The organism is Kribbella sp. NPDC023972 (genome assembly GCF_040639075.1).
In the GTDB taxonomy this organism is placed as follows: Bacteria; Actinomycetota; Actinomycetes; order Propionibacteriales; family Kribbellaceae; genus Kribbella.
On sequence record NZ_JBEZZH010000011.1, the window covers coordinates 1 to 112,300 of the forward strand.

At 68.0% G+C, this 112,300-nt stretch carries 112 protein-coding genes and 1 pseudogene (1 of these 113 cut by a window edge); 22 read left to right on the top strand and 91 right to left on the bottom strand.

Annotation, left to right across the window (positions count from 1 at the left end):
• Positions 1-299: 299 nt before the first annotated feature.
• The 6 genes from AB0F43_RS32100 to AB0F43_RS32125 are packed head-to-tail and all read right to left on the bottom strand — an operon-like array spanning position 300 to position 8,405.
• On the bottom strand, positions 300-2,255 hold the full coding sequence (locus tag AB0F43_RS32100) for an alpha-glucuronidase (protein ID WP_360485433.1): 1,956 nt from the start codon (positions 2,253-2,255) through the stop codon (positions 300-302).
• Positions 2,245-4,236, bottom strand: a complete 1,992-nt coding sequence (locus AB0F43_RS32105) for a beta-galactosidase (RefSeq protein ID WP_360485436.1) — start codon at positions 4,234-4,236, stop codon at positions 2,245-2,247. The genes AB0F43_RS32100 and AB0F43_RS32105 overlap by 11 nt, the downstream gene beginning before the upstream one ends.
• Positions 4,233-4,847 carry a hypothetical protein gene (locus AB0F43_RS32110; protein ID WP_360485439.1) on the bottom strand — a complete coding sequence of 205 codons (615 nt, stop codon included), beginning with the start codon at positions 4,845-4,847 and terminating at the stop codon, positions 4,233-4,235. The genes AB0F43_RS32105 and AB0F43_RS32110 overlap by 4 nt, the downstream gene beginning before the upstream one ends.
• Entirely contained in the window at positions 4,847-6,484 is a 1,638-nt protein-coding gene (locus AB0F43_RS32115) for an extracellular solute-binding protein (protein WP_360485442.1), read from the bottom strand. Before AB0F43_RS32115 ends, AB0F43_RS32110 begins: the two co-directional genes overlap by 1 nt.
• Positions 6,485-6,522: 38 nt before the next feature.
• A complete protein-coding gene (locus tag AB0F43_RS32120; protein WP_360485445.1) occupies positions 6,523-7,413 on the bottom strand; it encodes a carbohydrate ABC transporter permease in 891 nt (296 codons plus the stop codon).
• On the bottom strand, positions 7,407-8,405 hold the full coding sequence (locus AB0F43_RS32125; protein ID WP_360485448.1) for an ABC transporter permease subunit: 999 nt from the start codon (positions 8,403-8,405) through the stop codon (positions 7,407-7,409). The genes AB0F43_RS32120 and AB0F43_RS32125 overlap by 7 nt, the downstream gene beginning before the upstream one ends.
• Positions 8,406-8,604: 199 nt before the next feature.
• Here AB0F43_RS32125 and coaA point away from each other — a divergent pair, with 199 nt between their 5' ends.
• Entirely contained in the window at positions 8,605-9,558 is a 954-nt protein-coding gene (gene coaA, locus AB0F43_RS32130; protein ID WP_360486052.1) for a type I pantothenate kinase, read from the top strand.
• On the opposite strand, the gene AB0F43_RS32135 is transcribed toward coaA, so the two are convergent.
• The 5 genes from AB0F43_RS32135 to AB0F43_RS32155 form a co-directional block, all read right to left on the bottom strand.
• Positions 9,534-10,712: an MFS transporter gene (locus AB0F43_RS32135; protein WP_360485451.1), complete on the bottom strand. Its 1,179-nt coding sequence runs from the start codon at positions 10,710-10,712 to the stop codon at positions 9,534-9,536. The genes coaA and AB0F43_RS32135 overlap by 25 nt on opposite strands.
• 186 nt (positions 10,713-10,898) lie before the next feature.
• Complete coding sequence (locus AB0F43_RS32140; RefSeq protein ID WP_360485454.1) at positions 10,899-12,164, bottom strand: PLP-dependent aminotransferase family protein; 1,266 nt, start codon at positions 12,162-12,164, stop codon at positions 10,899-10,901.
• Positions 12,164-13,222: an alpha-hydroxy acid oxidase gene (locus tag AB0F43_RS32145; protein ID WP_360485457.1), complete on the bottom strand. Its 1,059-nt coding sequence runs from the start codon at positions 13,220-13,222 to the stop codon at positions 12,164-12,166. Before AB0F43_RS32145 ends, AB0F43_RS32140 begins: the two co-directional genes overlap by 1 nt.
• A gap of 59 nt (positions 13,223-13,281) precedes the next feature.
• Entirely contained in the window at positions 13,282-14,208 is a 927-nt protein-coding gene (locus tag AB0F43_RS32150; protein ID WP_360485460.1) for an alpha/beta hydrolase, read from the bottom strand.
• Positions 14,209-14,299: 91 nt separating this feature from the next.
• Positions 14,300-15,583 carry an SGNH/GDSL hydrolase family protein gene (locus AB0F43_RS32155; protein ID WP_360485463.1) on the bottom strand — a complete coding sequence of 428 codons (1,284 nt, stop codon included), beginning with the start codon at positions 15,581-15,583 and terminating at the stop codon, positions 14,300-14,302.
• A 284-nt stretch (positions 15,584-15,867) separates the two neighbouring features.
• On the opposite strand from AB0F43_RS32155, the gene AB0F43_RS32160 reads away from it, so the two are divergent.
• From AB0F43_RS32160 to AB0F43_RS32170, 3 genes are all read left to right on the top strand, one after another.
• Positions 15,868-17,427 (top strand): AMP-binding protein, encoded by a 1,560-nt coding sequence (locus AB0F43_RS32160; RefSeq protein WP_360485466.1) that lies wholly within the window; start codon positions 15,868-15,870, stop codon positions 17,425-17,427.
• On the top strand, positions 17,427-18,650 hold the full coding sequence (locus AB0F43_RS32165; RefSeq protein ID WP_360485469.1) for an MFS transporter: 1,224 nt from the start codon (positions 17,427-17,429) through the stop codon (positions 18,648-18,650). The genes AB0F43_RS32160 and AB0F43_RS32165 overlap by 1 nt, the downstream gene beginning before the upstream one ends.
• A 401-nt stretch (positions 18,651-19,051) precedes the next feature.
• Positions 19,052-19,723 (top strand): SGNH/GDSL hydrolase family protein, encoded by a 672-nt coding sequence (locus AB0F43_RS32170; RefSeq protein ID WP_360486055.1) that lies wholly within the window; start codon positions 19,052-19,054, stop codon positions 19,721-19,723.
• Between the two features lie 720 nt (positions 19,724-20,443).
• On the opposite strand, the gene AB0F43_RS32175 is transcribed toward AB0F43_RS32170, so the two are convergent.
• The 12 genes from AB0F43_RS32175 to AB0F43_RS32230 all read right to left on the bottom strand — a co-directional run bounded on the left by AB0F43_RS32175 (position 20,444) and on the right by AB0F43_RS32230 (position 32,762).
• The gene (locus AB0F43_RS32175) at positions 20,444-22,381 is read right to left on the bottom strand and encodes a DUF222 domain-containing protein (protein WP_360485472.1); all 1,938 of its coding nucleotides are present in this window, start codon (positions 22,379-22,381) and stop codon (positions 20,444-20,446) included.
• 115 nt (positions 22,382-22,496) lie between these two features.
• Positions 22,497-23,825 carry a hypothetical protein gene (locus AB0F43_RS32180; protein WP_360485475.1) on the bottom strand — a complete coding sequence of 443 codons (1,329 nt, stop codon included), beginning with the start codon at positions 23,823-23,825 and terminating at the stop codon, positions 22,497-22,499.
• Positions 23,822-24,793 (bottom strand): transketolase C-terminal domain-containing protein, encoded by a 972-nt coding sequence (locus tag AB0F43_RS32185; protein WP_360485478.1) that lies wholly within the window; start codon positions 24,791-24,793, stop codon positions 23,822-23,824. The genes AB0F43_RS32180 and AB0F43_RS32185 overlap by 4 nt, the downstream gene beginning before the upstream one ends.
• Positions 24,790-25,740 carry a thiamine pyrophosphate-dependent dehydrogenase E1 component subunit alpha gene (locus tag AB0F43_RS32190; RefSeq protein WP_360485481.1) on the bottom strand — a complete coding sequence of 317 codons (951 nt, stop codon included), beginning with the start codon at positions 25,738-25,740 and terminating at the stop codon, positions 24,790-24,792. Before AB0F43_RS32190 ends, AB0F43_RS32185 begins: the two co-directional genes overlap by 4 nt.
• A 100-nt stretch (positions 25,741-25,840) precedes the next feature.
• Positions 25,841-26,746: a phytanoyl-CoA dioxygenase family protein gene (locus AB0F43_RS32195; RefSeq protein ID WP_360485484.1), complete on the bottom strand. Its 906-nt coding sequence runs from the start codon at positions 26,744-26,746 to the stop codon at positions 25,841-25,843.
• Positions 26,743-27,813 (bottom strand): 4-hydroxyphenylpyruvate dioxygenase, encoded by a 1,071-nt coding sequence (gene hppD / locus AB0F43_RS32200; protein WP_360485487.1) that lies wholly within the window; start codon positions 27,811-27,813, stop codon positions 26,743-26,745. Before hppD ends, AB0F43_RS32195 begins: the two co-directional genes overlap by 4 nt.
• A complete protein-coding gene (locus AB0F43_RS32205; RefSeq protein WP_360485490.1) occupies positions 27,813-29,084 on the bottom strand; it encodes a beta-ketoacyl-[acyl-carrier-protein] synthase family protein in 1,272 nt (423 codons plus the stop codon). Before AB0F43_RS32205 ends, hppD begins: the two co-directional genes overlap by 1 nt.
• A complete protein-coding gene (locus AB0F43_RS32210) occupies positions 29,081-30,694 on the bottom strand; it encodes a class I adenylate-forming enzyme family protein (protein WP_360485493.1) in 1,614 nt (537 codons plus the stop codon). The genes AB0F43_RS32205 and AB0F43_RS32210 overlap by 4 nt, the downstream gene beginning before the upstream one ends.
• Positions 30,691-31,173, bottom strand: a complete 483-nt coding sequence (locus AB0F43_RS32215; protein ID WP_360485497.1) for a hypothetical protein — start codon at positions 31,171-31,173, stop codon at positions 30,691-30,693. Before AB0F43_RS32215 ends, AB0F43_RS32210 begins: the two co-directional genes overlap by 4 nt.
• On the bottom strand, positions 31,170-32,288 hold the full coding sequence (locus tag AB0F43_RS32220; RefSeq protein ID WP_360485500.1) for a beta-ketoacyl synthase N-terminal-like domain-containing protein: 1,119 nt from the start codon (positions 32,286-32,288) through the stop codon (positions 31,170-31,172). The genes AB0F43_RS32215 and AB0F43_RS32220 overlap by 4 nt, the downstream gene beginning before the upstream one ends.
• Positions 32,281-32,508 (bottom strand): acyl carrier protein, encoded by a 228-nt coding sequence (locus AB0F43_RS32225; protein WP_360485503.1) that lies wholly within the window; start codon positions 32,506-32,508, stop codon positions 32,281-32,283. Before AB0F43_RS32225 ends, AB0F43_RS32220 begins: the two co-directional genes overlap by 8 nt.
• Entirely contained in the window at positions 32,508-32,762 is a 255-nt protein-coding gene (locus tag AB0F43_RS32230) for an acyl carrier protein (protein ID WP_328526176.1), read from the bottom strand. The genes AB0F43_RS32225 and AB0F43_RS32230 overlap by 1 nt, the downstream gene beginning before the upstream one ends.
• Positions 32,763-32,779: 17 nt before the next feature.
• Between AB0F43_RS32230 and AB0F43_RS32235 the strand changes: the two genes are divergently transcribed.
• On the top strand, positions 32,780-33,415 hold the full coding sequence (locus AB0F43_RS32235; RefSeq protein WP_360485507.1) for a 4'-phosphopantetheinyl transferase superfamily protein: 636 nt from the start codon (positions 32,780-32,782) through the stop codon (positions 33,413-33,415).
• On the opposite strand, the gene AB0F43_RS32240 is transcribed toward AB0F43_RS32235, so the two are convergent.
• The 7 genes from AB0F43_RS32240 to AB0F43_RS32270 form a co-directional block, all read right to left on the bottom strand.
• Entirely contained in the window at positions 33,346-34,740 is a 1,395-nt protein-coding gene (locus tag AB0F43_RS32240; protein ID WP_360485510.1) for an AMP-binding protein, read from the bottom strand. The genes AB0F43_RS32235 and AB0F43_RS32240 overlap by 70 nt on opposite strands.
• 334 nt (positions 34,741-35,074) lie before the next feature.
• Positions 35,075-35,968 carry an N-acetylmuramic acid 6-phosphate etherase gene (gene murQ, locus AB0F43_RS32245; protein WP_360485513.1) on the bottom strand — a complete coding sequence of 298 codons (894 nt, stop codon included), beginning with the start codon at positions 35,966-35,968 and terminating at the stop codon, positions 35,075-35,077.
• An 81-nt stretch (positions 35,969-36,049) separates the two neighbouring features.
• Positions 36,050-36,937, bottom strand: coding sequence for a MurR/RpiR family transcriptional regulator (locus AB0F43_RS32250; protein WP_360485516.1), 888 nt, complete (start codon positions 36,935-36,937; stop codon positions 36,050-36,052).
• Between the two features lie 35 nt (positions 36,938-36,972).
• Positions 36,973-38,709 carry a serine hydrolase domain-containing protein gene (locus AB0F43_RS32255; protein ID WP_360485519.1) on the bottom strand — a complete coding sequence of 579 codons (1,737 nt, stop codon included), beginning with the start codon at positions 38,707-38,709 and terminating at the stop codon, positions 36,973-36,975.
• Positions 38,706-39,989 carry a DUF1343 domain-containing protein gene (locus AB0F43_RS32260; RefSeq protein WP_360485522.1) on the bottom strand — a complete coding sequence of 428 codons (1,284 nt, stop codon included), beginning with the start codon at positions 39,987-39,989 and terminating at the stop codon, positions 38,706-38,708. The genes AB0F43_RS32255 and AB0F43_RS32260 overlap by 4 nt, the downstream gene beginning before the upstream one ends.
• Positions 39,990-40,012: 23 nt before the next feature.
• Entirely contained in the window at positions 40,013-42,568 is a 2,556-nt protein-coding gene (locus AB0F43_RS32265) for a glycoside hydrolase family 3 N-terminal domain-containing protein (RefSeq protein WP_360486058.1), read from the bottom strand.
• A gap of 2 nt (positions 42,569-42,570) precedes the next feature.
• On the bottom strand, positions 42,571-44,226 hold the full coding sequence (locus AB0F43_RS32270; RefSeq protein WP_360485525.1) for a glycoside hydrolase family 3 protein: 1,656 nt from the start codon (positions 44,224-44,226) through the stop codon (positions 42,571-42,573).
• Positions 44,227-44,575: 349 nt separating this feature from the next.
• Between AB0F43_RS32270 and AB0F43_RS32275 the strand changes: the two genes are divergently transcribed.
• Together AB0F43_RS32275 and AB0F43_RS32280 are read left to right on the top strand one after the other, a co-directional pair.
• Positions 44,576-45,598 (top strand): serine hydrolase domain-containing protein, encoded by a 1,023-nt coding sequence (locus tag AB0F43_RS32275; RefSeq protein ID WP_360485528.1) that lies wholly within the window; start codon positions 44,576-44,578, stop codon positions 45,596-45,598.
• A gap of 21 nt (positions 45,599-45,619) precedes the next feature.
• Positions 45,620-46,042, top strand: coding sequence for a protein phosphatase (locus AB0F43_RS32280; RefSeq protein WP_360485531.1), 423 nt, complete (start codon positions 45,620-45,622; stop codon positions 46,040-46,042).
• Between the two features lie 83 nt (positions 46,043-46,125).
• Here AB0F43_RS32280 and AB0F43_RS32285 read toward each other — a convergent pair whose 3' ends face one another.
• A complete protein-coding gene (locus tag AB0F43_RS32285) occupies positions 46,126-47,142 on the bottom strand; it encodes a LacI family DNA-binding transcriptional regulator (protein WP_360485534.1) in 1,017 nt (338 codons plus the stop codon).
• 187 nt (positions 47,143-47,329) lie between these two features.
• Between AB0F43_RS32285 and AB0F43_RS32290 the strand changes: the two genes are divergently transcribed.
• From AB0F43_RS32290 to AB0F43_RS32310, 5 genes are read left to right on the top strand one after another with little or no spacing between them, the layout of a single operon-like run.
• On the top strand, positions 47,330-48,562 hold the full coding sequence (locus AB0F43_RS32290) for an ABC transporter substrate-binding protein (protein ID WP_360485537.1): 1,233 nt from the start codon (positions 47,330-47,332) through the stop codon (positions 48,560-48,562).
• Between the two features lie 5 nt (positions 48,563-48,567).
• Complete coding sequence (locus AB0F43_RS32295) at positions 48,568-49,527, top strand: sugar ABC transporter permease (RefSeq protein ID WP_360485540.1); 960 nt, start codon at positions 48,568-48,570, stop codon at positions 49,525-49,527.
• Between the two features lie 13 nt (positions 49,528-49,540).
• Positions 49,541-50,356 (top strand): carbohydrate ABC transporter permease, encoded by an 816-nt coding sequence (locus tag AB0F43_RS32300; RefSeq protein WP_360485543.1) that lies wholly within the window; start codon positions 49,541-49,543, stop codon positions 50,354-50,356.
• Positions 50,357-50,382: 26 nt separating this feature from the next.
• Positions 50,383-51,159, top strand: a complete 777-nt coding sequence (locus AB0F43_RS32305) for a ThuA domain-containing protein (RefSeq protein ID WP_360485546.1) — start codon at positions 50,383-50,385, stop codon at positions 51,157-51,159.
• A complete protein-coding gene (locus AB0F43_RS32310) occupies positions 51,152-52,243 on the top strand; it encodes a Gfo/Idh/MocA family oxidoreductase (protein ID WP_360485549.1) in 1,092 nt (363 codons plus the stop codon). Before AB0F43_RS32305 ends, AB0F43_RS32310 begins: the two co-directional genes overlap by 8 nt.
• A gap of 73 nt (positions 52,244-52,316) precedes the next feature.
• Here AB0F43_RS32310 and ilvY read toward each other — a convergent pair whose 3' ends face one another.
• Positions 52,317-53,141: an HTH-type transcriptional activator IlvY gene (ilvY, locus tag AB0F43_RS32315; RefSeq protein WP_360485552.1), complete on the bottom strand. Its 825-nt coding sequence runs from the start codon at positions 53,139-53,141 to the stop codon at positions 52,317-52,319.
• Positions 53,142-53,215: 74 nt separating this feature from the next.
• Between ilvY and AB0F43_RS32320 the strand changes: the two genes are divergently transcribed.
• Positions 53,216-54,679, top strand: coding sequence for a ketol-acid reductoisomerase (locus tag AB0F43_RS32320; RefSeq protein WP_360485555.1), 1,464 nt, complete (start codon positions 53,216-53,218; stop codon positions 54,677-54,679).
• A gap of 250 nt (positions 54,680-54,929) precedes the next feature.
• On the opposite strand, the gene glmM is transcribed toward AB0F43_RS32320, so the two are convergent.
• The 3 genes from glmM to rplM are packed head-to-tail and all read right to left on the bottom strand — an operon-like array spanning position 54,930 to position 57,284.
• Complete coding sequence (gene glmM / locus AB0F43_RS32325) at positions 54,930-56,276, bottom strand: phosphoglucosamine mutase (protein ID WP_360485558.1); 1,347 nt, start codon at positions 56,274-56,276, stop codon at positions 54,930-54,932.
• Positions 56,277-56,283: 7 nt separating this feature from the next.
• Entirely contained in the window at positions 56,284-56,796 is a 513-nt protein-coding gene (gene rpsI / locus AB0F43_RS32330) for a 30S ribosomal protein S9 (RefSeq protein WP_360486061.1), read from the bottom strand.
• Positions 56,797-56,840: 44 nt separating this feature from the next.
• Complete coding sequence (gene rplM / locus AB0F43_RS32335) at positions 56,841-57,284, bottom strand: 50S ribosomal protein L13 (protein WP_131286311.1); 444 nt, start codon at positions 57,282-57,284, stop codon at positions 56,841-56,843.
• Between the two features lie 276 nt (positions 57,285-57,560).
• Here rplM and AB0F43_RS32340 point away from each other — a divergent pair, with 276 nt between their 5' ends.
• The 3 genes from AB0F43_RS32340 to AB0F43_RS32350 all read left to right on the top strand — a co-directional run bounded on the left by AB0F43_RS32340 (position 57,561) and on the right by AB0F43_RS32350 (position 60,467).
• Entirely contained in the window at positions 57,561-58,847 is a 1,287-nt protein-coding gene (locus AB0F43_RS32340; RefSeq protein WP_360485562.1) for a citrate synthase, read from the top strand.
• Between the two features lie 102 nt (positions 58,848-58,949).
• A complete protein-coding gene (locus AB0F43_RS32345; RefSeq protein ID WP_360485565.1) occupies positions 58,950-59,777 on the top strand; it encodes an SDR family NAD(P)-dependent oxidoreductase in 828 nt (275 codons plus the stop codon).
• Between the two features lie 231 nt (positions 59,778-60,008).
• Positions 60,009-60,467, top strand: a complete 459-nt coding sequence (locus AB0F43_RS32350; protein WP_360485568.1) for a DoxX family protein — start codon at positions 60,009-60,011, stop codon at positions 60,465-60,467.
• Between the two features lie 65 nt (positions 60,468-60,532).
• Here the strand turns inward: AB0F43_RS32350 and AB0F43_RS32355 are convergent, their stop codons facing one another.
• Positions 60,533-60,988 (bottom strand): nuclear transport factor 2 family protein, encoded by a 456-nt coding sequence (locus AB0F43_RS32355; protein ID WP_360485571.1) that lies wholly within the window; start codon positions 60,986-60,988, stop codon positions 60,533-60,535.
• A gap of 118 nt (positions 60,989-61,106) precedes the next feature.
• On the opposite strand from AB0F43_RS32355, the gene AB0F43_RS32360 reads away from it, so the two are divergent.
• Together AB0F43_RS32360 and AB0F43_RS32365 are read left to right on the top strand one after the other, a co-directional pair.
• Positions 61,107-61,649, top strand: a complete 543-nt coding sequence (locus AB0F43_RS32360) for a TetR/AcrR family transcriptional regulator (RefSeq protein WP_360485574.1) — start codon at positions 61,107-61,109, stop codon at positions 61,647-61,649.
• 41 nt (positions 61,650-61,690) lie between these two features.
• Positions 61,691-62,680, top strand: coding sequence for a hypothetical protein (locus AB0F43_RS32365; RefSeq protein ID WP_360485576.1), 990 nt, complete (start codon positions 61,691-61,693; stop codon positions 62,678-62,680).
• On the opposite strand, the gene AB0F43_RS32370 is transcribed toward AB0F43_RS32365, so the two are convergent.
• Positions 62,677-64,437, bottom strand: a complete 1,761-nt coding sequence (locus tag AB0F43_RS32370; RefSeq protein ID WP_360485579.1) for a hypothetical protein — start codon at positions 64,435-64,437, stop codon at positions 62,677-62,679. The genes AB0F43_RS32365 and AB0F43_RS32370 overlap by 4 nt on opposite strands.
• Positions 64,438-64,474: 37 nt before the next feature.
• Entirely contained in the window at positions 64,475-66,157 is a 1,683-nt protein-coding gene (locus AB0F43_RS32375; RefSeq protein WP_360485582.1) for an ATP-binding cassette domain-containing protein, read from the bottom strand.
• A 79-nt stretch (positions 66,158-66,236) separates the two neighbouring features.
• Here AB0F43_RS32375 and AB0F43_RS32380 point away from each other — a divergent pair, with 79 nt between their 5' ends.
• On the top strand, positions 66,237-66,659 hold the full coding sequence (locus AB0F43_RS32380; protein ID WP_360485585.1) for a hypothetical protein: 423 nt from the start codon (positions 66,237-66,239) through the stop codon (positions 66,657-66,659).
• A complete protein-coding gene (locus tag AB0F43_RS32385; protein ID WP_360485588.1) occupies positions 66,649-67,836 on the top strand; it encodes a hypothetical protein in 1,188 nt (395 codons plus the stop codon). The genes AB0F43_RS32380 and AB0F43_RS32385 overlap by 11 nt, the downstream gene beginning before the upstream one ends.
• A gap of 43 nt (positions 67,837-67,879) precedes the next feature.
• Here AB0F43_RS32385 and AB0F43_RS32390 read toward each other — a convergent pair whose 3' ends face one another.
• Positions 67,880-68,647 carry a hypothetical protein gene (locus AB0F43_RS32390; RefSeq protein WP_360485591.1) on the bottom strand — a complete coding sequence of 256 codons (768 nt, stop codon included), beginning with the start codon at positions 68,645-68,647 and terminating at the stop codon, positions 67,880-67,882.
• Complete coding sequence (locus AB0F43_RS32395) at positions 68,640-69,161, bottom strand: SigE family RNA polymerase sigma factor (RefSeq protein ID WP_360485594.1); 522 nt, start codon at positions 69,159-69,161, stop codon at positions 68,640-68,642. The genes AB0F43_RS32390 and AB0F43_RS32395 overlap by 8 nt, the downstream gene beginning before the upstream one ends.
• A gap of 91 nt (positions 69,162-69,252) precedes the next feature.
• On the opposite strand from AB0F43_RS32395, the gene AB0F43_RS32400 reads away from it, so the two are divergent.
• Positions 69,253-71,076: a hypothetical protein gene (locus AB0F43_RS32400; protein ID WP_360485597.1), complete on the top strand. Its 1,824-nt coding sequence runs from the start codon at positions 69,253-69,255 to the stop codon at positions 71,074-71,076.
• On the opposite strand, the gene AB0F43_RS32405 is transcribed toward AB0F43_RS32400, so the two are convergent.
• The 10 genes from AB0F43_RS32405 to AB0F43_RS32450 all read right to left on the bottom strand — a co-directional run bounded on the left by AB0F43_RS32405 (position 71,063) and on the right by AB0F43_RS32450 (position 76,802).
• Complete coding sequence (locus tag AB0F43_RS32405) at positions 71,063-71,665, bottom strand: methyltransferase (RefSeq protein WP_360485600.1); 603 nt, start codon at positions 71,663-71,665, stop codon at positions 71,063-71,065. The genes AB0F43_RS32400 and AB0F43_RS32405 overlap by 14 nt on opposite strands.
• Positions 71,658-72,470 carry a tRNA pseudouridine(38-40) synthase TruA gene (gene truA / locus AB0F43_RS32410; RefSeq protein WP_360485604.1) on the bottom strand — a complete coding sequence of 271 codons (813 nt, stop codon included), beginning with the start codon at positions 72,468-72,470 and terminating at the stop codon, positions 71,658-71,660. Before truA ends, AB0F43_RS32405 begins: the two co-directional genes overlap by 8 nt.
• 74 nt (positions 72,471-72,544) lie before the next feature.
• Positions 72,545-73,093, bottom strand: a complete 549-nt coding sequence (gene rplQ / locus AB0F43_RS32415) for a 50S ribosomal protein L17 (RefSeq protein WP_360485606.1) — start codon at positions 73,091-73,093, stop codon at positions 72,545-72,547.
• 48 nt (positions 73,094-73,141) lie between these two features.
• On the bottom strand, positions 73,142-74,167 hold the full coding sequence (locus AB0F43_RS32420) for a DNA-directed RNA polymerase subunit alpha (RefSeq protein WP_337003748.1): 1,026 nt from the start codon (positions 74,165-74,167) through the stop codon (positions 73,142-73,144).
• 103 nt (positions 74,168-74,270) lie between these two features.
• Positions 74,271-74,879 (bottom strand): 30S ribosomal protein S4, encoded by a 609-nt coding sequence (gene rpsD, locus AB0F43_RS32425; RefSeq protein WP_360485609.1) that lies wholly within the window; start codon positions 74,877-74,879, stop codon positions 74,271-74,273.
• A 25-nt stretch (positions 74,880-74,904) separates the two neighbouring features.
• Complete coding sequence (gene rpsK, locus AB0F43_RS32430; RefSeq protein ID WP_360485612.1) at positions 74,905-75,312, bottom strand: 30S ribosomal protein S11; 408 nt, start codon at positions 75,310-75,312, stop codon at positions 74,905-74,907.
• A 41-nt stretch (positions 75,313-75,353) separates the two neighbouring features.
• Complete coding sequence (gene rpsM / locus AB0F43_RS32435) at positions 75,354-75,725, bottom strand: 30S ribosomal protein S13 (protein WP_012923660.1); 372 nt, start codon at positions 75,723-75,725, stop codon at positions 75,354-75,356.
• A gap of 198 nt (positions 75,726-75,923) precedes the next feature.
• On the bottom strand, positions 75,924-76,037 hold the full coding sequence (gene rpmJ, locus AB0F43_RS32440; protein WP_008361054.1) for a 50S ribosomal protein L36: 114 nt from the start codon (positions 76,035-76,037) through the stop codon (positions 75,924-75,926).
• A gap of 35 nt (positions 76,038-76,072) precedes the next feature.
• On the bottom strand, positions 76,073-76,294 hold the full coding sequence (infA, locus tag AB0F43_RS32445; RefSeq protein WP_012923661.1) for a translation initiation factor IF-1: 222 nt from the start codon (positions 76,292-76,294) through the stop codon (positions 76,073-76,075).
• A gap of 178 nt (positions 76,295-76,472) precedes the next feature.
• Entirely contained in the window at positions 76,473-76,802 is a 330-nt protein-coding gene (locus AB0F43_RS32450) for a helix-turn-helix domain-containing protein (protein ID WP_360485616.1), read from the bottom strand.
• 76 nt (positions 76,803-76,878) lie between these two features.
• Here AB0F43_RS32450 and AB0F43_RS32455 point away from each other — a divergent pair, with 76 nt between their 5' ends.
• Positions 76,879-77,745, top strand: coding sequence for an NAD(P)-binding domain-containing protein (locus tag AB0F43_RS32455; protein ID WP_360485619.1), 867 nt, complete (start codon positions 76,879-76,881; stop codon positions 77,743-77,745).
• On the opposite strand, the gene AB0F43_RS32460 is transcribed toward AB0F43_RS32455, so the two are convergent.
• From AB0F43_RS32460 to AB0F43_RS32660, 41 genes and pseudogenes are all read right to left on the bottom strand, one after another.
• On the bottom strand, positions 77,729-78,541 hold the full coding sequence (locus AB0F43_RS32460; RefSeq protein WP_360485622.1) for a hypothetical protein: 813 nt from the start codon (positions 78,539-78,541) through the stop codon (positions 77,729-77,731). The two genes, AB0F43_RS32455 and AB0F43_RS32460, sit on opposite strands and share 17 nt — an antisense overlap.
• Positions 78,538-78,990, bottom strand: coding sequence for a DUF1707 domain-containing protein (locus tag AB0F43_RS32465; protein ID WP_360485625.1), 453 nt, complete (start codon positions 78,988-78,990; stop codon positions 78,538-78,540). The genes AB0F43_RS32460 and AB0F43_RS32465 overlap by 4 nt, the downstream gene beginning before the upstream one ends.
• A gap of 104 nt (positions 78,991-79,094) precedes the next feature.
• Positions 79,095-79,919 carry a type I methionyl aminopeptidase gene (gene map, locus AB0F43_RS32470; RefSeq protein ID WP_360485627.1) on the bottom strand — a complete coding sequence of 275 codons (825 nt, stop codon included), beginning with the start codon at positions 79,917-79,919 and terminating at the stop codon, positions 79,095-79,097.
• Positions 79,920-79,933: 14 nt separating this feature from the next.
• A complete protein-coding gene (locus tag AB0F43_RS32475) occupies positions 79,934-80,506 on the bottom strand; it encodes an adenylate kinase (protein ID WP_360485630.1) in 573 nt (190 codons plus the stop codon).
• Positions 80,506-81,807, bottom strand: a complete 1,302-nt coding sequence (secY, locus tag AB0F43_RS32480; protein WP_360485633.1) for a preprotein translocase subunit SecY — start codon at positions 81,805-81,807, stop codon at positions 80,506-80,508. Before secY ends, AB0F43_RS32475 begins: the two co-directional genes overlap by 1 nt.
• A gap of 134 nt (positions 81,808-81,941) precedes the next feature.
• On the bottom strand, positions 81,942-82,382 hold the full coding sequence (gene rplO, locus AB0F43_RS32485) for a 50S ribosomal protein L15 (RefSeq protein ID WP_360485636.1): 441 nt from the start codon (positions 82,380-82,382) through the stop codon (positions 81,942-81,944).
• Position 82,383: 1 nt separating this feature from the next.
• Positions 82,384-82,566 (bottom strand): 50S ribosomal protein L30, encoded by a 183-nt coding sequence (rpmD, locus tag AB0F43_RS32490; RefSeq protein ID WP_360485639.1) that lies wholly within the window; start codon positions 82,564-82,566, stop codon positions 82,384-82,386.
• Complete coding sequence (rpsE, locus tag AB0F43_RS32495; protein WP_360485642.1) at positions 82,566-83,165, bottom strand: 30S ribosomal protein S5; 600 nt, start codon at positions 83,163-83,165, stop codon at positions 82,566-82,568. Before rpsE ends, rpmD begins: the two co-directional genes overlap by 1 nt.
• Positions 83,166-83,194: 29 nt before the next feature.
• Positions 83,195-83,578: a 50S ribosomal protein L18 gene (gene rplR, locus AB0F43_RS32500; protein ID WP_132318727.1), complete on the bottom strand. Its 384-nt coding sequence runs from the start codon at positions 83,576-83,578 to the stop codon at positions 83,195-83,197.
• A gap of 2 nt (positions 83,579-83,580) precedes the next feature.
• On the bottom strand, positions 83,581-84,123 hold the full coding sequence (gene rplF / locus AB0F43_RS32505; protein ID WP_360485646.1) for a 50S ribosomal protein L6: 543 nt from the start codon (positions 84,121-84,123) through the stop codon (positions 83,581-83,583).
• A gap of 27 nt (positions 84,124-84,150) precedes the next feature.
• Entirely contained in the window at positions 84,151-84,558 is a 408-nt protein-coding gene (rpsH, locus tag AB0F43_RS32510) for a 30S ribosomal protein S8 (RefSeq protein ID WP_360485649.1), read from the bottom strand.
• Between the two features lie 91 nt (positions 84,559-84,649).
• Positions 84,650-84,835: a type Z 30S ribosomal protein S14 gene (locus tag AB0F43_RS32515; protein ID WP_012923674.1), complete on the bottom strand. Its 186-nt coding sequence runs from the start codon at positions 84,833-84,835 to the stop codon at positions 84,650-84,652.
• A 1-nt stretch (position 84,836) separates the two neighbouring features.
• A complete protein-coding gene (gene rplE / locus AB0F43_RS32520) occupies positions 84,837-85,409 on the bottom strand; it encodes a 50S ribosomal protein L5 (protein ID WP_360485652.1) in 573 nt (190 codons plus the stop codon).
• Positions 85,409-85,807: a 50S ribosomal protein L24 gene (gene rplX, locus AB0F43_RS32525; protein WP_360485654.1), complete on the bottom strand. Its 399-nt coding sequence runs from the start codon at positions 85,805-85,807 to the stop codon at positions 85,409-85,411. The genes rplE and rplX overlap by 1 nt, the downstream gene beginning before the upstream one ends.
• Position 85,808: 1 nt before the next feature.
• Positions 85,809-86,177, bottom strand: a complete 369-nt coding sequence (gene rplN, locus AB0F43_RS32530; RefSeq protein WP_012923677.1) for a 50S ribosomal protein L14 — start codon at positions 86,175-86,177, stop codon at positions 85,809-85,811.
• A gap of 89 nt (positions 86,178-86,266) precedes the next feature.
• Entirely contained in the window at positions 86,267-86,566 is a 300-nt protein-coding gene (gene rpsQ / locus AB0F43_RS32535) for a 30S ribosomal protein S17 (RefSeq protein ID WP_360485657.1), read from the bottom strand.
• Positions 86,563-86,862 carry a 50S ribosomal protein L29 gene (gene rpmC, locus AB0F43_RS32540; RefSeq protein ID WP_360485660.1) on the bottom strand — a complete coding sequence of 100 codons (300 nt, stop codon included), beginning with the start codon at positions 86,860-86,862 and terminating at the stop codon, positions 86,563-86,565. The genes rpsQ and rpmC overlap by 4 nt, the downstream gene beginning before the upstream one ends.
• Entirely contained in the window at positions 86,862-87,281 is a 420-nt protein-coding gene (rplP, locus tag AB0F43_RS32545; RefSeq protein ID WP_132216203.1) for a 50S ribosomal protein L16, read from the bottom strand. The genes rpmC and rplP overlap by 1 nt, the downstream gene beginning before the upstream one ends.
• A gap of 3 nt (positions 87,282-87,284) precedes the next feature.
• Positions 87,285-88,136 (bottom strand): 30S ribosomal protein S3, encoded by an 852-nt coding sequence (rpsC, locus tag AB0F43_RS32550; protein ID WP_360485663.1) that lies wholly within the window; start codon positions 88,134-88,136, stop codon positions 87,285-87,287.
• Positions 88,137-88,282: 146 nt separating this feature from the next.
• Positions 88,283-88,717 (bottom strand): annotated as a pseudogene (gene rplV / locus AB0F43_RS32555) (50S ribosomal protein L22); the annotation flags it as partial.
• Between the two features lie 49 nt (positions 88,718-88,766).
• Positions 88,767-89,048, bottom strand: a complete 282-nt coding sequence (rpsS, locus tag AB0F43_RS32560; protein WP_131361012.1) for a 30S ribosomal protein S19 — start codon at positions 89,046-89,048, stop codon at positions 88,767-88,769.
• A 15-nt stretch (positions 89,049-89,063) separates the two neighbouring features.
• The gene (gene rplB / locus AB0F43_RS32565; RefSeq protein ID WP_360485666.1) at positions 89,064-89,897 is read right to left on the bottom strand and encodes a 50S ribosomal protein L2; all 834 of its coding nucleotides are present in this window, start codon (positions 89,895-89,897) and stop codon (positions 89,064-89,066) included.
• Positions 89,897-90,202, bottom strand: coding sequence for a 50S ribosomal protein L23 (gene rplW, locus AB0F43_RS32570; protein WP_360485669.1), 306 nt, complete (start codon positions 90,200-90,202; stop codon positions 89,897-89,899). Before rplW ends, rplB begins: the two co-directional genes overlap by 1 nt.
• Positions 90,199-90,894: a 50S ribosomal protein L4 gene (gene rplD, locus AB0F43_RS32575; RefSeq protein ID WP_360485671.1), complete on the bottom strand. Its 696-nt coding sequence runs from the start codon at positions 90,892-90,894 to the stop codon at positions 90,199-90,201. Before rplD ends, rplW begins: the two co-directional genes overlap by 4 nt.
• Positions 90,891-91,547: a 50S ribosomal protein L3 gene (gene rplC / locus AB0F43_RS32580; RefSeq protein ID WP_360485674.1), complete on the bottom strand. Its 657-nt coding sequence runs from the start codon at positions 91,545-91,547 to the stop codon at positions 90,891-90,893. Before rplC ends, rplD begins: the two co-directional genes overlap by 4 nt.
• A 16-nt stretch (positions 91,548-91,563) precedes the next feature.
• Positions 91,564-91,872 carry a 30S ribosomal protein S10 gene (rpsJ, locus tag AB0F43_RS32585; protein ID WP_012923688.1) on the bottom strand — a complete coding sequence of 103 codons (309 nt, stop codon included), beginning with the start codon at positions 91,870-91,872 and terminating at the stop codon, positions 91,564-91,566.
• 363 nt (positions 91,873-92,235) lie between these two features.
• Positions 92,236-93,429: an elongation factor Tu gene (gene tuf / locus AB0F43_RS32590; protein ID WP_360485677.1), complete on the bottom strand. Its 1,194-nt coding sequence runs from the start codon at positions 93,427-93,429 to the stop codon at positions 92,236-92,238.
• A 74-nt stretch (positions 93,430-93,503) separates the two neighbouring features.
• Entirely contained in the window at positions 93,504-95,615 is a 2,112-nt protein-coding gene (gene fusA / locus AB0F43_RS32595; RefSeq protein ID WP_360485680.1) for an elongation factor G, read from the bottom strand.
• A gap of 71 nt (positions 95,616-95,686) precedes the next feature.
• Positions 95,687-96,157: a 30S ribosomal protein S7 gene (rpsG, locus tag AB0F43_RS32600; RefSeq protein WP_360485684.1), complete on the bottom strand. Its 471-nt coding sequence runs from the start codon at positions 96,155-96,157 to the stop codon at positions 95,687-95,689.
• Positions 96,157-96,531, bottom strand: coding sequence for a 30S ribosomal protein S12 (rpsL, locus tag AB0F43_RS32605; protein ID WP_012923692.1), 375 nt, complete (start codon positions 96,529-96,531; stop codon positions 96,157-96,159). Before rpsL ends, rpsG begins: the two co-directional genes overlap by 1 nt.
• A gap of 280 nt (positions 96,532-96,811) precedes the next feature.
• Positions 96,812-97,618 (bottom strand): maleylpyruvate isomerase N-terminal domain-containing protein, encoded by an 807-nt coding sequence (locus AB0F43_RS32610; protein ID WP_360485687.1) that lies wholly within the window; start codon positions 97,616-97,618, stop codon positions 96,812-96,814.
• Between the two features lie 4 nt (positions 97,619-97,622).
• Positions 97,623-98,981, bottom strand: coding sequence for a nuclear transport factor 2 family protein (locus AB0F43_RS32615; RefSeq protein ID WP_360485690.1), 1,359 nt, complete (start codon positions 98,979-98,981; stop codon positions 97,623-97,625).
• A 31-nt stretch (positions 98,982-99,012) separates the two neighbouring features.
• Entirely contained in the window at positions 99,013-99,150 is a 138-nt protein-coding gene (locus tag AB0F43_RS32620) for a hypothetical protein (RefSeq protein WP_360485693.1), read from the bottom strand.
• An 87-nt stretch (positions 99,151-99,237) separates the two neighbouring features.
• On the bottom strand, positions 99,238-103,098 hold the full coding sequence (locus AB0F43_RS32625) for a DNA-directed RNA polymerase subunit beta' (protein WP_360485696.1): 3,861 nt from the start codon (positions 103,096-103,098) through the stop codon (positions 99,238-99,240).
• Positions 103,099-103,202: 104 nt separating this feature from the next.
• Positions 103,203-106,685 (bottom strand): DNA-directed RNA polymerase subunit beta, encoded by a 3,483-nt coding sequence (gene rpoB, locus AB0F43_RS32630; protein ID WP_360485699.1) that lies wholly within the window; start codon positions 106,683-106,685, stop codon positions 103,203-103,205.
• 275 nt (positions 106,686-106,960) lie between these two features.
• Positions 106,961-107,731: a hypothetical protein gene (locus AB0F43_RS32635; RefSeq protein WP_360485702.1), complete on the bottom strand. Its 771-nt coding sequence runs from the start codon at positions 107,729-107,731 to the stop codon at positions 106,961-106,963.
• The gene (locus AB0F43_RS32640; protein WP_360485705.1) at positions 107,731-108,252 is read right to left on the bottom strand and encodes a hypothetical protein; all 522 of its coding nucleotides are present in this window, start codon (positions 108,250-108,252) and stop codon (positions 107,731-107,733) included. The genes AB0F43_RS32635 and AB0F43_RS32640 overlap by 1 nt, the downstream gene beginning before the upstream one ends.
• Entirely contained in the window at positions 108,249-109,541 is a 1,293-nt protein-coding gene (locus AB0F43_RS32645; protein WP_360485708.1) for an MlaD family protein, read from the bottom strand. The genes AB0F43_RS32640 and AB0F43_RS32645 overlap by 4 nt, the downstream gene beginning before the upstream one ends.
• A complete protein-coding gene (locus AB0F43_RS32650; protein ID WP_360485711.1) occupies positions 109,538-110,752 on the bottom strand; it encodes an MCE family protein in 1,215 nt (404 codons plus the stop codon). Before AB0F43_RS32650 ends, AB0F43_RS32645 begins: the two co-directional genes overlap by 4 nt.
• The gene (locus tag AB0F43_RS32655; RefSeq protein WP_360485713.1) at positions 110,749-111,936 is read right to left on the bottom strand and encodes an MCE family protein; all 1,188 of its coding nucleotides are present in this window, start codon (positions 111,934-111,936) and stop codon (positions 110,749-110,751) included. Before AB0F43_RS32655 ends, AB0F43_RS32650 begins: the two co-directional genes overlap by 4 nt.
• Positions 111,936-112,300, bottom strand: partial view of an MCE family protein gene (locus AB0F43_RS32660; RefSeq protein WP_360485716.1) — the 3' end only. 649 nt of this gene lie beyond the right edge of the window; the window shows 365 of its 1,014 coding nt (coding positions 650-1,014); the start codon falls outside the window, past its right edge; the stop codon is at positions 111,936-111,938. The genes AB0F43_RS32655 and AB0F43_RS32660 overlap by 1 nt, the downstream gene beginning before the upstream one ends.

Below are 112,300 nucleotides of genomic sequence, written 5' to 3' on the forward strand. Positions count from 1 at the left end.
CTGGTCGTGGCGGTGTGGGTCAAGGGTCGAAGATCCCGCAGGGACGCCGAAGGCGCCCTTGACGCACACCGCCACGACTAGCACACTCACGCAGCCCGGAGCCGCGCCACCACACCCGCGCTACTCCGGCAGGCACCGCACCCGCCCACTCCGGCAGGCTCCACCGCCCGACTCGAGCCGTCGACACCCCAGTCGTCGGCTCGAGCAACGCGACCCACACCCTCCTACCCGAGCAACGCGACCCACAGTCGTCTTCCTCGTGCACGCGAACGCAGCCGTCGTACTCCAGGGAACCCGCGCTACCGGTAGATGGTGCGGCCGGCCGCGTCGGGGACTCCGCTGAGGCGGTGGAAGTACGTGTTGACCTGGTCTCGCCATTCGCGGGCGTTGCGGAGCTGCTGCTCGAAGCGGGTGGTGATGTTGTCGCGGATGACAGGGTCGAAGCGGTCGGCGATGGTTTTCCAGCGGGCGATCATGGTTTCGACTTCGTCGTACCCCTGGAAGTGGGTGTCGTAGATGTGTTGCAGGACTGTGCGGCCGTTCTGGAGGACGTGGTCGTAGGGGACGTGGTGGAAGAACAGCAGGAGTTCGTCCGGGCAGGTATAAACGTTTTCGTAGCGACTGGCGAGTGGTTCCGGGTACTGCGCGGTGAAGCCTGAGCCGGTCGCGACGGTCCGGTCCACTCCGACGCCGTAGCGGTCGGCGAAGTGGTACGTGCCCCACTCGGAGTACTCGTACCCGTTCACGCTCGGCCCGTAGTGCGTCCCGGGCGTGACCATGCAACCGACACCAAGCGGTGCGGTGTAACGCTCGTACGTCCGCCACGAGTCGGCCATGATCGACACCAGCTCGGCCCTGGTCCGGTCGTCCATCGCGAATGTCGCCGCAGCCCACTCGTGCAGCAGGCTGACCGGGTCCGCGGCCGGGTCCCAGGCCAGTCGTCCGTACGCATAGAGGTTGCTCTGGGCAAGTTTGTGGCCGGTCCAGTTCGGATCGTCGCCGACGTTGGAGACGCCGACGATCGCCTTGGTGCGCTCGGCAACGGTCGGCCCACCACCACCGGTTGTGTCGAACTGCAGGATCTCCCGCCACCACGGACCCAGGTAACACAGATCCTTCTGCTGACCGGTGTACTCCTGCGTCACCTGCAACTCCAGCGCGAACCGCGTCTCCTGCAACTCTCCCAGCAACGGCGACACCGCCTCGCGCGCCTGGAAGTCCAGCGGCCCGTGCTTGATCTGCAGGACGACGTTGTCGTCGAACAACCCGTCCAGCGGCACGAAGTGGTCGTACGCCGCCCGGGCCCGATCGGTACTGCGATCACGCCAGTCCTGATGACAGTCGTAGACGAAACACCGCCAGTACACGGTCCCCCGGTACGGCGCCAACGCGCGCGCGAGCATGTTCGCGCCGTCCGCGTGGTGCCGCCCGTACGTATGCGGCCCCGGCCGGTTCTCCGAGTCCGCCTTCACCACGAACCCGCCGAGATCCGGTACGGCGTCATACACCCGGCCGACCGCGGCCGACCACCAGCGGGCCACCCGCTCGTCCAGCGGATCGGCGGTGTCGAGGTCGCCGAGCTTGATCGGCGCGGCGAAGTTCACCGACAGGTAGATCGCGATCCCGTACTCGCGGAACACCGCGGCGAGCCGGGCCACGTCTGGCAGGTGATCAGTGATCAACCGGGTCTCGGCGGCCCACACGTTGCCGTTGTTGATCACCACCGCGTTGATGCCGATCGACGCGAGCAACCGGGCGTACGCCCGCACCCGGGTCAGGTCCTGGACCACCCGGCCGTCGCGGAAGAATATCGATCCACCTGAGTACCCGCGCTCGACCGCGCCCAGCACCGGATGCGGGACCAGGTTGTCCCAGTGCGCCACCATCCGGACCGGAATCGCCGGCCGCTCGACCACGGTGAAGTCGCCGGTCATCCACTCGAAGTACCGCAGCAGGTAGAAGTACCCGTACAGCAGGCCGCGACCGGCCTCGGCGGCGACGACCAACTGGTTGCCGCGTCGCACCACCACGAAGCCTTCGTCACCCAGCCCGTCGGCCGGCAACGCCTGCTCGACCCCAGCGGCCAAGGGTGTTTCCTCGAGCCGCCCAAGGGTGCACAGGGCAACTTCTACGTCGTGACGGACCCGACGGGTCTGCCGGAGCTCGGCCCGGATCGTCTGCGCCAGTGCACCCGAGGCATGAATGGTGACCTCAGGCAACCGTTGGCCGCCGAGCCAGCAGGGGTCAAACGTCATCCGACCGCAACACCACCACACCGGTTGCCGGTAGCACCAGCTTCGCGCCGGCCTCGACCTGTGCGCCGGTGATCAGGTCGGTTCCTGTCATGTCGGCCGCCACCCGCACCTCCCGGTCCCCGTGGTTCAGCAGGAAGAGATACCGCTGACCGTCCTTGTACCGCCGCCTCGCTTCGACGCCGTCGATCCTCGCATACGACCCGGTCAACCCGGCCTCGTCGACCACCGAACCCAGTACGGCGTCCAGACCGCCGGCGTCCAGCATGGTCCCGAGGTACCACGCCTGCCCCGCGCCGAAGCGGTGCCGCGTCACGGCCGCCGTCCCCGCATAGAAGTCGGCCGTGTACGTCCCCACGACCTCGGCACCCTCGGGGATGATCAGGTCGAAGACGAGCGATCCCTCAGCCGTGACACCGTCCAGCTGCACCGGGTTCACGACCGACGGATCCTGCGCATCCGTCTCATCCACCCGCACCCCGAGCACCCGGGCAAGCGGTCCCGGGATGTCCGTCAGGAACGCGTTGTCGTCGACATCAACCCGTCCGGACAGCACCCCGGTCACCAACGTGCCACCCTGCGAGACAAACTCCTCCAGCCGCTCCCCCAGCCCGTCCGGGACCATGTGCAGCAACGGCGCCAGGACCACGTCGTACGACGAGATGTCGGCATCCACCGGTACGACGTCCACGTCCACGTCGAGGCGTTGGACGGCGGCGTACCAGGCGATCGCCGTACGCACGTAAGACACGTGACGCGACGGGCCGTCCGAGATCTCGACCGCCCACCAGCTGTTCCAGTCGAGCATCAGCGCGACCTTGCTACGGGTCTCGGCGCCCACCAAGGGGGCCAGCCGCGGCAACTCGGCGCCTAGTGCGGCGACCTCCTGGAACACTCGGGTGTCAGAGCGAGAGGCGTGGTTGATCACCGCGCCGTGGTACTTCTCCGACGCACCGCGCGAGGCGCGCAACTGGAAGAACAGCACAGTGTCCGACCCGTGCGCCAATGCCTGGTAGCTCCACAACCGCATGACTCCCGGCCGCTTGACCGGGTTCACGTCCCGGCAGGCGGTCGTAGACGGCGTCTGTTCCATCAACCAGAACGACTGCCCGCCCTTGAGCCCACGCATCAGGTCATGCGTCAACGCCATCCGCGGAGCCGACCGATCATCCGGCGGGTAGTTGTCCCACGAGATGACGTCCAGGTGCTCGGCCCAGCGGAAGTAGTCCAACGGGCGGTAGAAACCCATGAGGTTCGTGGTGACCGGAGCGTCGCTGTACTGCCGGATCGCGGTCTTCTCGGCCTTGAAGTTCTCCAGCAGCGCGTCCGACATGAACCGCAGGTAGTCCAGCGTGATCCCCTGGAACGCCGTGTGGTTCGGACCGCGCCAGTGCTCGCTCAACGCGGACGGCGCGACGATCTCGTCCCAGTCGTAGAACGTGTGGCTCCAGAACGTCGTACACCAAGCGTGGTTCAAGGCATCCAACGTGCCGTAACGGTTTCGCAGCCAGACGCGGAAAGCCGCCGTGCAGTTGTCGCAGTAGCAGGAGCCGCCATACTCGTTGCCGACGTGCCACGCGACCAGGTTGGGCAGGTCGGCGTACCGCTCGGCGATGCGCCCGGCGAGCTCGACCGAGAGCCGCTGGAAGATCGGCGATGATGGGCAGTGGTTGTGCCGAGCGCCGTACACATGCTTGCGGCCCTCGAAGTCGACCCGGGTGACCTCCGGGTACTGGCGGGCCAGCCAGGCAGGATGCGCGCCTGTGGCCGTTGCCATGATCACGTTCCGGTCGGACAGCGACGCGGTGATCCGGTCGAGGACGCTGAAGTCGTACACGTCCTCGGACGGCTGCAACAGTCCCCACGAGAAAACGCCGATCGTCGCGGTGTTGACCCCCGCCAGGTCGAACAGCCGCGCGTCCTCCGCCCACACCTCGTCCGGCCACTGCTCGGGGTTGTAGTCGCCACCGAACCAGATCGTCACACGAATCGCCTCTCGATGTCGGCGACCAGGGGTCGCGTCATTCGGGCCAGCAGATAGAGCGCCGGCGACAGCAGGAACACCGCGACCCAGTCGGACGTGCTCATGACCACCAGCACAAAGCCGGCACCGAGCAGGATCACGTTGAGCGTGCACCGCCACTGCGCGCCCAGGTAGTACGTCGCCAGCCGCGCGGTGTCACGAACCCGGAACGAGAACCGGGCCGTGATCACCAGCACGTTGACGAGCCACAACCCCACCAGACCGGCAACCACCAGCCAGTCAGCGCTCACCACACTGATCACCAGGGCCGCCGGCGCCCACAACTGCACGATGTCGAGCCAGCTCAACCGGTAACCGCGCACGAAGTCCCGCACCGGGGACTGCTCCATCCGACGTACGGCGTACAGGCCCGCGACCAGGGCCGGCCCGGCCGGAACCACCGCTGCTGCGAACCACACAACGTTGCGGGGGTCCGGCGCGAGCAGCAGGACCAGCGCGACCGTCGGCAGCAAGGCGACCACCAGGCAGGCCTCGATCACCAGCAACTGGTAGACGAACAGGCACGTCCGATAGAGCCTGCCGTCCACGAACCCGGTCGAAAGCGTCGACATCACTTACCGCCGTGGTCCTTCTCGTAGGTGGCGTGGGCGTCGTTGACCATCTTGAGGTACTTGTCCGCGCCCTTGCCGTTGAGCTCCTGCACGAACGCGTCCCACTGGTTCATCGGCCGCTGCCCGAGCACGAACTTCAGCGTCTGCTGGTTGACGAAGTCGGTCAGCGGCGTGTTCAGCAGCGTCGCCTGCTCCCGGTCGGCGTCACTCAACGGGTACGGCGGCTCCACCGCGACCGGCTTGTGCGTCGCGGCCATCTCCTCCTGCCACTTCAGTTCGGCCGGCACCATCATCGAGTGCAGCAGCTCGGTCGATCCGCCGTACGCGAAGACGCCGCCGGAGAAGCCGAAGTCCTTGCGCAGGTCCTTCTTGCCGGCACCCGGGTTGAGGCCGTTGTAGTCGATCCCGGGCAGCAGCGCCGGCTTGCCGTCCTTCAGCTGGTACGTCGTCCCCTCGACACCCCACTTGGTGAACATCTGGCCGGCGTCGGAGTACCAGAGCCAGTCGACGAACTGCATCATCGCGACGAAGTTCGGCTGCTCCTTCGCCTTCGCGTTGATCATGACGCCGTTCTCCAGCCGGGACCCGCCCATCAGCTGACCGGCCGGACCACCGGGGACCAGGATGCGGGCGACCTCGTACTTGCCCTTGCCCAGCGTGCTGTCCATGGTCTTGCGGTACGTCGTGATCTCCTGCGAGTTGCCGCTGATCACGAACGACTGGCCGGTGACGAACTTCTGGATCGCCTGGTCGTCCTGCTGCGTGAACGTCTCCGGGTCGAGCAGCTTGTCACTCACCAACTTGTTGAGGTAGGCAACCATATCGCCGTACTGCGGCATCGTGGCGGCGGCCTTGAACTCACCGGCGTCCTGGTTCCAGACCGCGCCGTCGCCGTAACCCCAGCCGGCCGCCGTACCGTAGGCCGTGCCCATCAGGTTGAGCAGGCTCTTGCCCTGGTAGCGGTCCGAGAACGGGATCTTGTCCGGATAGGCCTGCTTCAGCTTGGCCAGTGCCGCGGCGAGCTCGTCCCAGGTCTTCGGCACCGGGATGCCTTGCTGCTTGAAGATGTCGGCCCGGATGTTCAGCGTGTAGTCCGGCCACACTTCCTCATGCAGGCCGGGCAGCAGGTAGAACTTGCCGTCCTGCTGGCGCAGGGTGTCGATCTCCGGCTCGAGCTTCCACTGCTTGATCTTGGCCTGGAAATTCGGCATCAGGTCGAGGTAGTCGCTGACCGGCAGGATCGCGCCGGACGACACGTACGCCGACTCCTGGCCCGGGTACGTCTTCGGGATGATCAGTGGCGCGTCTCCCGCGGACACCAGCAGCGACCGCTTCTGCTCGTAGTCGCTCAGCGGTACGACGGTCGGCTGCAGCGTCACGTTCGTCCGCTCGGTCATCGCCTTCCAGAGCAGCCAGTCCTTCTTGTAGGGGTACCCCGGCGGATCGTTGTAGAGGACCGAGAACGACAGCGGCTCGGTCGCCTTGAACTGCGTGCCGACGGCGTAGTTGTCCATCGCACCCGTTCTGTTCTTGCTGGTGTCGGCCGTCTCGTCGCCGGAGCCGCCGCTGCACGCGGACAGGCCCAGCGCGGCCACCAGAACCGGGACGACGATCGCCCGACGGAGGCTGATCTTCATGATTTCCTTCTTCCAGGGAGGGCGGCTCCCCGGCGTCCTCAGCCCTTGATCGAGCCGAGCATCACGCCGGACACGAAGTACCGCTGGATGAACGGGTAGACGCAGAGGATGGGCAGGACGGTGAGCACCATCGTCACCGCCTTGATGTTGGCCTGGATCTGGGTGAGATCGTCACCCGTCGCGCCGGCCGAAGTGCCCGCGGTCGCTCCGGCGATCATGTTCCGGAGGTAGATCGTGACCGGGAACAGTGACTTGTCGTCGAGGTAGAGGAAGGCGCCGAACCAGGCGTTCCAGTTCGCCACCGCGTAGAACAGCATCATCGTGGCCAGGATCGCCTTGCTCAGCGGCAGCACGATCCGCAGCAGAATGCCGAACGTGGTCAGCCCGTCGATCATCGCCGCCTCTTCCAGCTCGGCCGGCATGTTCTCGAAGAACGCCTTCATCACCAGCAGGTTGAACACGCTGATCGCGTTCGGCAGCACCACCGCCCACAGCGTGTTCTTCATCCCGAGCTGGGAGATCAGCACGTAGTTCGGGATCAGGCCGCCGTTGAAGAACATGGTGAAGATGACGAACCCGATGAGAAACTTGCGGCCGCGCAGGTGCCGCTTGGACAGCACGTACGCCATACAGGTGGTGAGCACGAGCGAGACCGCGGTCGCGACCACGGTGTAGAGCACGGTGTTGCCGTAGTTGCGCCAGAACATCGAGTCGTTCATGACGACCTGGTATGTCGACGTGTCGAAGCCGACCGGGAACAGGTTGACCTTGCCAGCGCTGATCGCGGACTCACTGCTGAACGACTGCGCGACGATGTTCACGAACGGATACAGCGTCAGTACGACGACCAGCAGCAGGACCGTGACGTTGAAGACCTGGAAGACCCGGTAGCTGGTGGTGTCCTCGATGCCGGCCACTGTCTTCACCACAGTCCGCCTCCCAGCGTCCGGCGCGAGATCGCGTTGGCCCCGAAGACCAGCGTCAGTCCGACGAGCGCCTCGAACAGGCCGATCGCGGTCGCGTAGGAGAAGTTGTTCGACACCAGGCCGACCCGGTACAGGTACGTCGAGATGACGTCCGCCGTCTCGTAGGTCAGCGGGTTGTAGAGCAGCAGGATCTTCTCGAACCCGACGGACAGGAACGAGCCGATGTTCAGGATCATCAACACGACAACGGTCGGCGCGATCCCGGGCAGAGTGATGTGCCAGGTCTGTTTCCACCGGTTGGCGCCGTCGATCCTGGCCACCTCGTACAAGGTGTCGTCGATCTGGGTCAATGCGGCCAGGTAGAGGATGGTGCCCCAGCCGGCTGTCTGCCAGACGTCGGAGGAGACGTAGATGGCGCGGAACCAGTCCGCGTCCTGGATGAAGTTCACCGTACTGCCGGTCGTTGCCTTCAGCACCTGGTTGATCGTGCCGTGCAGCGAGACCAGCTGCAGGATCATCCCGGCAACTATCACCACCGAGATGAAGTGCGGCAGGTAGGACACGGTCTGGACGAACTTCTTGAACCGTTGCCCGCGCAGCTCGTTCAGCAGCAGCGCCAGCACGATCGGGATCGGGAAGGTGAACAGCAGGCTCAGCCCGCCCAGCACCACCGTGTTGCGGAACACCTGCCAGAAGGTCGGGTCCTCGATGAACATCCGGATGTAGCGCAGCCCCACCCACTGCTCACCGAACATCGAGCCGCCGGGCACGAACCGCCGGAACGCGATGATGTTGCCGGCCATCGGCAGGTACTTGAAGATCACGAAGTACGCGATCGGCAGCGCCAGCAACGCGTACAACCGCCAGTCCCGCTTGACGTCCGCCCAGAAGCCCCGATGGTTCGGGACGGCCCGCCCCTTCGCGCCGTTCCGCGGCGGTTGTTCGGCCGTCTCGCTGCGCGAGTGACGCTTCGCAAGCCCCACCGGTGCGGTCATCCCGCGCCTCCTCACATGCCGTCGAAAGTTTCGGCGAATCCTTCGATAGTTGGCGTGGGACACACCGTACGCACGGCGCAACACAGCGTCAATAGGTCAAGCAAGCGGTTTCCGGGACCGGCCAGCGGCGGTAGTTGAGACGTAAGCCACGCCCGCCCGGGGTGGGTCGGCGTACGCTCAGGTGGGAAGAATGGGGCTCATGCTGCAGCCGACGCGGGAGGTGACTCCCTACACCGAGCTGGACCGGGCCGCCTGGGCGCAACTCGCCGAGACGACCGTGTCCCCGCTGACGGCCGAGGAGATCGAGAGGCTGCGCGGTCTCGGCGACGAGATCGACATGGACGAGGTGCGGGAGGTCTACCTGCCGCTGTCGCGGATCCTCTCGCTGTACGTCCGGCACGCCCGCGCGCTGCACGCCGACACCGAGAGCTTCCTCGGCAAGCCGGCCGCGACCCGGACGCCGTTCGTGATCGGCATCGGCGGGTCCGTTGCCGTCGGCAAGTCGACCACCGCCCGGTTGCTGCGCGAATTGCTGGCCCGCTGGCCCGAGCACCCGCGGGTCGCGCTCGTCACCACCGACGGCTTCCTCTGGCCGAACGCCGAGCTCGAGCGCCGGAACCTGATGATGCGCAAGGGCTTCCCCGAGTCCTACGACCGCAAGGCGCTGCTGCGCTTCGTGGTCGAGGTGAAGTCCGGGATGGACACGGTCGAGGCGCCGGTCTACTCACACCTGCACTACGACCGGATGCCCGGCGTCCGGACCACCGTCGAGCAACCGGACATCCTGCTGCTCGAGGGCCTGAACGTGCTCCAGCCCGCACCCCGGCACGCGGACGGCAAGAGCGGCCTGGCGGTCAGTGACTTCTTCGACTTCTCCGTCTACGTCGACGCGGCCGCGGACGACATCCGGTCCTGGTACGTGCACCGCTTCCTCAAGCTGTGGGAGACCGCCTTCCGCAACCCGGAGTCGTACTTCGTCCGGTACGGCGAGCTGAGCCGGGACGAGGCGGTCAAGAAGGCCGAGTCGCTGTGGGACAGCATCAACGGCCCGAACCTGCGGGAGAACATCCTCCCCACCCGCTCCCGCGCCACCCTGGTCCTCCGCAAAGGCGGCGACCATGCCGTCCGCTACGTGCGCCTGCGCAAGCTCTGAACCGCCGGGATGATCGCGGCTGCGACCACGGCCGCGGTCAGGGCGAAGGCGACTGAGTAGCCGGTGCCGGCGACGATCGCGCCGAAGATGATGGCGCCGATGCCCCAGCCGCCGTCGTACGCGAGGTTCCACAGCGCGCTGACCTGGCCGTAGCGGGACTTCGGGACGCGGTTGTACATGAGCGACAGCGTGAGGTTCTGCGCGGCGCCGAAGCCGATGCCGAACAGGGTGGAGCCGACCACGATGGCGACGGCGCTGCCGATCAGGACCAGCGCCCCGGCTCCGAGTGCCGCGAGGATGAGCGCGGGCGCGAGCAGCTTGGCCGGCCCGACGCGGTCGCCGTACCGGCCCGCCAGCCAGCGGGCGCCGGGGGCGGTGATCGACTGCATCAGCAGCGCGGTCGCGACCAGCGAATGCTTGTCCTGGGCAACGGCCAGCGGAAGGAAGGTGACACTGATGCCGGCCGCGACGGTGACCGCGGCGAACACGAACGCCGGCATCAACAGTCCGCTGCCCCGCAGACCACCGAGGACCTGCATGTGCTGCTCCTCGGCGCCGGCGGTTCGGGGCATCGCGCCCAGCGTGGCGAGTCCGGCCAGCGAGCTGACGGCGGCGAGGACGAACAGGGCGCCGAAGCCGACCAGGTTGGTCAGGTAGACACCGAGCGGCAGACCGATCACGGCGGGCAGACCGACGGCCAGTCCGTAGACGCCGAGAGCTTCACCTCGCCGAGCAGCCGGAGCCACGTCAGCGACCAGCGCGACCGCCCCGACGACCAGGATCGCCAGTCCCGCGCCGCGGACGACGCAGACCGTCAGGACGAGTGGGAGCGACGACGTGACCAGGAGCACCAGCGACGGTGCGCCGAGCAGGATCAGGCCGAGGCCGAGCACGATCCGGTAGCCCCAGCGAGCCAGCATGCGCGGCACCACCAGCTCGGTACCGACCGCGGACAGCATCATCGCTCCGGTTGACAGCCCGGCACCGATCCCGCCGGAGCCGTTGGCGGCGAGGTAGAGCGGGACCACCGAGGTGAGCAGGTACATGCTCAGGCCGGAGCCGAACACCATCACCAGCAGCCGGCCGAACTGGCCGGTCAGCAGGCGCGGCGCCGCGGGGACGGGGACGGTCGGGATCTCGCGAACGCTGGTCATGGGGCCTCCCGGCCTGGACTGAGGAGCGCAGGGAGCGAAGCGACTGGAGCGACGAGGGAAGGCCGGGAGTCACAGCCCCATGACCCGCCGCGCGGCAGCGCGGCAATGTGCACGGTCATGGCATTCACGCTAGAAGCGGACCGGCCTCCCCTACAGATCCAGTTTCGGCCCGGCCCAGAGGACCAGTTACGGGAGCTGGTCGGTGATCAGCGCGGTCAGGCGGTTGAGGGCGGCGTCGATCTGGGCTGGGGCGACCGCACTGCACGACAGGCGAAGGGCGTGAATCGGCGGACCGGCGTCGTAGAAGTGGCTCATCGGTGTCCAGAGCACGCCGTACTCGTGGGCGGACTTCTCCAGCAGTACGTCGTCGACCGAGAACGGAACCGTGACGACGACGAAGAATCCACCCGACGGCACCGTCCAACTGACCTCGCCCTGGGGGAACCGGGCCTCCAGCCCGTCGGTGATCGCGCGCAGGTTCGCGGCATAGATCTCGCGCTCGCGCCGATTCGCCGCGACCAGGCTGAAGTCGTTCGCGAGCAGCTTGCCGCCGATCACGGCCTGGGCGACGGGTGAGGTGTTCACCGTGACCATGCTCTTGATCTTCGACAACTCGTCCGCCAGCAGTCCGAAACTTCCGTCCGGCGCCTCGACAGTCTGGTCCGCGACGACGTACCCGACCCGCGCGCCGGGCAGCCCGGTCTTGGCGAACGACCCGAGATAGACCACCCGACGATCGGTGTCGAGGGCCTTGAGCGTCGGAATCCGATCGACCCCGTCCGCCCGGAACAGACCGTAGGGGTTGTCCTCGATCAGCAACAGGTCCAGCTCGGCTGCGGCGTCCAGCAACTGTCGCCGAGCCTCCAAATCCAGGCTGAGCCCGGACGGATTGGCGAAGTCCGGCATCACATAGCACGCCCGCGGCCGCAACCCGTCGGCCCGGGCCGCCTTCACCACGGCGGCCAGGTCGTCGTCCTTGGCAACCGGTAGGACGGCAAAGTCGAGCAACCGCGCCGCACCGGTGAGCCCGACGTACGTCGGGGAGATCGCGAGCAGGACGTCGTTCGGATCAGAGCGCAGCGCCCGCAGGGTGAGAAGCATCGCCTCCTGGCAGCCGACGGTGACGACAATCGCTTCGGGATCGACGTGGAGGTCTTCGTCGACGGCGAGGTTGCGGGCGATCAGGTCGTGCACGATGCCCTTGGTCCGGCCGTACTGGAAGATGGTCCGTCGTACCGCGGCCTCGTCGTACCCCTGCTTGCGCAGGTGATCGGCGAACAGGTCGAGGTAGGTGTGCAGGTCCTCGAGCGCGAAGAACTGCTCGGTCGGGCGGCCGGCGGCGAGGGAGATCGCGTCCGGGTAGTGGTGCGAGACCTCGTTGAGGAAGTTCATCGAGTTGAGCGCGCGATCCGTTAGTGAACCGTGCAGGTCGGTCAGCTTCAGGTCGGCCATCACGCTCTCCCCGTCGTCAGCTCTCTGAGCGCAGTCAGGTCCGCACAACCTGCCAGCAGCATCGCGTCCCGCAGCTCTCGTCTGAGCAACCCCAGCGCTTCGTCCACAGCTTCCACAGCCAATGCCCACAGCAACGGGCGCCCAACGAGTACGGCGGACGCTCCCAAGGCGAGAGCTCTGACCACATCGGTCCCGCTGCGGATGCCGCTGTCCAGCAAGACCTGGCAGTCCTGCCCGACCGCCTCGACGACCGGGCCGAGGGCATCGATCGACGCGATCGCACCGTCCAGCTGCCGGCCGCCATGGTTGGACACCACCACACCGGTCGCACCAGCGTCCACGGCCCGGCGGGCGTCACGAGGGTCGAGAATTCCCTTCACCACAAGGGGAAGCGCGGTCTGGCTGCGGAGCCACTCCAAATCGCGCCACGCTATGGCGGGCTCGAAGGCGGACGCGGTGTGCGCCGCGACCGCCGACGACCCCGGAACCGTCGTGTGTGCCTCTGTCGTTATGTCGACAAGATTCGCGGCCACCACATCGGCGGGCAGGGCGAAGGCGTTGCGTACGTCGCGCAGCCGCCGGCCCATCACGGGGACGTCGACCGTCACCATCAGCGCGGTGCAGCCCGCCTCGGCGGCACGGTCGACCAGCGATCTGACCGTGGTGCGTTCGCGCAGCCAGTACAGCTGAAACCAGGGAGGTGCTGTGGCCGCGATCTTCTCCAGTGGATAGCTGCTCAAAGTGCTGATCACGTAAGGGATGCCGGCCTCGGCGGCGGCACGGGCGAGCAGCAGTTCGCCTTCCGGGTGGAGCAGGCGTTGATAGGCCATCGGGGCTACCAATGCGGGCATCGCGAGATCGGCGCCGAGGACGGTGCACGTGGTGTCTGGCCCGTCGACGCCCGCCAGCACGCGCGGGACGAGAGTCACCGAGTCGAGGGCCGCGCGGTTGAGCCGCAGTGTGGTCTCCGAACCGCTGCCACCGGCAACGAAATCCCAGATGGGCGCCGGCAGGACCGCTGCGGCCTCCGACTCGTAGTCAGCCAGCGCGTCAGCCACCAGGCCCACCTCGCGACACCTCAGCCACCACTCAAGATCCCGCCGGCCCGACGGGAGGCTCAGTCATCGCCGAAGATCTTGTTCAGCCAGCTTGCCGCCTCGGCCATGGCTTTCTTGCCGCCGTCGAGGATGCCTGACATCGCGAAGAAGCCGTGCACCATCCCGTCGTACCGGCTGAGGGTGGTCGGAACCCCGGCGGCGTGCAGCTTCTCGGCGTAGTACTCGCCCTCGTCACGCAGCGGGTCGTACTCCGCGGTGATCACCAGCGCTGGTGGCAGATCGGCGTGGGACTCGGCCAAGAGCGGTGACGCCAACGGGTTCAGGCCGTCGGCGGAGTCGGTCAGGTAGTGGTCCCAGTACCAGCCGACCGAGGTCTTGTTGAAGAGGTACGGATCGTCGCCGGCCCGCATCGAGATGGTGTCCGAGCCGTAGAGCGTGTTCGGATAGACCAGCAGCTGACCAGCCAGCTCCGGACCGTTGTCCCGGGCAAGCAAAGTCGTCGCGGCAGCCAGGTTGCCGCCGGCACTGTCGCCACCGACGACCAATCTCGCCGGGTCGGCCTGCAGCCCACCTGCGTGCGCCGCGATCCACTGCGTCGCGTGGTGACAGTCGTGTACGGCGGCCGGGAACGGATGCTCCGGTGCGAGCCGATAGCCGACTGTGATCACCTGGCAGGGAACGGCGTTGGCCAGCTTGCGACTGATGCCGTCGGCGGTCTCGATGCTGCCGAGTGTCCAACCGCCACCGAAGAAGTAGATCAGGGTCGGCAACGGGCCGGTCAGGTCCGGGCGGTAAACCCGCAGCTGTACCCCGTCATCGGTGGCGAGGTCCTCGACGTGGTGAACCTTCTCGACCTCACCGCCCGCGGCCTGGATGGACGCGAGGTCCGCGGCGCGAGCCTCGGCCAGGGGCTGGGTGTAGAGCTGCGGGACGTTGTTGGCCTCACGTTCGGCACGCATGGCCTCGACCTGCGGGTCCAGCGGCATCGAATCACCCCCATCGAATCAGCATGGACTGGCGTCCACGCAGCAGCAGGCTACGGCTACGCACCGGCTTCCCCCGACATGTGCTTGGCGGTCAGCGCACCAGTTTGAGCGGGACGGACGCCGCCATCGCCTGGTAGCCGGCGTCGTTCGGGTGGATGTGGTCGCCCGAGTCGTACGCCGGGTTCAGCTTGCTCGGCGCGGCCGGGTCACGCAGAACCTGGTCGAAGTCCAGCACGCCGTCGAACTCGCTGCTCGACCGCAGGTAGCTGTTCACCGCCTGCCGGGTGGCCTCCTTCGCCGGGGTCCAGCTGCCGGCGCCGCCGATGCCCTCGAACGGCGTGATCGTGCTGACCAGGCTGCGCAGCCCGCGTTGCTTGACCTGCGTGTTCAGCTGCCGCAGCGCGCCGATGATCTCGGCCGCGGAGTCGTCGGACATCCAGATGTCGTTGACGCCCAGTTCGGTGATGACCGTGCGTACGCCGGTCTGCGCGAACACGTCCTCGTTGAGCCGCGCCAGCGAGTTCACGCCGACCTCGTTGAAACCGGGGAAGACGCCGTTGTCGGACGGCTCGCTGCCTTCGTGGTTGAGCCGGCTGCCGGCCAGGCCCGCGTTCAGCACGCTCGGCACCCTGCCCCGCTTGCCGGCCGACGCGATCAGCCGCTCGGCGAGCTGGTCGGGCCAGCGGTTGTTGGCGTTGAACGTGCTGGCGGTACCGTCGGTGATCGAGTCGCCCAGGACGACGATCGAACCGTCGGACTTGTCGGTCTCGACGTCAACACCGGACAGGAAGAACCAGCAGCAGCGCCGGGTCAGCGTGTACGCCGCACCGCCGGGCTGGTCGACCAGGTTCGACGGTCCGACGAAGTTCTCCTGGAGCGACGAGCCGTGGAACGTGGTCGGGCCGGTGTTCTGCGGGAAGTACAGGCTGATGACGAGGTCGTCGAGGTTGCCGAGCTCGAGGTCGACCGGGTCGCTGAGCAGCTCGCTACCCTTGATCATCAACGCGGTCCCGGAGCCGTTGAACGTCAACGTCCGCAGGGTTGCCGGGTCGATGTCGGACTGCTCCGGAGTCGACTTGTCGGGCTTGGCAACGGTCGCGGCGCCCACGGTGACGGTCTTCTCGCCGTAGATGTTCGACAGCCGGATCCGGATCCGGTCGCCGCCGACGGTCGGCCGCACCACCAGCCGGACGCTCTGGTCGGTCAGGCCGAGGTTGGTCGACCCGGCCGCGTTGCCGTGGGTGACCGCGGTCGCCCAGGTGCCCACCCACTCGGCCTCGCGATGGCCTCCGTAGCTCGCGCCGGCCAGGCTCGAGCCGGCCAGGGTCAGGGCAGCGGTCACCGCGACCGCACGCCAACTGCTGGAAACATGCATGGACGGACCTCCTGGCGGAATGAGCTGCGGACCGGAACGTATTACGCGCCGAGGAATCCGGTCAATGCACTGCAAAGGCATTTCTTGAAATGCTTCGCCAGAGGTTAGCCGAGCGGTTGTCAGGGCGAATCGCAGGGGTATTCCTTCACCTGGGGTGGGGAGTGACCGCGCGACTTCACAGAGCGACGACAGAAGGGTTTTCAGCCTCTTTCCAGCGGTCCGCGCATCCAGTAGAGTCGCGGCGACGGCTGGGGGTGGCCGGAGCCGAGGGGAATACTGACGAAATGCCGCCTGAATTCGTCCTGCCAGAAAACAGCAGCAATTATGCGCTCCGCGTGCTCGCGTTGTTTCAGGGCTACGCGGAACGTCCCGCCTTGGTCCGCGGCGAGCGAACTGCGACGTACGGCGAACTGATCCGCGACGTGCTGCGGATCGCGGCCGCGGTCCGGGACGGCGGGATCCGGCCGGGCGGCAGGGTGCTGGTGATGGCGGCGAACTGCTTCGACGCGCCGGCCCTCCAACTCGCCCTGCACCTGCACGGTTGCCGGGTGCTGTGGTGTGCGCCGATCACGTCCCGCCGGGAGATCGACCGGTTCGCCACGCTCGCCGACGCCGACGCGTTCGTCTACGACCCCTCCGCCGAGCTCGCCCAGGACCTCGTCTCCTCACTCGCGCCGATGCCTGCCTTCTCGTTGCCGGCGCTGACGTCGCGGTCAGGCGAAACGCCGTACGAGATCGATCCGTCGGTGCCGGCGCCGGACTCGGTGCTGCAGACGAGCGGTACGACCGGGGACCCGAAGCTCGTCCACCACACGCAAAGCTTCTACGAGCAGATCCTCGAGCTGGCGGATGCCTTTGTGGCGAACGGGTTTCCGCTGTTGCGGCACTACTCGGGATCGCCGTTGTGGCTGGCGAGCGGGCAGATCACCAGCTTCTTCAACCTGTTCACCGGTGGGGTGCTGTTCCTCACCGACACCTGGTCGCCGGAAGAGTTCTACCGGATCGTCTCGACGGAGAGGATCACCTCGACCTATGTCACACCGCCGATGCTCTACGAGCTGCTCGATCATCCCGGTGGGGAAGACTTCGACTGCAGCAGCCTGTTCATGCTCAACGTCGGCGCCGGTCCGGCCACACCGGCGCGACTGCGTCAGGGCATCGCGCGCTTCGGCCCGGTGCTGCGGATCGTCTACGGACTGAGCGAGGCCGTTGTCGTCACCGCGTTGCCCGGTCTGACCGAGGATCCCTTGCACCCCGAACGGTTGGCGTCGGCCGGTACGCCGTACGGCGATGTGCGGGTGGAGATCCGGGACGACGACGGGAAGGTGCTGCCGGCCGGGCAGACCGGGGAGGTGTGGGTGCGGAGCAAGCTCACGTTCGCGGGCTACCTCGGCAAGCCGGACCTGACCGCGGACACGCTGGTCGACGGCTGGCTCCGAACCCGCGACCTCGGCTACGTCGACCGGGACGGGTACCTCTTCCTGGTCGACCGCGTCCACGACATGATCGTCACCACCCGCCGCAACTGGGCCATCTTCTGCCGGCCGATCGAGGACGTGCTGGCGGGTCATCCGGCGGTCCGCACCGCGGCCGTCATCGGCGTACCGGATCCCGTGGTCGGCGAAGCAGTCCACGCCTTCGTCGTCACCCGTCACACCGTCCCGGCCGAGGAACTCCAGCAGTTGGTCACCAAGTCGCTGAACGAGATGTGGACCCCGACCTCCATCGACTTCGTGGAGCAACTCCCACTGACCCGCATCGCCAAGGTCGACAAAGTTGCCCTCCGCAAGCTCTACGCCCAGCTGCATCCGGACGCGCAGGCGACCACGGTTGGTGGGATCTGATGACCCCCAAGCGGGGATTGGTGGTGCTGTTCGCCGCGGACGTACTCTCCGCGGTGGGTAGCCGGGTCTCGATGGTGGCCATCCCGTGGCTGGTGCTGGTCAGCACCGGCAGTGCGTCGCGGATGGGACTGGTCGCGGCGGTTGAGATGGTGCCGTACATCGTCGCCAGCATCATGGGCGGTCCGGTGATCGACCGGCTCGGTGCACGGGCGGCCTCGATCATCGCGAACCTGGCCAGCGCGGTGGCGGTAGCGGCGATCGCGGCGACCACCGGGCTCGGGTTCGCGACGCTGCTGTTGCTGGTGGCCGTGGCCGGTGCGTTGCGCGGGGTCGCGGATCGGTCCAAGGAGTTGCTCGTACGCCCGATGGCTGAGGCCGCCGAAGTCGCGCTGATCCGGGTGACCTCGTTGCATGAAGCTTTCTCCCGGGGTGCGACTTTACTGGGCGCGCCGCTGGCCGGGTTGCTCATCTACTGGACGGATGCGGCCTCGGTGTTGTGGATCGACGCGGCCACGTTCGCGGTGTGCGGCCTGCTGGTGGCCGCGTTCGTACATCCGCCGGACGCCAAGCTCGAAGCGCGCCGGGACAAGTACTTCCGCTCCCTCGCGGAGGGGTTCACCTTCGTACGGCGAGACGCTCTGCTGGCCACGATGCTGATCACCACGTTCACCATCAACGTCTTCACGAGCGCGAGTACTGCCGTGTTCATCCCGCTCTGGGTCGCGGAGGAACTGGGTTCACCGGCCGGCCTCGGCCTGACCCTCGGCGCGTTCTCGGCCGGCGCACTGCTCGGCAGCATCGGGTTCGCCGTACTCGCCACCAAGGTGCCCCGCTACCTCACCTTCGCCATCGGCGCCGTCATCGGTGGCAGTCCCCGGCTACTTGTCCTCGGCCTCAGTGATCACCTGATCCTGGTGATGGCGGTGACCTTCCTGTCCGGGATCGGCATCGCCGCCATCAACCCGGTCTTCGGCGCAGTCCTCTACGAACACGTCCCCAAGCCCTTGCAGGCCCGCGTCATCGGCGTGGTCGCCGCCTCCTCCTTCGCCGGCCTCCCCCTAGGCGCCCTCCTCGCCGGCGAACTAGTAAGCACCTTCGGCCTACTCCCCGCCCTCACCGGCTGCGGCGTCACCTGCCTCATCATCAGCCTCTACCCCCTACTCCACCGCACCCCCGGCCGCATCCTGGACACCCCCACCCCAACCCCCACGAAGGCGGCATGACCACCCCCAACCCACCCAAACCCGCCGCGGCCGACTCCTGCACACCCCGGACGACAACCGCCGCCGCCCCAAGCACACCCCGAACCACACCCATGGCAACCAGCCCGCACACAAGCCAACCGACACCTGCCGCGGCCGACCCGAGTACGCCCCCGACGGCAACCGCCGCGGCCAACTCCAGCACGCCCTGGACAACCACCACCGCGACCCCCGAGACGCCCCAGATCACCCCCGCCTCCGAACCGCACACGACCCAAACCACACCCGCCGCGGCCGACCCGGGTGCGCCGACGCCACCCGCCGCCGCGGGCACAATCCAGACGACGCCGGCGGCGACTGCCCTGCGTCCGACACGGAGGTCTGCCGCCGGCGGCCGGGGAACGCCTCGGACGACGGTTGGTGTGGTCGAGGCGACGGATCCTTTCTGTTTGCGGCCGGGTGAGAGTGCTGAGTTGCTCGCGGGGCACCCTTGGCGTCGGTTCGTCGTACTCGGAGACAGCGTGGCGGAGGGTCTGTGCGAGCCGGTTGACGGTTACAGCGAACTGCAGTGGACCGACCGGATCGCCACCGAACTCCGCGCGATCCAGCCGGACCTCGCCTACCTGAACCTCGGTGTCAGCGGCCTCCGCACCCGCGAAATCCTCGCCAGCCAACTCGAACCAGCCGTTGCCTTCGGCCCCGACCTCGCCCTCGTCGTCGGCGGCGGCAACGACGCCTTCCCGGCGACGTACGACCCCGACCGCGTCGACCGCGAACTCACCACCATGATCACCACCCTGCAGAACGCCGGCGCCGACGTGATCACCCTCGGCATGTTCGACATCTCCTACAGCCCGGCCATCCCCACCTGGCTCCGCCCGGGCCTCAGACAACGAATGCGCACCCTCTCCGACCGCACCGCCACCCTCGCAACCAAACTAGGCACCATCCACATCCACTTGACCGACCATCCCCTCTCAACAGACCCCACCCTCTACAGCTCCGACGGCCGCCACGGCACCGCCCGCAGCGACGCCGTAGCCACCACCGAAACCCTCCGAACCCTCACCCGCCACCTGCGCCCGGCCTCCTGATTCAAGCCCGACCCACAGACAGCCGTACGCTGAACTGAGCGTCCAGCGGTCAGCTGAGCGCCGCCCCCAGCGCGCCCAGGGACACTTGATGACGCCTTGGATTCAAGGACTTTCGGTCCGATGCGGCGATCGGGGGATACATCGCCTCGTCCACCGGCGAGATGCCGGGCGGCGGGCGTGGGGCTGTGGCTGGACAGATCCCGCAGCCAAGGGACGTGGCGAGGATCGTTGAGGCCATTGGGCGTGGTCCGGCTGCCGGCCATGCGCGACGAGGACCATTCGCGGATGGTCGGGGCGGCGCCGGTCGTGGGCGCAGGAAGCCGGACGTCCGTGGGGCCACGTTGGGCATCGGTTCGGCAGCACCTTCAGTCAAGCCGACGTTCGCGACCAGCTCACAGCCCGCGACGGATGGGCCGGACTTGCGTGCGGCCACCGGACTTGGCGAAGGTCGTCGGGTCCCATCGGGCGTGGCCCGGCTGCCGGCCATGCACGAGGAGCATTCGCGGAGTGGCCGAGGCGGCGCCGGTCGTGGGCGGAGGAAGCCGGGCATCCGTGGGGCCACGTTGGGCATCGGCTCGGCAGCACCTTCAGGTCTTGGGTTTCGCCGACGTTCGTGACCAGCTCGCAGCGGCGACGTATGAATTGCATTTCTGTGGGTTGCCGGGACTCGGTGAGACTCGGGTGCCGGTGGACGCGGCACGGGTCCCGGCACGGTGCGACTCACGACACGGCCCAGTACGCAGCGCAGCACCCGGCCCTGCACCGCGCCGCACGCCCGCGATGCATGCATGACACTGCGCGGAACAAGGCCCGGCTCGGTGCGACAGCCAGAACGCCACTCGCGCCGCACCGACCTGATGCGGCAGGCAGCTGACCCGGCACGGCTCCCCAGCCCGACACGACACCCGGCACGGCTCCCCAGCCCGACACGACACCCGGCACGCCACCCATCGCCGCAGGCCCCCCGGCGAGACCACACCCGGAGCCGCACTCGACGCGGCACGGTTCCGGCGCGGCCCGACATCCGGAACGCATCCGACGCGGCACGGATCTGGCGCGGCAGGGATCTGGCGCGGCAGGGTTGCCGGCGGGGGCGATTCCCGGTGCGGCGTCCGGCCGGCAGTACACCCGGAACGGCACTCCACGCGGCACCGATCTGGCGCGGCACGATTCGCGCGGCCTGGCCCGGCACGACACCCAGAACGCCACCGACGCGGCACCGATCTGGTACGGCAGGGACCTGGCCCGGCACGTTCCTTCGGCGCGCCACGACACCCCGAACGCACCCGGCACGGCACCGATCCGGCGCGGCACATTTCGCGGCGGGGCACGATTCCCCGGCGCGGCATGACACCGCGCGGGAAACGTGGGCCGGTAGGAGCTGTGTCGGTGAGGTTCGGGGTTCGGTGGGTGGTTGGGGGTGGGGGTTAGGCGGCTTGGTGGGGTGGGGGGTGGGTTTGGGGTGGTGGGGTGGGGGTGGACCAGGGTGGGCGGGTGATTTGGGGGTGGCCGTTGGTTAGGTGGATGGTCCAGTGGTTCTGGTGGACGGCTATGTGGTCGCGTTTTGCAGAGGAGGACGAGGTTGTCCAGGGAGGTGGGGCCGCCGTTGGACCAGTGGATGATGTGGTGGGCTTCGGTCATGGCGGGTGGGGCGCCGCAGATGACGCAGCCTTTGTCGCGGGCGTTGAGGGCTTGGCGGATGGCGCGGGTGACGTAGCGGTGTTCGGTGCCGACGTCGAGGGGTTCGGAGTTGGAGCCGAGGACGATCGGGATGACACCGGCGTCGCAGGCGAGGCGTCGTACGGCGGCGGCGGAGAGGGAGTCGCCGTACACGAGGTCGCCGGTGCCGGTGCCGGTGCGTAGGTCGTCTAGGTCGATGGTGACGGTGATGTGGGGCTTGATGTCGCCGTGACCGGGGACGGCGGTGCCGGTGCCTGCCGCGGTGCGGAGGACGGCGGTCAACGCGTCAGCCTGGCGCTTGCCGCGGCCGCGGGGATCGCGCTCGCCGTTGGGTGTCTTGTGCGGCTTCGAGCCGGCGAAAATGAGGGTTTGCAGGAGTTCGGCGTTCTCGGCGGCCAGCCAGCCGCCGAACTTCACGCCGTGGTCGGCGTTCTTCAGCCACAGGTCTTCGCGGGTCTCCAGGTCGGGATCCGGTTCCGCGCCGTCGGGGTCGAGGCGGTCGCGGGCCTCCTTGCCGAGTAGGCGCAGGTCCTTCGGTGCGAGCGTCTGGGCGGCGGTCACCATTTCTTGTTCGGCGACCTGCAGATCCTCCACTGGCACCATCGCCGAGGGCGGGATCTTTTCCAGCGCGGCGACGATCGCCTGCGCTTGCCCGGCGTTCAGCTGCGTCGATGCGGGGTTGTCCGCGGAGGTCACACCGGCGCCCAGGGCGGCGCGGACGGCTGCGTACTTCGGCAGCGCGGTGGCAAGCTTCAGATCGCGGCGTACGTCGACCGGGTCGAGGCGGTGCCGGATCGACAGCAGCTGGACGGTGTCACGGGCGCCGATCTCCCGTGCGTGTCCCAGTGCGTCGAGAGCTGCGAGGAACTCCAGCCGGCGGACCTGCATCCGGGTCAGCCCGGCCTGCAGCGCATCGAGAGCGGCCAGCATCTCATCGCCGCTCATCGACCAGACCGGCCGCTCGTCCAGGAGTTCCATACCCAAAACCCTAGACACACCCACAGACACTTTTCGAACCCGAAAGCCCTTATTTTGCAGGGATTCCAAACTGACAACTTCCTGCCAACTTATCCACCGCTGTGGATAGCGCGCCTTACTCGACGAGCAGGAGTCCGCTGGTCAGGGCACCCTGGCCGACGTTGACGACGGGACCGGCTCCGGGGACGGAGAATCGCAGATACGCGCCGGCCGCCGATCCTCCGAAGAGGTACGGCGCGATGCAGAAGGGCACGGGGGCCTCGGCAACCCGGTCGGTCACCACGTCGACGAACTGCATGGTGAGGCGGTCGGCCGGGACGTAGGCCTGGAGGATGTAGCCGCCCTCGGTGATCGCGGCGTCCATGGATGCCTGCCAGGCCGCAGCCGACACTTCGGGCCCCACGACGACGCCCACGCCGCCGTACGAACCGGATGGCTTGAGGACGAGTCCAGCCTGGTAGGCGAGAGCCTGCGCACGCACGTCCGGCGACAGGGTGTACGTCCGCGGGACATGGCGACGTACTACCGACGCGTCCGACGGGGACAGCTCTTCCAGGTCGTCCCAGAGCCACGCGAGGATTGCTTTGCTGGCCAGGAGCCAACTGGCGGCGGGAGTGAACATGCGGATCGTACGCGTCCGGACGGCTGTGGCCAGGGCGTCGAAGCCTGCGCTGGGTTTGGTGCCTTGGGGGACGAACATCCGGAGTACGGCGTCGATCGGTCCGTCGTCGACGCACAACCGGCCGGCGTCATCCAGAGTGAGCCACTCGACCGGAAACACCCGCATGTCCAGCCCGAGCTCGCGACCGCGTTCGCTGAACGGCTCGAGCAGCTTGATCGTTGCCCGTCCGTCCTGCGACCCCGGATACGTTCCGCCGGTGGTGAAGATCATCGCGAGCCGGTTCTGACCCGTCAGCCCCAGCCCGTTCCGCACTGCCTCGTACCGCGCGTCGACAGCGGACGCCGGTGCGGTCAGCCCAATCCCATCCAGCATCGGATCACCGTCGTACGCTGACAGAAACCTTCGCACGATCCCGTCGGAGTCGTGAGCACCGCCCAACGCGCTGTCGATGTTGACCTCCACCACGTACGGCGTACCGTCCGCCAGCAGGATGTCCGCACGCACACCCCCGAGCAGCTCCTCGCTCAACGGTGCCCCCTCGTCAAGGAGGTCGATAGCGTCGTCCGCCATCCCAAGGATCCGCCGCAACTCCCCCGCGGTCGTTGCCCGCCGCAAGCATGCCTCGAGGATCAGCCGCGCCACCGTCGCCGAGATGTCTGTCATCGAGCGGTACGCGGCGGCCGACATGATCGGCGGCCGGAGCGGTCGCCACTCCTTGTTGTGCGTCGCGACTCCGTCGTACACCTGCTGCCACGAGTCGAGTCCCCGCGCGACCAGCGCCGTACGAACGTCCTCGGAGAACCGAGGCCACAAGTCGGTCATTGCTCCTCCAGTACGGCGTGGATCGCGGCGACGAGGTGGTCGCGGCCAGGTTGGACGGCTCGGTCCAGCGCCAAGGCGAACGGGAGGACGGCTCCGTCCGGCCGGGTGACTCGGCGCGGTGCGGCGTCGAGCGCAACCCGCTCGGCGGCGACGGCGAGGACTTCGGCGGCGAATCCGCTGGTCCGGTTGGAGTCGTCGATCACCACCAGTCGGCGGGTCTTGGTCAGCGAGGCAATGAGGCCGTCGACGTCGAGTGGGTAGACGGTTCGCGGGTCGAAGACTTCGACCGAGGTGCCGAGTCCGGCCAGTTCGTCGGCGACCGTCAGGGCGTCCTGGACAAGGTGGCCGAGGGCAACGACTGTGACATCGGTGCCGGCCCGGGCGACCCGGCCGACGCCGAGCGGGACCGGCGCCAGGGTGCCGAAGTCGACGTCGTCGCGGATACCGAGGGCACCCGCCGGCGCGAATACCACGACCGGATCGTCGTCCCGGATCGCCGAGACCAGCAGTCCGTAGGCGTCCGATGGCGTCGCCGGTACGACGGTCTTCACGCCGACGTGGGCGAACAGGCTGTAGGGATGATCGGAATGCTGACCGGCCCACCCGGTCCGCGAGCCGGAGCCGGGGACGACGTACGTGACCGGCACCTTGCACTGGCCGCCGGTCATCAGGGAGAACTTGTGCGCCTGGTTGGCGATCTGCTCGAAGACCAGGAACAGCAACGACGGGATCTGGAACTCGATCACCGGCCGCAGCCCGGCCAGCGCGGCACCGGTGGCGAAGTTGGTGAACGCCTGCTCCGACAGCGGTGTGTCGAGCACCCGATCCGGGCCGAAGCGGTTGAACAGCCCCGCGGTCAGGTTGGACGCGGCGACCCGGATGTCCTCGCCGAGCAGGAAGACGGCCGGGTCCTCGGCCAACGCGTCGCCCAGCGCTCGGTTGAGCGCCTTCAAGTAGGAGAGCTTCACCGCATCACCTCCGGGGAGGCGTAGAGGTACTCGAGGGCGGCGGCGGGGTCGGGATGGGGGCTGTCCAGCGCGATCCCGGCCGCCGCGTCGAGCAGGGCCTCGACCTCGGCATCGACCGCGTCTCGCTCGGCTGCGGTCAGTCGTGCGCCCTGGATCTCCACTGGGTCCCGCGACCACCCGGCGGAGACTTCCTCGGTCGAGCGATAGGTGAGCCGCGTCCGGTGCTCGAAGGTGTGGTGAGCATCGAACCGGTACGTCGTACATTCCAGGAACGTCGGTCCCCAGCCGGCGCGGGCCCGGGCGACCGCGGCTGCCGTTGCCGCCAGCACCTTTTCGGGATCCTGGCCATCGATCGTGAATGCCGGTATGCCGAAGGCGCGAGCGCGTCCGGTGATGCTGCCGGCGACCGCCGACTCGACCGGCATGGTGGTGGCGTAGCCGTTGTTCTCGCAAACGAAGATCACCGGCACCTGCCAGAGGGCGGCCAGGTTGAAGGCTTCGAGCAGCATTCCCTCGTTCATCGCGCCGTCGCCGAAGAAGGTGGCCGCGACCGTGTCCCGGCCCAGGCGACGATGCGCCCAGGCGGCGCCGGTGGCGATCGACCCGGCCGCGCCGACGATCGCGTTGGCGCCGAGGATGCCGAGGCTGAAGTCGGCTGCGTGCATCGACCCGCCGCGGCCTTTGTTGAGCCCGGTCTCGCGACCCATCAACTCGGCGAGCAACCGCGCCGGGTTCACTCCGCGTGCCAGGACGTGCCCGTGGCCGCGGTGCGTGCTGGTGATCAGGTCATCCACACGCAACGCCGCACACACCCCGGCCGCGACAGCTTCCTCCCCGATGTACGGGTGAATGCCGCCGACGATCTCTCCGGACCGCACGTACTCGATCGCACGTTCCTCGAAGCGACGGATCAGCCGCACGGTCCGGTAGAGATCGACACTCCCCATCTGTCAGTCCTTCCCCGCCGCGAGAATGGCGTCCCGCTCGAGGTAGTCGACGATCGCGTGGGTGTGACCCCAGTCGTAACGGGACATGTGCTGCACTCCTCTAGCGATCGGCCCAGAGCGTCGGGCAGTAGTCGGGATCGGCGTAGTCGGGCCGCCCGTCGGAGGTCCGCCGTACCAGCACGTCGTGGTTGTACGACGCCAGGGTCCCGTCGGAGAGTGGGAACTCGCGGTAGCGGTTGTCCCCGTCCTGCAGGTGCAGCGACATCGCCCGGCGCGGGCGATCGCTGACGTTCGCACCGCTGCCGTGATACGTCCGGCAGTGATGGAAGTTCATGTGCCCGCGCGGGATGGTGATCGGGATCTTGACCACCTCGGCGTTGTTGTATGCCGCGTTCTCGGACAGCATCTGGTCGAGCTGGGACCGGTCGCGTTCGGCGAAGTGGCGTACGACGGTGTCGTCGGAACCGATCTCCTGCCAGCGATGGCTGCCGTCGACCATCGTGATCGTGCCCATCTCCGGCGGGCAGTCGTGGAACGGGATGAACGCGGTCAGCATCCGGTCCGACGAGGATGACGACCAGTAGTGCTTGTCGAAGTGCCAGGGCACGATGTTCGAGGGCTCGCCCTCGATCGGCGGCTTGTAGATCAGGGTGGACTGGAAGATCCGGATCTCGTTCACCTGCGCCAGCCGGGCCGCGACCGCGCCGATCAACGGCTTGCGCAGGATCTTGGCCAGACCGTCGTGTTCGTAGTGCACGTAGTCGTTGTGCCGCTGGACGTCACCCTTCGACGGGTCCCAGTACGCCAGCTTCGGCGGGGCAGTCGGCAGAGTGCGGTCTCGCTCGCCGGCGTAGTAGCGCTCGCTCGCGTTGACCAGCTCCTCGGTCTCGTCGTCGGTGAGCAACTTCTTGGACAGGTACCAGCCATGCTCGTTGTAAAAGGCAACGTCCTCGTCGGACGGCAGGAGTTCGATCTCTTCTTCGGACAGCTTGAATTCGAGAGTCATGCGTCAACTCCTGCCAGCTCGCGTTCCTTGGCCTCGTACAGGGCCTTGATGTTGCCGCTGCCGAACGTCATCGCGCCGCGCCGCTCGATGATCTCGAGGAACAGCGTGCGCCGGACGTGCATCGACTCGGTGAAGATCTGCAACAGCTGTCCCCAGTGGTCGCGATCGACCAGGATGCCGAGCTCCTGCAGGTCCTCGATCGGCGTGTCCACCTCACCGACCCGCTCCGGCAGTGCTTCGTAGTACGTCGACGGCGTACCGAGGAAGTTGACCCCTCGGCCGGCCAGCGTGCTGACCGCTTCGACGATGTCGCTGGTCCGCAAGGCGATGTGCTGTACGCCGGCGCCGGCGTGCCAGCTGAGGAAGTCGTCGATCTGGCCGGGGCGGCGGCTCGGGTCCGGCTCGATCAGGGTGAACGTGACGTGTTTCGACGGGCTCTGGACCACCTTCGAGTCCATCCCCTGGCCGGCCACCTCGATGTACTCCTCGAAGATCCGCGGGAAGCCGAACACCTGCTCGTAGAACGCCGCCGTCGGCTCCAGTTCACCGGACGGCACGCAGATGGCCAGGTGGTCGATCTCGCTGAACAGCTTCTCGTCCGGGCCTCCCGCGGGCTCGGTGATGTGGATCCGGCCGGGCAGGAACTCGTGCCGCGGTCCGTGCCGCTCGACCAGCCGGTGGATCACGTCACCGAACCCGGCCACCTCCGCGATCACGACGGTCGTGTCGCCGTGCTCGTAGCGGACCGGCTCCTGGAGTCCTTCGGCGCCTCTGGCAACCAGTTCGCCGTACGACGATGTCGCGTCGTCGACCTCGAGCCCGACGATCGCGACGCCGTCCCCGTGCCGTTGCACGTACGCCGCGGCCGGGTGGTCAGCCGCCAGTCCGGACGTCAGCACGATCTGTACGGCGTCCTCCCGCAGTAGCAGCGATCGCTGATCCGGCAGGCCGGTCTCCGGTCCGCCCTGACCGTGGATCTGCAGCCCGAACGCGTGTCCAAGGTAGAACGCCGCCTGCCGAGCGTCGCCCACGTACAGCTCCACGTGGTCGATCCCGTAGATCTCCATCACAACCTCACTTCACTGTTGATGTGTCTGCGCTCCGGCGTACTGGCGATGCCGAGGAGCAGGCTCACGTTCTGGCCGCCGAACCCGAACGAGTTCGACAGCGCGTACTCCGGCCGGATCTCCCGCGGTTCCTTGCGAACGTGGTCCGCAGGGCAGGCGGGATCCGGATCATCCAGGTGGTATGTCGGTGGCACCAGGCCGGTGTTGACGGCCAGCGCGGTCGCCGCGGCCTCCACCACCCCGGAGGTGCCGAGCATGTGACCGGTCAGAGCCTTGGTCGAGCTCACGGCCGGTGAGTGGTCACCGAACGCCAGACCGATCGCTATCGACTCCGCAACGTCACCCAACTTTGTGCTCGTGCCGTGTGCGTTGACGTAGCCGATGCGGGCCGGATCGATTGTTTTGAAGGCCTTTCGCATGCACTCCGCCGCACCGACTCCGTCAGGCCGTGGCGCGGTCGGATGATGCGCGTCCGAGTTGACGCCGTAGCCGACGACGTCCGCGTAGCCGGGTGCGTTGCGTGCGGCGGCGTGCTCGGCGCTCTCCAGGACCAGCAGCGCCGCGCCCTCGGACAGCACGAACCCGTTCCGGCGCAGGTCGAACGGCCGGCTCGCCTCGGACGGGTCGTCCCACCCGCGCGCCAGCGCACGAGCGTTGGCGAAGGTCTCCGCGAACGTCGGGAACAACGGCGCCTCACTGGCTCCGCACAGTACGACGTCCGCCTCGCCGGACCGGATCAGGCGAACCGCGTCGGCGATCGCCTGAGCTCCGGAGGCACACGCCGTACCGACGGACGAGGTGTAGCCGCGGAGGCCGAAGCGGATCGCGACGCGGGCGGCCGGCATGTTCGGGAGGATCCCGGTCAGCAGATAGGGGCTGACGGCCGCGCGGCCGCGTTCGGCCCGGGCGAGGACTTGTTGTTCGAGGGTCGCCATCCCGCCGACGCCGCCGATGATCACGCCGATGCGGTCGGGGTCGACGTTGTCCCCGATCGTCAGGCCGGCGTCGCTCAACGCGTCCTCCGCGGCCAGTTGGGCGAGGATGACCGTGCGGTCCATCACCTTGCCGTCCGGTCCGTTCGCGATCGTCCCGGGGTCGACCGGTGGGAGGATGCCCGCGAGCTCGACCGAGTTGGCGATCGGATGGTCGGCCGGGGGTTTCACGATCCCGGATCGGCCGTGCAGCAAGGCGTCGTACACGGTCTCGACACCGCGACCGACCGGGGTGAGCAGGCCCATCCCCGTGATCGTGACGGCAGGCGGCCCGCTCATGCGTCCACTCCGGTGAGGCGCTTCTCGCGGAGCGCGACCTTGCGGACTTTGCCGGTCACCGTGACCGGGACCTCGTCCGCGCCGACCACGCTGATCTTGCGGATGATCGCCGCTACCTCCTCACCGACCGCCGTCCTCACCTTTGCGGTGCGGTCGACGTCGTCGGCGTCGGGTGCCAGCTCGAGCAGGACGTCGGCGACGTACCGGCCGTCGGTGTTGACGATGATCACCGTGCAGTCGAGGACTTCGGGCAGGGCGGCGAGGATGCGTTCCTCGGACATCGAGGTGAACAGCTGCGGGCCGTCGAAGCCGGCGACCGCGTCGGGGATCCGGTCGAGGTGGAAGTAGTGGCCGGTCTCGTCGCGGTAGGCCAGGTCGCCGGTGAGGAACCAGCCGTTCAGCCGGAAGCGGTACGTGTTGACCGAGTCGTTCCAGTAGCCGGGTGACACCGACGGCGAGCGGAAGCCGAGCAGGCCGACCTTGCCCGGCGGCAACTCCTCGCCGGTGGAGCTCAGTACGGCGGCCTCAGCGAACCCGTACGGCTTCCCGATACAGCGGCCGTAGTGGTCGCTGTCGATGGTATGCGTGATGTGGAACCCGTTGTGTCCCATCTCGCTGGAACCGAGACCATCCACGAAGTGCGAGCCCTTGACTGTCGTGCGCCCTTGCCGGGTGACGGCCTCACGGGTGCCGACGGCAACGAGTTTGCGAATGTGCGGCTCGTGCGCGCAGTCGCCGGTGTTGAACCACATCCGCACCGAGTCAAGGTCGTGCTGACTCAGGTCCTCCCGGGCCAGACCGGCCCAGGTGACGGCGAACCCGTAGACGGCGCGTGGCTTCCAGCGTTCGATCTGCCGCAGTACGTCGGGAGCGTCCTGGCTGGACAACAGGAGCATCTCGGCCCGGTTGCCGAGGACCTGGTTGACCATCAGGACCGTCGCGGTGTGCGGGATCGGCAGCGCGTTCAGGATCCTGTCGGTGCCTTGCGCCTGCGGCATGGTGAGCAGGTGCTTGAGCGCGGCGTACAAGGTGGTGTGGGTGTGCAGAACGGCCTTGGGTACGCCGGTCGTGCCGCTGGTGTGCGTGATCACGACGGGATCGTCGCGGTGGTGGCGGTAATGCTCCGGCGCCTTGGCCGGGTCACCGGTGCCGACTTCACGTGGCTCGGCGAGAATCGGCGCCTCCTGCTCGGCCAGTTCCGGCTGCAGGAGTCGGCGGTGCGCGGCATCGGCGAGGACACCGGTCACCCGCAGGCGCCGGATGAACTCGGCCGCGATCGGCGGTGCCATCTTGCCGTTCATCAGCGCGGGGATCGCACCGATCCGGGTCAGCGCGAGGAAGCTGAGCACGATGTCCTGCGCCTCGGTGGCCCAGATCGCGATCACGTCCCGCCGGCCGATCCCGTGTTCGTGCAGCCACGCCGTACGCGCCTGAACCCGCTCGTCGAGCTCGCCGAGAGTCAGCGGATGCTCGGCCGGATAGTGGTCGACTGGTGTGTCGAAGGTCAGCCCGGGACCGTCGAGGTCGGCGCCGTGCGCGATCACTCGGTGCAGGACGTTGCCGGTGCCGATCTCCGGATCGGCGGCCAGCCGGGCTCTGAGGCTCTTCATGTCGGGTCTCCCCCACTCACGATCCGGGCCGACGCCTGGTCGGCGTCGATCTCCACGATCAGCACGTGATCGGCGTCCCCGTCGCCGATCAGCAAGGCGGCCTCGTCGAGCCCGCCGTCCGTCACGCAGACCACCGGTCCACGCAACTCCCATTTCGCCGCGATCAGGCCCGCGACACTGTTCGGAACCGACTGGAAGAAGAACAGCGGCCCGATTCGCTTGCCTTCAGCAACAGACCGCCGGACGTGCTCGGCGCTGGCTCGATCCCCCTCGCTGACCAGCACGATCCCGGTCCTCGATGAGCGTTCCGCAGGCAGCCGGTCCAGACAACGATCCGCAACCACCGCGGCCAACGGGTTGAACGCCGACAACACGAACCCCGGCAGGCTCGGCGGCCCTCCCGCGACGTCATCATTCGCCTCCGGCCAGTGAGCTTCCGCAAGCACCACCAGCTGATGAGTTTCCGGAAGCTGCTTCATGCCGCCCGCACCACCAGCGCCGTGTTGGCCCCACCAAAGGCCGAGTTGAGCGACATCCCGTACGGCGAACCGGCGCGCCGGGGCGCGTCGAGAATCAGATCGAGCGTGCACGCCGGGTCAGGTGCCAAGAAGCCCGCGTTCACCGGCAACTTGCCTACCCGCAGCGCCTGGATCGTGAGCACCAGCTCGATGAGGCCGGACGCCTCCAACGCATGCCCGTGCAAAGCCTTCGTCGAGCTGACCGGCGGCCCGACCCCAGTCCGCATTTGACTGGTGGGCGTCCGAAGTTGGGGGTTATCCACCCGTATTCCGGGTAGATAACCCACCGTTTGGTGGGTCGACCCCTCAAATCCGGTCGGGGTCGTTCGGGCGAAGACCTGGCGGATTGCGGTGGCCTCGGCGGCGTCGCTGAAGCTCGTACCTGTCGCGTTGGCATTGATGTAGCCGATCTCGTCCGGCGACAGGTTGGCCTTGTGGAGTGCCGCCCGGATGGCTGCGGCCAGACCTCGACCGTCCGGCGATGGCTGACACGGGTGGTAGGCGTCGCCAGCTCGGGCCCAGCCGGCGAGTTCGGCCAGGCCTTCGCCCGCTTGCAGGACCGCCGCGGCTACACCGTCGCCCAGGAGTAGGCCTCGGCGGTGTTGGCTGAAAGGGCGGACGGTGCCGTCGTCGGCCAGGGCTCGGCCGGCGTCGAAGAGGGCGTATTGGTCTGGCTCGACCAGGTAGGCGGCTGCTACGACGATGTGATCGGCTCGGCCGGCGCGGATCAACGTCGCGGCGTCGGCGATCGCCGTACTGGCTGAGACGCAGGCGCTCGTGTAGACGCGTCGCTGGCCGAAGTCGCAGGACGGAGCGGTGTGCAGGGCGAGCAGGAGAGGTGTCGTGCTGCGGTCGACACCTGCTTGCGCGCAAGCGGTTGCTACCGCGAGGTCCAGCTCTTCTTCCAGCGTGCCGACGTCGGCGGCCGTGGCGGCTCGGTGCACGCGACGGTTGCTGGTGTCGAAGCGCTGGACCTCGCTGAAGGCCGCCGTACCGGCAAGCTGCGCCTCTGGGCCGCGGCCGAGTGCGGTCAGGATCGAGAGGCCGGTGACGGAGACCGGTCTGGGTTCAGACATGGCTGGTCAGCACTTCGGCCAGGACCGCGACCGCGTCGTCCACGGTGGCGATGCGTTCGAGCTGCTCGTCGGAGAGCTCGACGCCGTACCGTTGCTCGACCTGATGAGCCAGCCAGGCCAGCTCCATCGAGTCGATCCGTTCGGCACCGGATGACCGCTCGCCGAGTCCGGCCAGCCAGTCGATGATCTCGGCCCTCCCGGGCGGGGGAAGGAGCCTCATCAGACTTGCTGAGCTACCCGGCCGGCCACCTCGGCGGTGAACTCGCCGACCGTCATCAACGCGAGTTGCTCGGACTCGTCGTCGGAGAACCGTACGCCGAACCGGTCCTCGACCCGGACCGACAGGTCCGCGAGCGCGAGCGACTCCAGATCCACACCGGCCGGGCCGAGCGTGGTGTCGTCGTCGATGCCCTCGGTGTCGTAGTTCATGTCCTGCAGTTGCGCGATGACAAAAGCGCGCACCTCGTCCTTCATCGGGTTACCTTCTTTCGGTGGGAGACGGTCGGGTACATGTGTGGGTTGCGCCGGCCGGCGACGACCAGCGCTCGACTGCCCGGAAACTGCTGCTGGAGCTCGCCGGCACGCTGCTCGACGGCCCGGCGGACCTGCGTTACGAACCAAGTGGGCGGCCTTGTCTCGACGGTCTGGCGGTGAGCATCAGCCACAGCCGCGCGCTGGTGGCAGTCGCGGCGTCGGCGGCCGGTCCCGTCGGTGTGGACGTCGAGGACGTGTACCCGCGCGAGGTGAGCGGTTTGGCTCGACGATGGTTCGCTGCCGAGGAACTCGAGTGGATGGCCCGTCAGCCTGACGAGCTGACAGCCTTTCTCCAGCTGTGGACGGCGAAGGAAGCTGTTGGCAAGGCCCTCGGCAACGGCCTGCGAAACGCCGGGTTGCGCCGCCGCATGCCACTGCCCTCCTCCCCTGTCGCGCACGGGGCGCTGCAGGCTGGGGTGGTGCCGGACGAGCCCGGCCTCGCGGTGGCGCACCTGCCCATCAACCAAGCAGTGTTGGCCGTGGCGGTGCCTGTCGCGGCTGTCGGCGTACTGATGGCCGAGCATCACGGAGCCGCCTTGCGGAGGACGGTGAGGTCTCGGACCAGCTTCCCGGTGGTTGTGCGAGGCAACTGATCAAGGATGCGCAGGGTCCGGGGGCGTTTGTAGGGGGCCAGGAGTTGGGCCAGTTCGGATTCCAGCCCTGCGGTGTCGCGGCGTTCCTTCAGCTGCAGGTAGGCGGTGATGGAACCATCGAAGACGACGACCGCCGCCTCGACGCCGCGGAGCGTGCCCAGCGTGTACTCGACCTCGGTCAGATCGACCTTCATGCCGCCGACGGAGACCTGTGAGTCGAGCCGGCCTTTGATACTGACCAAGCCGGTCTCCGCGTCGACCACCCCGGCGTCGCGCGTCCGCAGCCAGCCGTCCGCCCAGCGGGCCGGGTCGGAGAGGCCGAGGTACGGCGACTCCGACCGGCGGACGTGGAGCTCGCCGTCGACCGCGCGGACTTCGATCCCCGGGGCCGGGCGGATGGCCGGCCGGTGTTCGCCGTACAGGTCGGTGCCGATCACCCCGACCTCGGTCATCCCGTACATGTTGCCGAGCGGTACGCCGTACTTGACCTCGAACGACTGCGACACCGCGGCCGGCACCAGTTCGCCGCCGGTCGTCATCCGCTTGAACTGCGGCAGCTTCGGCGGCTCCTGCACCGACGCGAGCAGCCCGATGTGGAACGGCACTCCGAGCACCGTCGCCGGCGTGTTGGCCGCGGCGATGGCCTGGACGATCGCATCACCGGTGAGCCGCGCCGGCGGGACCAACTCGACGCCGGCATGCAGTCCGTACAGCAAACCTCCGACCAGCCCGAGCACGTGAACCATCGACGGCAGCAGGATCAGCCGCTCACCCCGCACCGGCACACCATCGATCTGGGTGTAGCGCAGTACCTCTTCGACCAAGTCCTCAGCCGTCCGGCCGATTACTTTCGACGGGCCGGTCGACCCCGAGCTGAGCTGTACGACGGCGTGCGTCGTGCCGGCCGGATGACCGGAGTAGCTGGCCACGTCCGTGTCGACGTCGACGAACGTACGCAGGCCGGACGGGACCGGGCGCCCGGGTGACACGACCACCTGCGGAACGAGCCGCTCGATCGCCCGCCGGACCTCGTAGTCGGTCAGCCGGTGATCCAGCAGGATCGCCTGCCCGCCACTGCGCCACACCGCCAGCAAATGCGTCACGAAAGCCATCGACGGCGGCAACCGCAAAGCCGCCGCGCCACCCGGCCGAAAACCGGCCCTGGCCAGTTCGGATTGCCGATCCCGTACCAACCGGCGCAGTTTCGCGCGGTCGATAGGATCAGGCAACCGAAAGCAAACATCATCCGCCGGACCGGCCAGCAGCACATCATCGACCCATTGAGCACCCTGACAGATTCCGGGCACCACAACAGCACCGTCCATGCCGTTTCCCTCCCCCCACCACCCCCGGTCAAGGGGTCACCTGAGCTCCGAAGTTCGTTACACACAAAGGATTCGAAGACCAGAACCCCCACCAATGGCCTGGCGATGACTGGACGATACGACACGATCACACAACTGCGCTATGGACCAAAAGTGACACTCCAATCACCGTTGGCAACCCCGCCGCAACAGCATTCCCCCTGAATTAAGACTAACCTTCTCAACGCCTCCGAAGAGTTAGGAATTCAAGCCGCGACAAAGAACTCCGAAGGTTTACCCGCAGAGTGCGCACAAAGAAAGCCCGGCACCAAGTGCCGGGCTTTCGGGAAACTTGTCAGGCGGGGGCGCCGAGGGTTGTTAGGGCGGTGGCTACTCGGCCTTGGGCGGCTTCCAGGGCGGCTCGGGCTTCGGGGAGGGGGGTGCCGGTGAGGAGGTGGACCAGGGCTGGTTTGAGTTCGCCGTCGGCTGCGGCCAGGGCGGACTCGCAGGAGGCGGGGTCGGCGCCGGTGGCCTCGGCGAGGATGCGGAGCATGCGGCCGCGGAGCTTCTGGTTGGTGGCTACCAGGTCGACCATCAGGTTCGACCAGGTGCGGCCGAGCTTGATCATCAACGTGGTGGAGAAGGCGTTCAGGATCATCTTCTGCGCGGTGCCGGCCTTCAGCCGCGTGGAGCCGGCGATCACCTCCGGCCCGGTGTCCGCGGCGATCACGATGTCGGCCAGTGGCGCCAGCGGAGCGGACGGGTTGGACGTGACCAGCACGGTGGCCGCCCCGGCGGCTCGGGCGGCCTTCAGCGCCCCGGCGACGTACGGCGTGCTCCCGGAAGCGGCGAGGCCGATGACGAGGTCCTGAGCGGTCACGGCGGCCGCGTCGGCTGCGCCGCCCTCCTCGGAGTCCTCGACGTTCTCGACCGCGCGGAGCAGCGCCTCCATGCCGCCGGCGTGGTGGGCGACCACCAGACCCTCGGGCGCGTGGAACGTGGGCAACAGCTCGGCCGCGTCGAGCACGGCCAGCCGTCCCGACGTACCGGCGCCGAAGTAGTGCACCCGGCCGCCGCCGCGGATCGCCTCGACGGCGCAGTCCACGGCACGGGCGAGCTCGGGGATGACAACGCCGACGGCACCGGCAACCCGGGCGTCCTCGGCGTTGACCATCCGGAGGATCTCGGTCGTGCCCACCGCATCGATGGCGAGCGTCCTGGGGTTGCGCTGCTCCGTCGGCGTGGTCACAGCTCCGATGTTAGTTTCCTACTGAAGAATTTTCAATTCTGTTGTTCGTTGACGTAAATCCTTGACGTAAGCCTCACACAGTCATTCGGAGCCTTTGAGCCGGTGTCCGCGGACCGCGCTCGCCGTTTCCTCGAGCGCCTTGCGGGCGTCCGGCAGCACCTGCTGTGCGACGCCGATGAACAGGCAGTCGATCACCGTGAGCTGCGCGATCCGGCTCGACATGGCGCCGGAGCGGTACGTCGTCTCGCGGGCGGCCGTGGTGAGCACCAGGTCCGCTGTACGGGCCAGTGGCGAGCGGGGGAAGTTCGTCACCGCGACCGTGGTGGCGCCGTGCTTGGCCGCCTCCTCGAGCGCCTCGACGACCTCGACCGTCGTACCGGTGTGCGAGATGCCGATCGCCACGTCGCCGTCACCGAGCAGGGCCGCGCTCGGCAGGGCCACGTGGACGTCGGACCAGGCGAACGCGACCCGGCGGATCCGGTGCAGCTTCTGCTGCAGGTCGAGCGCCACGAACGCGCTCGCACCGAAGCCGTACAGGTCCACCCGCGGCGCGTTGACGACCGCCTCGACCACCCTGGCCAAGCTGTCGACGTCGAGCTGCTGAGCGGTCTCGCGGACCGCCCGCTCGTCGGCGAACGCGACCTTGCCGACCACGTCCGCCAGCGAGTCACCGGGCTCGATGTCACCGCCGACCTCAGGCCGGACGCTCTCCTGCGCCGACTGGGCCGCCAGCTGCAGGCGGAGCTGCGGATAGCCGGGGACGCCGATCTGTTTGCAGAACCGGATGACCGTGGTCTCCGAGGTGGACGCCACCTCGGCCAGTTCCGAAATCGTCATCGCCGCCACTCCGCCCGGGTCCGCGAGGACCGCGTTCGCCACCCGCTGCTCGGCCGGCGCCAGCGCGGGCATCACCGCGCGGACCCGGACCAGCAGCGGCCCCGTGGGTTCTGGAGAGGAAACAGAGTTCATGACAGCACCGTACGGCGACTATGCACGAAGTGGGGTCACCGACGCGAAAGTCTCCAACCTGTGGCGATAAATGATTCCGGCGATCGTTCTCCGTCGAGAAGAAGACCATCCTCACTCGTGATCTTCACACCGTCGACGTACACACCCCGGCCCTGGTAGAGCGCGTCGGAGCTGTAACGCCACCTGATCGTCTGGTCACCGGCGGCGAGATCGGCGAACGCCTGGTGCCAGTGCCGATCCCCCGAACCGCTGATCGTTCCGTCGGTGTCGATCATGGCTCCCCGGTCCAGCAGGGTGAACGGCACCTTCGTCCAGGTCGTCCCGTCCGCCGAGGTCTCCAGGTACAGCCGGTCGGTGCTCTCGGTGTCCACGAACAGGTCGAACGTCAGCTTCGCTCCCCCGGCCGGTACGGCGACGTGCGTGGCCAGGGTCGTCGTCGCGCCGTCCGTCGTACCGGAGAACCAGGCGTCCTTGCCGTGCCGCGGCCCGACGCCGAGAGCCAGCGCCAGCCCTTGGGCGACGGCACGCCGCGCCGGGTTGTTGCTGCCCCAGTTGCGGCTCGGGTGCACCCGGTTGGTGAGCAGGATCGCGAACGACCGGGAGTCGAAGTCGATCACGAGCGACGTACCGGTGTAGCCGGTGTGGCCGGCGGTGCGCGGCCCGGACAGGCCGTTCATGTACCAGCGCTGGTTCAGCTCGAAGCCGAGCCCGTGGTCGTTGCCCGGGAAGGCTCCGTTGAAGTTGGTGATCATCGCGGTCACCGAGGACTCCTTGAGGATCCGGGCGCCGCGATAGCTCCCGCCGTTCAAGAAGGTCTGGGCCAGAATCGCCAGGTCGTCCGCGGTGCTGAACACACCGGCGTGACCGGCCACACCGTCCAGGGACCAGGCGTTCTCGTCGTGCACCGAACCCCAGACCATTCCGCGCGGCGGCGTGGACTGGAACTCGGTGGCCGCGATCCGGGGTTTCTTGCGCGGGTCCGGGTTGTAGCCGGTGTCCCGCATCTGCAGCGGCTTGGTGATGCCGTCGGCAACCAGTTTGTCCAGCGTCTTGCCGGTCACCCGGTGCGCCAGCTCACCCAGGGCGATCAGGTTCAGGTCGCTGTAGAGGTACTTCGTCCCGGCCGGGCTGGTCGGGGTCGCGGTGAGGGCCATCTGGATCCGCGAGGCCGGGTCCGGCCGCGCGCTCCACAACGGCAGCCAGGCCGGCAGCCCGGTCGTGTGCGTGAGTGCCTGCCGGACGGTGATCGCCTGCTTCCCGTTGGCACCGAACTCGGGCACGTACTCCGCGATCGGGGCGTCCAGGCCGACCTTGCCCTTCTCCACAAGTTGCATCACCACGATCGAGGTGAACAGCTTGGACACCGACGCCAGGTCGAAGATGGTGTCGGTGCGCATCGGGAGCTGCTGATCCGCGGGCAATTCTTCAGGGCCGGCGCCGGCTGAAGTCACTGTGTACTTCAGTGCCATCCCGGTGGCCGTCTTGGTGACGATCTTCCCGTCGTGGCCGAGCAGCGTGACCGCACCGGCGTACAGCGGTTTCGCCGTACCGTTCGGCCTGGTCCAGGCGTCGACCTGGGCCAGCGCGGCGTCGATCGGCGCCGGGTCGAGGCCGGCCTTGGCCGGGGTGGATTCGCGCAAGAGAGTCGTCTTCGGTGCGTACCCGTCGTACGGGCGGTCGAACCGGCCAGATCTGTTGCCGTTAGCAACTGCCGGGGTGGTCATGGCGAGCATCAGGGTGGAGACTACCGCGATTCCGAGGACTCGTCTCACCGGTGAGCTCCCTTGTACAGCAGGTACTTCGCCCGCCGGGCGGTCCACGCCTCGGTCTCGGGCTGCCACGCCGCCACGATCTCCTCCGCCGACGCACCCGCGGTCAGCATGGTGCGGAACCGGTCGGATCCGGTCAGCAGGTCGATCCACCGGCCGGGTGGATTCTCGGTCCGCCAGGCGAAGCCCGGGTACAGCCGGCGCGCCTCCACGATCATGTGGGTCGCGGCGGTGATCGCCTCCACCTTGTGCGGATCGGTGATCTGCACCTGGACGCCGCCGCACAGCACGTTGGCGTTCTTGCTGATGAACGGCGTGAAGTACGCCTCCCGGAAGTCGACGCCCGGGAGGTTCTTGGCCTGCAGCGCCTCGGCCCACCGGTAGTCGACGTGCGGCGCCCCGATCAGCTCGAACGGCCGGGTCGTACCGCGACCCTCGGACATGTTGGTCGCCTCGAACAGGCACGTGCCCGGGTACAGCAGCGCGGTGTCCGGGGTCGGCATGTTCGGGCTCGGCATCACCCAGGTCAGGCCGGTGTCGTCGTACAGCTGGTCGCGCTTCCAGTTCTTCACCTGGATGACCTCGAGCTCCTCCACCCGGGAGCCGTTCGCGTCGAGCGGCAGGTACTCCGCGTTGAACAGCCGGGCCAGCTCGCCGACGGTCATCCCGTGCTGCTGGATGATCTCCTCCTTGCCCACACCAGAGGTGTAACCGGGCTTGAGCATCGGACCGCGGGCGTAGCCGCCGACCGGGTTCGGGCGGTCCAGGACGACGAACTTCGCTCCGGTGCGGGCGGCCGCGATCATCGCCTCGTACATGGTCCAGATGTAGGTGTAGAACCGGGCACCGACGTCCTGGATGTCGAAGACGACCGTCTCGACGCCGGACTTGGTATACAACGAGGCGAGCTTCGTCGCGTTCGCACCGTAGGCGTCGTACACCATGATCCCGGTGCGCGGGTCGATGTGGTCCTGCTCGGACCCGCCGGCCTGCGCCGAACCGCGGAAGCCGTGCTCGGGTCCGAAGACCGCGACCACGTTGACCTTCCCGGATGCGTGCATCGCGTCGACGATGTGACTGAGGTCAGGCAGGATGCCGGTCGGGTTGCTGATCACGCCGACCTTCTGGCCGGCCAGCGCCCGCCAGTCGTCGGCGGCCAGCACCTCGGCGCCGGTCATCGTCTTGCGCCTGCTGGGGGTCTGGTCGGCGTGGGCCGCCGGGATGTCGATCATGGGGGCGGCGGCCAGCGCACCGGCGCCCGCGAGCAAACTACGGCGCTTCATCGGACTTCTCCTTCAGGCAGGCGTTACGGGCGGAACAGCAGGTCGGCCACCACGGGGCGGTGGTCACTGGCCACTTGCTCAGGGGGAACTGAGGCCCGCCGGACGCGGAAGCCCGCGCCGACGGTGACGAAGTCGATCCGCTTCACCGGATCGACCGCCGGATAGGTGTTCGGGCCGCCGGTCGTGGCCGCGGCGGCCGTCCAGGTGTCGGTGAGCCGGGTCCACAGCCCCGCCAGCTCAGGGGCGTTCGCGTCGGCGTTGAAGTCACCGGTGAGGATCTGCAGGTCCTTCCTGCGGTCCTGCGCCAGGATCTTCATCGTGTCCGCGACCTGAGCCTGCCGGACGGACGGATCGGCCCGGTAGTCCAGGTGAGTGACGTACACATGCACCCGCCGGCCGCGGACGTCGATCTCGGCCTCGAGGAACCCGGGCGCGGGAGCCGGCACCGGGTTCGGGTCCTGGGTGGAGAGGCGGGTGATCGGGTGGTTCTCGGTCCGGACCAGCGGGAAGCGGGACAGTACGCCGACGCCGTACTGCCGGCGTGGCTGACCGGCCGCGGGCGGGTCCAGGTCGTAGATGGGCGCGAAACCGGCGGACATGCCCAACTTCTCCGCGAGCTCGGCGAGGGTGTCCCGCCACTGGCTGCGCGCGCCCCAGTGGACGTCGACCTCCTGGAGCCCGATCACGTCCGCATCGAGCGCCTTCAGCGCCTGGGCGGTCCGCTCCAGGTCGAACACGTTGTCCGAGCCGGCACCCGCATGAATGTTGTACGAAGCAACGGTCAGCCGGGTGTCGCGCGGGTCGAAGGTGAGTCCGTGACCGAACGGGTGCAGGGTCTGGGCCGGATCGGGCTGCGCCGGGATCGCGACCGGGAGCTTTCCGGCCGGCGCGAGCTCGCCGTACAGGACCTTGGCGAGCGACTCCATCGACACCGCCGCGTAGCCATAGGTCGCCAGTGTGGTCTGTGCCGAGGGGAAGTACGCGACGTCGTACGGGTCCCGGGCGGCGACCAGCACGACCGGACGGCCGGTGGCGAGCAGGGCGTTGACGAGTTTCTGCTGCTTGGCCTGTTTGTCGGTGACCTGGGTGTCCCAGGCCTTCATCGTCAGGACCACGGTGAGGTCGGCGGTCGCGGCCGCCGCCACCGCCTCGTTGATCCTCGTGTCGCTCGGCGTCGCACCGGTGTCCTTGACCGTCACAGTCGCGCCCCGGCCGGCCAGCGCGGTCCCGAGGGCGGCCGGGCTGTACCCGGCGACCAGGATCTTCCGCGATGCCGGTGACAGCGGTAGCAGGCCGGCGTCGTTCTTCAGCAGCGTCGTACTGCGGTCAGCGATCTGCTGGGCGGCGGCGTAGTTGGCCGGTGTACCGACCACCTTCGCCACCCGGCTCAGGTCGACGTACGGGCGATCGACGACACCGGTCTTGAGCTTGAGCTTCAGGATCCGCTCGACGCTCTGGTCGATGCGGGCCTCGCTGATCCGCCCGCTCCGGACGGCGCCGAGCACCGAGTTGAACGCCAGGCCCGGATCGACCGGCATCAGCAGCTGGTCGACGCCGGCCTCGATCGCCCGCAGCGGGATCTCGGCGTCGCCGTACTTGTCCCGGACGCCCTTCATACCCAGCGAGTCGGTGATCACGACCCCGTCGAAGCGAAGCCGCTCGCGCAGGATGCCGGTCAGGATCGGCCGGCTCAGCGTCGCCGGATCACCCGACGGATCGAGTGACGGTACGACGATGTGCGCGGTCATGATCGAGTCGATCCCGGCCCGGATCGCCGCCCGGAACGGCGGCGCGTCGATCGTGTTCCACTCCTCGACGGTGTGGTTGATCGTGGGCAGCGACGTGTGGCTGTCGTCCCGGGTGTCACCGTGCCCGGGGAAGTGCTTCGCGGTCGACACGATCCGGCCGTCGCGCTGGTACCCCTTCACCTGTGCGGCGGTGAGGTCGGCGACCAGTCCGGGGTCGGACGAGAACGAGCGGACGCCGATCACCGGGTTCAGCGGGTTCACGTTGACGTCGGCGACTGGCGCGAAGTCGGTGGTGACACCGACGGCCCTGAGCTCCTTGCCACCGATCCCGGCTGCCAGCCGGGCGTACTGCGCGGACCGCGTCGCACCGAGCGCCATCGCTCCCGGGAACTGGGTCGCCGGCGGCCCGACGCGGAACACCACGCCGTACTCCTGGTCGGTGCTGATCTGCAGCGGGACACCGGTGTCACCGAGTGACGCGCTCTGCAGCCCGTTCGAGAGCCGGGCGATCTGCTGCGGGTCCTTGACCGAGTCGGTCCAGGCGAAGTAGATCACCCCGCCGAGGTGGTACTTGCGGACCACCTCGGCCGGCGTGGCGACTCCGTACAGGTTGGTGTTGCGCTGGTCGGCCGTGTCCGCTGTCGCCCCGTAGGCGTAGCAGACGAACAGCTGGCCGACCTTTTGCTCCAACGACATCCGGCGCAGGGTGTCGCGGACCCAGCGGTCGGTCCCCGCCTGTGCGGTCGTGGCGCCGGCGATCGTCGTACCGGCGACCGCTGAACCCGCGACCGCGGCGGCGAGGCCGAGGGTCTGGCGTCGGGTGAGCTCCATCGTCACCAGGTCAGTCCGTGGCCGAAGGGGTAGAGCGGCGTCTGCGGCTGACCGGCGACCGGGATGTCGACAGGCAGCTTCCCGGTCGGCTTGATCTCGCCGTAGAGCACCTTGGCCAGCGACTCCATCGACACGGCGGCGTAGCCGTAGGTGGCCAGGTACGTCGGTGCCGCGTCGAAGTACGCGATGTCGTACGGGTCGCGCACGGCCACCACGATCACCGGCTTGCCGGTCGCGAGCAGGTCCTTCACCAGCTTCTGCTGCTTGGCCAGCTTGTCGGTGACGGTGGTGTCCCAGGCCTTCATCGTCAGTACGACGGTGACGTCGTTCTGCTGGGCCTTCGCCACCGCGTCCGCAATCGCCGCGTCAGACGGTGCCGCACCCGTCTGCGCGACCGTGGTGGTGGCGCCACGCTTGGCCAGGCTGGTCGCGAGCGACTGCGTCGTACTCACGCCCCACCCGGTGACGAGGATCTTCCGCGGGTCGGCGCTGATCGGCACGGTGTTCGCGTTGTTCTTGACCAGCGTGACGCTCTTGTCGACGATCTGCTGCGCGGTCGCGAGGCTGGCCGGCGTACCGACCGTGGTGGCCACCTTCGCGGGGTCGACGTACGGGTTGAGCAGGACGCCGTTCTTCAGCTTCGACAGCAGGATGCGCAGCAGGCTCTCGTCGATCCGCTTCTCGCTGATCCGGCCCGAACGCACGGCGTCCAGCACCGCGCTGAACTGCACATCCGGCGCCGGCGGCAGCAGCAACTGATCCGCACCGGCCTCGATCGCCCGGACCGCCACCTCGGCGTCGCCGTACTGCTTCCGGACCGCCGCCATCTCCAGCGCGTCGGTGATGATCAGGCCTTTGAAGCCCAGCTTCTTGCGCAGCAGGTCGGTCAGGATCGGCTTGCTGAGCGTCGCCGGGTCGCCGGACGGGTCGAGCGACGGGACCACGATGTGCGCGGTCATGATCGAGTCGATTCCGGCCTTGATCGCGGCCTTGAACGGCGGCGCGTCGATCGTGTTCCACTCCTCCAGGGTGTGGTTGATCGTCGGCAGCGCCGTGTGACTGTCGTCGCGGGTGTCACCGTGACCGGGGAAGTGCTTCGCGGTCGCCATGATGCCGGCGTCGCGCTGGTAGCCCTGCACCTGCGCGACGGTCATGTCCGAGACCAGCTGCGGGTCGCTGGAGTACGAGCGGACGCCGATGACCGGGTTGAGCGCGTTCACGTTCACGTCCGCGACCGGGGCGTAGTCCTGCCGGATGCCCATCGCCTTCAGTTCGCGGCCGGTGATGCCGGCGGCGGTCCGGGCGTCGGCGGTGTCGCGGGTCGCGCCGTGCGCCATGTTGCCGCCGAACTGGGTGGCCGGCGGGCCGATCCGGACCACGACACCCTGCTCCTGGTCGGTCGCGATCGTCAGCGGGACCCGCAGCCCGACACCGGTCGCCGTCTGCTGCAGTTGGTTCGAGTACGTCGCCAGCTGGGTCGGGTTCTCCACGTTGCCGCGGGCGCTGAAGTAGATCCAGCCGCCCGGCTTGTACTTCGCGACCACCTCGGCCGGCGTGGCGACGCCGTACAGGCTGGTGTTGCGCGCGTCGGGCTGGTGCGCGTTCGGCCCGTAGGCGAACAGCACGAACATCTGCCCGACCTTCTCCTCCAGCGACATGCGCTGGATGGTCCGGCCGAGCTGGGCGGCTTGAGAGGTCCCGACTGGTTCGGGTGGTGGAGCGCTGGCAGCGGCGGAGGCTCCGACCCCGGCAATCGCTGTGGCAGTGGCGAGGCCGGCGAGACTCAAACGGCGCAAGGCGGACATGACAGACCCCCTACAGGTTATTGAATTACAGGCGCTCCCCCGCGACGCGAAAGTTACCCACGCGACCACACCGGGTCAAGGCCAAACTACTAACTGACGTTGCGTAATCGCGGCGGCCAGGCGTGGGGGTGTGGTTTTCCGCAGGGGAAGCTTGCGGGAAACCGCATCCCGGTGGGGCAGTTCGGACGCCTAGCTTCTGGGCATGAACTTTCTCAGCGCCACCCTCGCCACCGTGATGATCGGGTCCCCCTTCCCGACCGCTCAGCTCGACGAGCTCGTCACCAGTGGAGCCGCGTCCGCCGCCCTGCTCACCGTCGACGATGCCGACGGCCGGGAAAGCGATGCCGCCGGAGCGGCGCAGCCAGCCGGGTATTTCCGGATCGGCAGTGTCACCAAGACGTTCGTGGCCACGGTGGTTCTCCAACTGGTGGACGAGGGCCGGGTCGCGCTGGACGCACCGATCGAGCGATACCTGCCCAGCGTGGTGCCGAACGGGCAGAACATCACGGTCCGCCAGGTGCTCAACCACCGGAGCGGGATCTACGACTACGCTCACGACGACGGCTACTCGACCAACCGCTGGCGTGGTGCCGAGCGGTTCCGGCACTACGAGCCGGAGGAGCTGCTCGCCGTCGCCTTCCAGCACGAGCCGTACTTCGACCCCGACGCCGGCTGGCACTACTCGAACACCAACTACGTCATCGCCGGGCTGCTGATCGAGCGCCTGACCGGGCACTCCTACGGCGCCGAGATCAAGGCCCGGATCCTGACACCACTGCGGCTGGCCCACACCAGCGTGCCCGGCGACCGGCCCGGTCTGCCGCGTCCACACGCCCTTGGGTACGCCGAGGTCGACGGACACCTGGTGGACGCAACGATGATGAACCCGTCGCTCGACTGGGCCGCCGGCGAGATGATCTCGACCGCACAGGACGTGAACGCGTTCTTCGCCGCATTACTGGGTGGTCGCCTGCTCAGTGCCGAGACGCTCGCCGAGATGCGCGGCTACCGGGAAGCCACTCCGCTGTTCGACTACGGGCTCGGCCTGCAGCGTTTCCATCTGCCGTGTGGCCGGAGCATCGAGGGGCATAGCGGCCAGCTCCTCGGCTATACGACGTACTCGCTCCATGGGACGACGACGGGGGCCACGCTGTCCTACAACCCCCTGCCGAACACTGACCCAGCGACGACCCTCATCTCACTCTTCGGCACTATCTACTGCTGACGACCGGAACGGAGAAACGCTGTGGAGCAATGGGATCCGAACGCACCTGGCGTGCTGCGCCTGCCGTCAGGCCGACTGGTCCGCGGTCGTGGTTTACGCAAGGGGCTCCCGACCGGTCCGGAGCCGACCTTCGGGGTCTACCTGCTGGGCTCGCAGCCGGAGCCAGTCCGCTGGGAGTCGCGTTGGATCCGCTGGCCGGATTTCCGCCTTCCCGCCGATCGCGACGAGACGCGGAAGGTGTTGTCGGAGGCGTTGGAGCGACTGGCGCATGACCGGGTCGAGTTCGCTTGCGGAGGCGGCAAAGGGCGGACTGGCACGGCCCTCGCCTGCCTGGCGGTGCTCGACGGCGTACCGGCGGATGAGGCGGTGGCGTTCGTCCGGGCGAACTACGACCGTCACGCCGTGGAAACCCCTTGGCAGAAACGCTATGTGCGCAACTACTGAGCACGTCCACGCGCGGCAGGATCCGGCAGGATGGTGACGGCGAGCGGTCGGTGCCCTGCGAGCGGGGGGATTGGTGCGAGCGTTTAGCCGGAGCGGGGTGGGGCGGTGGTGGCGCCGGGGAGGAGTTTGGCGGGGACCAGTTGGGGTGGGAGGGGGTCGGCGCCTTCCAGTTGGCGGATGAGGGCCTCGGTGCCCAGTTGGCCGAGCTCGGGGCCGGGGGTTCGCATGATGGTGAGGACGGGGTCGGTCAGGGCGGCGGTCTCGGGGACCATCAGCAACGGGAGGACGGAGAACTCGTCGGGTACGGCGCGGCCCATCCGGTTCAGGCCGGAGACGACACCGAGCGCGGCGTACTCGTTCAGGACCAGGATCGCCGTCGTCTCGGGATGCTCGCGCACCAGACGTTCCGCCGCCTGGTGACCGGCCTGAGTGGTGTCCGAGCACTCCAGTACGGCGATCTCCAGGCCGTACTCGGCCGCGACCCGGCGATACGCGTCCTCGGTGCGCACCCACGGGCCGTAGGCGTGGAAGCGTGGGTCGTCCAGGTCGCCGGAGACCAGCGTCAGCTTCCGGTGCCCGAGGCCGTACAGGTGCCCGACCGCCTCCTCGACCGTCGCGTCGAAGTCGATGTCCACATGGGACAGCCCCTCGAGCTCCGAGGTCCGGCCGATCATCGCGAACGGCGTCTCGCTCTGCCGCAGGATCCCGACCCGGGGATCGTCGAGCTGGACCTCCATCAGGACGACGCCGTCGACCAGACCCTGGCCGAGCAGCTCACCCAGCTCGACACCGTCGTTGCCGACCGGCCACAGCACCAGGTGGTAGTCCTCCTTGCGGGCTGCCTCGGCCGCGCTGGTGAAGAACTCCGCGGTCGACATCCCGAATCTGTGCTCCAGCGCCGGGTACGCCATCGCGATGATGTGTGTCCGCCGGCTGGCCAGCGCACGGGCCACCACATTGCGGCGGTATCCGAGCTCGGCCATCGCCTTCTCGATCCTGGCCCGGGTGGCCGCCGTCACCGGTTTGGTGTCGTTCAGCAGGAAGGACACGGTCGCGATCGACACACCCGCCCGCTGGGCGACGTCCCGCATAGTCACCATCGAAGCGACCTCCTCTGAACTCTTGACACCGGTGTGACCCAAGGAACATAGTCCTTGGACACCTCAGTTAAGCGGTTTACCGACCAGCAGACAAGAGAACGGCACTCTTCAGTGGCCCGTGGTCAAGCGTTTCGACCAAGCGCATCACGAGCGGCCACTGACCATCCCCTCCGAAGGAGCGCAAGTCATGATCAGTCAGCGGATCACCGCTGTGCTGGCGGGTGCGACGACCCTGTCGCTCGTGCTGGCAGCCTGCGGTGACAGCGGCGGCAGCTCGTCCGCGGCCCCGGCCGGCGACACCGTCAAGAGCCTCACGATTCTGGACTACTACAACAACGACCCGGACAAGTCGCTGGTCCAGAAGGGACTCGACTCGTGCGCGAGCCAGCTGGGCATCACCATCCAACGGGAGACGGTGCCTGGTGACACCTTGATCCAGAAGGTGCTGCAGCAGGCTTCGTCGAAGACGCTGCCCGACGTGCTGATGCTGGACAACCCGGACGTGCAGCAGATCGCCGCGACCGGTGCGCTGGCGCCCCTGAACGACATGGGCCTGAATGGGGACGGAGTCATTCAGGGCATGGTCGACGCGACGTCGTACCAGGGCAAGCTCTACGGACTGGCGCCGGTGACGAACACGATCGCGCTGTTCTACAACACGCAGATGCTGCAGGAGGCCGGCGTCCAGCCGCCGAAGACCTGGGACGAGCTGAAGGCCGCGGCCAAGAAGCTCACCAAGCCCGGCCGGTACGGCATCGCCTTCAACGCCAACGCGACGTACGAAGGCTCCTGGCAGTTCCTGCCGGCGATGTGGACCAACGGCGGTGACGAGACCGATCTGACCAGCCCGCAGGTGGCCGAGGCGCTGCAGTTGTGGGTCGACCTGGTCCAGTCGGGTTCGGCGTCGAAGAGCGTCATCAACTGGACCCAGGGCGACGCGAAGGACCAGTTCGTGGCCGGCAAGGCCGCGATGATGGTGAACGGTCCGTGGCAGATCCCGGCGCTGGAGAAGGTCCCGAACGTGAAGTGGGACGTGGTCACGTTCCCGATCAACAAGGAAGGCCAGACCCCGGTCGCACCGCTCGGCGGTGAGGCCTGGACGGTCCCGCTGAACAAGGACCAGGCCAAGCAGCAGAAGGCCGCCGACTTCGTGAAGTGCCTGAACTCGGACGAGAACGAGCTGGCCTGGGCGAAGGCCCGGTTCACCGTGCCGACCAAGACCGCGCTGCTTGACCAGTACGTCAAGGAAGTGCCGTCGATGAAGGCGTTCACCGAGCAGGTCAAGACCGCCCGTTCCCGCACCGGCAAACTGGGCGAGAAGTGGCCCGAGGCGGCCAAGGTGATCTACCAGGCGATCGCTCTCGCCCTGACCGGTAAGGCCTCGGCCCAGGACGCCTTCAAGCAGGCCTCCGGCGGCTGATCGCGATGGCCCATGCGACGCTGACTCGCAATGACGCCGCGGCGTCCGGCCCGGAGCCTGCTCGCAGGCCCCGCGGCCGGCGCCACCGGGGTGAGGATCTGACCAAGGTCCTGTTCGTCCTGCCGGCCGCACTGGCGATGCTTGCCCTGTTCGGGTATCCGGTGGTGAAGAACCTGATGATGAGTCTGCAGGACTACGGCCTGCGGACGTTCTTCACCGGACAGGCTCCCTGGGTCGGTTTGAAGAACTACACCGCGGTGGTGACCGACAACCTGTTCTCTCAGGCGATGGTGAACACGGCGTTGTTCACCCTCGGCTCGATCAGTTTCCAGTTCGCTTTCGGGCTCGCGCTGGCATTGTTCTTCCGCCGGCGCTTCCCGCTCAACGGCGTACTGCGGGGGCTGCTGCTGTTGCCGTGGCTGCTGCCGCTGATCGTGTCCAGTGCGACCTGGCGGTCGATCCTCGAGCAGGACAGCGGCATCCTCAACCGGACGTTGACCGGACTCGGCATCATCAACGATCCGGTGCCGTGGCTGAACTCGCCGTCGGTCGCGCTGATCGCGGTGATCGGGGTCAACATCTGGATCGGCATCCCGTTCAACGTCACCCTGCTGTACTCCGGCCTGGCCGAGATCCCGGACGAGCTGTACGAGGCGGGCCAACTGGACGGTGCGACCGGCTGGCGTGCGTTCTGGTACATCACCTGGCCGAATCTGCGGGCGGTGGCGAGCGTGGTGCTGATGCTCGGCGTGGTCTACACGATCAAGGTGCTGGACATCATCCTCGGTCTTACCGGCGGCGGTCCGGCCAACGCCACCCAGACCCTGGCCACCCAGTCGTACGAGCGGTCGTTCATCGACTTCAAGTTCGGCGAGGGCGCCGCGCTGAGCAACATCCTGATCGCGATCTCGCTGCTGTTCGCGGTCCTCTACCTGCGCGGCACCCGTCGTGCCGTCGACGAGTAGGAGGAGTACGACGATGACTGACTCGATGATTCGTCGCGGCGTCTACACCGTGATCGGAGTACTGATCCTGTGCGTGATGCTGTTCCCCGTCTACTGGATGGTGAACGCGTCGCTGCAGCCGTCCGGCAATACCCTGACGGCCGGCTTCCTGCCGCTCGAGCCGACGTTCGCCGGATACCGGCGGGCGCTCAGCGAGCAGGGTGGCAACCTGGTCACCAGCCTGATCATCGCGGCCGGCACCGTGGTGCTCAGCCTGGCGGTCGCCACCCCGTGCGCGTACGCGCTCTCGCAGTTCCGGTCCCGCTGGGTCTCGATCGGACTGCTGGCGATCCTGATCTCGCAGATGATTCCGGGCATCGTGATCGCCAACGCGCTCTACACGGCGTACGAACGGCTCGGGCTGCTGAACTCGATCCCCGGCCTGATCGTGGCCAACTGCAGCAGCGGTATCCCGTTCGCGATCCTGATCCTGCGCTCGTTCATGCTGTCGCTGCCGCCATCGCTGGTGGAGGCCGCGCGGGTGGACGGCGCCGGGCTGTTCCGGGCCTTCATCTCGATCGTGCTGCCGATCAGCAAGAACTCGCTGATCACCGCGGGACTGTTCAGTTTCCTCTTCTCCTGGAGCGACTTCCTGTTCGCGCTCACGCTGACCACCAAGGGCGGCGTCCGGCCGGTGACGCTCGGGATCTACCAGTACCTCGGCACCCAGGTGCAGAACTGGAACGCGGTGATGGCGACCGCGGTCCTCTCGGCGATCCCGGCCATCGTGCTGCTGGTCGCCGCGCAGAAGTACATCGCCGCCGGCGCCATCGGCGGAGCCGTCAAGTAACCCGACTTCCTTAAGGACTGACACTTATGACGATTCGCGTACTCGTCTGGGGCGAGAACCGGCACGAGCAGGTCGAGCCGCATGTCGCCGAGATCTACCCCGACGGCATGCACTCGACCATCGCCGCCGGGATCAGCGACAACCTCGGCGCCGAGGCGTCGGTCAGTACGACGACCCTCGACGAACCGGAGCACGGCCTGACCGAGGAGGTGCTGGCGCGGACCGACGTACTGGTGTGGTGGGGTCACGCGGCCCACGGCGAGGTCGACGACGCGGTGGTCGAGCGGGTGTACCAGCACGTGCTGTCCGGCATGGGCCTGGTCGTGCTGCACTCCGGCCACTGGTCGAAGATCTTCGGCAAGCTGATGGGTACGTCGTGCACGTTGCGCTGGCGCAGTGAGCGGGACCGCGAGCTGGTCTGGACGGTGAACCCGACGCACCCGATCGCGCAGGGCGTGCCGCACCCGATCATCATCGAGCAGCAGGAGATGTACGGCGAGTTCTTCGACATCCCGGTGCCGGACGAGCTGATCTTCGTCTCGTCGTTCAGCGGCGGCGAGGTGTTCCGGTCCGGCTGCACGTTCCGCCGCGGGCACGGCAAGATCTTCTACTTCTCGCCGGGGGACCAGGACTACCCGGTCTACCACCACAAGGACGTCCGCAAGGTGATCGCGAACGGGGTCGCCTGGGTGCGCAGTGACCTGCCGGAGCGGAAGGTGCCGACGTTGCTGCGCTACGAGACCGGCGACTTCTACAACGGTCACGGTTACACGGGTCCGATCGAAGAGCCCGCCGATGCCTGAACCCTTGCGACTGCTGCAGGTCGGCGCGGGCGGGATGGGGCGCGCCTGGCTGCGGACGATCGCCGACAATCCTGAGGTCGTCCTGGCCGGCCTGGTCGATCTCGACGTCGACGTCGCCCGGGCGGCCGCCGACGAGCACGGGTACGGCGACGTACCCGTGGCCACATCGCTCGACGAGCTGGCTGCCGACGCCGACGCGGTCATCGATGTGACCGTGCCGGTCGCGCATCCGAAGGTGAGCGTGGATGCCTTGCTGCGCGGGCTTCCGGTGCTCTGCGAGAAGCCGCTGGCCGAGACGGTCCGCGAGTGCCTGACGATGGTCGCCGCGTCGGAGGTGAGCGGGAAACTGCTGATGGTGTCGCAGTCGCGGCGCTACTTCCGGACCGGCAATGCCTTCGCCCGGCTGCTGCCGGAGCTCGGCCAGATCGGCTCGCTGTCGTGCGAGTTCTTCAAGGCTCCGCACTTCGGCGGCTTCCGGGAACGGATGGCCGAGCCACTGCTTGTCGACATGGCGATTCACCAGTTCGACCTGTCCCGCAAGCTGATCGGGTCCGAACCCGTCTCGGTGTACTGCGAGTCGTACAACCCGGACTGGAGCTGGTTCGACGGCAACGCGGCGGCGAACGCGGTGTTCACCTTCGCCGACGGGACACGCTTCTCCTTCACCGGCAGCTGGTGTGCGCCCGGCCTGGAGACGTCGTGGAACGGTCGCTGGCGGGCAAGCTCCTCCGGCGGTACGGCGATCTGGGACGGCGACAACGCCCCGGTCGCCGAGCTGGCCTCGGGTGAAGCGTTGCCGGCCGTGTTGCCGGACGACCCCGAGCAGATCGCCGGGTCGCTGGTCGAGTTCGTCGACGCGGTCCGGCAGTCGACGATCCCGCAGTCGGAGGTGCACTCCAACGTCGTCAGCGTCGCGATGGTGGAGGCCGCCGTACGATCCGCGTCCCTCGGTACGCCGGTCCGGGTCGCCGACGTCATCACCGACGCCTACGCCGAGGCCCTGGCCACCGTCCAGGACCCGACCTTGCGCGCCGCTCTCCAGGCCTGGCCGAACGTCTTGAAGGTCGTCGGCCTGGAGTCCTGAGCCTCCGGGTAATCCGGTACCCGGAAACCAGTACGCGCGGAGAAGCCCAGGGTTGCGGCTTCTCCGCGCGTACTCAGGCCAGTCCCCACAAGGCCGCAATCAGCGGCCGGCGGAGGTCGGCGCGGCGAGCACACAGACCGATCGTGAGCGGTTCGAGGTCAGCGGGGAGCTCCGTCAGGCGGTTGGCCGTCGTCGAGGACTCCAGGACCAGGCGCGGCACGATCCCAGTGCCGCAGCCGAGGGCCACCAGGGCGAGGAGCGCTTCGTGCCCGTCCGGCTCAGCTGTGATCACCGGCTTGATCCCCTTGCGCCGGAACCACCGGAACGCCTTCTCGCGCACCAAGCCGCGAGCAGGTACGACGAACGGCCCGTCCGCTGTGGAGTCGCCGGCTGTCACCAGCACGAGATCCGTGACGGCCACAGTGCGAGTCACCAGCGTTTGAGGCAGGCGCTTCGGGATGCCCGCGACGGCCGCGTCCACCTCGCCCTCGTCGAGCCTGGCCAGCGCCGCCGCCGCATCGCCCGTCCGAACGTCGAGCCGGATCTGCGGATGCGCTGCCCGCAAAGGCGCAAGCAGGTCGGGCAGCAACGCCTGACAGGCCGTGACTGTGGCGAAGACGCGCAACTCCCCCACCAGATCGGCTGCCTGCCCTGCACCCGCGTGGTAGTCCTCCCACAGCGTCAGGGCCTGCTCGGCGTACGACGTGAAGCGTTGACCCTCCGCGGTCAGTACGACGCCGCGCGGGCCGCGGTCGAGCAGCCGCGCGCCGGCTCGGACCTCGAGTCGCTGGATCGTCCTGGTCAGCGTGGCCGCGCTGACATGACACTCCAGGCTGGTGCGCCCGTAGTTCAGGGTGCGCGCCAGGTGCAGGAACAACTCGAGCTCGCGATGCTCCATCTTCCACTCCCTGCAACGGTGCGATTCGGATGTTGCGCTTGCCGCAATGCTCTCAGACGTTTTGACTACACGGCATGAGCACCTTCACCTCGTCGGTCTTCCGCACCGAGACCATGACCGTTCCGGGTGGAACGGAGACCATCCTGCGCGGCGGCCGGGACCTCTTCCCGCTGCTGCCCGAGGCGTTGCACGGCGTGCGGCGGATCGGCGTCATCGGCTGGGGACCGCAGGGACGCGCCCAGGCCCAGAACCTGCGCGACTCGCTGACCGGGACCGGCGTGACTGTGGCCGTCGGCCTGCGACCGGGCTCGGCCTCGGCGGACGACGCGCGCAAGCACGGCTTCACCGAGGAGGACGGCACCCTCGGCGACTGGCTGGCAGTGGCCGCCGCGTCCGAGCTGGTCATCCTGCTCATCGCCGACGCCGCGCTGGCCGCCGAGCACGAGCGGATCTTCGCCGTCCTCAAGCCCGGCGCGACGATCGGACTCTCGCACGGCTTCCTGCTCGGCCACCTCAAGGCCATCGGCGGCGACTTCCCCGCCGGACACCCGGTGATCGCGGTGTGCCCCAAGGGCATGGGCGACTCGGTACGACGCCTGTACGAGCAGGGCGCGACCGTGAACGGCGCCGGGATCAACGCCAGCATCGCCGTCCACGCCGATCCGGACGGACATGCCACGGATCGTGCGCTGGCCTGGTCCGTCGCGCTGGGGTCGCCGTACACCTTCGCCACCACGCTGGAGAACGAGTACAAGTCCGACATCGTCGGTGAACGCGCCATCCTGCTGGGTGCGGTGCACGGTCTGGTCGAGGCGCTCTACCGTCACTTCCGGCTCGAGGGCGCCGATCCGGTCTCGGCGTACGAGCGTTCCACCGAAGCGATCACCGGGCCGATCGCGCGCACCATCTCCGCGGCCGGACTGCCCGCCGTCCGCGCGGCCCTGACCGACGAGGGACGGGACCTGTTCGACAGGGCCTATACCGCCGGCTACGCGCCGGCCCGGGAGGTCATCGCCGAGATCTACGATGAAGTTGCCGACGGCACCGAACTCCGCAGCGTCATCCTGGCCGAGAACCGCCTCACCACCCGCCCGATGTCCCGCATCGGCGGCAGCCCCATGTGGTCCCACGGCCCCGCGGTCCACGCCCGCCGCGGCACGACGCCGGCCGCCATCGACCCGCTGACCGCGGGCCTGTTCGTGGCGACGATGGTCGCCCAGGTCGACGAGTTCGCCGACCGCGGCCACCCGTGGTCCGAGATCGTCAACGAGTCGATCATCGAGGCGGTCGACTCACTCCTGCCCTACATGCACGCCCGCGACGTCGCCTACATGGTCGACAACTGCTCCCGCACCGCCCGCCTCGGCACCCGCCGCTGGGGCCCCCGCTTCCAAGCCGCCTACGAACAGATCGCTCTCCCCACCCTGCACAACCCCGCCAACCCCACCCTCATCACCAACTTCCTCGCGAACCCCACCCACGAGGCCCTTTCCGCAGCCGCCAAACTCCGCCCCTCAGTAGACATCTCAGTCACCTGACCGGAGTTGAAGTCGCATTGGCCAGCCCGGTACGGCGGTTTCGTCCACCCGTGGTCCACCCGCGGCACCGACAACCTGCACCTGATGGTGTCCAGGTGGACCCACGTCGACAACGACCCGAACAAGCCGTCCACGGCGTACCACGTGAGCCAGTTCGTCGGCACGCTCTGGGACACCCGCTCCAGAGGGCCTGGACAAACGACAGGGGCCCCGGACAGGAAATACCTTGTCCGGGGCCCCCAGAAGGTGTTCAGAGCTTCAACGAAGAAGCGACCACGTCGGCCAGGGAGTGGGCGATCTCGTGGGCTGTGTCGGAGGACTCGGCCTCGACCATCACCCGGACCAAGGGCTCCGTGCCGGACGGGCGCAGGAGGACTCGGCCGGTGTCGCCGAGCCGCGTGGTGGCGGCGGCGACGGCGGCCTGGACGGTCGGGTCGGTGCCGGCGCGGGACTTGTCCACGTTCTTGACGTTGACCAGCACCTGCGGGAGCCGGGTCATCGCGCCGGCCAGGTCGCTCAGCGTCTTGCCGGTCTGGGAGATCCGGGCGAGCAGCATGACCGCGGTCAGCGTGCCGTCGCCGGTGGTGGCGTGGTCGGACAGGATCACGTGCCCGGACTGCTCACCGCCGAGCTTGTGACCGCCGGCCTTCATCGCCTCCAGCACGTACCGGTCGCCGACCTTGGTCTGCTCGACCGCGATCCGCTCCCGGACCATCGCCTGGACGAAGCCCAGGTTGCTCATCACGGTGGCGACCACGGTGTCGTTGGACAACCGGCCGCTGTCGCGCATCGCCAGCGCCAGGATGGCGAGGATCTGGTCGCCGTCCACGAGTTCGCCGTTGGCGTCCACGGCCAGGCAGCGGTCCGCGTCACCGTCGAGGGCGATGCCGAGGTCGGCCCGGTGGCCGAGCACCTCGCGCTGCAGGCCGTCCAGGTGGGTGGAGCCGCAGTTCAGGTTGATGTTCAGCCCGTCGGGTGCGGCGGCGTACGTGATCACCTCCGCGCCGAGCCGGCGCAGGGCCTCCGGCGCGGTCTGCGAGGCGGCGCCGTTGGCGCAGTCGATGACGACCTTGAGACCGTCGAACCGGTTCGGCGCGGAGCGGACCAGGTGCGAGACATACGTCTCGAAACCCTGCCCGTCGTCGAACACCCGGCCGACGGTGGCACCGGTGGGACGCTGCCACTCCTCGCCCATCCGGGCCTCGATCGCGTCCTCGATCACGTCGTCCAGCTTGATCCCGCCGCGGGCCAGGAACTTGATGCCGTTGTCCGGCATCGGGTTGTGGCTGGCGGACAGCATCACGCCGAGGTCGGCGCCGGTCGAGCCGGTCAGGTAGGCCACGGCCGGCGTCGGCAGCACGCCGAGCCGGACCACGTCGACGCCGGCGCTGGCCAGACCGGCCACCACGGCGGCTTCCAGGAACTCACCACTGGCGCGTGGATCCCGCCCCACAACGGCGCGTGGCCGGTGCCCTTCGAAGGCACCGGCCTCGCCGAGTACGTGAGCCGCCGCGACCGAGAGGTCGAGCGCCAGCTCCGCGGTCAGGTCCACGTTCGCCAGGCCACGGACTCCGTCCGTGCCGAACAAACGCCCCATCAGATGATCAGCGCTTGCTGTACTGCGGCGCCTTGCGGGCCTTCTTGAGACCGGCCTTCTTCCGCTCCTTGATCCGCGCGTCGCGGGTGAGCAGACCGGCCTTCTTCAGACCCGGGCGGTTCGCCTCCTGGTCGGCCTCGTTCAGGCACCGGGCCACACCCAGCTGCAGCGCACCGGCCTGGCCGGTGATACCGCCGCCGTTGATCCGGGCGATCACGTCGTACGAGCCCTCCAGGCCCGCGACGACGAACGGCTCGTTCACGTGCTGCTGGTGGACCTTGTTCGGGAAGTAGACGTCCAGCGGCTTGCCGTTGATCTTCCACTGGCCGCTGCCCGGCACGATCCGGACGCGGGCGACGGCCTCCTTGCGGCGGCCGGTGGCGCCGGCCGGGTTGATCACCGCGACACGACCCGTCTCGGCGCGCTGCTCCGGAGTCGGGTTCGTCTCGGAGGTGTAGGCGACCGGGCCCTCGTTGTCGATGGGGACCTCGGGGTCGAACTCTTCGGTCTCGGTGGTGATGTCGCTCACGCTGGGAATCCTCGTTTACCTGACTCGTCGATCGCTTACTGGGCGATCTGGGTGATCTCGAACGGCTTCGGCTGCTGGGCGGTGTGCGGGTGCTCCGGACCGGCGTACACCTTCAGCTTGGTGAGCAGCTTCCGGCTCAGGCGGTTCTTCGGCAGCATGCCCCAGACAGCCTTCTCGACGGCCTTGCGAGGGTCCTTGTCGAGGATCTCGCCGATCGGCGTGGCCGTCAGACCACCCGGGTGACCCGAGTGGCGGTACGCCAGCTTGTCCGTCCGCTTGGTGCCGGACAGGGCGACCTTGGAGGCGTTGACGACGACGACGAAGTCACCGCCGTCCACGTGTGGCGCGAACGTCGGCTTGTGCTTGCCGCGCAACAGGGTGGCGATCTGGACGGCGAGCCGACCGAGCGTGACGTCGGTGGCGTCGATCACGTGCCACTCGCGGGTGACGTCAGCAGGCTTCGGGCTGTACGTGCGCACGGTCGTTGACCTTCGTTTCTCAGAGGTTGACAAAACTGGTACGTCGGCGAGCGGTCCGCCGACGGGCTGGGACCTGGAACGCACAACAGCAGCCCAGAATACCGGCGGTGTCGGCCCCGGGTCAAAGCGAGCAAATCCCCGCCGGGGACCCCGGCTTGGAAGCAGACCCCGACCGCACTAGTTTAGCGGTGAAGATTGCAGTCCGAACCGCGTCCCGCCGGCTGACGATAAACCCTCACTCACCAGGCGATGACGCCAGCTTCCGAAGAGGGCATTGTGACCGATCAGTCGCTCACCGTCCGGGACAACCGGACCGGCAAGGACTTCGACCTTGCCATCACCGATGGCACCATCCGTGCCGCCGATCTCAAGCAGATCAGCGCATCCGACGGCGACGGTGGCCTGGCCACCTACGACCCCGGGTTCGTGAACACCGCCTCGTGCCGCTCGTCCGTCACCTTCATCGACGGCGACGAGGGCATCCTGGAGTACCGGGGCTACCCGATCGAGCAGCTCGCCGAGCAGTCGAACTACCTCGAGGTCGCCTATCTGCTGGTCAACGGCAAGTTGCCGAACAAGGCGGAGTACGAGGCCTGGGCCCACGACGTGACGTATCACACGTTCGTGCACGAGAACCTGAAGACCTTCATGCAGGGCTTCCGGTACGACGCCCATCCGATGGGCATGCTGCTGGCCTCGGTCGGCGCGCTGTCCACCTTCTACCCCGAGTCGCGCAACATCTTCGACGAGGAGTCCCGGGCGCTGCAGATCCGGCGGCTGATCGCGAAGATGCCGACGCTGGGCGCGTTCTCCTTCCGGCACGCCCAGGGCAAGCCGTACGTCTACCCGGACAACGAGCTCAGCTACACGGCGAACTTCCTGTCCATGCTGTTCAAGATGAGCGAGCCCAAGTACGCCGCCGACGACCGGCTGGTGCGCGCACTGGAGATCCTGTTCATCCTGCACGCCGACCACGAGCAGAACGCCTCCACGAACGCGGTCCGGGCGATCGGCTCCACCCAGGTCGACCCGTACACGGCGGTTGCCGGCGGCATCGGCGCGCTCTACGGCCCGCTGCACGGCGGCGCCAACGAGGCCGTCCTGAAGATGCTCCGCCGGGTCGGCTCGGTCGACAACGTCCCGTCGTTCATCGAGGGCGTCAAGAACGGCGACGAGCGGCTGATGGGCTTCGGCCACCGGGTCTACAAGAACTACGACCCGCGGGCCAAGATCATCAAGAAGGCCGCCGACGACGTGTTCGAGGTGACCGGGATCAACCCGTTGCTGAAGATCGCCGTCGAGCTGGAGAAGATCGCGCTGGAGGACGAGTACTTCGTCTCCCGCAAGCTCTACCCGAACGTCGACTTCTACTCCGGCCTGATCTACGAGGCCCTGGAGTTCCCGCCGGAGATGTTCACCGTGTTGTTCGCCATCCCGCGCACCTCGGGCTGGCTGGCGCAGTGGCTGGAGATGCTGAACGACGGCGACCAGAAGATCGCCCGCCCGAAGCAGATCTACACCGGCGCACGCGGCGTCCAGTACGTCCCGATGGGCGACCGCTGACCCCAACCTCGAAACGGCCCCTCGATCCGAGGGGCCGTTCTTGTTTTTGGGCCGGCCCAGCCAGGGGCGGCGTCAACTGCCGAGACCGGCTAGCTTCGGTGGATGGGCACGCTCGATGGGAAGGTCGCCCTGGTCACCGGGGCGAGTCGTGGGGTGGGGAAGGGGATCGCTCTCGGGCTGGGTGAGCAGGGAGCGACCGTGTACGTCACCGGCCGGGCCGAGGCCGGTGGAACGCCGACGACGCCGTTCGCCGGCACCGTGCAGGAGACGGCCGAGGAAGTGACCGCCCTCGGCGGGCGCGGGGTGGCGATCGTGTGCGACCACCGCGACGACGAGCAGACGAGGAACGCCGTTGCCCGAATGGTGGCGGAGACCGGCCGCCTCGACGTACTGGTGAACAACGTCTGGGGCGGCTACGAGCACTTCTGGGACGGCACGGAGTTCTGGCTCGAGCGCGGCTTCTGGACCGTGCCGGTGGACCGCTGGGACTCGATGTTCCAGGCCGGTGTGCGCGCGCATTACGTGACCAGCGTGGCGGCGGCTCCGACGATGGTGGCCCAGGGGTCGGGTCTGATCGTCAACGTTTCGTCCGACGCGGCGGGCAAGGACGACGCCGGCGTCAGCTACGGCGTGGCGAAGGCGGCGACCGACCGCATGGTCGCCTGCATGGGCCACGAACTGCGCGAGCACGGAGTGGCCGCCGTGTCGTTGTATCCGGGCCTGGTGCGCACCGAGTCAGTCCTGCGTGCCGGTGTGTTCGACCTGTCCGACTCGGAGTCGCCCCAGTTCATCGGCCGGGCGGTCGCGGCCCTGGCCGCCGACCCCGATGTCATGCGCTTCACGGGCCACGTCGTGCGCTCAGCCGAACTCGGCCGGCAGTACGGCTTCACCGACCCCCACCCGCCGCGCGGACCGAGCGACGGACCGTGACCATCGAGCCTCATCCGGAGGTACGCGACCGCGGACGATTCCCGGAAACCACCGTGGGCCGGCTGAAACTGGACGGTCGTCGGCTGGAGTGACGTACTCCCGCCGGCCTCAGGGTTCCCCTGAGTTGTACCGCGGCTGGGGTAGAGGAAGTGCCTTCGACCGACCGACGCGGTAGAGGCACGCTGACGGCGACGCTGTTGTGGTCATCGACTGCGACAGGGAGAAACCATCATGAACGCCTTGCTCTACAGGGGAAACAAGCTCGCCGACTGGCTCGGGCGGCAGAGTGTCGACATCCTCCGGGTCAGCCTCGGACTGATTTTCCTCGGGTTCGGCGTGCTCAAGTTCTTTCCGGGTGCGAGCCCGGCGGAGGCCTTGGTGATGCGGACCATCGACACCCTGACCTTCGGCATCGTCGACGGGCGGAACGCCGTACTCCTGACCGCGCTGATGGAGTGCTTCATCGGGCTGACCCTGGTCACCGGGAAGTTCCTGCGGACCGGGCTGCTGGTGCTCGGGGGCTCGCTGATCGGGATCATGTCGCCGCTGGTGCTGTTCTTCGGCGACCTGTTCCCGGGGACTCCGACGCTGGAGGCGCAGTACGTGCTGAAGGACATCGTGCTGGCGGCCGCCGGCCTGGTCATCGCCGCGAAGGCCCTGTCCACGTCGCCACTCCGGCTGCGGGCTTGAGAAGTTGGAGATGGCCCCGGGCGGGCTCAGTGCCTCGGTCCGGGGCCACCCGGCGCCTCTGCCGCTTACGACGCGGCCGGGGCGCTCACCGGTTCCCGCAGGTGTTCGATCAGGTCCTCGACGCCGCCACGGGCACGGATCATCGCCACGTGGTCGATGTAGTCGCGGGACTCGACGATCAGCCCGTCGCGGACGCGCAGCACGAACACGCACGGCACGGTGAACGGCTCCCCGGTCGCGATCACGGTCCCGGCGTACTCGAACTCGGCGACGATCACCTCCGGGTCGGCGGTGTGGTGGACCCGGATGTTGACCGGCTTGAACCGGACCGTGCCGGCCACCCGCGGCGCATTCAGGCCGAAGTGCTCGCGCAGTGCGTCCCGGGTCAGCAGCGGCCGGTCGCCGTACGGGTGCATCGGATGGCGTACGTCGGTCTGCTCGGCGTACAGCGCGGGAAGCGAGTCGAAGTCGCGGTCGGCGACACCGTGGACGAGTTTGCGGAAGACCTGTTCGGGAGTCATCGGCGGACCTTTCGGGTAAACGAAGTAATGACTCCGAATATACGGAGTGATAACTTCGGTTACAACCCATCGACCGGCGGCGGCGTCTCCTAGGCTGAAGAGCGGAGAAGGGAGCAGGGTGCGAGCAGACGCGCGGGACAACCGGGCCCGGATCATGACCGCGGCGGACGAGGTGTTCGGCCGGTCGCCGAACGCGTCCACCGACGACGTGGCCAAGCTGGCCGGTGTCGGCATCGCGACCGTGTTCCGGCACTTCCCGACCAAGGTCGAGCTGCTCGAAGCGGTGCTCACGCTCCGGCTGGAGCGGCTCCGGGACCGGGCCATCGAGCTTGCCGACAGCAACCAACCGGGTGCGGCGTTCTTCGGGTTCTTCACCCAGGTGGTGTCCGAGTCCGCGTCGAAGCTGGCGATCGCCGAGGCACTCACCGCGGCCGGCACGGCCGCCGGTGTGGACGCCAAGAAGGCGGGCAGTGAGTTGCGGGCCGCCTTCGACACGCTGCTCACCAGGGCCCAGGAGGACGGCGCCGTACGGCGTGACGCGGGGCTGGCCGAGGTCTACGCGCTGCTGATCGGGGCGTCTCGCGGCGCGACCGCGGTCGGGCTCGAGCCGAAGGTCCGCGACCGGATGCTCGGGCTGATCTTCGACGGCCTGCGTCCGTGAGGCGGCGCTGGAGGGCCTGGTCCCGCAAGCGTCGAGTAGTGATGGTCCTGGCACTGGCCTTCGTACTGCTCGTGCCCGTACCACTGGGGGCGTACGCCGTGTCGTTGCGAGTGCAGTACGTCGGGGAGCCGGCAACCGAGGCGCGGACGCGGAACAACGATGCCCTGTGGCTCGGCCATGCCTGGGTGGACGGGCGGAAGACCGCGGCCGACGTGACCGCACTGGCCCGGCAGCTCGACGGCACCGGAATTCGGGATCTCTACGTCCACGCCGGTCCGCTGGAGCATGACGGCTCGCTGCCGCTGTCGGAGGTGTCGCCCCGGGCTCGCTGGTTCACGTCGGCCATGCGGGCTGCTGCACCTCACGTGCGCGTGCAGGCCTGGCTCGGTGACCTCGTGCAGCCTGGGAAGAACCCGGGCATGGACCTGGACGACCCTGCTGTCCGGACGCGGGTCGTGACGTCGTCGGCCGCCGTACTCGATCAGGGGTTTCAGGGCATCCACTTCGACTTCGAGCCGGTGCACTCCGGGTCGGCCGGCTTCCTCGCCGTACTGGACGAAACGCATGTCCTGACGGCGAAGCGCGGCGTACCGCTGTCCGTCGCGGCAGCGCAGCTCGAGCCGCTGTGGCGCGTCAACGCCATCCCGCTGGCCGTGGCCGGTGAGGGCAAGTGGTGGTCGCAGGACTACTTCGCCGAGGTCGCCCGCCGGGTCGAGCAGATCGCCGTGATGTCCTACGACACCGCGATGCCCTTGGAGTCCTTGTACGGCGGCTACGTCGCCCAGCAAACGAAGCTCGCCCTGGAGGCAACGCCGGCGTCGACGGACCTGCTGATGGGCCTGCCCGCCTACTGGGAGAGCAACCCCTCCCACTGGGGCCACGCTGAGACGGTCGCCGCAGCGGTCCGCGGCGCCCGGCTCGCTCTAGGCACCTCGAACCGCCAGAACTTCGGCCTGGCCCTGTACGTCGACTTCACCGCTACCCCGGCCCACTGGACCGCCTACCGCGACGGCTGGTGCACAGCCGTTTAGAACGGGTTCCAGCGCATGAGCGCCAGCAACAGGACGCAGACGACGAGGTAGCCACCCTCGATCAGGAGAGGAGGCGCGATCCGGCGACGGCCGGCGTGCCCGGGCAGTCCAGTGCGTGCTCTCAGGCGGAGTGCCTCGAACACCGCGGCGACATGGGCTGTCTGTCCGGTCCGGATGCCACCGACCACGTGCCAGTCCTCGTCGGCCTCGATGCTCACGCGGTCCTCCTCGATCTCGACCGAAGCCACCGATCGCCAGTCCACGACTCGCTCGAACCAGCCGGTCCGGATCCGGACTTCCGTCGCCGCGGCGACGACGCGATAGAAGACGCGCTGCTCGAGGTAGTGGATCACGCCTCCGCCCGTTCCCATTGCTGCTATCGCCCCGCCCCACTCGCCCCAGCTCGCAAGTGCACCCGCCGCGATGGGCGCGGCCAGGACAACCGCGATCAGCGCCGGACGGCACCACCATGGCACGGGCTCGATCGGCACCTCCCACGGCAGCGTCGGCACCTCCTTGGCCGACTCGACCCGGGTCTCTGTTCCGGAGTCGTCGTCATCGTCCGGGTCGAGCTCGATCGGGAGGCTCTCGACCGACTCGACACTCCACGGCGTACGCCGCGGCGCTCGAAGTGGAGCCACCGGACGGAGCGGGACGTCTCCGACCAGCACCGTCGGCCAACTGCCCTCCGTCATGTCGCCAACCAGTAATGCCTCGTCCTGGTAGCGCCGGAGTGTCTGCGCCCACTCCCGGCGGAGTGATACCGGTGCACCGGCAGCCTCTTCCTCGTCGAGCAGGTCGAAGGCGGTGGACAGCCGGTCGGCCGTCTCGTCATCGTCCGGATCGACCGAGACGAAGCCGAAGAGGACAGCTCCGTCGGCTGAGCGCACGGCGAAGGTCCCAGAGACGTCCGGGTCGATCCGGACTGGCAGACCGTTCCCAGTCCACGACGTACGGCGCCAGGCCCGACGCCGGCGGATGTCCCGCAGGACGAGGAGAATCGCCAGCAACCACGCGCCTCCGGCCACCGTGTACCAGTACGTGTAGTCGGCGGGCTCATCCCGCAGCCGGAGCCACTCGTCGTCGGCCGGATCGACCAGCACCGGGATCTGCGTCCCGGGCGCGTACTCGTCCAGCACACTGATGACTCGCTTGTTGCCATCCGGCAGCTGGAGCGTCAGGTCACCGTCGTACGCGGAGACGACCACAGCCGTCTGCGCGACGGCTCGCCGTACATGTGTTTGCTCCTGCCCGTCCTGCCACCTCATGACCCCGAGAGCGGCCGCCCCGACCACCACCAGCAACACCGCAACGACGAGCCGGCCAGACAGTCCCAACGGCTTCGCCGCAGGGACCACCACCTGCTTCCTCGGCAGGGCTGCCGTCAGTGCAACCTGCCTGCGGCGACTGACAGCCCACCAGCTGAGGAGTGCGGCGCAGGCGGTCGCATACAGCGCCCACTCGACCATCACCGCGCCATCGTCGTACCAGAGCTGCACCACGAGGAACGCCAGCCCGGCGACCGCGGCAGCGCGGGGTTGCCACCACCACAGGACGAGCGAGGCCAAGAACGGAACCAGCGTGAGCGAGTACGCCACATCCGGAGCGCAGATCGCGGGATCTTCCGAGCACGGCACGTCGTCAACGGTCAGCAGTGTCACCGCAGCCGCGGCGATCCACGCTGCCGGCATCAGCCACCGGTAGAGCCAGCTGGGTACGACGGTGCTGGCCCACCGGACAGCCAGGTCGGTAGACATACGAGTCCCCCTCGTTGGTGTGGGAGAACTGTACGGGTCAGCGAGCGCGTTCGACGCGGCCTTCGTCCCAGACCGGTTCATTGGATTCGTAGACCGAGCCGTCGGCGCCGAAGACCAGGTAGCGGTCGAAGCCGCGGGCGAACCAGCGGTCGTGGGTCACCGCGAGAACTGTGCCCTCGAAGGAGTCGAGACCTTCCTCCAGGGCCTCGGCTGACTCGACGTCGAGGTTGTCGGTGGGCTCGTCGAGCAGGAGGAGTGTGGCACCCGACAGCTCGAGCAGGAGGATCTGGAAGCGGGCCTGCTGGCCACCGGACAGACTGTCGAAGGTCTGCTCCGCCGCATGCGCCAGCTCGTACCGGTCCAGCTTCCGCGAGGCCAGCTCGCGACCCATGCCCTCCCGGTGCTCGTCACCCCGGTGCAGGATCTCCAGCAGCGTGCGGCCGACCAGCTCCGGGTGCTCATGCGTCTGCGCGAACCAGCCCGGTCGCACCCGTGCACCCAGCTTGGCGTTCCCGGTGTGCGCCACCGGCGCGATCTGTACGTCGCCGACCGGCCTGTGCTCGACATCGGGGTCGGAACCACCGTTGGCGAGCAGCCGAAGGAAGTGCGACTTGCCTGACCCGTTCGACCCCAGCACGGCGACGCGTTCGCCGTACCAGACCTCGAGGTCGAAAGGCTTCATCAGACCGGTCAGCTCCAGGCCGGTGCACACCACCGCGCGCTTGCCGGTGCGGCCGCCGGTCAGCCGCATGCTGACCTTCTGCTCCCGTGGGATCGCCTGTGGCGGCCCGGCCTCCTCGAACTTGCGCAGCCGGGTCTGCGCGGCCCGGTAGCGCGACGCCATGTCGGAGTTGTACGCCGCCTTCTGCTTGTACATCAGCATCTGCGCACGGAGCTTGGCGTGCTCCTCGTCCCAGCGCCTGCGTAACTCCTCGAACCGCTCGAACCGGTGCCGCCTGGCCTCGTGGTACGTCTTGAAGCCGCCGCCGTGTGTCCACACCGTGTTGCCGGCGGCACCGAGCTCCACCGTGACGATCCGGGTGGCGGTGTTGGCCAGCAGCTCCCGGTCGTGGCTGATGTAGAGCACGGTCTTGTCGGTCGTGCGGAGCTGCTCCTCCAGCCAGCGCTTCCCGGGTACGTCGAGATAGTTGTCCGGCTCGTCCAGCATCAGGACCTCGTCCGGACCGCGGAGCAGGGCCTCCAGGACCAGGCGCTTCTGCTCACCGCCGGAGAGGGTCTTCACCTCGCGCCAGCGACACCGGTCGAACGGGATGCCGAGGGCGGCCGTCGTACAGACGTCCCAGCGGACCTCCGCGTCGTACCCGCCGACCTCGCCCCAGTCCGCCACCGCCTGGGCGTACTTGAGCTGCGTCTTCTCGTCGTCGGCCTCCATCATCGCCAGCTCGGCCTGGTCCAGCTTGGCCGCGGCGGTCTGGATCGCCTCCGGGGCGACCGACAGCAGCAGGTCGCGCACAGTCGAGGAGTCCCGCACCGAGCCGACGAACTGCCGCATCACGCCGAGCCCGCCGGACCGCGAGATGCTGCCGCTGTGCGGTTTCAGGTCACCCGCGATGATCCTGGTCAGCGTGGTCTTGCCCGACCCGTTCGCCCCGACCAGCGCGACCTTGGCCCCGTCCCCGACCCGGAACGTGATGTCATCCAGCAACACCCGCCCATCCGGCAACTCGAACCCGACCCCACCCACATCCACGTGACCCATCCCACCAGTCTGACAACCCGGGCTCGTTCCCCGCGACCGGTTAAAGTTGCGGGGACCGAACGGGGAGTTGAGTTACACCATGAGCGGTGAGTCCGCCTTCCACGCGGTGGATGCGGAAGTGCGGCAGCTGGCCTTGCGGCTGAGCGGCGCCGACCAGGTCACCGTGGCCGTCCAGAGTGCCCGACTGCGGCACCAGGCCGAACAGATCCAGGACGCGCTGTGGCGCCGGCGTGCCATCGCCCGCGTCGAGGGTCTGCCCGCGATGGCGGCCGGACCGCGGGGCGGCACCAGCCCCGAATTCCGCGTGGCGGAGCGGCTGGTCGCCCGGGGCATTTCGCTGCAAGGTCGCGCCCCGGAACGTCTCAGCGAGCTACGACGGCTGAGCGACGAGATCGCCGTGCTGGCAGGCCACGCCCCGGTGCGGGAGGCGAGCGCCGTACGGCGGATGAACAACACTCTCAACCGGTTGATCGCAGAGCTCGAAGCAGCCGATGGGATTTAGGCGCGGCGCACTGCTGGACCCCCGATCCCGCGACTACTACTCGGTGGCGTTGGTCGTCGAGACCGTCAAGCGGCTCACCGGGCAGCGGAGCCGGTGGAACTCGCGCGTCTACTTCGAGCTGAGCGGCGCCGACGGGGCGGCGGGTCCGGACGGCGGGATGGCCGTCAGCGACGCGGCCGTGCTGCAACCGTTGCGGCGGGCGCTCGCGGGCGAAGACCTGACGGCCGACGAGCTGACCAGTCTGCGGGATGCGCTCGTCACTCTCACCCACGAGAGCTTCCATCTGTGCCAGGAGCTCCGGGGCACCGACGGAAGCGTCCGGCACACGCCCGCCGAACTCGCCCTCGAAGAAGGCCTGGCGGAGAACTGGGCCCAGCAGAACGTCCACCACGTGATCCAGGCGTTGAATCTGGACGTCAGGTACCCGGAGTTGCTCATGCAGCGGTCGGTCGATGCCTACCCCGCCCTGCAGGCGGCCAGCACCAAGCTGGTCGACGGGGTTGCCAGGTTGAGCGGCCTGCCCGCCGAGGACGTCGCTCAACGGCTCCAGCAGACCAGGTCGGACGAGCGCTTCGGGGTGATCGCGGACCTGGTGGTCGAACCCCGGAGCGACCGGATCACCGGCGACCGGGCGGAGCTTCGCGGTCGGCTGGAGCGGACGCTGGAAGAGAACTTCGCCCCGGTGCTGGCCGTCGAGTTCGACAACGGCGACCTGAGGGCCCAGCGCGGCACCGAGATCGCCAAGACGACGTTGGCGGAGGTCAGCCGGGTGCTGGACCAGGCGGAGAACGGCGAGGCTCGCCAAGAATCACAGGAACCACAACAGCAGGCTGCCCGGACCTGGGAGGAAGAGATCCTCGCCTGGCAACGCGAGCAAGCCAACGCAGCGCAACAGCCGGCACAGGAGACCTGGGAAGACCAAGTGCTCGCCTGGCAACGGGAGCAGGCCACAGCCGCCCAGCAACCACCCCAGCAACCGGCGGGTCAGACCTTTGAACAGGTCGTGCAGGCCTGGCAGCACCAGCAGCCTGCGGGTCAGGTGGATGGATTGCGGAAGTTCCTGGATGCTCAGCGGTCTGGCCCCGCTGGTGGTGAGCAGGCGGCCGAGGGTTCGAACCCGCCGAGCGCCAAGCGGAACCTCAATCCGAAGCGCGGGCACGATCGCCCGCTCGAGTGACCTGCTACGACGGCAGGGATCGCGGTGATGCCGTCGAGTGAGGTCACCAGTCCTCGAGGGCGTCCAGGTAGGTGCCACCGGTCGGGCGGACCGTGCCGGTCATGAACAGCTTGAGTGGTGCGGCGTACAGACCGAAGGTGCGTGAGCCGGTGAAGAAGCCGGCCGAGTCGCAGCCGTCGTACTGCACCCAGATCTCCCGTACGCCGACGGACGTGTCGAACCGCAGCACGATCGCCTCCGACGGCCGGGCGGCCTGGGGTGTGCACTTGAACACCGGGAGGTCCGGGTTCCGCTCGGGCAGCACCTTGATCGCGTCGACCACCTGCTGCGCGATGGACGCGTTGAAGCGCTGCTGGCCGAGCAGCATGGTGGCGCCCGGGGTCAGCCGGTAGCGGCACGCCTGCAGCCCGTACACCGGCGTCTCGACGTCCAGCCCTGTCGCCCGCGGTACGGCGGTGTGCTCCCCCGCTTGCAGGATCGGATGGTCGGTCGGACAACCCGCATCCGCGAATGGCGGCACCTGCCGCTCAGTCGTACCGGGCCCCTCCGCATTCTCCCTGCCCGCCTTGCTGTCACTGGCGTTCGAGGCGATCGTCGGCGAGTCACCGACCGCGTTCCAGACGCCTCCGATCGCTGCGGCGACCACTACGGCCGCCGCGGCCATGGTCATCCCCTGCCGCCGCTTACGCACCCGCCGACGTGCCTCCGCGGCCATACCGCTGCCCCGCAGACCAGTAGCCCTGTCGGCCTGGTGCTGGAACGCGTCGGCGATCTTGGGGCCGAGCTCCTGCTCAGGCTCGTGCTCAGGCATCCTCGGCTCCTTCCTTGCTCAGCGTGGTCTTCAGTGCTGCCAGTGCCCGGTGGACATGCGACCGGGCGGTTGCCTCCGCGCAGTGCAGCAGTGCACCGATCTCGGCGTACGAGAGCTCCTCGTAGAAGCGCAGTACGACGGCTGCCCGCTGCTTGTCCGGCAGTGTCGCGCAGAGGGCCCAGACGGCGTCGGACTCGGCCCGGTCCGCGGCGCCGTCCGGAGCCGGTGACCCGATCCGGACCGGGTCGGCAGCAGGTGCCTCACGGCGGCGGAAGCGACGCCACCAGGAGATGTGGGCGTTCACCACCATGCGCTTCACGTAGGCCTCGGGGTCGTCGGCGCGGCTGACCCGGCTCCAGCGGGCACAGGCGGTCGTCAGGGCGTCCTGCACCGCGTCCTCGGCCAGGGCTTTGTCCCCGGTCAGGACGTAGGCGAAGCGCAGCAGCGCGTCCGCCTTCTCGCTCACCCAGAGCTCGAAGTCGATCGGGCCCGTCCGTGCCTCTGCTGCCGCCAAGGCTGCCTCCATACCCTCAGGACGGCGAATCCGCCCGATCCGTTGCAACCGTTCGCCGGTTTGACACGGTCGGCAAATAGCATCACACCTCATGGATCGTGGAGTGCTTCTGGACAGGCGAACCACCCGAGCGTGGCAGATCTTCGACAACCTGGCGTACGGCCTGAGTGCGTCTACCACGCGGGCCAACCGCTGGAACCAGCAGGTGTACGTGGAGCAGAATCCGCCGGCCGAGCATACGTACGACGGGATCGCGCACGCCGATGGTTCGATGACGCTGAGCGGTGGCACTTACTACTACCTCGCCTACGCCTCTGACCAGATGTACCTCGCGCGGCTGTCCACGGACCCATACCCGGAGCCCGAGGTGACCAGGCGCGTCCACAACGCGGTGGGTGCCTTCGTCCGCACCTATCTGGACCTCTACAACGAACCCGCTCCGGAAGACGACGCCGGCCGGGCCCTGGACACCGGACTGCGCGCGAACACCGCAGCGTCGTACATGCCACACGTCATCGACCAGCTGCGGCTGGAGAACGGCTTCCCGGGGATCAAGGACCTGCCGACCGACGACCCGCATCCCGCTCTGCAGGGTGCGGCGGAAGCACTCTGTGAACGAGTGGGCGAGGCGACCGGCGTCGAGCCCGACGACCTGCGCAAGCAGCTCCAGGCCACTCCGCCCGCCGAGCGCTGGAACGTGCTGACCCGACCCCTGGTCGACCAGCGGCTCGGCGCCCGGATGCAACCGGACTACCGGTTGGCCGACAAGGTCTACTCCGAGGACGCCGCCCGGATCCAGGCCCTGCTCGTCAAGGACCTCAAGAAAGGCTTCGTGGCGTGCGCCTCCGCCGCCGAGGCCGGGCAGGACACGCGCTCAAAGGGCCGCGAGCTGGTCGAGGAGGCCGTGCGTACGGCGAATCAGCACCTCGAGACGTTCGCCGGAAGCGCGCCGGCTCCGGTGGCCGGCCCGGCGGTCGAGCCGGCGTACGCCCAGGTCTCGGCGATCGTGCGCTCCGTGCATGGCGAGCTGTCCGGAGGCCAGGCCAACGTGGCCTGGGTGCTCCAGACCCAGCCGCGGGCCGCGTCCTGGAACGGCGCCCTGGAGGCGACCAACGACGGCACTCTCGGCCAGACGCGGCCGGACCGCTCGCTGGCCTTCGACGCGCAGAAAGTGCTCGCACCGCTCGCCGAGGCTCACACGGCCCAGCGCCCCCTGGACCCGAACCTCCAGGCCGACGTCCGGCAGGCCGTCTTCGTCGTGACCCGCGAGGCCGCCCGCCTGCACTCACCCGACGGTCCCGGTGATCCGGCCGAGCAGGCGATGAAAGACGGCCTGGCCGAGGTCTACGCGAAGCTGCGGACCGACCAGGTCATGGCAACGCTCGGGTACGGCGAATCGCGGCCGCCCGGCGAGGCGATGCCCCTGAGCCCCGCGGGCCGGGCGGCGTCCGCACTCACCGAGTCGGTCGGCCAACTGTCCCGTTCCACCCAGCTCCAAGTCGTGTCCCAACTGCTGACCACGCCGCCGGAGGAAAGGTTCGGCAAGGCGGTCGCCCTGGGCCTCGGCAAGGACGCACCGCGCGACACCGCGGGCCGGCACGAAGTCGACGCCGTCCTGGTCCCGGAGGTGCGGGCTGCCTTCGAACACGTCGCCAGGCCGGCGAGCAGGTTCGCCTTCATCACCCGCAACCACGCCGAACGTGGCCGAATCCTGGGGACTCAGGCGGGCGCTCAGATTGCTGACGCCAAGGACCACTACGCCGCACGAGGCATGAGCGATACGCACATGTCCCAGTCGGTGGCGATGACCGGTCAGGTGGCAGCAGGGTCGGCGCCAGGAGTCACGACCAGCCACAAGCCAGCGGCCGCGAGCACGAATCCTCGTGAGGCGGGCAACCAGATCAGTGGCCGGTGACCGCGCGGAGGACGCGGAAGCCCTTGGCGCTGGCCTTTCGTTCGCAGGGGTAGCCCTGGTCGGTCAGCCAGCGTTGCAGCGAGTCGCCACCCAGGTTCTTGCCGACGACCAACCACGCCACCCCGCCAGGGCTCAGCCGCGCCAGCCAGTGCAGCAGCATCTTGTGCAGTTCGGGCTTGCCGATGTGAATCGCGGGGTTGGACCAGATCTGGTCGAACCGCACATCCTCCGGTACGCCGTCCGGCAGCACCGGGTGCACCCGATCGGCCACGCCGGCCCGCTGGGCGTTCTCCGCGGTCAGCTCCAGCGCCCGCGTGTTCACGTCGACCGCCCAGATGTCAGCCGTCGGCGCCTCGACCGCCAGCGCACAGGCGATCGGCCCGTAGCCGGTCCCGAGGTCGAGGAACGTCCCCGGACCGGTCGGCGGCTCCACCTCGCGCAGCAGTACCGCCGTACCGATGTCCAACCGGTCCCTCGAGAACACACCGGTCGCTGTGGTGAAGGTGTAGTCGCGTCCCCAGATCCGGGCTTCGACAGTACGCCGTACGTCCGTCGACCCGGGCTCCGCCGAGAAGTAGTGGTCAGCCACGGTGGTGCACCTCTCCCCTGACCTGGCGGGCCTGCAGTGCCCGTGCGGCCAGCTCGTCATCGGCTGGGTAGCGCACTTCCTCCAGGGTGAGGCCGTGCGCCGGCAGGACCGACACAGCCGAGTGCCGCACCCTGCCAGCGAGTACGGCGGCTGGCCAGTCGACGTCACGTCGTCCGTCACCCACTGGGATCAGCGCGCCCACCAGAGCCCGGACCATGGAGTGGCAGAACGCATCAGCGATCACAGTGCCCTCCAGGAGTCCGGGAGCCGTCCGCTGCCAGGTGTACTCCAGGAGCGCCCGGACAGTGCTGGCGCCTTCACGCTTCTTGCAGAAGGCGGCGAAGTCGTGCTCGCCGAGCAGTCCTGCGGAGGCAGCGTTCATGCGGTCCACGTCCAGCGGACGGCCTACTCGCAGTACATAGCCGCGCTGCAGCGGGTCCCAGCCTGCAGGGTCGTCACACAGGCGGTACACGTAGCGACGGGCCAGAGCGGAAAAGCGCGCGTCAAAGCCTTCTGGAGCCGCTCTGACGGCTGTGACGGCCACGTCCTCGGGTAGTACGCCGTTCAGGCTTCTGAGCAGCCTCAAGGGCTCTACAGCGCTTTCGACATCCACATGGGTCACCTGGCCCCGGGCGTGTACGCCGGTGTCAGTCCGGCCAGCGCAGGTGACGGTTGGCGGCTGCGGCAGCCGCAGTACGACGCCGAGCGTCTCCTCCAGCACACCCTGCACCGTCCGGAGACCCTCCTGACGGGCCCAGCCGTGGAAGGCTGTTCCGTCGTACCTCAGGTCGATCCGCCAGCGCACACGGCAATCTAACGCAACAGGACCCCCTCACCGTGCGGTGAGGGGGCCCTGTTGGTGCACTCAGGCCGGGGGACTTACTTGTCCTCGGTCTTCGCGTCCTCGGTCTTGGTGTCCTCGACGACGTCCTGGACGTCCTCGGTCGCGACGTCCTCGACCTTGGCCTCGTCCTCGACCTTCTCGTCGGTCGTGTCCTCGACCTTGTCGTCCTTCGCCGCCGCCTTCTTGGCCGGAGCCTTCTTGGCGGTCTTCGCCTTCGGCGAGTCGGCCAGCGCCTCGACCAGCTCGATCTTCACCATCGGCGCGTTGTCACCCTTGCGCGGGCCGAGCTTGGTGATCCGGGTGTAGCCGCCCGGACGGTCGGCGTACCGCTCGCCGATCTCGGTGAAGAGCACGTGCACGACGCTCTTGTCCTTGATCCGCTTCATCACCTGGCGGCGCGAGGTCAGGTCACCACGCTTCGCCTTGGTGATCATCGACTCGGCCAGCGGCTGCAGGCGCTTGGCCTTGGCCGCGGTGGTGGTGATGGCGCCGTGCTCGAACAGCGACGTCGCGAGGTTGCTGAGGATCAGCTTCTCGTGCGCCGGGCTGCCGCCCAGCCGGGCACCCTTGGTGGGGGTTGGCATCTCTTACTCCAAGAATCTCAGGCCCGCACGGACCCGGGGTGGGTTGACTCAGTACTGCTCGGTCTCGGCGAAGCTCTCGTCCTCGTCCTCGGCCTCGGTGCCGTAGGCCTCGGCGGCCGCACGCAGGTCGAACCCAGGAGGCGAGTCCTTCAGCGACAGGCCCATCTCGGCCAGCTTCAGCTTGACCTCGTCGATCGACTTGGAGCCGAAGTTGCGGATGTCCAGCAGGTCCTGCTCGCTGCGCGAGATCAGCTCACCCACGGTGTGGATGCCCTCACGCTTGAGGCAGTTGTACGACCGGACGGTCAGCTGCAGGTCCTCGACCGGCAGGGCCAGGTCGGCCGCCATCTGCTCGTCCACCGGCGACGGGCCGATGTCGATGCCCTCGGCCTCGACGTTCAGCTCACGCGCCAGGCCGAACAGCTCGACCAGCGTCTTACCGGCCGACGCGACGGCGTCGCGGGGCAGCATCGACGGCTTGGTCTCGACGTCGACCACGAGGCGGTCGAAGTCGGTGCGCTGCTCGACACGGGTGGCCTCGACCTTGTAGGTGACCTTGAGCACCGGCGAGTAGATCGAGTCGACCGGCATCCGGCCGATCTCGGCGTCGGCGGACTTGTTCTGGATCGCCGAGACGTAGCCCCGGCCCCGCTCGACGACCAGCTCCATCTCGAGCCGGCCCTTCTCGTTCAGGGTGGCGATCTTCAGGTCCGGGTTGTGCACCTCGACACCGGCCGGCGGCGCGATGTCCGCGGCGGTGACGTCACCGGGGCCCTGCTTGCGCAGGTACATGGTGACCGGCTCGTCGTGCTCGGAGGAGACGACCAGGTCCTTCAGGTTCAGGATCAGCTGGGTGGCGTCCTCCTTCACCCCGGCCACGGTGGAGAACTCGTGCAGGACACCGTCGACCTTGATGCTGGTCACGGCGGCACCCGGGATGGAGGACAGCAGGGTACGGCGGATGGAGTTGCCGAGGGTGTAGCCGAATCCCGGCTCGAGCGGCTCGATCACGAACCGCGAACGGTGCTCGTCGACGACCTCTTCGGTCAGGGTGGGGCGCTGGGCAATAAGCACTTCGTGTTCCTTGTCTTCTCGCGACGACCACTATTTGAGGTCGCGATGGTGAAGAAACAGACCCGTCCGGCCGGCGGCCCGGAGGCCACCGGCCGGAACCGGATCAGTTCTTCGAGTAGAGCTCGACGATCAGGTGCTCGGCGACCTGGGTGTCGATCTGCTGCCGGGTCGGCAGCTGGTGGACGAGGATGCGCAGCCGCTCGGGCAGCACCTCGAGCCAGGCCGGGACGACGCGCTCGGAGTGCGTCTCCCGGGCGATGATGAACGGGGTCGTCTCGACCGACTTCGGCTTGACATCGATGATGTCGTGCGCGGCGACTCGGTACGACGGGATGTTCACCTTCACGCCGTTCACGGTGAAGTGACCGTGCACGACGAGCTGACGGGCCTGCCGCCGGGTCCGGGCCAGGCCGGCGCGGTAAACCACGTTGTCCAGCCGGGACTCCAGGATGATCAGCAGGTTGTCACCGGTCTTGCCGGAGCGCCGCGAGGCCTCCTGGTAGTACCGGCTGAACTGCTTCTCCAGTACGCCGTACGCGTAGCGGGCCTTCTGCTTCTCCCGCAGCTGGAGCAGGTACTCGCTCTCCTTCGGGCGGCCGCGGCCGTGCATACCCGGCGGGTACGGACGGCGCTCGAACGCCTTGTCGCCACCGACGAGGTCGACCCCGAGACGGCGCGACTTCTTGGTCATCGGTCCGGTGTAACGGGCCATGGTTGTTCTCGCTCCTCTCGAAAGATCAGACCCGGCGCCGCTTCGGCGGGCGGCAGCCGTTGTGGGCGGTCGGGGTGACGTCCTGGATGGTGCCGACCTCGAGGCCGACCGCACCCAGCGAACGAATCGCGGTCTCACGGCCGGAGCCGGGACCCTTCACGAACACGTCGATCTTGCGCATGCCGTGCTCCATCGCCCGGCGCCCGGCGGCCTCGGCGGCCATCTGCGCGGCGAACGGGGTCGACTTGCGCGAACCCTTGAAGCCGACGGTGCCCGCGGAAGCCCACGAGATGACCGCGCCGGTCGGGTCGGTGATCGTCACGATCGTGTTGTTGAACGTGCTCTTGATGTGCGCGTGGCCGGCGGCCACGTTCTTCTTCTCCTTGCGGCGCACCTTCTTCGCGCCGGCCGCGCTGCGGCTCTTGGGAGGCATAGGTCAGTTGCTCCTGGGGTGGTCGACGGTCATCCGGGTCATCACTTCTTCTTCTTGCCGGCGATCGCCTTGCGACGACCCTTGCGGCTGCGGGCGTTGGTCCGCGTGCGCTGACCCCGCACCGGCAGGCCGCTGCGGTGCCGGCGACCCTGGTACGACCCGATCTCGATCTTGCGGCGGATGTCCGCGGTCACCTCGCGACGGAGGTCACCTTCGATCTTGTAGTTGCCTTCGATCCAGTCCCGGAGCTTCACCAGCTCCTCGTCGCCCAGCTCGTGGACGCGCTTGTCACCGGAGATCCCGGTGGCTTCCAGCGTCTTCAGGGCGCGAGTACGACCTACACCGAAGATGTAGGTGAGAGCGACCTCGATGCGCTTGTCGCGCGGCAGGTCGACCCCTACGAGGCGTGCCATGTGGCGGTGTTCCTTTCGTCGGCAGAGGTGTGGTGGCGCGCCGCGTCCTTGCCCGCCTCGGTGAGTTCGCCAACTGATTGGATGCTTCACCGGCAAGGCCCCGGCCTCTGTTCCGGGGGCGACGTCCGGCCTGTTGCTGGTGCCGGACGAGCATGCGCGCTGTGGTGCGAAAGTGCAGGAAACGCGAGTGGGGCTGGATCAGCCTTGCCGCTGCTTGTGCCGCGGGTTCTCGCAGATCACCATGACCCGGCCGTGACGGCGGATCACCTTGCACTTGTCGCAGATCTTCTTGACGCTCGGATTGACCTTCATCGAGCTTCTTTCTTCGACAGGTGTTGGTGGTGGTCTTACTTGTACCGGTAGACGATGCGACCCCGGGTGAGGTCGTACGGCGACAGCTCCACGACGACCCGGTCCTCGGGGAGGATCCGGATGTAGTGCTGCCTCATCTTGCCGCTGATGTGCGCGAGCACCTTGTGCCCGTTGGACAGCTCAACACGGAACATCGCGTTCGGCAGGGCCTCGACGATGGTGCCCTCGAGTTCGATGACTCCCTCTTTTTTGGGCATGTCCTCGCACTTCTGTAGATGACGTACTGAATGATGGTTACCGCTGTGGCTCGGAACCCGGGCTCGGATGCCCTCCTGACGCGAGGTCAGGCAGCCGCGGGCACGACGAGACAGAGGCTACAAAGAGCCAAGGAAAGAGTGTACGCCACTCACCCAGGCGAAACCCAATCGAGACCCGTCAGCCGGCTCGTGAGGTCTCCAGTTCAGCCATGTGCTCGGCTCCCCAGGCGTCCAGCGGCGCCAGTGCGACGTTGAGCGACTGGCCGAGCTCGGTCAGTGAGTACTCGACTTTAGGCGGCACCTGGTGGAAGACCTCGCGATGCACGATGTCGCGGGACTCCAGTTCGCGCAACTGCTGGATCAGCATCTTCTCGGTCACCCCGGCGATCTCCCGGCGCAGCTCCCCGAACCGCATCGGCCCATGGTGAAGCGCCCAGAGGATGCGCGGCTTCCACTTTCCACCGATGACGTCGGCCGCGGCGTCCAGCCCACAGGTGTACGGGGTCATCACTTACCTTTCGGTCAGTACCTAACTAATTAGTTGGTACTTGTCCATCCTAAAGCGCGACGCCAAGGTTGACGACATGAAGACTCCTGTCACCGTCCTCGGTCTCGGCGCGATGGGTACCGCCCTCGCCCGGGCCTTTCTGACCGCCGGCCATCCGACCACCGTCTGGAACCGCACCCCCGGCCGCTCCCCCGAGCTCGACACCCTTGGCGCTACTCGTGCCGCCACCGCTGCGGAGGCGATCGCCGCCAGTCCCCTCGTCGTGGTCTGCCTGCTCGTCGACGCGACCGTTCGCAGCACCCTCGACGGCCTCGACCTGACCGGCAAGACCGTCGTCAACCTCACCAACGGCACCCCGGCGCAGGCACGCGACACGGCCACGTGGGCCGCTGCCGCCGGAGCGGAGTACCTCGACGGCGGCATCATGGCCGTGCCGGTGATGATCGGCGGACCTGCCGCCTTCATCTTCTACAGCGGCTCCCCGGTGGCCTTCGAACGGCACCAGGCCGACCTCGCCGCGATGGCCCGGCCCGCGTACGTCGGTAGCGACCCAGGCCTGGCCGCGTTGCACGACATTGCCCTGCTCAGCGCGATGTACAGCATGTTCGGCGGCGCCCAGCACGCGCTGGCCCTGGCCGGTAGCGAGAAGATCTCCGCAGTGCGGTTCACCGAGGACTTCCTGCTGCCCTGGCTGACGGCGATGCTCGGCAGCCTGCCGCGGATCGCCAAGGATGTCGACGAGGGGCCCGAGCCAGGTGCGGCGGGTTCGAACCTCGCGATGCAGGCGGCCGGCTACGACAACCTGATCGACACCGCGGTCGGCCAGGGCGTCGACCCGGTCCTGCTGATCCCGATGGGCGAGCTGCTCCGGAAGGCAGTAGCGGCCGGGCACGGCGACGAGGATCTGGCCGCAATCGTCCCGCTACTCAGGGCTGATGCGTAGCCGCCCACTGTTCGCCTTCACGCCAGATCTGCTCGGGCATCAAGTCGAGCAGGTCGCACGCGGCGTCCAGTTGTGCGAGGGCGGTGGCCGAGTCGCGGTACGCCGGCAGGATCGCGACGAACCGCCGTCCCTCGCAGCTGAACCCGAACCCAGGAACGTCGGCCAGCGCCTCGACCGCCCGCGGGTGCAGCACCGCCTCCGCGTGATCCTCGCGGCCGTTGAACAGGCAGTACCGCCCGGGCAAACCGTCGATGGTCAGCTTGATCGGCAGCAAGCTCGCGGCCGCCACCGGGGCCAGCGCGGCGGGCAGCACCTGCAGTGGCGGCAGCGGCCGATCGACCTGCAGATCAAGGAAGTCGAAGCCGAGATCACGTCGTCCGACCTTGTGCCGGAACCGCCCGGTCGCGAACTCCCGGCCCCGATGCCGGCCACTCGTCACGTCGAAGACCTCGGCCTTCGGGTCCACCGAGAACGGTGGGAACGGCCAGCGCTGCCGCAGCTCCGGCTGCGCCACACTGATCCGCCAGCCCAGCTGCTCGACGACCTCGCCCCACGCCTTCCGCCGGCGACTGTCAGCGATCCGCAGACCGACCGTGAACCCCACCAGCACAAGGAACCAGGCCAGCATCATCCAGCCGACCCACCGCGGCTCGAGCAGCAGCCCGGCGATCACCAGTGGTACGGCGACCGCGAACCAGATCACGTAGACGAGGGCAGACCCCTGCCGTAGCTGCCACCCCCAGTCCGGCCGCAACCGCGGGCCGGTGACGCGGCGGGTGACCGGAGCCGCTGTCAACGGCGCTTTCCGAGGTTGCTCAGGGCGAACAGCGTCCACGGGATCATCAGCCAGACCGGCCAGAAGTGCGGCCAGTTTCCACCGTTCGCAACCCCGATGACGAACCAGATCACCACGTTGATCAAGACGACGCCGGTGAAGCCGCCGCCGAGCGCCGCCAGCCCTTGCCGCTGCGGCTGCGCGTCCCGCTTCCGCGCCGGGAACTCACCAGGCGCCGGAGCGGGCTTGCTGTCCTGCACCATCGCAGGAGTCTGGTACGTCCGCACCGGTGGCAGGTCACGCACCAGCGGCTCCAGCTCGCCGTACGTCTGCACGGAGTAGAGCTGGTCGAGCCGGGAGGTGAACTCGGGCTGGTCCAGCCGGCCGTCCGCGAACGCGTCCCGCAGCCGCCCGGCGATCTTGTCCCGGTCGGCTTCGGTGAAGCGTTGGTGCGGCTGGTACTGAGGCATAGCTCAAGTGTGCCTCAGCAGCAGGGCCTACGCGTCCCCCGACGGATGGACCCCCGGTGTCCATCAATACGGCGCGTCAGCGGACTCCGTCGTACCGTGAGGGCTCAGTCGGCCAGCGCGCCGTACTTGATGCCGAGCTCGGCCAGCTTCGCTTCGCCGCCGTCGAGGGCGGTCAGCACCCACGGCCCCTGCGGGGTGAGCGTGAACGTGTGCTCAGTGTGCGCGGCGGCCTCGCCGTCGTTGGTGACGACCGTCCAGTCGTCCTCGAGCGTGTGGTTGTCCTGCTTGCCGAGGGTGAGCATCGGCTCGACGGCGAGCGCCATCCCCTCGACCAGCTTCGGGCCGCGGCCGGGGCGGCCGAAGTTCGGCACGTTCGGCGGCTGGTGCATGGCCGAGCCGATCCCGTGCCCGACGAAGTCCTCGACGATCCCGTACGACGAGTTCGCCCGGACGTGCTTCTCGATCGCGGCCGAGATGTCGGTCAGCCGGCCGCCGAGCCGGGCGGCGGCGAACCCGCGCCACATCGACTCCTCGCAGATCCGGGCCAGCTCGAGCAGCTCGGGCGCCACCGCGCCGACCGGCACCGTGATCGCGGCGTCGCCGTGCCAGCCGTCGACGATCGCGCCGCAGTCGATCGAGATCAGGTCGCCCTCGGCGAGCACCCGGTCGCCGGGGATGCCGTGCACGATCTCGTCGTTCACCGACGCGCAGATCGAGCCGGTGAAGCCGTGGTAGCCCTTGAACGACGGCGTGGCGCCGGAAGATCGGATGTGGTCCTCGGCGATCGCGTCCAGCTCACCGGTGGTGATACCCGGCTTGACCTCGCCGCGGAGCAGTTCCAGCGTGCGGCCGACGACGAGGCCGGCCGCACGCATGGAGAGGATCTGTTCGCGGGTTTTGATCTCGATCCCGCGGTCCTTAAAGATCACAGCACATCATTCGTTTACTCGGTCACCGTCTTGAGGGCTGCGAGCACCCGCTCGCTCACCTCGTCGATCTCGCCGACACCGTCCACCTCGACCAGCAGGCCGCGCTGGGCGTACACGCGCAGCAGCGGCTTGGTCTCGGCGGTGTAGACGTCCTGCCGATGCCGGACGACCTCCTCGGAGTCGTCCGCCCGGCCCTCGACGTGCGCCCGGCGCAGCATCCGGTCGACCAGGACGTCGGTGTCGGCGATCAGCGCCACCACCGCGTCCAGTTTGTGGCCGTGCTCGGCCAGGATGTCGTCCAGCGTGCCGACCTGAGCCAGCGTGCGCGGGTAGCCGTCCAGCAGGAAGCCGTCGCCGGCATCGGCCTCGGACAACCGGTCCCGCACCATCGCGTTGGTGACCTCGTCCGGCACGTAGTCGCCGGCGTCCATGTAGCGCTTTGCTTCCAGCCCGAGCGGCGTCTCGTCCTTGACGTTCGCACGGAAGATGTCGCCGGTGGACACGGCCGGGATATTCAGGCGTTCCGCAAGCACCTTTGCCTGCGTGCCTTTGCCCGCCCCGGGCGGACCCATCAGCAACATTCTCATCAGCGCAAGAACCCTTCGTAGTTACGCTGCTGCAACTGGGACTCGATCTGCTTCACGGTGTCCAGACCGACGCCGACCATGATCAGGATCGACGTACCGCCGAACGGGAAGTTCTGGTTCGCGTTCAGGAGCACCAGTGCGATCAGCGGGATCATCGAGATCACCGCGAGGTAGAGCGCGCCGGGCAGCGTGATGCGGGACAGCACGTAGCCCAGGTACTCCTCCGTCGGCCGGCCCGCCCGGATGCCGGGGATGAAGCCGCCGTACTTCTTCATGTTGTCCGCGACTTCCTTCGGGTTGAAGGTGATCGAGACGTAGAAGTACGTGAAGAAGATGATCAGGCCGACGTACGTGATCATGTAGATCGGGTGATCGCCCCGGACGAAGTGGGCCTGGATCCACTGCGCCCATCCCTTTTCCTGCTGGAACTGGCTGACCAGCACCGGCAGGTACATCAGGCTGGAGGCGAAGATGACCGGGATGACACCGGCCTGGTTCACCTTCAGCGGGATGTACGTCGACGTACCGCCGAACATCTTGCGGCCGACCATGCGTTTGGCGTACTGCACCGGGATCCGGCGCTGGGCCTGCTCGATGAAGATGACCGCGGCCATGATCACCAGGCCGATCGCCACCACCACCACGAAGGTGGCCAGACCCTTCTCCTTGCGGATGCTCCACAGCTGGGACGGGAAGGTGGCGACGATCTGGGTGAAGATCAGGATCGACATGCCGTTGCCGACACCCCGGTCCGTGATCAGCTCGCCCAGCCACATCACCACGCCGGTGCCGGCCGTCATCGTCAGCACCATCACGACCACCGGGAACCAGGTGTCGTCGTGCAGCAGCGGCTCGTTGCAGCCCTGGAACAACCGGCCGGGGGTCCGCGCCAGCGCGACGAAGGCGGTGGCCTGCAGGATCGCCAGCCCGACGGTGAGGAACCGGGTGTACTGGGTGATCTTCGCCTGACCCGCCTGGCCCTCCTTCTTCAGCGACTCCAGCCGCGGGATCACCACGGTGAGCAGCTGCAGGATGATGCTGGCGGTGATGTACGGCATGATGCCCAGCGCGAAGATCGCGAGCTGCAGCAGCGCACCGCCGGAGAACAGGTTGATCAGGTTGTAAAGGTTCGCGTTCGCGCCGCCCTGAGAGAGCTTGATACAGGTGTCCAGCGACTTGACGTTGACACCCGGGGCCGGAACGACCGAACCGATCCGGAAGATCACGACGATGAAGAGCACGAACAAGAGCTTCCGGCGCAGGTCCGGAGTCTTGAACGCGTTGGCAAAGGCGCCTAACACCCTGTCCTCCCACAATTTTCCTCTGCCCGGTCAGGGCAGGGGCCTAGCAAAGCAGCTTGGCAAGAGACGAACCAGGGCTCGTCCGAACTCCAGCGCACGATATCAAGCGCCGGCTCGCACGAGCCCTGGACACATCACACCTCGGTGGTGGTCCCCCCGGCCGCCTGGATCTTCTCCTGGGCGGACTTGGAGAACTTGTGCACCGAAACCTGCAGTGCCACGGTCAGCTCGCCGTCACCCAGCACCTTCACCGGCTGACCGCGACGGACCGCGCCCTTGGCGACCAGGTCGGCCACGCCGACCTCGCCACCGGAGGGGAACAGTTGTCCGAGCTTGTCCAGGTTAACGACCTGGAACTCCACCCGGTTCCTGCTTTTGAAGCCCTTCAGCTTCGGGAGCCGCATGTGCAGCGGCATCTGGCCACCCTCGAAGTACTCGGGGATGTTGTTGCGCGCCTTGCTGCCCTTGGTACCGCGGCCGGCCGTCTTGCCCTTGCTGCCCTCACCACGACCCACCCGGGTCTTGGCGGTCTTGGCACCGGGCGCCGGACGCAGGTGGTGAACCTTCAGCGCCATGTCAGTCGACCTCCTCGACAGTGATGAGGTGGCGAACCGTACGGACCATGCCGCGGACCTCGGGACGGTCGTCGTGGACGGCGACGTCGCCGATCCGCTTGACGCCCAGGGTGCGCAGCGTGTCGCGCTGGTTCTGCTTGCCACCGATGGCGGAACGGGTCTGGGTCACCTTCAGGCGTGCCATCAGGAAGCCACCTCCGCCCGCGCCTTCAGCAGCGCCGCCGGGGCGACCTGCTCGACCGTCAGGCCACGGCGCGCGGCCACGGCCTCCGGGGTCTCCAGGCTGCGCAGCGCCGCCACCGTGGCGTGCACCACGTTGATGGCGTTCGCCGATCCCAGCGACTTGCTCAGTACGTCGTGGATCCCGGCGCACTCCAGTACGGCGCGCGCCGAACCACCCGCGATGACCCCGGTACCGGGGGCGGCCGGGCGCAGCAGCACCACGCCGGCGGCCTTCTCACCCTGGACCGGGTGCGGGATGGTGCCCTGGATCCTCGGCACCTTGAAGAACGCCTTCTTGGCCTCCTCGACACCCTTGGCGATCGCCGCGGGCACCTCCTTGGCCTTGCCGTAACCCACACCGACGGTGCCTTCACCGTCGCCGACGACCACGAGGGCGGTGAAGCTGAAGCGACGACCACCCTTCACGACCTTGGCGACCCGGTTGATGGCTACCACGCGCTCGATGTAGGCGGTCTTGTCGGCTGCCGCGCCACGACCACCGTCGCGGTTACGGCGCTCACCACCGGCGCCGCCTCCGCGACGCTGCTGGCCTCCGCTCATGTCGAACTACCTCTTCCTTTGATCGCCTGTCAGAAGCCGAGGCCGCCCTCGCGGGCGGCGTCGGCCAGGGCCGCGATACGGCCGTGATACTTGTTCCCAGCCCGGTCGAAGACGACCGAGTCGATGCCGGCGGCCTTCGCCCGGTCGGCGATCAAGCCGCCGACGGTCTTGGCCTTGTCCGTCTTGTTCGCCTCCGCGCCACGCAGGTCGGCCTCCATGGTGGAGGCGGACACCAGCGTCTTGCCGGCCACGTCGTCGATGACCTGCACGAACAGGTGCTTCGACGACTTGGTGACCACCAGCCGCGGCCGGTCGGCCGTGCCGTTGATCTTCTTCCGGACCCGGATCTGGCGACGCAGTCGCGACGCCGTCTTCTTGGCGGAGTGCTTGTGCGGACGCAGTCCGATCGCCATGGTTACTTACCAGCCTTTCCGACCTTGCGGCGCACCTGCTCGCCGGCGTACCGCACACCCTTGCCCTTGTACGGCTCGGGCTTGCGCAGCTTGCGGATGTTGGCGGCAACCTCGCCGACGGACTGCTTGTCGATACCCTGCACCGAGAACTTGGTCGGCGACTCCACCGCGAAGGTGATGCCGTCCGGCGCCTCCACCGTGATGGTGTGGCTGTAGCCGAGCGAGAACTCCAGCGTGCCCGGGCCCTTGGACAGGACGCGGTAACCGACGCCGACGATCTCGAGCTTCTTCTCGTAGCCGTCCGTCACGCCGGTCACCAGGTTGGCGATCAGAGTGCGGGACAGGCCGTGCAGTTCCTTGCTCTTGCGCTGGTCGTCGGGCCGGGTCACGGCGATGGCGCCGTCCTCTTCCCGGGCGACCGCGATGGGCTCAGCGACGACATGCGAGAGCTGACCCTTGGGACCCTTCACGGTGACCGTCTGGCCGTCGATCGTGACGTCGACGCCGGACGGGACCGTGATCGGGAGCTTACCGATGCGAGACATGAGAGTGGTCCTCCTTCCGGTTCTTCGTCACCAGACGTAGGCGAGGACTTCCCCGCCGACGCCCTTGTTCTTGGCCTGCCGGTCGGTCAGCAGTCCCTGGGACGTCGAGATGATCGCGACGCCCAGGCCACCGAGGACCTTGGGCAGATTGGTCGACTTCGCGTAGACCCGCAGGCCCGGCTTGCTGATCCGGCGGACGCCCGCGATGGAGCGCTCCCGGCTCGGGCCGAACTTGAGGTCGACGACCAGGGTCTTGCCGACGGCGCCCTCCTTGGGCTCCTCCACCTTGTAGGAGGAGATGTAGCCCTCCTGCTGGAGGATGTCGGCGATGCCCTGCTTGATCTTGCTGTACGGCATCGAGGTCGACTCGTGGTACGCCTGGTTGGCGTTGCGCAGACGCGTCAGCATGTCTGCGATCGGGTCGGTCATCGTCATGGCCTGGGGCCTCTTTCCCGCCGTGGTTTCGCCGGCCGGCGACCTACGGTGACTAGATGGTGAATAGAGAGAAGATCGGGGGTGGAGACGGTCACCAGCTGGACTTGGTCACACCGGGCAGCTCGCCCCGGTGCGCCATCTCCCGCAGACAGATCCGGCAGAGGCCGAACTTGCGGAAGACCGCCTTCGGTCGGCCGCAGCGCTGGCAGCGGGTGTAACCGCGCACCGCGAACTTCGGCTTCCGGGCCTGCTTGACCTTGAGTGCTGTCTTCGCCACGTCAGTTCTCCTTGAACGGGAAACCGAGCTGCCGCAGCAGGGCCCGGCCCTCGTCGTCGTTCTTCGCGGTGGTCACCACGGTGATGTCCATACCCCGGACCCGGTCGATCCGGTCCTGGTTGATCTCGTGGAACATCACCTGCTCGGTCAGGCCGAAGGTGTAGTTCCCGGTGCCGTCGAACTGCTTCGGCGACAGACCGCGGAAGTCACGGATCCGCGGCAGCGCGAGCGCCAGCAGCCGGTCCAGGAACTCCCACATCCGGTCGCCGCGCAGCGTCACGTGGGCGCCGATCGGCATCCCCTCGCGCAGCTTGAACTGCGCGATCGACTTGCGGGCCTTGGTGACCTGCGGCTTCTGACCGGTGATCGCGGCCAGGTCCTTCACCGCGCCGTCGATCAGCTTCGAGTCACGAGCCGCCTCGCCGACACCCATGTTCACCACGATCTTGGTGAGGCCGGGCACCTGCATGACGTTCTCGAACTGGAACTGCTCCTGCAGCTTGCCGACGATCTCCTCGCGGTACTTCGTCTTCAGCCGCGGCTGGACCTTGCTCTCGGACACTGCGGTGGTCATCAGATCTCCTCGCCGGTACGCCGCGCGATCCGGACGCTCCGGAAACCGGTGTACGTCGAGCCGTCGGGGCGCCGCTTCTGCACCTCGACGCGGTTGTAGCCGACGCGGGTGGTCACCTTCTGCTTCTTGCCGTCCTTCTCGACCTCGACCAGCAGCGCCACGTTGGACACGTGGATCGGGGCTTCCTGGGTGACGATGCCACCGGTGGTGCCGCCGCGCTGGGCCTGCTGCACCTTGGTGTGCTTCTTCACCCGGTTCACGCCCTCGACGATGACCTGCTCGTCGTCGGGGAAGACCTGGATGATCTTGCCCTCGAGGCCCTTGGACTTGCCGGCGATCACGCGGACGAGATCACCCTTCTTCACGTGCAGCTTCTTCTGTGCCTTGTTCTGGGCCATCTCAGAGCACCTCCGGAGCGAGCGAGATGATCTTCATGAAGCGCTTCTCGCGCAGCTCCCGGCCGACCGGCCCGAAGATGCGGGTACCACGCGGCTCGCCGTCGGCCTTCAGGATCACCGCGGCGTTCTCGTCGAACCGGATGTAGGAGCCGTCCGGACGCCGGCGCTCCTTCACCGTCCGCACGACGACCGCCTTGACGACGTCACCCTTCTTCACACCACCGCCCGGGATCGCGTCCTTGACGGTGGCGACGATCGTGTCACCGACACCGGCGTAGCGCCGACCGGAGCCGCCGAGCACGCGGATGCAAAGGATCTCCTTGGCACCCGTGTTGTCGGCGACCTTCAGTCGCGACTCCTGCTGGATCATCTGTTGATCTCCTGGTTGTCTCGCTGGTTCTCACTCAGGTGAGCCTTGCGGAACGAATGATTTCGATTGGTTGCCGGCGAGGCCGGTAACTACTTGGCCTTCTCGAGGATCTCGACGACGCGCCAGCGCTTGGTCGCCGACAGCGGCCGGGTCTCCATCAGGAGGACGCGGTCGCCGATACCGGCGGCGTTCTGCTCGTCGTGCGCCTTGAGCTTGCTGGTGCGACGGATGACCTTGCCGTACAGCGCGTGCTTGACCCGGTCCTCGACCTGGACCACGACGGTCTTGTCCATCTTGTCGCTCAGCACCAGGCCCTCACGGGTCTTCCGGCGGCCTCGCGCCTCGGCGGTGGTCGTGCTCACGGTCTCGTCCTTCGCGTTCTCGGTCATGCCTTGCTCCCAGCCTTCTCGCTGTCGTCCGCGGTCTCGTCGGCCTCAGCCTCGGCGACCTGCTCGGTCGCGGCCGTGGCCTCGACCTCCTCGGTGATGCCGAGCGCGCGCTCGGTCAGCACCGTGTAGATGCGGGCGATGTCCTTGCGGACGGCGCGCAGCCGGCCGTGGGACTCCAGCTGGCCCGTGGCAGCCTGGAACCGGAGGTTGAACAGCTCCTCCTTGGCTTCACCGAGCTTGCTCAGCAGCTCGTCTCTGCCCAGGTTCCGCAGCTCGGCGGCGGTCAGGGTAGCCATCAGTTCTCACCTGCCTCTCGGGTGATGAAGCGGCACTTCATCGGCAACTTGTGGATCGCGCGGCGCATGGCCTCGCGAGCGATGTCCTCCGGTACGCCGGACAGCTCGAACATCACGCGACCGGCCTTGACGTTGGCGATCCACCACTCCGGCGAACCCTTACCGGAACCCATCCGGGTCTCGGCCGGCTTCTTGGTCAGCGGACGGTCGGGGTAGATGTTGATCCACACCTTGCCGCCACGCTTGATGTGCCGGGTCATCGCGATACGCGCGGACTCGATCTGCCGGTTGGTGACGTAGTGGCTCTCCAGCGCCTGGATGCCGAAGTCACCGAAGGCCAGCGTGGTACCGCCCTTGGCAGCGCCGGAGCGCTTCGGGTGGTGCTGCTTGCGGTGCTTGACCTTGCGGGGGATGAGCATCGTTCAGCTCTCCGTTCCGGTCGTCTCGGCGGGCTTGTCGGCAGCCGGCGCCGCGGTCTCGGCCTTGGCGGCCTCGGCGCGCGCGCCACCGTCACGACGGTCGTCACGACGACCGCCACGGTCACCGCCGCGACCACCACGGTCGCCCCGGTCCCGGTCGCCGCGAGCCGGACGCCCACGACCCTGCGTGGCGGCGCGGGCAGCTGCCTGCGCCTCCCGCTCGGCCCGGGTACCGGCGACGTCGCCCTTGTAGATCCAGACCTTCACGCCGATCCGGCCGAAGGTCGTACGGGCCTCGTAGAAGCCGTAGTCGATGTCCGCGCGGAGCGTGTGCAGCGGCACCCGGCCCTCACGGTAGAACTCCGACCGCGACATTTCCGCGCCACCGAGCCGGCCGGAGCACTGGATCCGGATGCCCAGGGCGCCGCCACGCATGGTGGTCTGCATCGCCTTGCGCATCGCGCGGCGGAACGCCACGCGGCCGGACAGCTGCTCGGCCACGCCCTGCGCGACCAGCTGGGCGTCGACCTCGGAGTTCTTCACCTCGAGGATGTTCAGCTGCACCTGCTTGCCGGTGAGCTCCTCCAGGCTGCCCCGGATCCGGTCCGCCTCGGCGCCGCGGCGGCCGATGACGATCCCCGGGCGGGCGGTGTGGATGTCGACGCGGACCCGGTCACGGGTGCGCTCGATCTCCACGCGGGAGATGCCGGCGCGCTCCATGCCCTTGCTCAGCAGGCGGCGGATCTTGACGTCCTCGCCCACGTAGTCCTTGTACAGCTTGTCGGCGTACCAGCGGCTCTTGTGGTCGGTGCTGATGCCGAGACGGAACCCGTGCGGGTTTACCTTCTGTCCCACAGTCAGGACTCCTTCTTCTCAGCGGTGGCCTTCTTGGCGGCCGACTTCTTGGCGGTCGCCTTCTTGGCCGGCTTGTCGGCGGCCTCGGCCTTGTCAGCCGCCGCCTTCTTGGCCGGGGCCTTCTTCGCCGCGGTGTCCGCCTTCTTGGCGGACTTCTTGGCGGGAGCCTTCTCGACCGGCTCGTCCTCGACCCGCGGCGCGACCACGACAGTGATGTGGCTGGTCCGCTTGTCGATCCGGGTGGCCCGGCCCTGTGCCCGCGGGCGGTGACGCTTCAGCGTCGGCCCCTCGTCCACGAAGGCCTTCGCCACGACCAGGTCGGCCCGGCTCAGGTGCTCGGTGCCCTCGGCGTTCGCCGCGGCGCTGTCGACGACCTTGTACACGGTCGCGGCAGCGGCCTGCGGGGCGAACTTCAGAGTGGCGAGTGCGTCGTCGACGCCCAGACCGCGCACCAGGTCGACCACGCGGCGCGCCTTCATCGGCGTCACGCGGACGAAGCGCGCGACCGCGAAGGCCCCGGGCTCGTCGCCCAGCAGGCTCTCGCGACGGGCGCTGACCGCCCTACGCTCTTGAACGCTCATGATGTTCGAATCTCTCCGTAGGTTGCTTTCGCTTCGTCACTGACCACGGTCAGCGACGCCGTGACTTCCGGTCGTCCTTCTCGTGACCCTTGAACGTCCGGGTCGGCGCGAACTCGCCGAGCTTGTGCCCGACCATCGCGTCCGTCACGAACACGGGCACGTGCTTGCGGCCGTCGTGCACCGCCAGCGTGTGACCGATCATGTCCGGCACGATCATCGATCGGCGGGACCAGGTCTTGATGACGTTCTTGGTGCCCTTCTCGTTCTGCACCTCCACCTTCTTCATCAGGTGGTGGTCGACGAACGGGCCCTTCTTCAGACTGCGTGGCATCTGGCCGGCTCCCTATCAGCGCTTCTTGCCGGCCTTGCGGCGCCGGACGATCATGCGGTCGCTTTCCTTGCGGGTGCGGGTACGCCCCTCGGGCTTGCCCCACGGGGACACCGGGTGACGACCACCCGAGGTCTTGCCCTCACCACCACCGTGCGGGTGGTCGACCGGGTTCATCGCGACACCGCGAACGGTCGGGCGCTTGCCCTTCCAGCGCATCCGGCCGGCCTTGCCCCAGTTGATGTTCGACTGCTCGCCGTTGCCGACCTCACCGAGGGTGGCGCGGCAGCGAACGTCGACCATCCGGACCTCGCCGGACGGCATCCGCAGGGTGGCCATCCGGCCTTCCTTCGCGACCAGCTGGATGCTGGCACCGGCCGAGCGGCCCATCTTGGCGCCGCCGCCCGGGCGCAGCTCGACGGCGTGCACCGTGGAGCCGACCGGGATGTTGCGCAGCGGCAGGTTGTTGCCGACCTTGATGTCGGCGGCCGGGCCGTTCTCGATGATCGTGCCCTGCTTCAGGTTCGCCGGGGCGAGGATGTAGCGCTTCTCGCCGTCGACGTAGTGCAGCAGCGCGATCCGCGCGGTGCGGTTCGGGTCGTACTCGATCTCGGCCACCTTCGCCGGGACGCCGTCCTTGTCGTACCGCTTGAAGTCGATCAGCCGGTACGCCCGCTTGTGGCCGCCGCCCTGGTGCCGGGTGGTGATCTTGCCGGAGTTGTTCCGGCCGCCCTTCTTCGGGAGCGGACGCAGCAGCGACTTCTCCGGGGTCGAACGGGTGAGCTCGACGAAGTCGGCCACGCTCGAGCCACGGCGGCCCGGCGTCGTCGGCTTGTATTTGCGGATACCCATTACGACTGGCCTCCGAAGATGTCGATGCGGTCGTCACCCTTGAGGGTCACGATCGCCCGCTTGGTGTCCGGGCGCTTGCCCCAGCCCATCCGGGTCCGGCGGCGCTTGCCCTTGCGGTTGATGGTGTTGACGTCGCTGACCTTGACCTTGAACACCTTCTCGACCGCGAGCTTGATCTCGGTCTTGTTGGCGTTCGGGTCGACCTCGAACGTGTACTTCTGCTCGTCCAGCAGGCCGTAGCTCTTCTCGCTCACGACCGGCCGCAGCAGCACGTCCCGCGGGTCCTTGTTGACTCCGTGGCTCATGCTTCAACCTCCTGCTCGGCTTCGGTCGACGTCGCGACAGCCTTCACGGACTTGCCCTTCGGGGCGCCGGCGACGAACGCGTCCAGCGCACCCTTGGTGAACACGACCGCGTCACTGACCAGTACGTCGTACGCGTTCAGCTGGTCGGCGGCGATCAGGTGCACGTGCTGCACGTTGCGCAGGCTCAGCCAGGTGAGCTCGTCGGCGCGCTCGACCACGACCAGCGCCTTGCCCGGGTCGGTGACCTCGGACAGCACCTTGAGTGCGGTCTTCGTCGACGGCTTGTCACCGTCGATGAACTTCTCGATCACGTGCACCTGGCCGTCGCGGGCCCGGTCCGAGAGCGCACCGCGGAGCGCGGCGGCGATCATCTTCTTCGGGGTCCGCTGGCTGTAGTCGCGCGGCGTCGGGCCGTGGACGACGCCACCACCGGTGAACTGCGGCGCGCGGGTCGAACCCTGGCGGGCGCGACCGGTGCCCTTCTGCCGGTACGGCTTGGCGCCACCACCGGAGACCTCGCCCCGGCTCTTGGTCTTGTGCGTACCCTGGCGGGCCGCGGCCAGCTGGGCCACTACCACCTGGTGGATCAGCGGGATGTTGACCTGGACGTCGAACAGCTCGGCCGGAAGCTCGGCGGAACCCTTCTTGCTGACCTTGTCGCCCTTCACGACGACGACGTCGACGGTGCTCACTTGGCAGCTCCCTTCGCGGCGTTGCGGATCAGCACGAGGCCGCCCTTCGGACCGGGAACGGCACCCTTGAGCAGGATCAGGCCGCGCTCGGCGTCGATCGCGTGGACCGACACGTTCTGCGTGGTGACGTTCTCGTTGCCCATCCGGCCTGCCATCCGCAGGCCCTTGAAGACCCGGCCCGGGGTGGCGCAGCCGCCGATGGAGCCCGGCGAGCGGTGCTTCTTGTGCACACCGTGGGTGGCGCGCAGACCACCGAAGCCGTGCCGCTTCATCACACCGGCGAAGCCCTTGCCCTTGCTGGTGGCGGAGACGTCGACCAGCTCACCAGCGGCGAATGCCTCGGCCTTGATCTCCTGGCCCAGCGTGTACTCGCTCGCGTCGGCGGTGCGCAGCTCCAGCAGGTGGCGCCGCGGCGTCACGCCGGCCTTGTCGAAGTGACCGCGCATGGGCTTGGTCACCTTGCGCGGGTCGATGTCGCCGAAGGCGATCTGGACGCCGTCGTAGCCGTGGCTGTCCGAGGTCCGCACCTCGGTGACGACGCACGGGCCGGCCTGGATCACGGTCACGGGGACGACACGGTTGTTCTCGTCCCAGGTCTGGGTCATGCCGAGCTTGGTGCCCAGCAGACCGCGCGTGTTCTTCTGCTTGCTCATTGGTTGTTCGCGTCCCTCAGAGCTTGATCTCGATGTCGACACCGGCCGGCAGGTCGAGCCGCATCAGCGAGTCGACGGTCTTCGGCGTGGGGTCGATGATGTCGATGAGCCGCTTGTGGGTGCGCATCTCGAAGTGCTCGCGGCTGTCCTTGTACTTGTGCGGCGAGCGGATGACGCAGAACACGTTCTTTTCCGTCGGCAACGGCACCGGGCCAGCAACCTTCGCACCAGTACGCGTCACCGTGTCGACAATCTTGCGCGCCGAGCTGTCGATGACCTCGTGGTCGTAGGCCTTCAGCCGGATGCGGATCTTTTGTCCCGCCATCGCTTCGCTTCGTCCTTCTCTATCGTCTTCGTTGCGTTGCTCCGACCCCCGCGGTCGGGTGTGTCGCGAACGCGGCACGCGCGTGACTCACCGCTTCTTCGACCTGGGGTGGTGATCGGGGCCCGGTCTCGGACCGGAACCTCGGCATGGTCTCCGGTCCGGCGCACCAGCCAGACCCGAAAAAGGATCTGGGGCGCACCCCGGCGGCCTCGCCTGAGCAACCTGAATATTGTGCCAGAGATCGGCGCCGGAACGCCAATCGGGTGGCTTTGGCCCTGATCCGGCCCACCTGAGTGCCGGATCGGGGCGCAAAGCAGAGGTCCGCGGGGGCTCAGCCTGCGAGCCCTCGCGGACCTCGTGAGATCACTTGACGATCTTGGTGACCCGGCCGGCGCCGACGGTGCGGCCACCTTCGCGGATCGCGAACTTCAGACCCTCCTCCATGGCGATCGGCTGGATCAGCTCGACCGACATGTCGGTGTTGTCGCCCGGCATGACCATCTCGGTGCCCTCGGGAAGCTGCACGACACCGGTCACGTCCGTGGTACGGAAGTAGAACTGGGGCCGGTAGTTCTGGAAGAACGGCGTGTGACGGCCGCCCTCCTCCTTGGACAGGATGTAGACCGACGCCTCGAAGTTCGTGTGCGGGGTCGTGGTGCCCGGCTTGATGACGACCATGCCGCGCTCGACGTCCTCGCGCTTGGTGCCACGAAGCAGCAGACCGACGTTCTCACCGGCCTGGCCCTCGTCGAGCAGCTTCCGGAACATCTCGATACCGGTGACCGTGGTGGTCTGCTTCTCCGGACGGATGCCGACGATGTCGACGGTCTCGTTGACCTTGATGACACCGCGCTCGATCCGGCCGGTGATGACGGTGCCGCGACCCGTGATGGTGAAGACGTCCTCCACCGGCATCAGGAACGGCTTGTCGATCTCGCGCTCCGGCTGCGGGATGTACTCGTCGACCGCGTTCATCAGCTCGATGATCGACTCGCCCCACTTGGCGTCGCCCTGCAGCGCCGGGTGAGCGGCGACCCGGACGATCGGCGCGTTGTCGCCGTCGAACTCCTGCTCCGAGAGCAGCTCGCGGACCTCGAGCTCGACGAGCTCCAGGATCTCCTCGTCGTCGACCATGTCGCACTTGTTCAGCGCCACGACCATGGCCGGCACGCCGACCTGGCGGGCGAGCAGAACGTGCTCACGCGTCTGCGGCATCGGACCGTCGGTGGCGGCGACGACCAGGATCGCGCCGTCCATCTGGGCCGCACCGGTGATCATGTTCTTGATGTAGTCCGCGTGACCCGGGCAGTCGACGTGGGCGTAGTGCCGGGCCTCGGTCTGGTACTCGACGTGCGCGATGGAGATGGTGATACCGCGCTGACGCTCTTCGGGCGCCTTGTCGATCTGATCGAAGGCCGACGCCTCGTTGAGGTCCGGGTACTTGTCGTGCAGCACCTTGGTGATCGCCGCGGTAAGAGTGGTCTTACCGTGGTCGATGTGACCGATGGTGCCGATGTTGACGTGCGGCTTAGTCCGCTCGAACTTCGCCTTCGCCACTGGGGCCCTCCTAGATAAATGTTGACTACGCCGTACGCCGACGCGCTCTGTGGGTGTTGGTCAGGAGCGAGAGACTACTCGCCCCGGGCCTTCTTGATGATCTCTTCCGCCACGTTCTTCGGAACCTCGGCGTAGGAATCGAACTGCATCGAGTAGGACGCGCGCCCCTGCGTCTTGGAACGCAGGTCACCGACATACCCGAACATCTCCGACAGCGGCACCAGGGCCTTCACGACCCGGCTGCCACCAGGGCCCTCGTCCATCGACTGGATCTGGCCACGGCGGGAGTTGAGGTCGCCGATCACGTCGCCCATGTAGTCCTCGGGCGTGGTGACCTCGACCGCGAACATCGGCTCCAGGATGACCGGACCGGCCTTGCGGGCGGCATCCTTGAACGCCATCGAGCCGGCGATCTTGAACGCGAGCTCGGAGGAGTCGACATCGTGGTAGGCGCCGTCCTGCAGCGTCACCTTGACGTCCACCATCGGGTAGCCGGCCAGTACGCCGAACTCCATCGCCTCCTGGCAGCCCTCATCCACCGACGGGATGTACTCCCGCGGGATGCGGCCACCGGTGACGGCGTTGACGAACTCGTAGCCGCCCTCGCCGCCGGCCTCCACCGAGGTCGGCTCGATGTCGATGATCACGCGACCGAACTGACCCGAACCACCGGTCTGCTTCTTGTGCGTGTAGTCGACCTTCTCGACCTTCTTGGTGATGGTCTCGCGGTAGGCGACCTGCGGCTTGCCGACGTTCGCCTCGACCCGGAACTCGCGCTTCATCCGGTCGACCAGCACCTCGAGGTGCAGCTCGCCCATACCGGCGATGATGGTCTGGCCGGTGTCCTCGTCGGTCCGGACCTGGAAGGTCGGGTCCTCCTCGGCGAGCCGCTGGATCGCGACGCCCAGCTTCTCCTGGTCGGCCTTCGACTTGGGCTCGATGGCGACCGAGATGACCGGGGCCGGGAACTGCATCGACTCCAGCACGACCGGGTTCGCCGGGTCGGCCAGGGTCTCACCGGTGGTGGTGTCCTTCAGGCCCATCACGGCGACGATGTGGCCGGCGCCGATCGACGCGATCTCCTCACGCTTGTTCGCGTGCATCCGGTAGATCTTGCCGATCCGCTCCTTGCGGCCCTTGGTCGGGTTCAGCACCTGCGTACCGGTCTCGAGCTTGCCCGAGTAGACCCGGATGAAGGTGAGCTTGCCCAGGTGCGGGTCGGCCGCGATCTTGAACGCCAGCGCCGAGAACGGCTCGCTGTCGTCCGGCTTGCGCAGCACGACCTGCTCGGCGTCCTTGACGTCGTGGCCCTCGATGGCCGGCACGTCGATCGGGCTCGGCAGGTACGCGTTCACCGCGTCCAGCAGCGGCTGGACGCCCTTGTTCTTGAACGCCGTACCGGTCAGCACCGGGGTCAGCTTGCTGGCCAGGGTGGCCCGGCGGATGGCGGCGACCAGCTGCTCCTGGGTCGGCTCCTCGCCCTCCAGGTACTGCTCCATGACCTCGTCGTCGGCCTCGGCGACGGTCTCGATCAGCTTGTCGCGCCACTCGGCGGCGAGCTCGGTGTGGCTGGCCGGGATCTCCTCGACCGTGTAGTCCTCACCGATCTTGGTCTCGCCGCGCCAGGTCAGCGCACGCATCCCGACCAGGTCGACGACGCCGATGAAGTCGGACTCGGCCCCGATCGGCAGCTGCATGACCAGCGGCACCGCGGCGAGGCGGTCCCTGATCATGTCGACGCAGCGCATGAACTCCGCGCCGGTGCGGTCCAGCTTGTTCACGAAGCAGATCCGCGGTACGCCGTACCGGTCGGCCTGACGCCAGACGGTCTCGGACTGCGGCTCCACGCCGGCGACACCGTCGAACACCGCGACAGCACCGTCGAGCACGCGCAGCGAGCGCTCCACCTCGACGGTGAAGTCGACGTGGCCCGGGGTGTCGATGATGTTGATGGTGTGGTCTTTCCAGGTGCAGGTCGTCGCGGCGGACGTGATGGTGATGCCGCGCTCCTGCTCCTGCTCCATCCAGTCCATCGTGGCGGCGCCCTCGTGGACCTCACCGATCTTGTAGGTGATACCGGTGTAGAAGAGGATCCGCTCGGTCGTCGTCGTCTTGCCGGCGTCGATGTGAGCCATGATCCCGATGTTGCGGACCTTGGCCAGGTCGGTGGTGATTTGTACGGCCACCTCGGTGGTCTACCTCTCGATTCTGTACTGCGTCAAAGGGGTGAGCGCTGGGGTCCGGATCGGACCCCGGATCACCAGCGGTAGTGGGCGAAAGCCTTGTTGGCTTCGGCCATCTTGTGCGTGTCCTCGCGGCGCTTGACCGAGGCACCCAGACCGTTCGAGGCGTCCAGGATCTCGTTCATCAGACGCTCGGACATGGTCTTCTCGCGACGGGCGCGGGAGTACATCGTCAGCCAGCGCAGCGCCAGCGTCGTCGACCGGCCCGGCTTGACCTCGATCGGCACCTGGTAGGTGGCGCCACCGACCCGGCGGCTCTTCACCTCGATGCTCGGCTTCACGTTGTCCAGCGCACGCTTCAGCGTGATGACCGGGTCGGTGCCGGTCTTGGCGCGGGTGCCCTCGAGCGCGCTGTAGACGATGCTCTGCGCGATCTGCTTCTTGCCGTCGACCAGGATCTTGGAGATCAACTGGGTGACGAGCGGCGAACTGTAGACCGGGTCGATGATGACCGGGCGCTTCGGGGCCGGGCCCTTGCGCGGCATTAGCTCTTCTCCTTCTTCGCGCCGTAACGGCTGCGGGCCTGCTTCCGGTTCTTCACACCCTGGGTGTCGAGCGAACCGCGGATGATCTTGTACCGGACACCCGGCAGATCCTTCACACGACCGCCACGGACGAGCACGATCGAGTGCTCCTGCAGGTTGTGGCCGACGCCGGGGATGTACGCGGTGACCTCGATGCCGCTGGTCAGGCGGACACGCGCAACCTTGCGAAGGGCCGAGTTCGGCTTCTTCGGCGTAGTGGTGTAAACGCGCGTGCACACACCGCGACGCTGAGGGGAACCCTTCAGGGCGGGCGTCTTGTTCTTGGACACCTTGTCCTGGCGGCCCTTGCGGACCAGCTGCTGAATGGTGGGCACCGCGTAGGTCTCTTTCTGTCGTCCGGCTTTCTTCTGCTGCTTCTCCGCCTGACCCCCGCGGTCGGGTGTGTCGCGTGCGCACGGGCGTACCGAAGCCGTAATCTTCCAGACTGTCGGCAGGAATCCCGTGCCACGCGCGCAGACCCGAACGACCGAGGGGCACGCATGACGGCCCAGGATGACCCGGGCACGATCGTTAAGACTAGCGGCTGCCTCAAGCACGGTCAAAATGAGTAACCGACCGCAACCGAGGCCGTTCCGCGTGTCCAGTCTACAGGCTCTACGGCGTGGTCCTGCCGTCGAGGAAAGCGGCTGCCACGGCAGCGTCTCCCTCGACCGCCAGGACGCTTCCCGGCAAGCGTTTCCACAGGCACAGATCGAGCTCGGCGGCGGTGCCCGAGACGACCGCTTCACCGGCCGCCTTCCCTCGCTCGACCCGCGGCCCGATCCCTTCGGACACAGGCCCTTCCGGCACCGGCGTCAGCGTCCACTCGTCGCCGGTGTCAGTGGCCCGTACGCCGATCTGCCGGGTCACCGCCGGCTCGAACCCGCGGGCCAGCAGCCGGGGCAGGAACACCCCGAACACCTCGTCCACCCCGTCGGCCGCGAGCCGCGGAGGTACGACGGTAAGACCACTGGCGGCACCCTGATCCGGATCGGCACCGGCTTGGACGGCGTCCACGAGGTGGATCGCTGTCTCATGCAGCCGCCGGCGAGACCAGAATCCCGCGCGCTGCTCGACCGGTGCGAAGTTCCAGCACGGCTCGTCCGGATCGACGGCCCGGATCGCGGCGACCAGCGCGGCGGTCGTACCGCTGTACCAGTCGGCCCAGGAGATCGTCGTACGGAGCACCTCCGGGACCTTCTGGGCGGTGCCGCTGAGCAGGATGGACGCGGCCCAGCGCTGGCCGGCGCCGACGTGCAGGGCGAGGTCGGCCAGCGTCCAGCCGGGACAGGCCGGCACCGCCGCGGCCGGGTCGACGCGATCGAGAACGGCCGCGAACTCCGCGGCCGTCCGCTCGAACTCGGCCAGGTAGTCGATCGGGTCGCCGGACGACCCGATCGGGCTCGGCCATGCATCAGACACGGAATCAGACACGGAACTGGACTTCGGCGATCAGCCCGTCGGTGACGCGGTACAGCGCGATCATCGGCGTCGGCTCGTCGGTGTCGTACGCGAGGATGTGCTCGACCACCCACTCGCCGAGCATCAGCTTCTGCACCACCTCGGTCTTGCACCGGCCGGCGTCGAACCGGGGCCGGTAGTGCTCGCGGAGGAACCGGCGGCCCTTCAGCTCGGAGCCGTCGGGCAGCTCGATCCGGGCGGTCGGCGAGTACATCGCCAGGAACGCCTCCAGGTCGTGGGCGGCGTACGCGGCGTGCTCCCGGGCGACCACCCGTGCGGCAGGTGTGTCCGTGGTGGCGGCGGCCACGGTCGCTGCCGCGACGCTGGCCAACGGTGTGGAGGCGGGTGTGGCGGCCGGAGTAGGCGTAGGAGTCGGCAGGGCCGTGGGAGCTTCAGGTGCCGCCACGGTGGCCGTTACAGGGGACGCTGAGGTGGTTGGTGTCGGCCGACCGGCGGGCGCCTTGGCTGCTCTCGCGGCCGGCTTGACGGACTTGGTCGTGGGCGTCGTACGCCGGGTGGACGATTTGGCCGGAGGAGGGGGAACGAGGAGTTTGTCCTGGCCGCCCGGCTCCTCGCCCAGGTGGGCGATCGCCCAGTCCAGAGCCTTGGTGACGGCGGCGCGTGATTCTTCGGTGTGGTCGAGCATGTCGAACCCGTGGTGCCCTTTCGGTACGTCGATGATGTCCAGCGCGGTACCACCGGCGGAGACGAACTCCGCGACCGGACCGGCGAGCTCCTCCAGCTCGAGCCCGGCTCTGGTCAGCAGCACCGGCAGATCTCTGCTTGATTCTTTCCCCACCCCACCGCCCCGGTCGTGTTTGCCGATCACTTCGGCGGCATTGACCAGTTCTTCGACACCGGGCGGGGTGGCGAGCAGGGGATAGGTCAGGGCGACGCAACGCAGCCAGTCGGGATGGCTGTCCAGCCACTCCCCCGCCAGCAGGCCGGCGCCGGAGAAGAACCACAGTGCGACCCGATCGGGGTCGACCCGTGGATCGGATCGCAGTACGCCGATCGCAGCCTCCACCTCGTCCGCGGCGGCGACCAGCCGGTCGAAGCCGTGGATCAGGCTGTGGTCGACAACAGCGGCCACCACGCCACGCCGGGCGGCAGCGGTCGCGTATCCCCGGTACACCGGCCACTCGCGAGGCATCACCTCGAGGCCGGCGGGCCCAGGACCCCCGTGCACAAAGAGAATCGCGCCGGTCCGGGCGGTCTCGACCGGGCGGTAGAAGTCGATCTCCCCGAGCCGGTCGACCCGGACGTCAGGGCCGTCCAAGACTCCCAGCACGAAGGGCCGCAGGTAGGCCGGGAGATCCGTCATGCACCAATCTTGGCGCATCAGGGGGACACTTTCAGCCGCCACCCCGCGTGTGGTGCACACTCCGCTGCGCAAGCTCGGCCAGTACGCCGGAATCGACGCCAGCCAAGCGTTTGACGTACAGGCATCCGACCCCGTTCGCGTGCGGGCCGAGTCGGCCGAGCAGTTCCATCGTGCATCGAGTACGGCCCGGCCCGGAACGCCGCGAGGGCGGCACCCCCTGGTGGGAGTGCCGCCCTCGGCGGTGTGTTGACTCGAATCAGTTCTGGTAGGAACCGAGGTCGAAGTCGTCGAGCGGGACCGACTGCCCGGTGGACGGGCCGAAGTCGTAGTCGTACGACTCGTAGCCGACCATCGAGTACATCGCGGCCTTCGCCTCCTCGGTGGGCTCCACCCGGATGTTGCGGTACCGGTCCATCCCCGTACCGGCCGGGATCAGCTTGCCGATGATGACGTTCTCCTTCAGACCGACCAGCGAGTCGGACTTGCCGTGGATCGCGGCCTCGGTGAGGACGCGGGTCGTCTCCTGGAAGGAGGCGGCCGACAGCCACGACTCGGTCGCCAGCGAGGCCTTGGTGATACCCATCAGCACCGGACGACCCGAGGCCGGCGTACCGCCCTCGGCGACCACCCGGCGGTTCTCCGCCTCGAACATGATCCGGTCCGCGAGCTCACCCGGCAGCAGCTGGGCGTCGCCCGACTCGATCACCGTGACCCGGCGCAGCATCTGCCGGACGATGATCTCGATGTGCTTGTCGTGGATGGCCACACCCTGCGACCGGTACACCTCCTGGACCTCGTCCACCAGGTGCTCCTGCGCCTTGCGTACGCCGAGGATCCGCAGGACCTCCTGCGGGTCCGGCGTACCCTGCGTCAGCTGCTGGCCGACCTCGACGTGCTGACCTTCCTCGATCAGCAGGCGGCCACGCTTCGACACCGGGTAGGCGACCTCCTCGGAACCGTCGTCCGGGGTGAGCACCAGCTTGCGGGTCTTGTCCGTGTCCTCGATCGAGATCCGGCCGGCCGCCTCGGCGATCGGCGCCTTGCCCTTCGGCTGCCGGGCCTCGAACAGCTCGACGACACGCGGCAGACCGTGGGTGATGTCATCACCCGCGACACCACCGGTGTGGAAGGTACGCATGGTCAGCTGCGTACCCGGCTCACCGATGGACTGTGCCGCGATGATGCCGACCGCCTCGCCGATGTCGACCGGCTTACCGGTCGCCAGCGACCGGCCGTAGCACTTCGCGCAGGTACCGGTCTTGGCGTCACAGGTGAGCACCGAGCGGACCTTGACCTCCTGCAGCCCGGCCTCGACCAGCTTGGCGATCGAGACGTCGCCCAGGTCGCTGCCGGCCTCGAGCACGACGGTGCCGTCGGGCGCGATCGCGTCGGTGGCCAGCGTCCGTGCGTAGGCGCTGGTCTCGACGTTCTCCGCGTGCACGACCTTGCCGTCCGGACCGGGCTCGCCGATCTTCTTCGGCAGGCCCCGCTCGGTGCCGCAGTCCTCCTCGCGGATGATCACGTCCTGCGAGACGTCCACCAGACGACGGGTCAGGTACCCCGAGTCGGCGGTTCGCAGCGCGGTGTCGGCCAGACCCTTCCGGGCACCGTGGGTGGCGATGAAGTACTCGACCACCGACAGGCCCTCACGGAAGTTGGACTTGATCGGCCGGGCGATGATCTCACCCTTCGGGTTGGCCACCAGGCCACGCATACCGGCGATCTGCCGGATCTGCATCATGTTGCCTCGGGCACCCGAGTGGACCATCATCCAGATCGGGTTGGTCTTCTCGAAGTTCTCCTCCATCGCCTTGCCGACCTCGGCGTTGGCGCCGGTCCAGATCTCGATCAGCTCCTGCCGCCGCTCGGACGAGGTGATCAGGCCTCGCTCGAACTGCTTCTGGACCTTCTCGGCCTGCGACTCGTACCGGGCCATGATCTCCGGCTTGGACGGCGGCGTGCTGAAGTCGTCGATCGACACGGTCACGCCGGACCGGGTGGCCCAGCGGAAACCGAGATCCTTCAGCGCGTCCAGGCAGTTGGCCACCTGGACCTTGGAGTACCGCTCGGCCAGGTCGTTGACGATCCCGCCCAGCTGCTTCTTGCCCACCTCGACGTCGACGAACGGGTAGTCCGCCGGCAGCGTCTCGTTGAACAGCGCCCGGCCCAGCGTGGTCTCCAGCGAGAACCCGCCGCCCTCGAGCTCGACCGCACCGGCCGGTACGCCGGCCTCGTTCAGGCGCAGCGTGATCTTGGCCTGCAGCGACAGCTCGTTGCGGTCGAACGCCATCAGCGCCTCGGCCACCGAGCTGAACGCCCGGCCCTCGCCCAGCGCGCCCTCCTTCAGCATGGTCAGGAAGTAGATGCCGATGATCATGTCCTGGGTCGGCATCGTGACCGGACGGCCGTCGGCCGGCTTCAGGATGTTGTTCGTCGACAGCATCAGGATCCGGGCCTCGGCCTGCGCCTCGGCCGACAGCGGCAGGTGCACCGCCATCTGGTCACCGTCGAAGTCCGCGTTGAACGCGGAGCAGACGAGCGGGTGGATCTGGATCGCCTTGCCCTCGATCAGCTGCGGCTCGAACGCCTGGATGCCGAGCCGGTGCAGCGTAGGCGCACGGTTCAGCAGCACCGGGTGCTCGGTGATGACCTCTTCCAGCACGTCCCAGACCTGGGCCCGCTGGCGCTCGACCATCCGCTTGGCGGACTTGATGTTCTGCGCGTGGTTGAGGTCGACCAGCCGCTTCATCACGAACGGCTTGAACAGCTCCAGCGCCATCGCCTTCGGCAGACCGCACTGGTGCAGCTTCAGCTGCGGGCCGACGACGATCACCGAACGACCGGAGTAGTCGACGCGCTTACCGAGCAGGTTCTGCCGGAAGCGGCCCTGCTTGCCCTTGAGCATGTCGGACAGCGACTTCAGCGGCCGGTTGCCCGGGCCGGTGACCGGACGGCCGCGGCGACCGTTGTCGAACAACGCGTCGACGGCCTCCTGCAGCATCCGCTTCTCATTGTTGACAATGATCTCCGGCGCGCCCAGGTCGAGCAGTCGCTTGAGCCGGTTGTTCCGGTTGATCACCCGGCGGTACAGGTCGTTCAGGTCCGAGGTGGCGAACCGGCCACCGTCGAGCTGGACCATCGGCCGCAGGTCCGGCGGGATCACCGGCACGCAGTCGAGCACCATGCCCATCGGGCTGTTGTTGGTGGCCAGGAACGCGGTGACGACCTTGAGCCGCTTCAGGGCGCGGGTCTTGCGCTGGCCCTTGCCGGTCTTGATCGTCTCGCGCAGGTTGTCCGCCTCGGCCTTCAGGTCGAAGGTCTCCAGCCGGCGCTGGATCGCGGCGGCGCCCATGGCGCCCTCGAAGTACTTGCCGAACCGCTCCTTCATGGCGCGGTAGAGGATCTCGTCGCCCTCCAGGTCCTGGACCTTCAGGTTCTTGAACCGGGTCCAGACCTCGTCGAGGCGGTCGATCTCGCGCTGCGCACGGTCGCGCAGCTGCTTGACCTCACGCTCGGCGCCTTCCTTCACCTTGCGGCGAACGTCGGCCTTGGCGCCCTCGGCCTCGAGCTGCGCCAGGTCCTCCTCGAGCTTCTTCATCCGCGTCTCGATGTCGTTGTCGCGCCGGTTCTCGAGCTGCTTGCGCTCGACGTCCGTCCGGCCCTCCAGCGACGACAGGTCGCGGTGCCGCGCCTCCTCGTCGACGTCGGTGATCATGTACGCCGCGAAGTAGATGACCTTCTCCAGGTCCTTCGGGGCGAGGTCGAGCAGGTAGCCGAGCCGCGACGGGACACCCTTGAAGTACCAGATGTGGGTGACCGGCGCGGCCAGCTCGATGTGGCCCATCCGCTCCCGGCGCACCTTGGAGCGGGTGACCTCGACGCCACACCGCTCGCAGATGATGCCCTTGAAGCGAACGCGCTTGTACTTACCGCAGTAGCACTCCCAGTCCCGGGTGGGACCGAAGATCTTCTCGCAGAACAGGCCGTCCCGCTCGGGCTTGAGGGTCCGGTAGTTGATCGTCTCGGGCTTCTTGACCTCGCCATGCGACCACTGACGGATCTCGTCCGCGGTGGCCAGGCCGATCCGAAGCTCGTCGAAGAAGTTCACGTCGAGCACGATGTGTTATCTCCCGTAACTAAGTGTTTTCCGGGGGGTGGCCCCCAGACCCCCGAAGGGGTTGGTCTGAGTGAGTTGGTTGTTGATCTCAAGCGGCAACCCGCTCAGACCTCCTCGACGCTGTTCGGCTCACGCCGGGACAGGTCGATGCCCAGTTCCTCCGCGGCACGGAAGACGTCCTCCTCGCTGTCGCGCATCTCGACCCGGCTTCCGTCGGACGAGAGCACTTCCACGTTCAGACACAGGGATTGCATTTCCTTGACCAGAACCTTGAAGGACTCCGGGATACCCGGCTCCGGAATGTTCTCGCCCTTGACGATCGCCTCGTACACCTTGACCCGGCCGACCACGTCGTCGGACTTGATCGTCAGCAGCTCCTGCAGCGCGAAGGCGGCACCGTAGGCCTCCAGGGCCCACACCTCCATCTCGCCGAACCGCTGACCACCGAACTGCGCCTTACCACCCAGCGGCTGCTGGGTGATCATCGAGTACGGACCGGTCGAGCGCGCGTGGATCTTGTCGTCGACCAGGTGGTGCAGCTTCAGCATGTACATGTAACCGACACCGATCGGCTCCGGGAACGGCTCCCCCGACCGGCCGTCGAACAGCCGGGCCTTGCCGGAGCTGTCGACCATCCGGACGCCGTCCCGGTTCGGCAGCGTGGAGCCGAGCAGGCCGGTGACCTCCTCCTCCTTGGCGCCGTCGAAGACCGGGGTGGCGACGTTCGTCATCGGGGCAGCGGAGCCGGCGCCGATCTTGATCAGCCGCTGGGCCCACTCCTCGGTGTTCTCCGGGTCGATCTCCCAGCCGCGGCTGGCGACCCAGCCGAGGTGGGTCTCGAGCACCTGACCGACGTTCATCCGGCCGGGCACGCCCAGCGGGTTCAGGATGATGTCGACCTGGGTGCCGTCCTCCAGGAACGGCATGTCCTCGACCGGCAGGATCTTCGAGATGACGCCCTTGTTGCCGTGCCGGCCGGCCAGCTTGTCGCCGACCGAGATCTTGCGCTTCTGGGCGACGTACACGCGGACCAGCTGGTTCACGCCCGGCGGCAGCTCGTCGCCGTTGTCGCGGTCGAAGACGCGGACGCCGATGACGGTGCCGTTCTCGCCGTGCGGCACCTTCAGCGAGGTGTCGCGGACCTCACGGGCCTTCTCACCGAAGATCGCGCGCAGCAGCCGCTCCTCCGGGGTCAGCTCGGTCTCACCCTTCGGGGTGACCTTGCCGACCAGGATGTCACCGGTGGTGACCTCGGCACCGATCCGGATGATGCCCCGCTCGTCCAGGTCGGCCAGCATCTCGTCGGAGACGTTCGGGATGTCCCGGGTGATCTCCTCCGGACCCAGCTTGGTGTCGCGGGCGTCGACCTCGTGCTCCTCGATGTGGATCGAGGTCAGCAGGTCCTGCTGCACGACGCGCTGGCTGAGGATGATCGCGTCCTCGTAGTTGTGGCCCTCCCACGGCATGAAGGCGACCAGCAGGTTGCGGCCGAGCGCCATCTCACCCTCGTCGGTGCACGGACCGTCGGCGAGCGGCGAGCCCTCCTCGACCCGCTGACCGGCGTCGACCAGCGGGCGCTGGTTGATGCAGGTGCCCTGGTTCGACCGGCGGAACTTCGCCAGCCGGTAGGTCTGGTACGTGCCGTCGTCGGCGGCGATCTCGATCAGGTCGGCCGAGACCTCCTTGACCACACCGGCCTTGTCGGCCACCACCACGTCACCGGCGTCGACCGCACCGCGGTACTCCATCCCGGTGCCGACCAGCGGTGCGTCCGCGGTGATCAGCGGAACGGCCTGGCGCTGCATGTTGGAGCCCATCAGCGCGCGGTTGGCGTCGTCGTGCTCGAGGAACGGGATCATCGCGGTCGCCACCGACACCATCTGGCGCGGCGAGACGTCCATGTAGTCCACGTCCTCGGTCAGCACCAGCTCGACCTCACCGTGCCGCCGGCGGACCAGCACCCGGTCCTCGGCGAACCGGTTGTCCTCGGTCAGCGCGGCGTTCGCCTGCGCGATGACGAACCGGTCCTCCTCGTCCGCGGTCAGGTAGTCGACCTGGTCGGTGACCCGGCCGTCGATGACCTTGCGGTACGGCGTCTCGACGAAACCGAACGGGTTCACCCGGCCGTAGCTGGCCAGCGAGCCGATCAGGCCGATGTTCGGGCCTTCCGGGGTCTCGATCGGGCACATCCGGCCGTAGTGGGACGGGTGTACGTCGCGGACCTCGAAGCCGGCCCGCTCGCGGCTCAGACCACCCGGGCCGAGCGCGTTCAGCCGGCGCTTGTGGGTCAGGCCCGCGACCGGGTTGGTCTGGTCCATGAACTGCGACAGCTGGGAGGTGCCGAAGAACTCCTTCAGCGCCGCCACCACCGGGCGGATGTTGATCAGGGTCTGCGGCGTGATCGCCTCGACGTCCTGGGTCGTCATCCGCTCCCGGACCACCCGCTCCATCCGGGCCAGGCCGGTGCGCAGCTGGTTCTGGATCAGCTCGCCGACGGTCCGCAGCCGGCGGTTGCCGAAGTGGTCGATGTCGTCTTCCTCGACCACGATCTCACCGGTCGGGGCGGGCAGCTCGGTCTTGCCCTCGTGCAGGGCGACCAGGTACTTGATCGTGGCGACGATGTCGTCGATCGTCAGCACCGCGGTGTCGTGTGCCTCGTCCCGGCCGAGCTTCTTGTTGATCTTGTACCGGCCGACCTTGGCCAGGTCGTAGCGCTTGCCGTTGAAGTAGTAGTTGTCCAGCAGCGCCTGCGCGGCCTCCCGCGTCGGCGGCTCGCCCGGCCGCAGCTTGCGGTAGATGTCCAGCAGGGCGTCGTCCTGGCCGGAGGTGTGGTCCTTCTCCAGGGTGAGCCGGATCGACTCGTAGTCGCCGAACTCCTCCAGGATCTGCGCGTCGGTCCAGCCAAGCGCCTTCAGCAGCACGGTGACGTTCTGCTTGCGCTTGCGGTCCAGCCGGACGCCGACCATGTCGCGCTTGTCGACCTCGAACTCCAGCCACGCACCGCGCGACGGGATCACCTTGGCGGTGAAGATGTCCTTGTCCGACGTCTTGTCCGGCGTGCGCTCGAAGTACACACCGGGCGAGCGGACGAGCTGGGACACGACCACCCGCTCGGTGCCGTTGATGGCGAAGGTGCCCTTGCGCGTCATCAGCGGGAAGTCGCCCATGAAGACGGTCTGGCTCTTGATCTCACCGGTCTCGTTGTTCATGAACTCGGCGGTGACGAACAGCGGCGCGGAGTAGGTGACATCCCGCTCCTTGCACTCGTCCACCGTGTTCTTCGGAGGCTCGAAACGGTGGTCACGGAACGACAGCGACATGGTGCCGCTGAAGTCCTCGATGGGGGAGATCTCCTCGAAGATCTCCTCCAGGCCGCTGGGGCCGGACAGGTCGGACCGACCCTCGGCCTCGGCGGCGGCCACCCGGGCCTGCCAGGTTTCGTTGCCGACCAGCCAGTCGAAACTGTCCACCTGCAGCGCAAGCAGATCCGGAACCTCGAGAGGCTCGGAAATCTTGGCGAAAGAGATGCGGCGGGAGCCGGAAACGTCGGAAATGCTGTCGGACTGGGGGTTGCGCGAGGCGACCAAGGGGCGTCCTTCCACGGGCTCGCAGAAATCACTTCGGTGCTGGGAGCGCACGCCGAACCGCCCTAGTCAAGTCGAGACCGGAGCCAGGGTGAGGTCAAAGGCAGCGCAAAGCAATAGGCTACCCGATCAGGGCAAGCCTGTCCAGCGGGGTCCGATACTATGCCTTCGGACCACCCACTCCGTCAAGGATCAACCCGGGTTCTCGAGCGGACTGTGCTACTTACAAGCCACTCCCGCGAGGCGCCCAGGACATCCTGTCCGGAGTCACAAAGAGACTACAGTCCTGCGATCTCCTGGACCAGCCATTGATCGCCGTTTCGGACCATCGTGAACCGGGTCCGGTTCAGATCGACCCGGGGCTTACCCTCCGTGATCGTGCTGGTGGTCGTCTGGTTGACGAAGATGATCAGCGTGACCCGGTCGGCGTCACCGTCGCGCACGCCGACCTCGCGGACCTCGGCCCGCACCGTCGCCTTCGTCTTGGTGGCCAGCTCGCCGGCCACCTTGGCGGTCTCGTCGAACTTCGCGGCGAACTCCGGGGTCATCGTGGCGCGGGCCGCCGCGAAGCTTTTGTCCAGGTCACGGTAGTCGTAGCTGAGCGCGGTCTCGGCCGCCTTGCGCCCGGCCGCGGCCGCCTGGTCCCGGGCATCCTCGGCCTGCTTGCCCTGCCACGCCTTGATCCCGAGCACGACCGCGACGGTCAGCGCCAGCACGACGAGTACGCCGAGCAGCGTCGTCAGCACACGCCCGAGCCCACCACGCCTTTCGTCACTTTCAGTAGCTGACGCAGTCTCGGCAGCAGCCTCCTCAGGGGCTTCGGCGGGCTCTGATGTGGCCGGGGTCACGTCCTCGGCGGCTGTCTCCGGAGCCTTCGTTGTCACCTCGGCCGGGGTTTCGACGGACTCGGAGGTGGCTTCGACTGTCTCGGCGGCTGAGGTTTCGACGGTCTCGGGTTGCGGCGGAGCGGCCGTCGTACCGGCGGGCGAGGTGGACGCGGTACGGCGCTGGCCGGCGATGCGGGGGCGGTTGCGGGAGCGGTCCGGCATCAGCCCACCGCCTGCAGGTCGGCGGTCAGCCAGCGGTCCTTCTCCCGGACCATGTCCAGCTTGATCCGGTAGCGGCGCTGCACGCCCTCGACCGAAGCGGTGTTGGTCACCACCGCGTCCACGATCACCAGGACCTGGGCGGAGTCCTTGTCGTTCGAGACCACCGCGGCCTCCTTCACGTCACCCTTGGACGTCGCCTTGTTCGTCTGCACCTCGGTCTTGACCACGTTCAGCCCGGCCTGGAACTCCTCCTTGAACTGCCCGGTGGAGTCGTCCAGCACCCGCTTGGTGTCGGCGTCCCAGGTCTTGTAGTCGTACGTCGTGAAGTCGAGCGCCAACTGCCGGGCCGCCTTCATCGCGCCCTCCCGCTCGGCCTTGTCCTCGCTCTGCCGGCGCAGCGCGACGACCGAGAGGGTGGCGGCGGCCAGCGCGACCACGAGCAGGACGCTGAGCGCCCAGGCCAGGATCAGTGGGCCCCGCTTGGTGCTGTTGCCAGAAGTCCCAGGGCTAGCAAGAATCACTGTCCGGTCACCGGTCCGAGGATGAGGGCTTTCCAGGAGTCGCTGCCGAGCAGGTCGGCCTGGCCGCCGGTCGAGCCGAGCACCAGCTCCGGCATCCCGCCGGAACCGCCCGCGGCACCGGTGGCCGGGTCGTACCCGATGCCGTACCCGGTCCGGTTCAGATCCGTGCGCGACGAGGGGCTCGGCTTGTTCTGTGCGCCGCGGACGTTGACGCCGCTCGACGGGCTCGCGGTGCAGCCCGCCTTGCTGTTGGCCGGCGTGTCCGTGGTGTCCTGCGGGATCCGGGTGTCGGTCCCGCCGTACCCGGCCCGGCAGGCGGCCGGGCTGAGCCCGAGCACCAGGCCGAAGTGCGCGTCGTAGTGCCCGGTGCCCGGGTCCTTGGCCGGTACGACGTACCCGCCCATCGAGACCGCCGGGTACACCACCAGCAGCTGCTCGACGGCGTCAAGCCGGACCGCGGTCAGTTCGCTCACCGTCAGCAGGTTACCGAGCAGCACCGCGATGTCCGCACGGTTCTCCGAGATCAGCGCGGTCACCTGCTCCGAGGCGCCGGAGCCCTGGTCGATCACCTGGCGGAGGTTCGCGTCCGAGCTGACCAGGGTGTCGGACAGCAGTGCGAGGTTCTTCGCCCAGGTCTTGATCGCGTCGCCGCTGGCCACCTGGGTGGCGAGCACGGTGTCACCGTCGTTGATCAGCTTGATCGTCTGCAGGATGTTCGCGTCCGCGGCGTCGATCAGCGTGCCGGAGTTGTCGATGATCCGCTGCAGGTCGACGCCCCGGCCCTTCAGCGCCGCCCCGAGCTCGCGCACCGTGGTCCGCAGGCTCTCCTTGTCGACCGAGTTGACCAGCTGGTCGAGGTTCAGCAGCAGCTCGGTGGTGTCGATCGGGATCGCGGTGTCCTCGCGGGCGATCCTCGAGTTGTCCCGCAGGTACGGTCCGCCGTCGCGGCGGGGCTGCAGGTCGACGTACTGCTCGCCGATCGCGGACCGGTTCGCGACCACCGCGAGCAGGTCGTTCGGGATCTTCACGCCCTTGTGGATGTCGAGGTTCACCTGGACACCGTCGGACAGCAGTTCGAGCTTGCCGACCCGGCCGACCGGCTGGCCGCGGTACGTCACCTCGGCGCCGGAGAAGATGCCGCCGGACTCGGCGAAGCTGGCGCTGACGGTGTAGTCGTCGTCGAACAGCAACTTGTCCACCTGGGCGTACCTGCCACCCACGTAGGCGACGCCGATCACGGTGATCAGCAGGAACACCATCAGCTGGATCCGGACCGTTCTGGTGATCACTTCGCCACCCCCGGCATCAGGACCTTCGCCAGCTCGGGGTCGAAACCCGAGCGGTTCAGCTTCGGCGTACAGACCGGCGTCCCGAGGATCGTCGTACAGGTGGTCGCCGTACCGGTCGGCACCGGCAGCGACGGCAGGCCGGTGGTCGGGTTGTGCAGCGGGATGCTCAACTGGCCGGTCGGGAGGGCCGTCGGGCCGAGAGTCGGGAGGTTGAGCCCGAGGATGCCCTGCAGAGCCTTCTGGGTGTTCACGTCCAGCGTGATGCCCAGGTTCGTGAAGTCGCCCTGGACGGCCTTGGACGCCGCGTCCGGGAACGGGTAGGTGAACAGCAGCTCGAGCGACTTCGGCAGATCCTCCCCCGCCTGGGCCAGCTTGGTCAGGATCGGGTACAGCGACTGCAGGTTCGCCACCAGGTCCTTCTGTGAGGCGGTGATCACCCGGGTGGCCGTGTTGCCGAGAGTCGCCAGCGCCTGCAGCGTCTTCACGAGGGCCGCCCGCTGCTTGTCCAGGGTGGCGATCGACTTCGGCAGCGAGTCGATCGCGGTCGCCAGCGTCGCCTTCTGCGCGTTCAGCTTCTTGGCCAGCGCGTCGACCGCGGCGATCGCGGTGACTATCCGTGCCTTGTTCTGATCCAGAGTGCCGACGAACGTGTTCAGCTGGGTGAGCACGCTGCGGATGGCCGGCTCGTTACCGGTCAGGGCCTTGTTCAGCTCCTGGGTGATGATCTGCAACTGCGCCACGCCGCCGCCGTTCAGCAGCAGCGAGAGCGCGGACAGGACTTCCTCGACCTCGACGTTGCTGGTGGTTCGCGACAGCGGGATGACCTCATCGTTGTCGAGCCTCCCGCGCGGCTGCTCCGACCCGGTCGGCGCCGACAGCGACACGAACTTCTCACCCAGCAGACTGGTCTGCCGGATCGTCGCCCGCTCGTTGTCCGGCAGCTCCAGGCTCTTCGGCAGCTTGATCCGGACCTTCGCGACGTACCCGTCCAGCCAGACCTTCTCGACCGTGCCGACGGTGACGTCGTCGACCTTCACCGAGGACTTCGGCACCAGGTCGAGTACGTCGGCGAACTCGACGGTGACCGTGTACGACGGCCCCTTGATCTTGGCGCCACCCGGCAACGGCAGCGAGTACACGCTGAAGTCGCACCCGGTCAGCAGCGTGGCCATCGCGAGCAGCCCGGCGACGATCGTCGTACGGCGCCTCATCGGACGAGCCCTCCCAGTGTCGGGTCGACCGGGTCCGGGCTCGACAGCTTCGGCGCCGGCGCCGGGGCCCACGGCGTACCGGCAGGGCCACCGCTGGCCGGCGCGCCACCGGTGAGCTGGCTCAGCAGCGGCAGCTTGGCGAGTGCGTCGACGACCCCCTTCAACGCCGTACAGGTCGACAAGGGCTGGTTCGCCTGCCGCAGAAGCGAGCAGATGAAGGTCGCCGGGTCGTCCAGCTGGGCCAGGTTGACCCGCTGGTCCAGCGTCCCGTACTGCGGGTTGTAGACGCGGGCCAGGTTGCCCAGGCCGAGCGGCGCGGTGTCGAGGACCTCGGCCAGCGCGACCTTCTCCTTGACCAGGATCTGCGACAGGTCGGTGGCGCTCGAGATCGTCGTCTTCAGCAGCGCCCGGTTGTCCTTCACGAACGTGGCGACCTCGCCGAGGGCCGTCGCCAGCAGCGACAGCGCCTTGGCCAGGTCCTGGCGCTCACCGGCCAGGGTGGTCGAGGTGGCGGCGAAGTTCGTGTTGAACTGCCGGACCAGCTGGTCGTTCGCGGCCAGCGCGGACACGAACGTCTGCAACTGCCGGATCGTCGAGAACAGGCTCTGCGAGTTGCCCGCCAGCGTGCCGGTCAGCTTGGACACGTCGGTGATGGTCTGGTTCAGCTTGGCGCCCTGGCCGTTCAGGTTCGTCGCCGAGACGTCCAGCAGCCGCGACAGCGCACCCTGGTCGTTCGCACCCTTCGGGCCGAGCGCAACGGACAGATCGTTCAGGCTCTGGTAGATCTGGTCCAGCTCCAGCGGTACGGCGGTCCGCTCGATCGGAATCTCCGCACCGTCGGCCATCACCTCCCCCTTGGAGTACACCGGGGTGAGCTGCACGTACCGGTCGGCCACGATCGACGGGGCCGCGATCACCGCCTTGGCGGTGGCCGGCACCTTGTGCTTGGCCTCCCACCAGAACTTCACCCGCACGGTCCGGCCGGCCGGGGTGACACTCTCCACCTCACCGACCTTGATACCGAGGATCCGGACGTCGGAGCCGGGGTAGATCGACACCGCCCGCGGGAAGTACGCCGTGGCACTCACCCGGTCGGGTTTCGGCCAGAGCGTGATCGCGCTGACCGCGAGGATCACCAGGACCACCGCGATCGCGACCAGCCGGGACAACGACGCGACCTTCATCAGCCGCCACCTCCCAGAATCGGCGGCAGCCCGGGAATCGGAACCCGCGGCGCCGGGATCTCGGGGACCGGCACGAGGTTCTGCAGGTAGACGTCGAACCATGGGCCGGTGCCGAGCGTGTTGGTGAAGACGCGGACGAACGGCGCCAGCCCCTTGATACTGGCGTCCAGGTCCTGCTGGTTCTTCAGCAGCACCGCCAGGACGGCGTTCACCTTCTGCAGTGTCGGCCCGAGGTCCTTGCGGTTCTCCCGGACCAGCGCGGTGATCTGGGCGGACAGCTTCTGCGTCGACACCAGCAACTGGTGGATCAGCGCCCGCCGGGCCTGCACAGCCTGGAAGACGGTGTTGCCGTCCTTCATCAGCT

Excerpts from the sequence above, each read along its gene's own strand:
- AB0F43_RS32100 (WP_360485433.1), bottom strand. The coding sequence starts at position 2,255 with ATGACGTTTGACCCCTGCTGGCTCGGCGGCCAACGGTTGCCTGAGGTC.
- AB0F43_RS32110 (WP_360485439.1), bottom strand. The coding sequence starts at position 4,847 with ATGTCGACGCTTTCGACCGGGTTCGTGGACGGCAGGCTCTATCGGACG.
- AB0F43_RS32115 (WP_360485442.1), bottom strand. The coding sequence starts at position 6,484 with ATGAAGATCAGCCTCCGTCGGGCGATCGTCGTCCCGGTTCTGGTGGCC.
- AB0F43_RS32125 (WP_360485448.1), bottom strand. The coding sequence starts at position 8,405 with ATGACCGCACCGGTGGGGCTTGCGAAGCGTCACTCGCGCAGCGAGACG.
- coaA (WP_360486052.1), top strand. The coding sequence starts at position 8,605 with ATGCTGCAGCCGACGCGGGAGGTGACTCCCTACACCGAGCTGGACCGG.
- AB0F43_RS32135 (WP_360485451.1), bottom strand. The coding sequence starts at position 10,712 with ATGACCAGCGTTCGCGAGATCCCGACCGTCCCCGTCCCCGCGGCGCCG.
- AB0F43_RS32140 (WP_360485454.1), bottom strand. The coding sequence starts at position 12,164 with ATGGCCGACCTGAAGCTGACCGACCTGCACGGTTCACTAACGGATCGC.
- AB0F43_RS32150 (WP_360485460.1), bottom strand. The coding sequence starts at position 14,208 with ATGCCGCTGGACCCGCAGGTCGAGGCCATGCGTGCCGAACGTGAGGCC.
- AB0F43_RS32155 (WP_360485463.1), bottom strand. The coding sequence starts at position 15,583 with ATGCATGTTTCCAGCAGTTGGCGTGCGGTCGCGGTGACCGCTGCCCTG.
- AB0F43_RS32160 (WP_360485466.1), top strand. The coding sequence starts at position 15,868 with ATGCCGCCTGAATTCGTCCTGCCAGAAAACAGCAGCAATTATGCGCTC.
- AB0F43_RS32165 (WP_360485469.1), top strand. The coding sequence starts at position 17,427 with ATGACCCCCAAGCGGGGATTGGTGGTGCTGTTCGCCGCGGACGTACTC.
- AB0F43_RS32175 (WP_360485472.1), bottom strand. The coding sequence starts at position 22,381 with ATGGAACTCCTGGACGAGCGGCCGGTCTGGTCGATGAGCGGCGATGAG.
- AB0F43_RS32180 (WP_360485475.1), bottom strand. The coding sequence starts at position 23,825 with ATGACCGACTTGTGGCCTCGGTTCTCCGAGGACGTTCGTACGGCGCTG.
- AB0F43_RS32190 (WP_360485481.1), bottom strand. The coding sequence starts at position 25,740 with ATGGGGAGTGTCGATCTCTACCGGACCGTGCGGCTGATCCGTCGCTTC.
- AB0F43_RS32195 (WP_360485484.1), bottom strand. The coding sequence starts at position 26,746 with ATGACTCTCGAATTCAAGCTGTCCGAAGAAGAGATCGAACTCCTGCCG.
- hppD (WP_360485487.1), bottom strand. The coding sequence starts at position 27,813 with ATGGAGATCTACGGGATCGACCACGTGGAGCTGTACGTGGGCGACGCT.
- AB0F43_RS32205 (WP_360485490.1), bottom strand. The coding sequence starts at position 29,084 with ATGAGCGGGCCGCCTGCCGTCACGATCACGGGGATGGGCCTGCTCACC.
- AB0F43_RS32210 (WP_360485493.1), bottom strand. The coding sequence starts at position 30,694 with ATGAAGAGCCTCAGAGCCCGGCTGGCCGCCGATCCGGAGATCGGCACC.
- AB0F43_RS32215 (WP_360485497.1), bottom strand. The coding sequence starts at position 31,173 with ATGAAGCAGCTTCCGGAAACTCATCAGCTGGTGGTGCTTGCGGAAGCT.
- AB0F43_RS32220 (WP_360485500.1), bottom strand. The coding sequence starts at position 32,288 with ATGTCTGAACCCAGACCGGTCTCCGTCACCGGCCTCTCGATCCTGACC.
- AB0F43_RS32225 (WP_360485503.1), bottom strand. The coding sequence starts at position 32,508 with ATGAGGCTCCTTCCCCCGCCCGGGAGGGCCGAGATCATCGACTGGCTG.
- AB0F43_RS32230 (WP_328526176.1), bottom strand. The coding sequence starts at position 32,762 with ATGAAGGACGAGGTGCGCGCTTTTGTCATCGCGCAACTGCAGGACATG.
- AB0F43_RS32240 (WP_360485510.1), bottom strand. The coding sequence starts at position 34,740 with ATGGACGGTGCTGTTGTGGTGCCCGGAATCTGTCAGGGTGCTCAATGG.
- AB0F43_RS32250 (WP_360485516.1), bottom strand. The coding sequence starts at position 36,937 with ATGAACTCTGTTTCCTCTCCAGAACCCACGGGGCCGCTGCTGGTCCGG.
- AB0F43_RS32260 (WP_360485522.1), bottom strand. The coding sequence starts at position 39,989 with ATGAAGCGCCGTAGTTTGCTCGCGGGCGCCGGTGCGCTGGCCGCCGCC.
- AB0F43_RS32265 (WP_360486058.1), bottom strand. The coding sequence starts at position 42,568 with ATGGAGCTCACCCGACGCCAGACCCTCGGCCTCGCCGCCGCGGTCGCG.
- AB0F43_RS32270 (WP_360485525.1), bottom strand. The coding sequence starts at position 44,226 with ATGTCGCTGGAGGAGAAGGTCGGGCAGATGTTCGTGCTGTTCGCCTAC.
- AB0F43_RS32275 (WP_360485528.1), top strand. The coding sequence starts at position 44,576 with ATGAACTTTCTCAGCGCCACCCTCGCCACCGTGATGATCGGGTCCCCC.
- AB0F43_RS32285 (WP_360485534.1), bottom strand. The coding sequence starts at position 47,142 with ATGGTGACTATGCGGGACGTCGCCCAGCGGGCGGGTGTGTCGATCGCG.
- AB0F43_RS32290 (WP_360485537.1), top strand. The coding sequence starts at position 47,330 with ATGATCAGTCAGCGGATCACCGCTGTGCTGGCGGGTGCGACGACCCTG.
- AB0F43_RS32295 (WP_360485540.1), top strand. The coding sequence starts at position 48,568 with ATGGCCCATGCGACGCTGACTCGCAATGACGCCGCGGCGTCCGGCCCG.
- AB0F43_RS32300 (WP_360485543.1), top strand. The coding sequence starts at position 49,541 with ATGACTGACTCGATGATTCGTCGCGGCGTCTACACCGTGATCGGAGTA.
- AB0F43_RS32305 (WP_360485546.1), top strand. The coding sequence starts at position 50,383 with ATGACGATTCGCGTACTCGTCTGGGGCGAGAACCGGCACGAGCAGGTC.
- AB0F43_RS32310 (WP_360485549.1), top strand. The coding sequence starts at position 51,152 with ATGCCTGAACCCTTGCGACTGCTGCAGGTCGGCGCGGGCGGGATGGGG.
- ilvY (WP_360485552.1), bottom strand. The coding sequence starts at position 53,141 with ATGGAGCATCGCGAGCTCGAGTTGTTCCTGCACCTGGCGCGCACCCTG.
- AB0F43_RS32320 (WP_360485555.1), top strand. The coding sequence starts at position 53,216 with ATGAGCACCTTCACCTCGTCGGTCTTCCGCACCGAGACCATGACCGTT.
- glmM (WP_360485558.1), bottom strand. The coding sequence starts at position 56,276 with ATGGGGCGTTTGTTCGGCACGGACGGAGTCCGTGGCCTGGCGAACGTG.
- AB0F43_RS32345 (WP_360485565.1), top strand. The coding sequence starts at position 58,950 with ATGGGCACGCTCGATGGGAAGGTCGCCCTGGTCACCGGGGCGAGTCGT.
- AB0F43_RS32350 (WP_360485568.1), top strand. The coding sequence starts at position 60,009 with ATGAACGCCTTGCTCTACAGGGGAAACAAGCTCGCCGACTGGCTCGGG.
- AB0F43_RS32355 (WP_360485571.1), bottom strand. The coding sequence starts at position 60,988 with ATGACTCCCGAACAGGTCTTCCGCAAACTCGTCCACGGTGTCGCCGAC.
- AB0F43_RS32365 (WP_360485576.1), top strand. The coding sequence starts at position 61,691 with ATGGTCCTGGCACTGGCCTTCGTACTGCTCGTGCCCGTACCACTGGGG.
- AB0F43_RS32370 (WP_360485579.1), bottom strand. The coding sequence starts at position 64,437 with ATGTCTACCGACCTGGCTGTCCGGTGGGCCAGCACCGTCGTACCCAGC.
- AB0F43_RS32375 (WP_360485582.1), bottom strand. The coding sequence starts at position 66,157 with ATGGGTCACGTGGATGTGGGTGGGGTCGGGTTCGAGTTGCCGGATGGG.
- AB0F43_RS32380 (WP_360485585.1), top strand. The coding sequence starts at position 66,237 with ATGAGCGGTGAGTCCGCCTTCCACGCGGTGGATGCGGAAGTGCGGCAG.
- AB0F43_RS32385 (WP_360485588.1), top strand. The coding sequence starts at position 66,649 with ATGGGATTTAGGCGCGGCGCACTGCTGGACCCCCGATCCCGCGACTAC.
- AB0F43_RS32390 (WP_360485591.1), bottom strand. The coding sequence starts at position 68,647 with ATGCCTGAGCACGAGCCTGAGCAGGAGCTCGGCCCCAAGATCGCCGAC.
- AB0F43_RS32400 (WP_360485597.1), top strand. The coding sequence starts at position 69,253 with ATGGATCGTGGAGTGCTTCTGGACAGGCGAACCACCCGAGCGTGGCAG.
- rplQ (WP_360485606.1), bottom strand. The coding sequence starts at position 73,093 with ATGCCAACCCCCACCAAGGGTGCCCGGCTGGGCGGCAGCCCGGCGCAC.
- rpsD (WP_360485609.1), bottom strand. The coding sequence starts at position 74,879 with ATGGCCCGTTACACCGGACCGATGACCAAGAAGTCGCGCCGTCTCGGG.
- rpsK (WP_360485612.1), bottom strand. The coding sequence starts at position 75,312 with ATGCCTCCCAAGAGCCGCAGCGCGGCCGGCGCGAAGAAGGTGCGCCGC.
- rpsM (WP_012923660.1), bottom strand. The coding sequence starts at position 75,725 with ATGGCACGCCTCGTAGGGGTCGACCTGCCGCGCGACAAGCGCATCGAG.
- rpmJ (WP_008361054.1), bottom strand. The coding sequence starts at position 76,037 with ATGAAGGTCAATCCGAGCGTCAAGAAGATCTGCGACAAGTGCAAGGTG.
- infA (WP_012923661.1), bottom strand. The coding sequence starts at position 76,294 with ATGCCCAAAAAAGAGGGAGTCATCGAACTCGAGGGCACCATCGTCGAG.
- AB0F43_RS32450 (WP_360485616.1), bottom strand. The coding sequence starts at position 76,802 with ATGACCCCGTACACCTGTGGGCTGGACGCCGCGGCCGACGTCATCGGT.
- AB0F43_RS32455 (WP_360485619.1), top strand. The coding sequence starts at position 76,879 with ATGAAGACTCCTGTCACCGTCCTCGGTCTCGGCGCGATGGGTACCGCC.
- AB0F43_RS32465 (WP_360485625.1), bottom strand. The coding sequence starts at position 78,990 with ATGCCTCAGTACCAGCCGCACCAACGCTTCACCGAAGCCGACCGGGAC.
- AB0F43_RS32475 (WP_360485630.1), bottom strand. The coding sequence starts at position 80,506 with ATGAGAATGTTGCTGATGGGTCCGCCCGGGGCGGGCAAAGGCACGCAG.
- rplO (WP_360485636.1), bottom strand. The coding sequence starts at position 82,382 with ATGGCGCTGAAGGTTCACCACCTGCGTCCGGCGCCCGGTGCCAAGACC.
- rpmD (WP_360485639.1), bottom strand. The coding sequence starts at position 82,566 with ATGGCACGCCTGAAGGTGACCCAGACCCGTTCCGCCATCGGTGGCAAG.
- rpsE (WP_360485642.1), bottom strand. The coding sequence starts at position 83,165 with ATGAGCGGAGGCCAGCAGCGTCGCGGAGGCGGCGCCGGTGGTGAGCGC.
- rplR (WP_132318727.1), bottom strand. The coding sequence starts at position 83,578 with ATGGCGATCGGACTGCGTCCGCACAAGCACTCCGCCAAGAAGACGGCG.
- rplF (WP_360485646.1), bottom strand. The coding sequence starts at position 84,123 with ATGTCTCGCATCGGTAAGCTCCCGATCACGGTCCCGTCCGGCGTCGAC.
- rpsH (WP_360485649.1), bottom strand. The coding sequence starts at position 84,558 with ATGACGATGACCGACCCGATCGCAGACATGCTGACGCGTCTGCGCAAC.
- rplE (WP_360485652.1), bottom strand. The coding sequence starts at position 85,409 with ATGACCACCGCAGTGTCCGAGAGCAAGGTCCAGCCGCGGCTGAAGACG.
- rplX (WP_360485654.1), bottom strand. The coding sequence starts at position 85,807 with ATGGCCCAGAACAAGGCACAGAAGAAGCTGCACGTGAAGAAGGGTGAT.
- rplN (WP_012923677.1), bottom strand. The coding sequence starts at position 86,177 with ATGATCCAGCAGGAGTCGCGACTGAAGGTCGCCGACAACACGGGTGCC.
- rpsQ (WP_360485657.1), bottom strand. The coding sequence starts at position 86,566 with ATGACCGAGAACGCGAAGGACGAGACCGTGAGCACGACCACCGCCGAG.
- rpmC (WP_360485660.1), bottom strand. The coding sequence starts at position 86,862 with ATGGCTACCCTGACCGCCGCCGAGCTGCGGAACCTGGGCAGAGACGAG.
- rplP (WP_132216203.1), bottom strand. The coding sequence starts at position 87,281 with ATGCTCATCCCCCGCAAGGTCAAGCACCGCAAGCAGCACCACCCGAAG.
- rpsS (WP_131361012.1), bottom strand. The coding sequence starts at position 89,048 with ATGCCACGCAGTCTGAAGAAGGGCCCGTTCGTCGACCACCACCTGATG.
- rplB (WP_360485666.1), bottom strand. The coding sequence starts at position 89,897 with ATGGGTATCCGCAAATACAAGCCGACGACGCCGGGCCGCCGTGGCTCG.
- rplW (WP_360485669.1), bottom strand. The coding sequence starts at position 90,202 with ATGAGCCACGGAGTCAACAAGGACCCGCGGGACGTGCTGCTGCGGCCG.
- rplC (WP_360485674.1), bottom strand. The coding sequence starts at position 91,547 with ATGAGCAAGCAGAAGAACACGCGCGGTCTGCTGGGCACCAAGCTCGGC.
- rpsJ (WP_012923688.1), bottom strand. The coding sequence starts at position 91,872 with ATGGCGGGACAAAAGATCCGCATCCGGCTGAAGGCCTACGACCACGAG.
- rpsG (WP_360485684.1), bottom strand. The coding sequence starts at position 96,157 with ATGCCGCGCAAGGGCCCGGCCCCGAAGCGCCCGGTCATCATCGACCCG.
- AB0F43_RS32615 (WP_360485690.1), bottom strand. The coding sequence starts at position 98,981 with ATGACGGATCTCCCGGCCTACCTGCGGCCCTTCGTGCTGGGAGTCTTG.
- AB0F43_RS32620 (WP_360485693.1), bottom strand. The coding sequence starts at position 99,150 with ATGGAACTGCTCGGCCGACTCGGCCCGCACGCGAACGGGGTCGGATGC.
- AB0F43_RS32635 (WP_360485702.1), bottom strand. The coding sequence starts at position 107,731 with ATGCCGGACCGCTCCCGCAACCGCCCCCGCATCGCCGGCCAGCGCCGT.
- AB0F43_RS32650 (WP_360485711.1), bottom strand. The coding sequence starts at position 110,752 with ATGAGGCGCCGTACGACGATCGTCGCCGGGCTGCTCGCGATGGCCACG.
- AB0F43_RS32655 (WP_360485713.1), bottom strand. The coding sequence starts at position 111,936 with ATGAAGGTCGCGTCGTTGTCCCGGCTGGTCGCGATCGCGGTGGTCCTG.